Source organism: Streptomyces sp. NPDC001714, from assembly GCF_042892755.1.
In the GTDB taxonomy this organism is placed as follows: Bacteria; Actinomycetota; Actinomycetes; order Streptomycetales; family Streptomycetaceae; genus Streptomyces.
Window position 1 is genome coordinate 296011 of sequence record NZ_JBIAUL010000008.1, and the last position, 112794, is coordinate 408804.

The window sequence follows — 112794 nt, forward strand, 5'->3', positions numbered from 1 at the left end:
CCTGCTGTCGGACGTCGTCCTGCCCGCCGCCACCCGGTACGAGAAGCACGACCTGTCGTCGACCGACATGGATCCGTACGTGCACTCCTTCATCCCGGCCGTGGACCCGCCCTGGCAGGCGCGCACCGACTTCGACACCTTCAAGGCGCTCGCGGAGCGGCTGAGCGAGCTGGCCGTGCGCCATCTCGGGGTGCGCAGGGACCTGGTGGCCGCGCCGCTGCAGCACGACACGCCCGGCGAGACGGCCCAGCCCGGCGGGGTGGTGCGGGACTGGAAGCACGGGGAGTGCGAGCCCGTGCCCGGCGAGACCATGCCGAACCTGAGCGTGGTGGAGCGGGACTACACCGCGATCGGCGGCAAGTTCGCGGCGCTCGGACCGCTGGTGGAGGAACTGGGACTGCCCGCCAAGGGGATCGTCCTCAGGCCGGATCAAGAGGTCGCGCGACTGCGGGAGTCGCACGGGGTCGGCTTTGAGGGCCGTCCCTCGCTCGACACGGCGGTGAAGGCCGCCGACGCCGTCCTGGCGCTCTCCGGCACCACCAACGGCCGCCTCGCCACCCAGGGTTTCCGCACCCTGGAGCAGCGCACCGGCCAGCAGATGGCCCACCTGGCCGCCGAGCACGAGGGCAGGCGGGTCACGTACGCCGACACGCAGGCCGCGCCGGTCCCGGCGATCACCTCGCCGGAGTGGTCGGGCAGCGAGTCCGGCGGCCGCAGGTACACGGCTTTCACCCTCAACACCGAGCACCTCAAGCCCTGGCACACGCTCACCGGCCGCCAGCACTTCTTCCTCGACCACGACTGGATGCACGAGCTCGGCGAGGCGCTGCCCGTCTACCGGCCGCCGCTGGACCTGAACAGGCTGTCCGGCGAACCGCGGCTCGGCCCGGACGGACAGCGCGAGGTGACGGTCCGCTACCTGACCCCGCACGGCAAGTGGTCGATCCACTCCGAGTACCAGGACGACCTGTTCATGCTCGCGCTCGCCCGGGGCGGCCAGAACATCTGGGTGTCCCCGCAGGACGCGGACGCGATCGGGGTCGGGGACAACGACTGGGTGGAGGCGGTGAACCGCAACGGTGTGGTGGTGGCGCGGGCGGTCGTCTCGCACCGGATGCCGGCCGGCACGGTCTACGTGCACCACGCCCGGGAGCGCACGGTGGCGGTCCCGAAGACGGAGACCACCGGCATGCGCGGCGGCATCCACAACTCGCTCACCCGGCTGATCCTCAAGCCCTCGCACCTGATCGGCGGCTACGCCCAGCTGTCCTGGGCCTTCAACTACCTGGGCCCGACGGGCAACCAGCGCGACGAGGTGGCGGTCCTCAGGCGCCGCGCCCAGGAGGTCGAGTACTGATGCGCCCGATGGCCCAGATCGCGATGGTCATGAACCTCGACAAGTGCATCGGCTGTCACACCTGTTCGGTCACCTGCAAGCAGGCGTGGACCAACCGGCGGGGCATGGAGTACGTCTGGTTCAACAACGTCGAGACCCGGCCGGGACAGGGCTATCCGCGCCGCTACGAGGATCAGGAGAGGTGGCGCGGCGGCTGGGAGCTGAACCGGCGCGGCGCGCTCAGGCTCAAGGCGGGCGGCCGGCTGCACAAGCTCGCCGGGATCTTCGCCGACCCCGGACTCCCGGAGATCAAGGACTACTACGAGCCCTGGACGGACGAGTACCGGAACCCGACCGACGCCCCGCTCGGCGACGACTACCCGGTGGCCCGCCCGGTCTCCCTGCTCGACGCCAAGCCCATGAAGATCGAGTCGTCCTCGAACTGGGACGACGACCTGGCCGGCGCCCCCGCCCACGGCGACCTGGACCCGATGGTCGAGCGAGCCCGTCGGCACGCCTCGGACAAGGTGAGGTTCGAGTTCGAGCAGACCTTCATGTTCTACCTCCCCCGGATCTGCGAGCACTGCCTCAACCCGTCCTGCGTGGCCTCCTGTCCGTCCGGGGCGATGTACAAGCGGACCGAGGACGGCATCGTCCTTGTCGACCAGGACCGGTGCCGGGGCTGGCGGATGTGCGTGACCGGCTGCCCGTACAAGAAGGTCTACTTCAACCACGCCACCGGCAAGGCCGAGAAGTGCACGCTGTGCCACCCGCGGCTCGAGGTCGGCCTGCCGACGGTCTGCTCGGAGACCTGCGTGGGCCGGCTGCGCTACCTCGGGGTGATCCTCTACGACGCCGACAAGGTGACGGCGGCGGCCCGGACGAAGGACGAGAAGGCGCTGTACGAGGCCCAGTTGGGCGTCTTCCTCGACCCGGAGGACCCGGCCGTGCGGCGGGCCTGCGCGGCGGCGGGCATCCCGGACGACTGGACGGAGGCGGCCCGCCGCTCCCCGGTCCACGCGCTGATCAGCAGGTACCGGGTGGCGCTGCCCCTGCACCCGGAGTACCGGACGCTGCCCATGGTCTGGTACATCCCACCGCTGTCCCCCGTCGTGGACGCGCTCTCCGAGACCGGCCACGACGGCGAGGACGCCGACAACCTGTTCGCCGCGATCGACACCCTGCGCATCCCCCTCGCCTACCTGGCCGAGCTGTTCACCGCGGGCGACCCCGCCCCGGTCCGCAGCTGCCTGGAGAAACTCGCGGCGATGCGCTCCCACATGCGTGCGCTCAACCTGGACGAGGAGCCGGACCCGGCGATCGCCTCGGCCGTCGGCATGCGGCCGGACGAGATCGAGGCCATGTACCGGCTGCTGGCGATCGCCAAGTACGAGGACCGGTACGTGATCCCTCCGGCGGCCGTGGGCGACGCCCGCCGCCTGGAGGAGTCCACGCTGCCCGACGGCTGCAGCCTCGACTTCGACGGCGGCCCCGGCATGGGCGGCGACGGCCCCTTCGGCCAGGACTCGGGGCGGAAACTGCTCCCCGTGGTGTCGGTGCAGAACTTCCATGGTCTGCGCAGACGGCAGACCGCCGACACTCCCGACGAGGCGAAGGAGGACTGATGCCCTCGGACGCGGTGTTCTACCAGGCGGCGGCACTCTGTCTCACCTACCCGGACGACGACTTCGTCGCCCGGCTGCCGCTGCTGCGCGAAGCCGCCCCGCAACTGCGGGAGTTCACCGACCACGCGACGGTGACCCCACCGCAGGAGCTGGCCGCGCACTACGTACAGGTCTTCGACTTCAAGAACCGGCACAGCCTCTATCTCAGCTGGTGGCGGGACGGCGACACCCGCCGCCGCGGCATGTCCCTGGTCCGGTTCCAGGACATCTACAAGGCGTACGGCATGGAGTTCACCGGCGAGGAGCTGCCGGACTTCCTGCCCGCCGTCCTGGAGTTCACGGCCCGCACCGGCAACACCGAGCTGCTCACCGAGCATCGCGACTGCCTGGCACAACTCCGGTGCCGGCTCACCGACTTCGGGACCCCGTACGCGTCCGTCCTGGACGCGGTCTGCGCCGCCCTGCCGGCCGCGAGCACAGGGGTGCGCCCATGACCATGCCCCTGTGGGGAGCCCTGCCCTACATCGCCTGCGCCCTCCTGGTCGCCGGCCTGGTCTGGCGCTACCGCTACGACAAGTACGGCTGGACCAGCCGCTCCTCCCGGGTCCACGAGTCGAGGCTCCTGGACATCGCCTCCCCCGTCTTCCACTACGGCATCCTGTTCGTCCTGGCGGGACACCTCGCCGGCCTGTTCGTCCCGGCGTCCTGGACGCGGTCGCTGGGCGTCAGCGACCACACGTACCACCTGTTCTCCCTGTACGGCGGCACACTCGCGGGCGTCCTCACGGTGGCCGGCCTGGCCCTCCTCCACCGGCGCCGCACCCGGGCCCCGGTCCTGCGCGCCACGACGACGAACGACAAGACCATGTACCTGGTCCTGCTCGCCGCGATCGCGCTGGGCATGACCGCGAAGCTGAGCCACACCTCCGGCGACGGCTACGACTACCGCGGCACGATCGCCCCCTGGGCCCGGAGCCTCTTCATCCTCCAGCCGAAGACAGCCCTGATGGCGGACGTCCCGGTCCTCTACCGGATCCACGCGGTCATCGGCATGATCCTCATCGCCCTGGTCCCCTACACCCGCCTGGTCCACATGTTCAGCGCCCCGGTGCAGTACCTGTTCCGCCCGTACCTGGTCTACCGGTCGAGGGATCCGAGGCGGTTGGGTCCCCGCCCGGAACGCCGGGGCCGGGAGACCACAAAGAGCTAGGTCTCCTTCCGCCGCGACGGCGCTCAGCCACGACGGCGGAACCCGGCGGTGCCTCACCCAGCCGCACCCCGATCCCTCTCGTCGTCCACGATCTCGGCGTCCACCACTCCCTCCTCCTCGCCTCCGGGCGCCCGCTGTTCCTCGGCCGAACCGCCGGAGGCACTGGCATACATGGCCTGCCCCATCTGCTGGCTCACGCTCGCCAGTTTCTCCACCCCCTGCCGCAGCTCGCCGGTGTCGGCGTCCCGCTCCAGGAGTGCCTTCAGCTCGGTGATCGCCGCCTCCACGTCGGACTTCGTGGCGCCCGGCACCCGCTCCTCGTTCTCCCGGAGGAACTTCTCGGTCTGGTAGACGAGTTGTTCGGCCTGGTTCCGGGTCTCCGCGGACTCGCGGCGTTTGCGGTCCTCCTCGGCGTACTGCTCGGCCTCCCGCATCATGCGGTCGATGTCGTCCTTGGGGAGGGCGGAGCCGCCGGTCACGGTCATCTTCTGCTCACGGCCGGTCGCCAGGTCCTTCGCCGAGACGTGCATGATCCCGTTCGCGTCGATGTCGAAGGCCACCTCGATCTGGGGCACCCCGCGCGGTGCCGGCGGCAGGCCGGTGAGGTCGAAGACGCCCAGCTTCTTGTTGTAGGCGGCGATCTCACGCTCGCCCTGGTAGACCTGGATGCCCACCGAGGGCTGGTTGTCGGCCGCGGTCGTGAAGATCTCCGAACGCCGGGTCGGGATCGTGGTGTTGCGCTCGATCAGCTTGGTCATGATGCCGCCCTTGGTCTCGATGCCCAGGGACAGCGGGGTGACGTCGAGCAGCAGCACGTCCTTGACGTCACCGCGGAGGACACCCGCCTGGAGGGCGGCGCCGACCGCGACCACCTCGTCCGGGTTGACGCCCTTGTGCGGGTCCTTGCCGGTGAGTTCACGGACCAGATCGGTGACGGCCGGCATCCGGGTCGAGCCGCCGACCAGGATGACGTGGTCGATCGCCGACACCTGCACACCCGCGTCCTTGACGGCCTGATGGAAGGGTTTCTTGCAACGGTCCAGCAAGTCGGCCGTGAGTTCCTGGAACTGAGCGCGTGTCAGCTTCTCCTCCAGATGCAGCGGCCCCTCCGCGGAGGCGGTGACGTACGGCAGGTTGATGGACGTCTCCGTCGACGACGACAGCTCGATCTTCGCCTTCTCGGCGCCCTCGCGCAGCCGCTGCACGGCCATCTTGTCGTTGCTCAGGTCGATGCCGTACTGCCCCTTGAACCGCTTCACGAGATGCTCGACGATCCGCTGGTCCCAGTCGTCGCCGCCCAGATGCGTGTCGCCGTTGGTGGCCTTGACCTCGATCACCCCGTCGCCGATCTCGAGGAGCGACACGTCGAAGGTGCCGCCGCCGAGGTCGAAGACGAGGACGGTCTGCTCCTCACCCCGGTCGAGGCCGTAGGCGAGCGCGGCGGCCGTCGGCTCGTTGATGATCCGCAGCACCTTCAGGCCGGCGATCTCCCCGGCCTCCTTGGTGGCCTGCCGCTGGGCGTCGTCGAAGTACGCGGGTACGGTGATCACCGCGTCGGTGACGTCCTCGCCGAGGTAGGCCTCGGTGTCGCGCTTGAGCTTCTGCAGCACCCGCGCGGAGAGCTCCTGGGCCCGGAACCGGGTGCCGTCGACGCTCCCGCTCTCCGGGAACCGCCAGGCCGCGTCGCCCATGTGCCGCTTGACCGAGCGCGCGGTGCGGTCCACGTTGGTCACCGCCTGACGCTTGGCGACCTCGCCGACCAGCACATCGCCGTTCTTCGCGAAGGCCACGACCGACGGGGTGGTGCGCGCCCCCTCGGCATTGGCGACGACGGTGGGCTCACCGCCCTCCAGCAGGGCCACCACCGAGTTCGTCGTACCGAGGTCGATACCGACCGCACGTGCCATGTCCGTCCCCTTTCCGCCCGGGCGCTTCCCCGACTCCAGCACAAAACTTGAGCGAGCCGTTGTCAATGCCGGGTACCCCGTAAACGACGATGCCGCGCCCCCGGAAGAAGGGGGCGCGGCATCGCGGCGGGTACGGCGGTCAGGCGAGCTTCGCGTCCAGGGTGATCGTGGTGCCGGTCAGGGCCTGGCTGACCGGGCAGTTCTTCTTGGCGTCCTCGGCGGCGGCGACGAAGCCCTCCGCGTCCAGGCCGGGGACGGTGCCCTCGACGGTCAGGTGGATGCCGGTGATGCCGGTGCCCGGCTGGAAGGTGACGTCGGCGTTGGTGACCAGCTTGGTGGGCGGGGTGCCGGCCCCGGTCAGGGCGTGCGAGAGCGCCATGGAGAAGCAGCTGGAGTGGGCGGCCGCGATCAGCTCCTCGGGGCTGGTCTTGCCGTTCGCCTCCTGGGAGCGCGAGGCCCACGTGACGGGCTGCTCGCCGATACCGGAGGAGTCGAAGGTGATGACACCGTTGCCCTCGGTGAGGCTGCCTTCCCAGACGGTGTGTGCGGTGCGCGTGGTAGCCACGGTTGTTCCTTTCGGCGATGAAGGCGAATGAACCGGTTCGCTCGCCCCCATCCGATCACATCGGGGCTCATCGCACCCGGAAGACCGGCCCACGGGGAGTGAACGGCAGGCGACGACCGTCCGGGATCAGGTAGGCGTGCTCGCGGCGGACCCGCAGGACGTCGCACCAGCCGTCGGTGATCACGAGGACCGGCGCGGTGGGCGGGAAGTCGTCGGCGCGCTGGAGCAGGTCGATGCCGGGCTGCAGGACCGTCCCGCCGCGGCCGTGCACCCGGACCCGGCCGGCGATCTCGGTGGTCGGAAGATAGCCGGCGTCGTGCGGCGCCGCGTCGCAGAAGACGACACGCGCGGCCGGCACGTCACGGGCCTCGGCGTAGGAGGCGATCGCACCGAGGGCCTTGCCGAGCAGGGTGCGGTCCATGGAGCCGGAGGTGTCGAGGACCACGCCGAAGGTGCACCGGGCGACCTCCTCGGGCGGGAAGTACCGGCCGGCGCGCGGGATGTCCGGGGTGGACGACTGCCGGCGCGAGGGGCGGGCGTACGACCGTACGGCCTCCGGGCGCGGTACGAACTCGTCGAACCAGCGGGCCAGCCGGGCGTCCCAGGGCAGCGGCGGATGGCTGAGTGCGCGGATCTCCTCCACCAGGCCGCCGGGCAGGTAACCCCGGTCCTGCGCCCGGTGCAGGTCGAGCCCCTGGCTCAGTCCGCGCCGGTAGAACTCGTCGAGGTCGACGTACGCGCCGGGCGGCCCGAGCGGCGCACCCAGCACGTCACCGCGCCCCTTGCCGCGCAGCGTGGCCAGACGCCGCATCCTTCTCAGGTCGACGGCGATCCGGTCGTACACCTCCTCGGCCGAGAGCCCCTTCAACCCGGCGTCGTACAGCAGCCCTTCGGGCATGGTGCCGACGCGCATCTCGACCAGCCAGCCGTTGATGACGTAGTCGCAGGCGATGTTGAAGAGGTAGGGGTCGCGGGCGCCGAGGCGGTCGCCGTGGCGCAGCGCGGCGTGCAGCATCTCGTGAGCGAGGACGAACCGCCACTCCTCGTCTTCCATGGTCCGCAGCGGGTTGACGTAGATCTCGCCGGCCTCGGGGTTGACCGCGGCGACGGCGATGTCGTGGGCGCGGGCCAGTTCGGCGTCGGCGACGAGTGTGATGCCGGCCGCGATGCCGCCGAGCAGCGGGTAGGAGGAGATGAACCAGCTCAGCGCCTTTTCCCAGGGGCGCCGCGGGGTGGGCGGGCCGGACATGGTGGTGCGGCGGCCGCCGGCCAGGTCCATCGCCCGGGACATGGTGCGGGTCAGTGCGTGCGCGAACCCCACCTGCCAGTCGGGCACTTGACCGGCCCACTTGCTCCAGGAGAGGAGGAGCTGGTCGGGCTCGCCGCCGTTCGTCCCTCCGCGCTCGTACGCCGCCGGGATGCCACCGGTCCGGCGCCAGCCGGCGGCGAGCCGCTCCTCGTCACCCTCCGGGTAGGAGGCGGGCAGGTGGTCGGGGGACTCGCCGATCGGGAAGGTCTGCAGAAAGCGGTTGACGACGGCGCAGCGGGCGGCGAGGTCGTAGCGGTCGGGCTGGTCACGCGGCCCGGTGGCGGCCGGCAGGTGCCCGAAGCCGAGATGGATGGTGCAGTGCGCCAACGCCCAGGCCCACTCGGCGGGTTCGGCCCGTCGGGTGGCATGCGCGTGCAGGACTCCGTCGGAGTCGGCGCGCACCAGCCCTTCGCGGGGCGCGAGTTCGCACTTCTCGTGCCGGCAGATCGTGAACTCCACAGCCCGCAGGGCCGGGTTGGCGCGCAGCAGCTCGACGCCGGCCGCGAAGTTCTCCGCGGCGGGGTCCTTCTTCTGCTGCTCCTTGCGGGCGGCGGCTCGGCTCATCGCCTGGCCTCCACGAGCCGGGGCATGTCCCGGGCCGCCTCGATCAGGAACCAGGCGGGCAGCACCGGGTTGCCCTCGGGGTCGGAGGCGATGACGGTCTGGGCGACCTCGACGGAGATCTCGGCCAGCTGCACCAGCAGCGACTTGGCGCGGTACGCCGTCTGTCGGCCGTTCGCCGACATGTGCTCCCTGTCGGCGGGCAGTTCCTTGACCAGCCGCCCCCGGAACGACTCGGCGAGGTAGTAGAGCAGGTCGCGGTCCTCGATCCGGGGCGGCCAGCCCGCGTCCCCCTTCAGGATGGCCTCGATCCCGAACCGGCTACGCACGATCTTGACGTATCCGCAGAAGGCGGTGGCGTGCGCAGGGGTCAGCGTGCCGTGCGCCAGCACCTTCAACGTCTCCTCGTCCAGCTCGCGCCCGAAGGAGTGCAGGGCGTCGGAGAGCATGTGCCAGGAGCGCGGGGTGGAGAACGGCTCCTCGGTCTTCGGCGGCTTGGACCACAGGTGGTCGGGCCGGTCGGTGAGGTGGTCCAGGATCCACGGATGGATGCCGTTGGCCCCTGCCCAGGCGAGCCAGTCGTGCGCGGAGGCCTCCAGATGGACGTGGGCCAGCCGGTTGACGAGCGCGGAGGCGATGGGCCGGGCGAGGGCGTTGTCGGTGGCCCGGTTGCCGGCACCGATGACGATCGAGCCCTTGGGCAGCTCGTAGTTGCCGATGCGCCGGTCGAGGATCAGCGAGTAGAACGCCTTCTGCACATCGGGGGTGGCCGCGTTCAGCTCGTCGAGGAAGAGGCAGTAGGGCTCGTCCCGGGCGATCGACTCGGGCGGGCAGAACACCGACCGCCCGTCCCGGATCTGCGGAACCCCGATCAGGTCCTCGGGCGCGAGCTGCGTGCCCAGCAGGCTCACGCACTCCAGTCCGAGCGATTCGGCGAACTCCCGCACCAGGGAGGACTTCCCGATTCCGGGAGCGCCCCAGATGAACACGGGCCGCACGGTGGCGAGTCCGAGGAGGAGTTCGGGGATACGGGAGGGCGTGACGGTCACGGCTGCCTGCAAGAGGCTGCTCCTTGGGGGTGTTCGAGAGATGTGCGACTCGAACAGTGTGAGCCGGGACCGAAAGGAACGCAGCCGATTTATCCGGCGCCCGGCCGGAGCGCCCCCTTGGGGGCGCTGGGGGCACCCCCGGCCGAAGGCCGGGGGAGGAACTGCGCGAGCACCCCCCACCGGCCCGCGCTGAGAGCACTACGCGGCCCTCTCTCCCTCCACGGACAAGGGAACCTGTGGCCCGTCCGCCTCCCGAAGCCACCGCCGCAGCACCCGGTGCACGGCCTCGGCCCCGACGAGGTCCTGACCGCTCTCCACCGGCGCGGTGAGCTCGACCGGCGACAACAGGAACGGCCGCCCCTGCGCACCCCCCAGCCCCCCGTGCGACCCGATCTGCTCCTCGAACGCGAGAACTTCGCCGCTCTCGGGGTCGAACCACGAGTTGACCATGATGTCGGCGGTGTGCGGGAAGGAGTGGGTCCGCCGTACGGCATCGGCGGCACCCGGCCCGAAGACGCCCAGCGGCCCCGCGTGACCGTCGAGCCGGTCGAGCGGGATCTCCGCGCCGTACGCGCCGAGCACCACCCCGCCGTGCTCCTCGCTGCGCACCAGCAGGAACCCGATGCCGGGATGGTTGGCGAGGGTGGTGAGCAACGCGGGATGACGGGCGTCCAGCTCCTCCTTGGTCATGCGGTGCGGCACGTCCGGGAAGGAGACCAGGCCGAGGTTGCCGGAGGCGAGCACGACCGGCTCCGAGTCCCGCGTCGGCCGGTGCTTCTCGCCGCCCTCCTCGACCGGCCTGCGCAGCGCCGCGCGGACGGCGGCCCGCGCCTCGGTACCGCTGTGGGTGCGCTCGGCCTTGCGCGGCACGGGCAGTCCGCAGCCGGCCCGGACCAGGTCGCCGAGGCTGAGTCCGTAGCGGGTGTGGAAGGTCTCGCCGGGGCTCTGGCCGTGGTCGGAGAGGACGACGATCCGGTACTGCCGGGGGGCGTGTTCGGCGGCCTTCTCGATCAGGGCGAGGGCGCGGTCCAGGCGTTGCAGCACCTTCTCGGCGTCACGGCTGTGCGGGCCGGAGTGGTGGGCGACCTCGTCGTAGGCGACCAGGTCGGCGTAGACGGCGGTGCGGCCGACGAGCAGGTCGCCCATGACCGCGGCGACGACGACGTCCCGTTCGACGACGGTCGCGAAGGCGCGGACGAAGGGGTAGAGGCCGCCGCGTCCGACGCGCGGGCGCTGCTTGCGGAGCCGGGCCGCGGTGGACTGGCCGATCTCCCGGCCGACCTCGGCGAAGAAGGAGAGCGCGGTGCGGACGGCGTTGGCCGGGTCCGCGAAGTACGCGAAGTAACCAGCGCGGGAACGGTTCTCCCGGCCGCGGCGGCGGGTGGCTATCGACAGGACGAGGGCCTGTTCGTCGGCGCCGCCGCTGAAGAGGTTGCCCCGGCTGGCGCCGTCCAGGGTGAGGAGTCCCCCGTCGGCGGTGCGCTCGACGGCGCGGCGCTGGAGTTCGGCGGCGCTGGTCGGCCGATTGCAGACCATCACCTCCCGGTGCTCCTTCTCGTACCAGCGGAAGGCGGGGACGTCGAAGTTCGAACCGTGCAGGATGCCGAGCTGGCTGGCGCCGGTCTGGCTGGACCAGTCGGTGCGCCAGGAGGTGAGCCGGTGGGTGGCGGCGAGCCATCCGGCCACGGTCGGCATCAGGCCCTTGGCGACCGCGGCGGTGAGGACGTCGTGGCCGACCCCGTCGAGCTGGAGGAAGACGGTGCCGGGGGTGGCCGGGCAGGGCGGGTGGGATCTGCGGCGGCGGATGGCGAGGCGGGAGAGCCGGTGGCCGTAGGCGTCGTCGTCGCGGACGGCGAGGGCACCGCCGGTGGCGGAGGCGACGGCGGACATCACGGCGGCCACGATCACGGCGGTCTCCGGCGCGACCTCGCTCTGCCCGGAGGGGTTGATGCGCAGGGCGACGAGGAGCAGGGAGCCGTTGAGGAAGAAGACCAGCAGGCCGAGGACGAGGGCGGGCACGAGCAGCAGCAGCCGTACGAGGAGGGGCCAGACGACGGCCGAGAGCACACCGAAGGCACCGGCCCCGAGGGCGGCGGTCATGGCGATCCGGGTGGCGCTGTCACCGTCGGGGGACTGGAGCTGGAAGTCGGGCAGGAGGCCGGCGAGGACCAGCATGGTGACGGTGGACACCGCCCACACCGTGACGCTCCGCCCGACCTGACTGACGACCCGCCGCCACCGCACGCCCCACCGACCTCACGTCCGCGACCCGCGCCGGATGCGGGTCTGCTCGCGCCAACACTGTCACATGCGGGCGCGCCGGAAGTGGTCGGTCGCGGGGGGTGCGGCACCGCCGGGCACCGCCGCGGAAGCGGTGCGCCGTGGCGGCGGATTCGAGGGAGCCGTGCGCTCGAAGAGCCTGTGCGGGGTCGGTTCCGGCGGTACTCAGCCACGACAGCCGTGTCCGGCGGTGCCGTGCCGCGCCTGCCCGAACGGCGCGGCGCGGCTCCGCCGCTCGACGGCCCCGGCCTACCGCCCGTCGTACCCCGCCGTCGGCATGGACAGCCTGCGGTGGATCATGGCCTTCATCCGGGCGTCGTAGCGGGGTTCCGCCCGGCCCACCGTCTCCACCCGGACCCCGCGTCTCGCGCACTCCGCCATGAAATCCTCGACCGACGACAGCGCGCTCTCCAGGACCCGTCTGCTCGGGGCGACGAAGACGTCCATGCCGGGCCGGACGCCGGACCAGAGCGCGCTGTGGTCCGGGCGCAGACCGCGGACCAGGAGTTCACGGGCGATGACGTAGCCGTGTTCCACGGCCCAGCGCGCGCACATCGCGTGCTGGCTGCGGGAGTCGACCAGGAATGGGTCGATCTCCAGTTCCTCCAGGGGTGTCAGACTCGCGATCGCGGTCACCCGCACCGGCGCGAGCCCGCCGGAGGCACCCCGCACCTGTCCCATGGCGTCCCCCCTCACCTCCGGGTTTCGCCGCCGACCCTACTCCTGCACGTAGGCTTCGGGGAGTCGCGCGAAGGAGGCAAAGAAGTGCCGGTGGAGATCACCTGGTGGGGTCACGCCACCTGCACGATCGAGGATTCGGGCATACGCCTGCTCACCGATCCTCTGTTCGCGCGCCGGCTCGCGCACCTGCGGCGCCGCCGGGGCGCCCCGCCGCCGCCCGAGGCCCGCCACGCCGACCTCGCGCTCGTCTCCCACCTGCACGCGGACCATCTGCACGTGCCCTCGCTCGCCGGGCTCGCCCCGGGCACGCGCCTGCTCGTGCCCCGGGGCGCACCACGGGCGGTCCCCGCGCTCCGCCGCCTCCGTCAGTTGCGGATCACCGAAGTCGAGGCCGGGGACGAGACACCCGTCGGTCCCCTCGTGGTACGGGCCGTTCCCGCGCTGCACGACGGCCGCCGGCTGCCGGTCGGACCGCACCGCTCCCCCGCCCTCGGATACGTCGTCGAGGGTGCGGCGCGGACCTACTTCGCCGGGGACACCGGACTGTTCGACGAGATGGCCGAGGCGGTCGGGCCGGTGGACGTGGCCCTGCTGCCGGTCGGCGGGTGGGGACCGTACCTCGGGGAGGGCCACCTGGACGCCGGGCGGGCGGCGCGGGCGCTGGCCCGGCTGGCGCCGCGCAGCGCGGTGCCGGTGCACTACGGGACGTACTGGCCGATCGGCATGGACGGGGTGCGCCCGCACGAATTCCACGCGCCCGGCGACGAGTTCGTGCGCCTCGCCGCCGAGTACGCGCCGCAGGTGGCGGTGCACAAGCTCGGCCACGGGGAGAGCGTGCGGCTGGAGGTCGCGCGGTGAGGCTGCTGGTGGTCATGGCGGCCGCCGCCGGCTCCACCGCGGCGACCTCGACGACGTCGACCGAGTCCGCGCAGCAGGCGATCGGGTATCCGACGCTGTTCCTGCTGGTGCTGATCGGGGCGTTGGTGCCGGTGATACCGACGGGCGCGCTGGTGAGTTCGGCGGCGGTGGTGGCGTTCCATCAGACGGCGCCGTTCGCACTGGCGCTGGTGTTCGTGACGGCGTCGCTGGCGGCCTTTCTGGGGGATGCGGCGCTGTACTGGCTGGGGCGGCGGGGGCTGCGGTCGAAGAACGGGTCGCGGTGGCTGGAGGCGATACGGGCGCGGGCGCCGGAGGAGCGGCTGGAGCAGGCGCAGGAGAAACTGGCGGAGCACGGGGTCGCCGTGCTGGTGCTGTCACGGCTGGTGCCGGCCGGCCGGATTCCCGTGATGCTGGCGTGTCTGCTGGCGGAGTGGCCGTTGCGGCGGTTCGCGCGGGGGAATGGGCCGGCCTGTCTGGCGTGGGCGGCGACGTATCAGGTGATCGCGATTCTGGGCGGGTCGTTGTTTCCGGAGCCGTGGGAAGGGGTGGTGGCGGCGGTGGGGCTGACGGTCGTCATCAGCGTGGCGCCGAGTGCGTGGCGGCGGGTTCGGGCAGCCGGGTGACGGTGCGTTGCGGGGCGCGGGTGGGTGGGAGCTGGTCGCCCCCACGCGGCGGGAGCCGCATGAGGACCCAGCCCCACGCCCCCGACGGGGCGCTCTAATTGACGGCGCTCCGAAGTGAAGTCCGTTCCAGGATCCTCGATCCCCCCACCGGCAGATCCCAGAGGTCCTCCCGGGCCAACTCCGCCTTCTCCCAGGCCGCCCGTACCCGCGTCAGCGGCTCGAGGACCGGCTCTGCCGAGAGGATGAAGGTGCCCCAGTGCATGGGGGCCATGCGCCTCGCGCCCAGGTCCTCCGTCGCCCGGACCGCCTCCTCCGGGTCGAGGTGGACGTCGCTGAGCCACCAGCGGGGGTCGTAGGCGCCGATGGGCATCAGAGCGAGGTCGATGCCGGGGTAGCGGCGGCCGATGCGGGAGAACCAGTGGCCGTAGCCCGTGTCGCCGGCGAAGTAGACGCGTCCGCCGTCGGGCGCCGTGAGGACCCAGCCGCCCCAGAGGCTGTGGCAGGTGTCGGTGAGGGTGCGCTTGGACCAGTGGTGGGCAGGGACGAAGTCGAAGCGCACCCCGGACAGTTCGGCCGCCTCCCACCAGTCCAGTTCGGTGACGGTGGTGAAACGGCGGCGCCGGAACCAGCGGCCGAGCCCGGCCGGCACGAACACCGGGGTGTCGCGTGGGAGGCGGCGCAGGGTGGGGGCGTCCAGGTGGTCGTAGTGGTTGTGGCTGATGACGACCGCGTCGACGCGCGGCAGGGTCTCCCAGGGGACGCCGACCGGGGTGACGCGGGCGGGGGTGCCGAGGATGCGGCGGGACCAGACCGGGTCGGTGAGGACGGTCAGGCCGCCGATCCGCAGGACCCAACTGGCGTGTCCCGCCCAGGTGACGGCGACGGTGTCGGCGTCCGCGCGGGGCAGCGGGCCGGGTTCACAGGGCAGTCGGTGGACGTCGGCGAGGCCCTCGCGGCCGGGGCGGACGGAGCCCTCGCGGGCGAACCGGGCCATGGCCTTCAGGCCGGGCAGCGGGGCGGTCAGACGGTCGTGGAAGGTCCGCGGCCAGACCCGGAGTTCGCCCAGCGGGCGGGGTTCGGCCAACGGCGGGAACGGAGGCGGGTAGGTAGCGGCATCGGCCTCTCCGGTCGTCGTGGCAGGCGTCGTGGTGGCAGTCGTCGTCGTGGACCCTGGCTCATGCGTCTGCTGCGTCATCGAGGAGGCTCCCATCGCTGAACGTCGTCGCGGAGATCGTCGAGTACCGACCCCAAGGACATCAACGCGCGTTGCACGTGTGGCAGTTCCAACGGTGTGGGTGACGTGAGGCATTCCAGGCGTTCCGCGTCGGTGCCGCCCAGCAGCGGGCCGGTGGCGAGCCGGACGCGCAGCGCGCCGAGGTCGTCGCCGAAGCGGTGGCCGCCGGGTGCCGGCATGCCGAGCCGGGCGGTGAGGAAGTCCTCCAACTCCTGTGCGTCGCCGACCCCGTGGGCGCCGAGCGCGGCGCGCAGCGGCTCCAGGTCGGCGTAGAGGTGACGGCCGGCCTGCGGGGGCCGGGCCAGTGCGCCGGCGGCGACGACCGCGGTGTGCGCGGCGGCGGCCACGCGTGCGTGCAGCCGTACGACGGCGTCCCGGCGTGCGGTGACGGGCTCGGGCTCGTCGAGCGCGTACCCCGCGGCGCCCGCGACCGGTCCGGCGAGGCGGGCGCCCAGTGCCGTCAGGATGTCGAGCACGCGCGCGTGCAGGGCCCTGCCGGTGGCGCCCTCCGGGAACCGGGCGACGGCGGCGGGCCAGCCGGCCGGCAGCAGGGCACCGGCCAGGTCGGTGACGACGGTGACCCGGTCCGGGAGCATCTCGGCGGGGCTGAGCAGCACCGTGGCGTCCGGGGCGTGCAGGGTGTCCCGCCAGGTCTCGTCGCTGACCAGGTGCAGTCCCACGCCGGTCGCGGCCTCCACGGTCTCGTGCAGCAGTTCGGGCGGGGCGACGGTGGCGGTGGGGTCGTCGGCGACGGAGAGCACGAGCAGCCGGGGGTCGCCGCCCTCGTCCCGGACCCGGCGCACGGTCTCCAGCAGCGCGTAGGGGTCCGGGGCGCCTCCGGACTCGGCCGGGGTGGCCACGTGGAAGACGGGCCGGCCGAGGAGCCGGGCGTACGGCGCCCACCAGGCGGCGCAGGGGCGCGGCACCAGGACGTCGCCGCCGAGCGCGGCGGTGAGCGCCAGCAGCAGGGCGGGGGCGCCGGGTCCGGCGGTCACCCGGTCCGGCGGAGCGGGCAGCCCGCGGCGTTCCCAGTAGCCGCGGGCCGCGTCCAGCAGCGCCGGTCCGCCGCCGACGGGCTCCTCCGCGCCCCGGTTCGCGGCGGCGGCCAGGACGGCGGCGAGCTCGGGCAGGACGGGCAGCCCGTCGTCGGGCAGGGGCGGCCCGTAACGGACGGGCCCGTGGCCTTCGGGCGACACGGGCGCGCTCTCCTCCGGGGAGGTGCCGGCCGCCGGTCCGTGGCCCTCGGGATCCGTCCGCCGCATGTCCGCCTCCGCGCAGTCCGTGGTGCCGTGTGCTGTCCGGTCCGGGTCGTGCGTACGGTGCCGGAGTGGTCGCTCCGGGGTACCCGGCGGCGGCCCGGTCACCCGTCCGCGGCGGACCTCCCGCCCCACAGCCGGTACGCCCGCCCGCCCCACAGCCGGTACGCGGCGCCGAAGCAGGCGGCCGCGATCAGCATCCCGCCCGCGACCAGCGCCGGCACGGACGTGTTGTAGGCGCCGCCGTCCCCGGCCGCCACGCCGTGCTGCACGCCCGCCGCGGCGCAGGAGCCGTCACCGCCCCGGGCCCCGCCGCATTCCTGCCCGCCGCCGCACGGCTGCTGCCCTCCGGAACAGGGCCGATCACCGGTCCCGTGGGGGACGTCACCGTCCTCGCCCCGGGGGTCCGCGGCACCGACGTCACCGCGGGAGGCCGCATCACCGTCACCACGATCACCGCGGGAGGCCGCGCCGTCATCACCACGGGAGGCCGTGCCGCCGTCCCCCGGACCGACGGTGCCTCCGTCCCCACGGACGCCGGTGCCCTCGTCACCACGGACGCCAGTGCCCTCGTCACCGCCAGGGACCGTGCCCTCGTCACCACGGACGCCGGCGCCCTCGTCACCGCCAGGGACCGTGCCCTCGTCACCACGGACGCCGGCGCCCTCGTCACCGCCAGAGACCGTGCCCTCGTCGCCGCGGGCGAACATGCCGTCGTCCCCGCCCGACGCAGTTCCGCCGTCCCCGCCGACGACCGTCCCACCGTCCACCTCGGGCACCGCGCCACCCCCGGTCTCCGGCACAGCCCCACCCCCGACGTCCGGCACAGCCCCACCCCCGATCCCCGGCACAGCCCCACCACCGACCTTCGGCAGGGCCCCGCCGCCGCCCTGGAGAACGGGGCCGCCGTCCCCCACGGGGGCCGTACCGCCGTCGCCCCGTGCGAGGGCCAGGTGCGCGCTCCAGGGCCGTCCCTGCTGTCCGCCCGCCGCCGGGCAGGACCCGTCGACGGTCCAGGTGCCGTCCGGCCCGGTGCCCGCCGTGTCCCCGGCCACGTCACCCGCCGCCGCGTCCCCCTCCGTATAGCCCTCCGGCCGTTCGCCGGAGACGACCCGCGCGGTGCCCCGGTAGACGAGGCCGCTCCCCTGCCCGACCCTGACCAGCCGTACCGTGCGCCCGGCGAACGCCGACGACGTGGCGTCGATGGCCGCAGGCGCCTGCCCCCCGGCCTTCGCGCAGGTCACCGAGACGGTGACGACGGCGCCGGGCCTGGCCTTGCCGGGGCTGATCTCGGCGGCGGGGCCGGCGGCCGCGACGGCGGTGCCGGTGGCGCCGAACGCGGCACCCGCCAGGACGGCGACGGACAGGGTGCGAACGGTGCGGCGCATGGGAGGAGCTCCTTGCACGGACGACTCGGAGGCACGGGGCCCGTACCCCCGCAGCCATCACAGCCCGGCCCGCACCCCGCCGCGCGCGGCCGGACCCCATTCGCGGGACCCGCGCCCCCATTCGGGTGACGTCACGGCCCCGTTCCGGCGTGTCGGGAACGGCCGGGTGGATCCCCGTGTCGGCCCCCTGTCCCCGGGTACGCGGTCCGCACCCCCTGAAGTACCTGGAGGGAGAACATGCAGCGAGGCAGTGACCGGCTGAACGTGCACCGGGACGACCAGATGAAGCACGAGCTCCAGGGCCTGCTCAGGTCCGGGCATCCGACGCGCACCGAGGACTGGAACGACCCCGAGCCGCCGGCCGAGGACGATCCGGAGGTGTACCGCGGTGCGATGGTGCCGGGGACCAGTGAGCGGCCGGCGCCGGAGAGCGTACGTCTGGAGTTGTCCCGGTCCCTGACCCGGCACGACTTCCCGGCGGCGCCGCGGGAGCTGGCCGGCGTGTTGCGGCACAAGAACGCCCCCGACGCCCTGGTCGAGCGGGTTTCCCGGCTGCCGCGTTCGGCACGCTACGGCAGCCTGCTGGCGCTGGCCGAGGCGGTGACCGGCGGAGAGTGAGCCGCGGCGGAGAACGAACGAACCCGCGCGCCGGCGGACCGCCCGTCCGCCGGCGCGCCTCTGAAGGGAGTGAGCATCATGCGTGTCGCGTTCCTGACCGCGCCCGAGGGCGTCGAGCAGGTGGAGCTGACCGAGCCGTGGAAGGCGGTCTCCGACGCCGGGCACGAACCGGTGCTGGTGTCGACGAAGCCGGGGAAGATCCAGGCCTTCGATCACCTGGACAAGGCGGAGACGTTTCCGGTGGACGAGGTGGTCGGCGAGAGTCCGGCGGACTCGTTCGGGGCGCTCGTGCTGCCGGGCGGGGTGGCCAACCCGGACTTCCTGCGGATGGACGAGAAGGCCGTCGCGTTCGTGAAGGACTTCTTCGACGGCGGCCGGCCGGTCGCGGCGATCTGCCACGCCCCCTGGACTCTGGTGGAGGCCGACGTCCTGCGCGGCCGGACGCTGACCTCCTGGCCGAGTCTGCGGACCGACGTCCGCAACGCGGGCGGCACCTGGGTCGACGAGCAGGTCAGGGTCTGCGACAGCGGCCCGAACAAGCTGGTCACCAGCCGTAAGCCGGACGACCTCAAGGCGTTCTGCGAGGCCTTCCTCGACGCGTTCGCCGAGTCCGGGGCGGCCGGCTGAGACCGGCATCCCGACCGGAGCCCTCTCGCCGGGCGCCTGCGCGCCGCCGGGCCGGCAACGGCCTCGGCCCGCTCAGGCGCCCGGCGTCGCCGTCTCGGCGCAGTTCCGCTCCCGGGCGCCCTCCCGGGTGCGGCCGGCGGCGACGACACGGCGTGGGTTGCGCCGCAGGTACTCGCCCTCCAGCTGGGCCATGCGCTCGTTGTGGGCCCGCAGCGCGTCGTTCGAGCCGTACAGCAGGGTGTCGTGGCGGGTCCGGTGGATGGTCTCCAGCTCCTTCATGAGCTGCTGGTCGTCCAGCCGGCTGGGGTCGACTCCGGTCATGGTGGTACCCCGCTCGTCGTGTGGGTCCCGGCGGTCCGGATTCCTGCCTCCACTGTACGAACATCCGGGCCCGCGGGCCTCCCTACCGCAGCGCCCTACCGCACCCGCTCCACGCGGCGCTCGTCCCACACCGGCTCCGCGGTCTCGCGGACCCGGCCGTCGCTGCCGAAGACCAGGTAGCGGTCGAAGGAGCGGGCGAACCAGCGGTCGTGGGTGACGGCGAGCACCGTGCCGTCGAAGGCCTCCAGACCCTCCTGGAGGGCCTCGGCGGACTCCAGGTCGAGGTTGTCGGTCGGCTCGTCGAGCAGGAGCGCCGTCACACCCTGGAGTTCCAGCAGGAGGATCTGGAACCGGGCCTGCTGGCCGCCCGACAGCCTTTCGAAGTTCTGTTCGGACTGCTGGGTGAGTTCGTAGCGGCGCAGCCGGGACATCGCCGCGCCGCGGTCCTGGGAGTGCTCCGTCCACAGGATGTCCAGGAGGGTGCGGCCCTCCAGCTCGGGGTGGGCGTGGGTCTGCGCGAAGTGCCCGGGGACCACCCGCGCGCCCAGCTTCCACTGCCCCGCGTGCGCCACGTCCTCGCCCGCCAGCAGCCGCAGGAAGTGCGACTTGCCGGAGCCGTTGGAGCCGAGGACGGCGACCCGTTCGCCGTAGAAGACCTCCAGGTCGAAGGGTTTCATCAGGCCGGTGAGTTCGAGCTGCGCGCAGGTGACGGCCCGCACGCCGGTGCGGCCGCCCTTGATGCGCATCCTGATGTCCTGCTCGCGCGGCGGCTCGGGCGGCGGGCCGGCCTCCTCGAACTTGCGCAGCCGGGTCTGCGCGGCCGCGTACCGGGACGCCATCTCGTGGGAGACCGCAGCCGCCTGACGGAGCGTCAGCACCAGCTTCTTCAGCTGGGCGTGCTTCTCGTCCCAGCGGCGGCGCAACTCCTCGAAACGGGCGAAGCGTTCACGGCGGGCCTCGTGGTAGGTGGCGAAGCCGCCGCCGTGCACCCAGGCGTCGGCGCCGGTCGGCGAGGGCTCCACGGAGACGATCTTCTCGGCGGCGCGGGCGAGGAGTTCGCGGTCGTGGGAGACGAACAGGACCGTCTTGCGGGTCTCCTTCAGCTGCTGTTCCAGCCAGCGCTTGCCTGGCACGTCGAGGTAGTTGTCCGGCTCGTCGAGCAGCAGCACCTCGTCGGTGCCCCGGAACAGCGCCTCCAGCACCAGCCGCTTCTGCTCGCCGCCGGAGAGCGTGCGCACCTGCCGCCACTGGGCCTTCTCGTACGGCACCCCGAGCGCGGCCGTGGTGCACATGTCCCAGAGGGTCTCGTGCTCGTAGCCGCGCACCTCGGCCCAGTCGGCGAGGGCCTGCGCGTACTTCAGCTGGGCCGCCTCGTCGTCGACGGTCATGATGGCGTGCTCGGCCTTGTCGACGGCCTGCGCGGCGGTGCGGATGCCGGGCGGCGCGACGGACACGAGGAGGTCCCGTACGGTCGTCTCGTCCCGTACGGAACCCACGAACTGGCGCATCACCCCGAGACCGCCGCTCATGGCCACTGTGCCGCCGTGCGGCTTCAGCTCGCCGGAGATCAGCCGCAGCAGGGTGGTCTTGCCTGCGCCGTTGGGTCCGACGAGGGCGACGGCGGCGCCCTCTCCCACCCGGAACGACACGTCGCCGAGCAGCGGCCTCCCGTCGGGGAGGTAGTACTCAAGATGCGCGGCTTCCAGATGTCCCATGGTGAGGGATTCTGCGGGGCGTGCCCGCGATGGGGCAAACCGTTATCAGGTGGTTCTACGGGTGCGGCCCGTTGGGGGCTGGTCGCGCAGTTCCTCAACCAGCCTTCGGCCGGGGGTGCCCCCAGCGCCCCTGACGGGGCGCCGCAGCGAGGGGCGCCGCAGCGAGGGGCGCCGCAGACGCGCCCCAAAGGGGCGCGGGGAACTGCGCGAGCAACCACGACGCACCCGCGGCCGAGAACGTCGGCGGTCCTACTGCACCGGCTCCCCCGTCGGCCCGCTCGCCCCCGTCGGCTCCACGACCGCCCCCTCCCAGGACAGCGCCTTCCAGCCGTCGGCCGGGGAGCCCTCGAGGATCACCACGCCCGTGTTGCCGAGGGGGCGGGAGGCGGCGTAGGGGACGTCGACGTTGTCGGCACGGGCCGCCGTCCACAGGCGGATCGCGGCGCCGTGGCTGATCATGGCGGCCGTCCCGGCGCCGCTCGCGGCGGCCTCGGCGATCACCGCGTCGTAGCGGCCGAGCGCCTCGTCCCCGGTCTCCCCGCCGGGCATGCGCCGCGCGGTCTCCCCGGCCGCCCACGCGAACACGGTCCGCATGTACTCCTCGCCCCGCTCGGAGTGGCCGGGCAGCAGCTCGAGGTCGCCGGCGGCGACCTCGCGGATGCCGTCGCGGACGACGGGGTCGAGACCGCGGGCGGCGGCCAGCGGGGCGGCGGTGAGCTGGGTGCGGGTGAGGGTGGAGACGTAGAGCGCCTCGATGTCCTCGTCGGCCAGGGCCCCGGGGAGGGCCGCCGCCTGCTGCTCGCCGAGGGCGGTCAGACCGGGACCCGGTACCGCGGTGTCGAGCAGGAAGTCGACGTTGGTCGGGGTCTGCCCGTGACGTATGAGGAGCAGGCGCATCCAGGGGTTCCTCTCACTCGGCTCACTCGACCGCACCGCGGGCCGGCAGGAAAGTGCCACTTCAGGGTACCCGCACCCGCATGAGCCCAGACGTCGACCTCACTGTCCCGAAGCCCGGCCGGCACGCGCTGCGCGACCGGCTGCTCGCCCTCGACAGCCGGCTGTTCGAGATCGCCGCCGAGCGGAACTGGCCGTTCGCCGAGCCGGTGCTGCCCCGGCTGAGCCGGAGCGCCAACCACGGAGTGCTGTGGTTCGCGGCGGCGGCCGCGGTGGCCGCGACCCGCACGCCCCGGGCCCGCCGGGCCGCCGCCCGCGGCCTGGCCTCGCTCACCCTGGCCTCCCTGACCATCAACACCCTCGGCAAACGCTCGGTACGCCGCCCGCGCCCGCTCCTGGACCCGGTGCCCGCGGTACGACACCTGAAGCGGCAGCCGATCACCACCTCGTTCCCCTCCGGGCACGCCGCGTCGGCGGCCGCCTTCGCGACCGGGGTCGCCCTGGAGTCCCCGTCGTGGGGCGCGGTGGTGGCGCCGGTGGCGTTCTCCGTCGCCATGTCCCGGGTGTACACGGGCGTGCACTTCCCGAGCGACGTGCTCGCGGGTGCGGCGCTGGGGGCAGGCGCCGCGTTCGGCGTACGGGCGCTGGTGCCGACCCGGGCGCAGACCGGCCCGCCGCCCCGGCCGCGCGCCGAGGCCCCGGCGCTGGCCGACGGCGAGGGTCTGGTGGTGGTGGCCAACCGGGCCTCCGGCAGCGCCGACCGGATGCGGGTACTGCACCGCGAGCTGCCGGCGGCGGAGCTGGTGGAGTGCGAACCGGGCGAGGTGTGGGCCGAGTTGGCCAAGGCGGCGACGCGGGCGCGGGCGCTCGGGGTGTGCGGCGGCGACGGCACCGTGAACGCGGCGGCCCACATCGCCCTGCGTCACGGGCTGCCGCTCGCGGTGCTGCCCGGCGGCACCCTCAACCACTTCGCCCACGACCTGAGCGTGGAGGACGGCCGGGGCATCGGCCGGGCGGTGCGCGAGGGCGAGGCGGTCCGGGTGGACGTCGGCCGCTTCGCCTCGGGCGGTGTGGAGGGCGTCTTCCTGAACACGCTGAGTCTGGGCGTCTATCCGGAGCTGGTCCGGGAGCGGGAACGCTGGTCGCACCGCATCGGTGCCTGGCCCGCCGAGGTGCTGGCCGTGCTGCGCGTGCTGCGCACGGACCGGCATCCGCTCCAGGTCGAACTGCGCGGCGAGACCCACCCGTTGTGGCTGCTGTTCGTCGGCAACTGCGTCTACCACCGGCTGGCCCTGACCCCGGGCCGCCGCACCGACCTGGCGGACGGCCAGCTCGACGTGCGCGTGGTGCACGGCGGCCGGCATCCCGCGCTCCGCCTGCTCTCCGCGGCCCTCGCAGGCCCCCTCACCCGCTCTCCCGCCCATGCCGAGACCCGGGTGAGCCGGCTGCGCCTGACCGGCATCGCGGCCGGCACACCGCTCGCGTACGACGGTGAAGTCACCGACGTGGCGGGCGAGGTGACCGTGGAGAAGCTGCCGGAGGCACTGACCGTGTACCGGCCGCTGCCCTGACCCGCACCTAGCCGTTCGTGACGCACCGTCAGTCCACATCGTAAAACGCAGGTCTCATCATTCGACATGCGGGCGTAGCGTTGCGGATACCGCGGGACGGGGCCGTCCGGCCCCGTCCGCCGGTGTGACGCGAAGGGGTCGAGCCATGTCGAAGCCACAGGAGACCGCCGTCTACACGCACGGTCACCATGAGTCGGTACTGCGTTCCCACACCTGGCGCACCGCCGCCAACTCCGCCGCCTATCTGCTCGGTTCGCTGAAGCCCCACATGCAGGTCCTGGACATCGGCTGCGGACCGGGGACCATCACCGCCGACCTGGCGGAACTGGTCCCCGACGGGCATGTCACCGGCGTCGACCACGCACCGGGCATCCTGGAGCAGGCCCGCGCGACCGCCGCCGGGCGCGGGCTGACGAACGTGGACTTCGCGGTCGCCGACGTGCACGCGCTGGACTACCCGGACGACACCTTCTGCGTGGTCCACGCCCACCAGGTGCTCCAGCACGTGGGTGACCCGGTGCAGGCGCTGCGCGAGATGCGCCGGGTCACCAAGCCGGGCGGTTTCATCGCGGCGCGCGACGGGGACTACGCCGCGATGACCTGGTACCCGGCGGTGCCCGGCCTGGACGACTGGCTGGAGCTGTACCGGCGGGTGGCCCGCGCCAACGGGGGCGAGCCGGACGCCGGGCGGCGGCTGAAGGCCTGGGCGCTGGCTGCCGGGCTGACGGACATCACGGCCACCTCCGGCACCTGGACGTACAGCACGGCCGAGGAGCGGGCCTGGTGGGGCGGGCTGTGGGCGGACCGGACGGTCGCCTCGTCCTATGCCGAGCGGGCCACGGAGGGCGGCCACGCGACCACGGACCGGCTGGAGGCGATCGCGGCGTCCTGGCGGGAGTGGGCGGAGCGGGAGGACGGCTGGTTCGCCGTACTGCACGGAGAAATTCTGTGCCGTAAGTGAGCCTGATCCGTGAATTCCGGGAAACTCGCTTCGCAGGAGGTTCACACTATGGTTCCCATCCTGCTGGTACTGCTTCTGGTCCTGATTCTCTTCGGTGCCGGATTCGCGGTGAAACTACTCTGGTGGATCGCGCTCGCCGTGCTGGTGATATGGCTGCTCGGATTCCTGGTCCGCGGCACGAGCGGCACCGGCGGCAGGAGTCGCTGGTACAGGTGGTGACGCCACCCACCGGTGGCGGAGTCGGTGTCAGTCGCGCGGCAGCAGCGGTCCCAGCGGCCCGAGGTCCAGATTCAGGTCCTCGGGCCGCAGTCCGTAGCGGTCCCGGAGTTCGGCCATGCGGTCCTCCAGGAGCATCAGGGTGAGCCCGATGCGCTCCTCCTGCTGTTCGGTGAGGTCCCCGGTGTCGAAGCGGCGCAGCGCCTGCCGCTCCATCAGCTGACGCAGCAACTCCACGACGGTCAGCACGAGTTTCACCAGGTCACGCTCCACCGTGTCCGGTTCGAGGTCCAGCCGGTTGCGGTGCTTGCTCACGTCTGCTCCCCCCACGGTGCGGGAACTTGGGCGTTGACCGAGCTGATCAGCGCGTTGAGGTCGATGCGGACGAGGTCGACGTCCGCGATGCGCAGGGTGACGTCGCCGGTGATGACGACTCCGCCGGCCAGCAGCCGGTCGAGCAGGTCGACCAGGGCGACCTCACGGCGTTCGACGACGGTCACCGCTGCTCCCCCGCTTCCGCCGGCTCCGACGGTCCGGCGGTCGGCTCGGTGGACGGCTCCGCGGACGGCACTGTGGTCGGCTCTGTGGTCGGCTCGGCAGTCGGCTCGGTGAAGGAGTAGGCCGCCCAGGGGCCGGTGAGTTCCACCCGCATTTCCGGTGCCTCGTCCTTCGTGCGGTCGACCAGTTCCACGAATTCCTCGGAATCCGAGCGGGACACCAGATAAGCGGCATTGAGCAGGTTCTGCCCGGGCACTCCGGAAAGCGTCGCATTCTGCGGTGGGTGCAGCCGGGAATCCTCGGCGCGCTCGGACAGCCGCTCGTGCAGAACACGCGCGAATTCCTCGGCCGCCCGCCACTTCTCCTCGTGCGCACGCGTGTGCATCCGCCGCTGCCGCAGGTAGTCCCGCCCGCTGGCGGGCCTGCCGGCGGGCTGGGTCGCCTGCTCGGGCGGGTCGGCGTAGAGCTTCACGCCCCACTCGACCCGCCCTTCCAGCCGGTCGAGGACATGCAGGAAGTCGGCCTCACGGGCCTCCATCATGGTCCGTACGCCGCTGTCGTCCCGGAAGACCGTGGCCAGCCGGAGCGGCAGGGGCGTGGTGACCGTGGTGAGCGCGTCGATCACGCCCTGGTGGGCACGGGCGGTCGCGGCCAGCCAGTCCAGGTCCTCCAGATGCTCCCGCAACGGCCCCTCGGCGAAGTCGCTCTCCGGAACCGTACTGACGACGGCGACCAGGCCGTGGTGTCTGAGCAGCCCAGGCGGGGCCCCGGCCACGCCGGTGAGCTGGGCCTGAAGGGCCGCCGCGAACGGACGGCAGACGGCGTACACGTACCGGAGTCCGCCCTGTGCGGTCATCTGTCCTCCTCCTGGCGCTGTCCACGACCGGCCTCCAGGGCCTCCAGGGCGGCCAGCCGCTCCCGCAGCTCGTGGTTCTCCCGGGTGAGCTGGTCGCGCCGGGCACGGGTGGACAGCTCCGGGTCGTGCTCCCACCAGTCGATGCCCATCTCCTTCGCCCGGTCCACGGAGGCGACGACCAGCCGGAGTTTGATGGTGAGCAGTTCGATGTCGAGCAGGTTGATCCTGATGTCCCCAGCGATGACGATGCCCTTGTCCAGGACGCGCTCCAGGATGTCGGCGAGGTTGGCGCCCCCGCCGTCACGTCCGTAGGGCTCGGGCAGCCGGCCGGCCATCGTCATCGACGGCTCCGGGAACCGGCGTACGCTTCCTCGTCCTCCGGCTCTTCCTCGTCCTCCGGCTCTTCCTCGTCCTCCGGCTCTTCCTCGTCCTCGGTCTCCTCGGCGTCGGTGTCCTCGTACTCGCCTTCGGGCTCCTCCTCGCCCTCGGCCTCGTACTCCTCATCCTCCCCCTGCTCGGCGTCCTCCGCCTCGTCGTAGGGCTCCTCGGCCTCGTCCTCGTACGACTCCTCGTCCGCCGCCTCGTCCTCGGGCGCGTTCTCGTCCTCGTTCTGCTCCTCGGCCTCGTTCTCCTCCTCGGCCACCGCGTCCTCGTGGCTCTGGACGACCTCGCCGTCGCGGATCTCGCCGCGCCAGCCGTCGTCGACCTCTCCCTTGATGGAGATGTGGCGGGCGTAGTGCTTGAGGTCGAGACGGGCCCGGCGGCCAGAGGCGCGCCAGACGTTGGCGGTCTTCTCGAAGAAACCGCTCGGGTAGTACTCGATCACCAGGAGCACCCGGGTGAGGTTGTCGTCGAGCCGGTGGAAGGTGACGACGCCCTTGTGGCTGCCCTTGGCTCCCTGCGCCGACCACTGGATGCGGTAGTCCGGGATCTGTTCGACCGTCTTGCCCTTCCAGCTCCGGCTGGACCACCAGATCTTGCCCTGCCAGTCCGACGAGGTGTCGTCGGCACGGCTGGCGCTCTTCACGCCCTTGGCGAAGGTGCTGAAGTCCTGGTAGCGGGTCCACTGGTCGTAGGCGGTGCGCACCGGCACGCCGACGTCGACCGACTCGATGATGACGGTCGGCTTCTGCCCGCTTCCCTTGCCCTTGCCCTTGCCGCCCCCCAGGTTCTTCACCTTGTCCATGACGGTGTCCTTGGCGTGGGTCAGGCCGAGCTCCAGTGCGGAGCGCACCGGACCCTTGCCTTCCGCGACCTTGCGGCCTGCGTCGAGTGCGAGCTTGCCGAAGCCGGGGCTGTTGCCCTCGGCGATGTCGTTGAGTTTCCCCGTGGCGTCGCCGAGCTTGCGTCCGGCGCCCGTCAGCAGGCGTTCGGTCTGGGCAGCGAGGTACTCCTGCACCTCCGCCTTCAGGCGTTCCGCGGCCTCGGAGTGAGCCGCGTCCGTGAGCGGTCCGCTGTTCATCGGTCACCGCCTCCCTTCGGCCGGGCCCGGCCGGCCGTCTTCTTGACGGGCGCCCGGCCCTGCGCCGCCTTCTTCGCCGGCGCCTTCCTGGCAGGCGACTTGGCGGACGCCTTCTTCGCCGGTGGCTTCTCGGGGGCCTTCTTCGCGGGGGCCTTGCGGGCCGGCGTCTTCCGGTCGGACCGCTCCTCGCGGTCGTCCTCGGCCGTGTCGCTTCCTGCCTTGTCGCTTCCTGCCTTGTCGCTCCCGGCCCTCTCCTCCGGCTCCTCGTCCTCCTCCGGCTCCTCGTCGTCCCGGCCGCCGCCGGGACCGAGGTCGCCGGTGTCGGGCACGACGCCCGCCAGCTGGTCACGCACCTCGGCGGTACGGCCGTGCAGCCGGTCGGCGAGCGAGCCGAGCTGCCGTTCGACCATGGCGCCGGAGGCGGCCTTGCCGACCCCGCGCAGATCCTGGCGCAGCTGGTCGCCGATCTCCTTGAACTGCGGATTGTCGCGAAGTTGCTGATTGGCCAGGTCGAGGACCGCCTTCGGCGTCAGGTTCAGCTTCTTACCGGCCACCAACGACCCGACGGCGAGAGCCAGTTTCAGCTTCTTGGTGCGGCCCAGCAGGTATCCGGCCCCGATCGCGAGGCCCAGTCCCATGCGGTTCATGTATGCATCCCATTGCCGTGCCCCGCGTCTTTGCGCAGGGCGATCTCCAGCCGGTCGAGAAGCTCGTCCTCGGCCCGGTCGAACTCGTCCTCGTCGATCTCGCCGACTTCCAGTCGCTCTTCCAGCCGGGCCAGTTCGGCCCGGACGGTGGCGGGGTCGTAGTAGATCCGCTCCGCCTCCTGCACCACCTGCTCGACGACCCAGGCGCTGCCGCGCACGGGCGCGAAGGGCAGTAGCAGCAGCTCCTTGATCAGTCCCATGGCTGCCTGCTCCTTCTGCTTCCTACTTCTCGGCCGCGCCGGCCGCGCTTTTCGCCGGCTCGGCGGGCCCCGGTTCGACGAAGCTGTACGGCGGGAGCGGCCCGTTGACGCTCAGGTCGAGATGCGGATGGCTCTTGCGGAGTCGCTCGACGCCGGCCAGGAACGTCTCGGCGGAGTGCCGGTCCAGGAGGAAGGACAGGTTGACGAGCCAGCCGGTGGATTCCGGCCCCACGCTGAGGGCGGCCGCCTCGGGTTCCAGGGCCTGCCGCACCTCGGCCGCGTCCTCGGCCTCCCGGGCCTTGACGGCGCCCACCACCATCTCGCCGAGCTGGAGCCGGCTCTCGTAGGATCCGCCGCCCGCCTTCCGGTTGGCCTCGGCCAGGGCGCGCAACTCGGGGTTCTCGGACATCACGCGGTGCAGCACGGCCTCTTCGACGTGGCTGGCCTTGACGTTGTACTCGACCTTGCCGTCGAGGGTGCGCAGCCGCTCCAGGTAGTGGTCGGCGCGTTCGGCGAGGACGCCGGTGACGGTGTCGTCGTCCGGAGCGACGCTGCCGAACCGCATGGGCAGCACGCAACCGCCGCCCCCGGCCTCCGCCAGCACGTTCTGGTGGGCGAGCAGGTCGCGGCGCTTGGGCCGGAGCCCTTCGGGCGCCTCACTGACGATGGCGGCCAGCTCACCCTCCGTAAGTACGCGCACGCGGCGCGGCGGGTCCCCGACTCCGTCCATGCCGTCGGGCAGATCGGGGTGCGCGGCGGCCGTGATGCCGTAGACGTACGTACTCACTCCTGTTCCTCCCTCTCCCTGCGACGCGCCGGGGCGGTCTTACGGGTGCGCGGCCGGGACTCGGTCCCGCCCGACTCCGAGTGCTCCTCGCGGGCCTGCTTGAAGGCGTCCGAGATCGTCTCGGCGGCCCCGGAGAGCGCGCCTTTCGACTTGCCGCGGGCGCCGGACTCGGTGACCTCGCCGACGATGTCGGGCAGGCCGGGGTCCTTGTGGGGGCCCGATTCCAGGTCGAGCCGGTTGCAGGCCTCCGCGAAGCGCAGATAGGTGTCGACGCTGGCGACGACGACCCGTATGTCGATCTTCAGGATCTCGATGCCGACCAGGGAGACCCGCACGAACGCGTCGATGACCAGCCCCCTGTCAAGCACGAGTTCGAGCACGTCGTAGAGGCCACTGCTGCCGCCTCCGCCGGTCTGCTGTGCCGGTACAACGGTCATGCCAGTCCAACCTCTTCCATGTCGTGGGACCTGTCCGCGGGAACGGGCGGCCGGCCTAGCGGCCGCCGGGCCTGCGCGCGTCGGAGCGTCCGCGTTCGTAGCGGCTCACGCGCCGGTAGCCGGTGAGCTGTCCTTGGGGGTCGAGTTCGACCTGGTAGCTCGCCATCAGGCTCATGGTGTCGGGCACCCTGGGCAGTTCCAGGACTTCGACCGCCAACTCCCAGCCGTCCTCGGTCTGTTCGAAGGACGACACGGACTCGGCGGCCATACCGGTGAGCTCCGCGAGCTGGGCGCGGGCCTGGCGAAGCACCTCCATGGGGCTCGGCCGGTCCGGTGCCGTGTCGGGTCCGTCGTCGCGCTTGCGTTCTTTGCGTGAATCCTGCGTCTGAGACGTGTCGTTTGTGTTCGTCATGGCCACCTCTTGGTCCGAGTGGCCGGAGGTTCCAGGGTCAAACCTTCACAACCGGTCGTTGACGCGGTGCGGTCAGCCGGATGCGTCGCGCAACGCGTCGAGCCGCCGCCGGGCCGGCCCGAGCGCCCGGCCCCGGGCGGGGATGTCCGCCCAGGGTGCGGTCCGTGCCTGGTCGACGGCGTCGGCGAGGGTCCAGCGCCGGGCGTCCAGGGCGGGGTCGGCGAGCTGGTCCCAGGTGATCGGAACGGCGACGGGGGCGCCGGGCCTGGCCCGCACGGTGTAGGGGGCCACGGCGGTCTGGGCGTAGGCGTTGCGCCCCATGTCGAGAAAGAGCCGGTCGCCGCGGTCGTCCTTGCGGACGGCGGTGGTGAGCCGGTCGGGGTGCTCGGCGGCGAGCAGGTCGGCCAGGTCCCGGGCGAAGCCGCGGACCTCGTCGAAGTCGTGCCGGCCGTTCAGCGGTACGACGAGGTGCAGGCCCCGGGACCCGGTGGTCATGGGCGCCGACGGCAGCCCGAGCCGGTCGAGCAGGTCACCGGCCCAGCCGGCGGCCTCCCGCACCGGGGCGAAGTCCGTACCGGGAGGGTCCAGGTCGAGGACCAGCCGGTCGGGACGGTCGGGCGCGGCGGTGCGGGAGAGCCAGCGGTGCAGGGTCAGGCAGGCCTGGTCGGCGAGGTACACGAGGGTGGCGGTGTCGCCGCAGACCACATGGGTCACGGTCCCGCCCTCCTTGGCGACCTCGGCCCGCCCGATCCAGTCCGGGTAGTGGGCCGGGGTGTTCTTCTGCATGAACCGGGGGCCGTCCAGGCCGTCGGGGTACCGCTCCAGCATCAGCGGACGCCCGCGCAGGTGCGGCAGCAGGTACGGCGCGACGGACTTGTAGTAGTCGACGAGGTCGGCCTTGGTGTACTCCTTCGCGGCGCCGTCACCGCCCCCGTCGCCGGGGAAGAGCACCTTGTCGGGCCGGTGCGTCCGCACCGTCCGGCGGCCCGCCCGTACCGGCCGCACCTCGTCCGGGGTCATCGCACGACCGCCTCCTCGACCAGCAGCCGGCCGGCCGCCGCGATGGCGTCGGCGTCGATCCCCGCGGCGTGCAGCTGCTGGTCCGGGGCGGCCGAACCCGGCATGGTGCGGACGGCCAGCCGCACCAGCCGCGGCACGGGCCGCCCGTCGGCGAACGCCTCCGCGACCGCGTCGCCGAGCCCGCCCTCCTCGTGGTGGTCCTCGACGGTGAGCAGGCAGCCGGTCTCCTCGGCGGCGATCCGCAGCGTCTGCCGGTCGACGGGCTTGACGGAGTACAGGTCGACGACCCGGATCCGGATGCCGTCCTCGGCGAGCGCGTCGGCGGCCTTCAGCGCCTCGTGCAGGGTGACCCCGGCGGCGACCACGGTCAGCCGGTCCTCCTCGGAGGAGCGCAGCACCTTGCTGCCGCCGACCGGGAACTCCTCGTCCGGGCCGTAGATCACCGGGCTCGCCCCGCGCGAGGTGCGCAGGTAGCGGATGCCGTCGAGCCCGGCCATGGTGGCGACGAGCTTGGCGGTCTGGTTGGCGTCGCACGGGTAGAGCACGGTCGAGCCGTACACCGAGCGGAACATCGCCAGGTCCTCCAGGCCCATCTGGGAGGGCCCGTCCTGACCGATGGCCACGCCCGCGTGCGAGCCGACCAGGTTGATCCCGCTGCCGCTGACGGAGGCCATGCGCACGAAGTCGTGGGCGCGGCTGAGGAAGGCGGCGAAGGTGGAGGCGTACGGCACCCAGCCGCGCGCGGCCATGCCGACGGCGCCGGCGACGAGTTGCTGTTCGGCGATGTAGAACTCGAAGTAGCGGTCGGGGTGTTCCTTGCCGAAGAGTTCGGTGCGGGTGGAGTCGCCGACCTCGCCGTCCAGCGCGACGACATCGGCGCGGGCGTGGCCCAGCGCGACGAGCGCCTTGCCGAAGGCGTCCCGGGTGGGGACCTCCTCCCCCTTGTCGTAGCGGGGGAGTTCGAGTGCGCCCGTGGGCACGGAGTGCAGCGCGCGGGCCGCCTGTGGCTCCTGCACATGGACCCGGATATCGCGGATCCCGCCCAGTTCGGCGACGGCCTCCTCGGGGTCCGGCAACGGTTTGCCGTGCATGCCCTCGCGGTCCTCCACGGCGGCGACGCCCCGGCCCTTGCGGGTGCGGGCGAGGATCACGGTGGGCTGTCCGGCGGTGGAGGCGGCCTCACCGCAGGCGCGGTCGACGGCGTCCACGTCGTGCCCGTCGATCTCCACGGTGTGCCAGCCGAAGGCCTGGAAGCGGCGGGCGTAGGCGTCGAGGTCGTGGCCGTGCCGGGTGGGACCGCGCTGGCCGAGCCGGTTGACGTCCACGATCGCGGTGAGGTTGTCGAGGTGCTCGTACCCGGCGTGCTCGGCGGCCTCCCACACGGAGCCCTCCGCCAGCTCGCTGTCCCCGCACAGCACCCAGACCCGGTAGCGGCCGTGCTCAAGCCGTTTCCCGGACAGCGCGATGCCGACCCCGACCGGGAGGCCCTGGCCGAGCGATCCGGTGGCGGTCTCCACCCACGGCAGCCGGCGCGGGGTGGGGTGCCCCTCCAGGTGGCTGCCGAGTTTGCGGAAGGTGAGCAGTTCGGCGTCGTCGATGGCGCCGGCCGCCTTGTAGGCGGCGTACAGCAGCGGCGAGGCGTGGCCCTTGGAGAGGACGAAGCGGTCGTTGCCCGGATGGTCGGGCCGGTCGAAGTCGTAGCGCAGATGGTGGGCGAGCAGGACCGCCATCACATCGGCGGCGGACATCGACGAGGTCGGATGCCCGGACTCGGCCGCGGCGGCCGCCCGCACGCTGTCCACGCGCAGCTGCTGGGCGAGTTCTACGAGTTCGGCGGTGTTCATGAGGCTCCTTCCGGAGGGTGGTCCGTGACGGATTCGGGGGCCTTCGGCAGCTCGGGCGAGGCCGTGTCCAGGGGCACCGACCAGGACCGTACGAGGCCCAACTGGACGCCCTGGCGCGGCAGTACGGCGTCGAGCAGCCAGTCGGCGGCGACCCGGGCCCGGCCCCCGGGCATCGCCGCGAGGTGGTAGCCGCGGGTCACCAGCCCGGCGGGCGGCCCGGACAGGGGCACCCCGAGCGGGTCGGCGGCGGCCTGCACGCCTCCCAGGTCGACGACGAACCCCAGGTCGCGATGGCGGTACGAGCGCCGGTGCCGTCCGAGGCCGAGCGAGGCGGCGACGTTCTCGGCGGCCACCCGGCCCTGCCGCCAGGCGTGCTGCGCGGTCATCGGCGTGAACGCGCCGGGATTCACGAGGTCGGGTACCGCGGCCGCGTCCCCGCAGGCGAACACGTCGGCGCAGCCCGGTACTTGAAGGTACGGATCGACGATGAGCCGCCCCTTCTCCAGGGGCTGCCCGATGCCTTCCACGAGCGGGTCGGGCCGTACGCCCACGCACCACACCAGGGTCCGCGACGCGACGAACTCCCCGTCGGAGAGCAGCACCCCGTCCCGGGTGGCCTCCTTCACGGAGGTCCCCGTCCGCACCTCGACCCCCCGTCGGCGCAGCACCCGGTCGGCCGTGCGGGACAGCTTCTCGTCCATCCCGGGCAGTACCCGGGGCGCCACGTCCAGCAGCAGCCAGCGCGGCCGCACCCCGTGCGGCAGACGGTTGCGGCGGGCCAGGTCGACGGTGAGCATCCGCATGTGGGCGGCGACCTCGGTCCCGGTGTACCCGGCGCCGACCACGACGAAGGTGCACCGCGCGGCGGCGAGGTCGGCGTCGGGGGCGACGGCGGCCAGCTCGATCTGCCGGATCACATGGTCACGGAGATAGAGCGCCTCCGGCAGCCCCCGAAAGCCGTGCGCGTGCTCGGCGACCCCGGGGATGGGCAACAGCTTGTTGACGCTGCCGACGGTCAGCAGCAGCCGCTCGTAGCCGAGGCTGCCGCCGACGCCCTCGGGGTCGGTGTAGTGCACGCGCTGCCCGTCCAGTTCGACACGTGCCGCCTCTCCGAGCACCGTCCGCACCCCACGAAGGGCACCGGACAGCGGGAGAGCGATCCGCCGGGGATCGAGGATCCCCGCGGCGACCTGCGGCAGCAGGGGCAGATACAGAAAGTAGTCCGTCGGGTTGAGCAGGGTGATCTCGGCACGGTCCCGGGCCGACCGCGCGAGCGTACGGGCCGCGCGGTACCCGGCGAACCCGGCGCCGACGATCACGATCCGGGGTCGACGACTCACGGTGCGCCTCCGGGGTTACGACGAGGTCCAAGGCCACCCACGTAACCGTAGGCTCGACCTCGAAACACCGCGCGTCGAAACATCGCCCGCTGAAGCGCGCCCCAACGGGCGCGGGGCTGTGGCCCATATACGGCTGCCGTCGCGTGGGCGCGACCAGCCCCCATCGCCCCGCAGCGGACCACGACCGCAACGCAGACGGCGGCGCTCCCCGTCAGCCCCGGTGATGAGGCGACTCCGGATCCGTACCCGTCCTGCCCGGCACCCCCGGCGGCTCCGCCGGGATCGGCGGATACGGCAGCCCCATCCCGCCGGGCGGTGCCCCGGGCGCCGTCCCTCCGATCACCCGGTGCGGCGCATGCGGCCTCTTCGGCCGCCCCGCCTCCCGCAGCGCATAGGCGACCGCGCCCAGGATCACCGCGGTGACCAGCGCCGCGGCCCATGCCGGCAGCAGGATCGCCCACGCCAGCCCCATGGCCAGCGCCACGGCGGCCCCGGCGTAGAGGGCGACCGCGCCGGACGCGCCGTACAGCAGGGCGGCCCGCCGCCGCTTGCGGCCCTGCTCGCGCAGTTCGTCCCGCACGGTCTCGCGGGCGACCTGTGCCAGCTCGTCGACGAGGTCCTTGTCCAGATGTTCGAGATGGTCCAGGTGTTCCATACCGTGCGGGTACCCGGACCGGAATCGCCGTAACAGGAGATCACCGGAGGTGACGCCATCCCGGCCCGCGGCAACTAGGCTCGGGCGCATGGAGATTCTGGGCGCCTCCCTGCGCATCTGCGTCGACGACCTCGATACCGCGATCCCCTTCTACGAACGCCTCTCCGGCGGCAGAGCCCAGCGCTTCGAACGCGGCGGTGTCCAGGTCGCCGCGGTCGGCTCCTTCCTCCTGATGAGCGGACCGGAGGCGGAGCTGGAGGTGCTGCGCAAGGTGGCCGCGACGATCGCGGTGAAGGACGTCGACGCGGCCCACCGGCTGCTGGACGACCTCGGCGCCCGCATCCTCGCGGGGCCGGTGGCCACGCCCGCCGGCCGTAACCTGCTCGCGATGCACCCGGACGGTTCGCTCTTCGAGTACGTCGACCAGCACCGGGACTGATCACAGGTCCTGCGGCCGCATCCGGAAGTCGTACCGGGCGGGCAGCGGCTCGTCACCGAGCCGCGCCCACAGCCGGCCGAGCGCGTCCGACCCCTCCCGCAGGTCGGCGACCTCGAACCCGGCCTCGAACACGGCTCGGGCCGCCGCCCGCCGCCCCTCCGCGAGCAGCAGCTCGGCCTCCAGCAGCCGGAACCGGCCGCGCTCCCGGGTCACGGGCGGCAGCGCCGCCCACACGGCGCGGGCGTCGGCGGTCCGCCTTACCCGCAGCAGCGCCTCGACGGCCTCGCGGCCGAGCGCCGCGCAGGCCGCCGTCCAGGTCTCGCCGTCGTCACGGACCTCCCGGCACAGGTCGTCGAAGGCGTCGGCGTACCGCTCGGCGGCCCGCTCGTGCTGCCCGTACTCCTGGTCGGCGACGGCGAGACAGCGCAGCAGCGGCCAGAGCGACGGGGCGAGCGGCAGGGCCCGCTCCCAGCTGCGGACGGCCTGGGCGCGATCGCCGGCGTGCCACTGGGCGACGCCGAGGTGGTACTCGGTGTGCGGGGTGGCGGGGGCCGTCTCCAGCATGTCCCGCCAGTGCGGGGCGACCAGGGTCGGTCCGGGCGGCCGCACCCGGCGGGGTTCGGGCAGGGTGCCGGTGCGCAGCAGCTCGCGCCAGGGAGCCTGTTCCTCGGTCAGCGTCCGCTCGGCGAACGGCGTGCCGGGCAGCTTCCAGTCCGCGCGCAGCACTTCGAGGGCGCCCCAGCCGGAGCCGGTGGCGAGGAGTTCGCCGGGTTCGGTGTCGGCATACGGCTTCCACGCGGCGTGGGCGGCTTCGAACCCGGCGCGCGGCAGGGCGAGTTCCAGCCGCTCCGCGACGCTCTCGGGCGACGCCGCCGACAGCGGGCCGTACGCCTCCAGCCAGGACACCTCGCTCTCCGCCTCAAGACGGACGTGCTCCAGCTGGGTGCGGGCCAGTCCGGCCTGGATCTCGCGGTAGCCGCCGGTGCCGGGTCCGCCGAGCCACTCCTGCCAGCGGCGGCCACCGGGCCCCGAGCCCCACACGAACTGTTTCCGGCCGCGCAGTTCGTCGGTGGAGGTCTGCACCAGGCCCTGGCCGTCGGCGTCCAGCGCGGCGATCCAGCGGCGCCGCCCGTCCGGGATGTCGTAGAACCAGTCGCAGGAGTACGGGGGTTGGGCGTCGTACGCCGGAGCAGGCACCCGGTGCGGTCGGCGCTCGGGCCCGAACTCCCAGGCCTCCTCGGCCGGGACGACGATCCGGCGGTCCTCCGGTACCGCGGTGTTGGACCACCAGTAGACGGGCACCGGGTGTTCGTGCGGGTTGCGGACACGCACACCGGCGTACAGGAAGTCGGAGCCGTCCGGCAGCCACAGGTCGACCTGGAAGGGCAGGTCGCGCAGCCGTTCCCACTCCCACAGGCGGAGCATCTCCCCGCCGTCGGGGGCGGGGACGCGGGCCGCGTGGAGCGGAGCGCAGGAGAGGGTGGTGTGGCCGGTGGCGCCGATGTTCCACTCGATGCCGCCGGCGTACCAGGCGCCGTTGAGGGCGAGGTTGGCGGGCTGGAACACCGGGTTGCGGTGGAGGAGTTCGCGGCCGGTGGGCAGGTGCACGAGGGAGGCGACGCGGCCGCCGAGGCCGGGCAGGACGGTGGCGCGCAGCCGGTCGTTCTCGATGACCAGGGCGTCGAACCCGCGAGGCGTACGTGTTCTGCCGTAGCCGTCGCGGATCCGTACCGGGAGGAGGCTGCGCAGCGGTTCGTGGCCGAGCCGGCGGGCCACGTCCCGGGGCAGGTCCTCCCGGTCACGCTCGTCGACGCGGTGATCCCCCACTGCCTGAAGGGCGTGGGCGGTGCCCCCGTCGTCGAGGAGGCGGAGCGGCGGCAGCGGGTTGTCCGGGCCCAACTCCGCCGCGGGCAGGGTCAGTACCTCACGTCGGATCCTCGTCACGATCACCATGGAACCCGGCACCGGGCGAGCCGGCCAGGGGAGCTGCCGGTCAGGATTGCGCAAAGGTCAGCCGGTCGGCCGCATCTCCGCCGTGATCGCCCAGCGTTCGTGGTCCCGCCAGGCCCCGTCGATGTAGATCATGTTCGGCGAGAAGCCCTCCAGCCGGAACCCGGCACCGCGCGCGAGCGCGATCGACGCGGCGTTGCCGGGCTGGGCGTTGATCTCCAGCCGGTGCAGCCGCATCGGCCCGAAGGCGTAGTCCACGACCAGGCCCATCGCCTCCCGCATCAGCCCGCGCCCGGCCGCATGCGCGAACACGCCGTACCCGAGCGCACCGCACTGGAAGCCGCCCTCGACGATGTTGTTGATGTTGATGAACCCGGCGATGGCGCCGTCGGCGTCCTTCTCACAGACCAGGAACCCGGCCTTGCTGCGGTCCTCGATCAACCGTCCCGCGTAGCCGGCGTAGGCCGCGTCCGTGGTGGGCGGGAACAGCCAGGGCTGGTGGAGGTCCTTGCTCTCCCGGGTACGGGCGATGAACTCGGCCCCGTCCTCGTAGGTGAAGTGGCGGATGCCCACGCGGGGGCCCTCGGCGAGATAGCGGGAAGCGGTGTGCGGCATCCCGACACCCTACGACGAGCCGGCGCGGACGTTGTCCCGAATACGCCCCGCGGGCCCGGAGGGCCAAGCCCGGCGGCGCGGCCCTCCGGGTGGGTCCTCAGCGCAGGGCCGGCTCCAGCAGCGTCAGCGTGCCCGCGTCCGCGTCCAGCTCGGCGGCCACCCCGAGCGGGACGGTCAGGGCCGCGTCGCAGTGCCCGAACCCGAACTCCTCCAGCACCGGCACACCGAGGCCGCCGAGCCGGTCGAGGAGCATCGGCCGTACCCGCTCGTAGGGCCCGCACCGGTCCCAGGAGCCGAGCAGGATCCCGGCGACGCCGTCGAGCCAGCCGGACCGCAGCAGCTGGGTGATGCTGCGGTCGAGGCTGTACGGCGCCTCTCCGACGTCCTCCAGGAGAAGCAGACCTCCCCGGGCACCGGAATGGGTGTGCGGGGTGCCGACGCCCGTGGCGAGCAGCCGCAGGCAGCCGCCGACGGTGACGCCCCTGGCCCGGCCGCCCACCAGCGCGGCGCCCCGGGAAGGGACCGTGCGGACCGTCTCCGGGGCGAAGAGGGTGGCCCGCAGATGCTCCTGCGCCTCGGTGCTCTTGACGAAGTCGGCGCCGGCGGCCACCGGCCCGTACAGGGTGGCGAGCCCGAGCCGGGTCGCGAACGCCTCGTGCAGCACGGTCGCGTCGCTGAAGCCGACGAACACCTTCGGCCCGGCCGCCCGCATCGCCTCCCAGTCGAGCAGGTCGACGAGGCGCTGCGCGCCGAAGCCGCCGCGCGCGCAGAGCACGGCGGAGACGGACGGGTCGCACCAGGCCTGCTGGAGGTCGGCCGCGCGCTCCGCGTCGGAGCCCGCGAGGTACCCCAGATCGCCGTCCGTGGCGAGCACATGGGGTGCGACGACCGGGTCGAGGTCCCAGCCGCGCAGGATGTCGAGGCCGGCCTGGAGCCGCTCCTCCACCACCGGTCCGCTCGTCGCCACGACGGCGATCCGCGCGCCGGCGGAGAGCCTCGACGGCCGTGTCAGTTCCGCCACTTCGGTCAGTTCCGCCACTTCGGTCACTTCACCAGTTCCAGCTCGGGGATTCCGGGCACGTCCAGCCCGAACACCTGAGCGTAGAGGGCGAGCTCGGCCTCCAGCGCGCGGACCAGGGTCTCCGCGCGGCGGAAGCCGTGGCCCTCGCCCGCGAAGGTGAGGTACGCGTGCGGCACCGGGCGGCCGTCGAGCCGCGCGAGGAAGCGTTCGCACTGGGCGGGCGGGCAGATCACGTCGTCCAGCCCCTGAAGCAGCAGGAAGGGCGCGGTGAGCCGGTCGGCGTGCTCGCTGGGCGACCGCTCGGCGTACCGCTCGGGCACCTCGGCCAGCGGGCCGATCAGGGATTCCAGGTACTGGGACTCGAAGTCGTGGGTCTCCCCCGCGCCCCAGCTGGTGAGGTCGAGGACGGGGTAGGAGATGGTGCCGCAGGCGTAGACGTCGGTGCCGGTCAGGGAGGCGGCGGCGGTCCAGCCGCCGGCGCTGCCGCCGCGGATCGCGAGCCGGGCGCGGTCGGCGGTGCCCTCCTCGGCGAGGGCCAGCGCGACGGCCGCGCAGTCCTCGACGTCGACGACACCCCACTGCTCGCGCAGCCGCTCCCGGTACGCCCGCCCGTATCCGGTGGAGCCGCCGTAGTTGACCTCGGCTACGCCGATGCCCCGGGAGGTGAAATAGGCGATCGCGAGGTCGAGGACGAGCGGTGCCCTGCTGGTGGGGCCGCCGTGCGCCCAGACGACGTACGGCGGCAGCTCGCCCTCGGGGGCGGTGTGGCCGGGGTGGTGGGGCGGATGAACGTGGGCGTGCACCTCGCGGCCACCGGGGCCGGTGAAGGTGCGGACCCGCGGCTCGGGGTAGTGGGCGGGGTCGACCGGGTCCTGGTGCGGGGTGCCGACGACCCGGGCCCGGCCGGAGGCGGTGTCGAGTTCGACGACCTCGTGCGCGGTGCGCGGGCCGGCGCCGACCGCGACCACCCGGTTGCCGTGCACGGCGAGGGTGGCGGAGAACTCGGTCCACTGTCCGGCGGCGTCGGCGATCTCGCCGGTCTCCGGATCGAGGATCCCGAGTGCCATCGGCCCGCGGCCGTGGAGGACGGCGATCAGCCCGTCGTCGAGCGGCGCGAACCAGTTCTGGCCGAGCCGCCAGAGCGGTCCCGCGAACTCCTCCTCGCGCGGGCACAGGGGTACGTCGTCGCGGTACAGGTTCCACCAGCCGCTGCGGTCGCTGGTGTACAGCAGCCGGTCGTCCGCGGACCACTCCACCTGTGCGACGGCCTCCGTGGGACCGCCGGCCACGGTGCGGACCGTGTGCAGGACTCCGTCGGCGCCGACCTCGCCGACCAGCAGTTCCGTGCCGTCCCACGGCATCCGCGGATGGTCCCAGGCGAGCCAGGCGGCCCGGCGCCCGTCGTGCGACAGGCGCGGCCCGGTGACGAACCGGTGCCGTTCGCCGGTGAGTTCGCGTACGGCGGCCCGGTCGTCGGCGGCCGAGCCGTCCAGCGGTACCGCGGCGAGCACCCGGCGGACGTCGGTGGGGCCGTCGCCCGTGAACTCCTCCAGGACACACCAGACTTCGTCCCGGCCGAGCAGCAACTGCGGGTCCGCCCACCGGGGTCCGGGCGGGGTCAGCGGCCGCGGCTCCCCGCCGGGCTCGTACCGGTACAGCCGCTGGTCGTCGAAGTGGACGAACACCAGCAGCGGTTGATCGCCGCCGTCGGGTACGGCACCGGCCCAGGGCCGTCCGCCGTACTCGATGACCCGGCTGCGGACGTTCCACGGCGCGGGCAGCACGGACTCGCCGGTGGAGCCGCGTACCAGGGTCCTGCGGCCGCCCTCCGCGGGCCGGGGCTCGGTCCACCAGGGCTCGTCGCCGGCGAAGCCCACCCACTCGGCGAAGCCGTCGTGCGCGGCGGCCAGGGCCGCGTCGATGGGTGAGGGCCAGGAGCCGTACGCCTTCGTCTCCACGTTCTCTCCTACTCGCCGATGCCGTGCCACTCGGTGCTGTGCGGTGCTATGCCGTGCGCAGGAAACGGTCCAGGACCTGGACGCCGAAGTGCAGGGCCGCGACGGGGACGCGTTCGTCGACGCCGTGGAACAGCGCCTGGTAGTCCAGGTCCTCGGGCAACTCGAGCGGGGTGAAGCCGTAGCCGGTGATGCCGAGCCGGGAGAACTGCTTGGCGTCGGTGCCGCCCGACATGCAGTACGGCACCACGTGCCCGTCGGGGGCGAACTCCTCGACGGCGGCGCGCATCCGGGCGTAGGTCGGTGAGTCCAGCGGTGCCTGGAGGGCGACCTCGCGGTGGTGGAACTCCCAGTCGACGTCGGGGCCGGTGAGGTGGTCGAGGGTGGCGCGGAACTCGTCCTCGGTGCCGTACAGGTAGCGCCCGTCGACGAAGGCGACGGCCTCGCCGGGAACCACGTTGATCTTGTAACCGGCGTTCAGCATGGTCGGGTTGGCGCTGTTGCGGACGGTGGCCTCGACAAGGGCGGCGGCCGGGCCGAGCTTGTCGAGGAGCACGTCGACGTCGGAGAGGTCGGGTTCGATGCCGTAGAGGGCGGCGAGTTCGGTGAGGGCGGCGGTGACCGTCGGGGTGAGCCGCAGCGGCCACCGGTGCTCGCCGATGCGGGTGACGGCGGCGGCGAGACGGGTGACCGCGTTCTCCTTGTTGACCTTGGAGCCGTGTCCGGCCCGGCCGCGCGCGGTGAGCTTGAGCCAGGCGGTACCGCGCTCCCCGGCGGCCACCGGGTAGAGGCGCCGGCCGCTGCCGTCGTGGAAGGTGAAGGCGCCGGACTCGCCGACGCCCTCGGTGCAGCCCTCGAACAGTTCGGGGTGGTGGTCGGCGAGGAAGCCGGAGCCGTCCTCGGCGCTGGCCTCCTCGTCGGCGGTGAACGCGACGACGATGTCCCGGCGCGGCCGTACCCCTTCCCTGGCCCAGGCCCGGACCACGGCCAGGATCATCGCGTCCATGTTCTTCATGTCGATGGCGCCCCGCCCCCACACGACCCCGTCGCGGATCTCCCCGGAGAAGGGGTCGACGCTCCAGTCGGCGGCCTGTGCGGGGACGACGTCGAGGTGGCCGTGGACGAGGAGCGCGTCCGCGGTCGCGTCCGTCCCCTCGATCCGGGCGACGACGTTGGTGCGCCCCGCGGTCCGCTCGAGCAGGATCGGCTCCAGACCCGCCCCGGCGAGCCGCTCGGCCGCGTACTCGGCGGCGGGCCGCTCCCGGCAGTCGCCGCCGCCGAAGTTGCTGGTGTCGATCCGGATCAGCTCGGAGGTGAACCGGACGACCTCCTCCAGTGCCTGCTCGTCAGCCATACTGCTCCTCCACCGCGGCCGAGACGATCGTGGTGACCGCCTTGAAGGTACGGATGCCGTCGTACATGGTGCCCTCGGTGTACGCGACCTTCCGCTCGCCGACCTGGTCCACGCCGGGGACGACGGTGGCGGCCAGGGCGAGGTGCTCCGCGTCGAACTCGAGGGCGATCGTGAAGGGCCCGCCGGTCACGGGCTCGTGCCGTACGGCGAGCCGGGCCGCGTCCTTGGCGGCGGCACGGATGTCGGCGGCGGTCCGGGCGGGCGTCCGGCACACCGCCGCGTACCGCGACACGTGGTCCTTGACGGCTACCTTGAGGGCCTCGGGCGCGTAGCCGAGGGCGTCCTCGCAGGCCAGGTCGTCGCCCGTGACGAGGACGACCGGGACGCCGTACTCGGCGACGACGTGCGCGTTGAGCAGGCCCTCGCTGGCGCGGACGTCGTTCAGCCAGACGCCGGTGACGGAGTTCGGGAGGTAGGTGTGGGCGAGGACGCCCTCCATGCCGGCGCCGGTGTGGTACCCGACGAAGGCGATGCCGTCGACGTCACCGTGCTGGACGCCCTCGACCATGGAGAGGGTCTTGTGGCGGCCGGTGATCATCTGGGCGCGCTCGTCGAGCTGCTCCAGGAGCAGGTTGCGCATGCTCCAGTGGGCCTCGTTGATGAGGACCTCGTCGGCGCCGCCGTCGTAGAACCCGAGGACGGCGGCGTTGACGTCGGAGGTGAACATCGGCCGGCACCGCTCCCACTGCGGCGCGCCGGGCAGCACGTCGCCGGGCCAGGTCACCCCGGTGGCGCCCTCCATGTCGGCGCTGATGAGGATCTTCATGGACCGTCACGTTACGCGCCGCAGGGGGCCGGGGCCACGGTGCGGACGGCGGGTCGGCCGCCGTCCGGCCCCCTCCCTCAGCTGTCGCGTCCCGCCAGCACCCACCTGGACGGCAGGACGATCACTTCGCCGTCCGGCGTGACCTCGGTCGTGGTCAGAGGCAGTTCGCCGCTCGCGAGGACGGCGAGGCCGGCGTTGCGCAGGTACTCCGGGACCGCGGCGTCGGCGACCTCGCCGGGGGCGATGCCGTGCCGGAAGACCGGGGCGAGCTTGGGCGGCGGTCCCGACGGGCTCTGGGCGAGGCCGCCGAGAACGGGCCGGGCGGCCTCGGCGAGCTCGACGAGGAAGGCCCGGCCGCGGCTGCCGACGAGCGTGGCGATCGTGTCGATCACGGGCTGCCGGTCGTCGGGTTCGCACTGGTGCAGAACGCCCCGCATGTAGACGTTGGCGTCGCCGAGCTCCGCGTGCAGGGCCTCGCCCTCGCTCTTCTCGGCCGCGTCGAGCAGTCGGTAGCCGGCCTGTCCGGCGGGGTCGGCGTGCCGGGCGTGGTCCAGGGCGGCCTCGGAGATGTCGGTGCCGAGGACGCGTGGGAAGCGGCCGGCGAGGAATCGGGTCTGGGTGCCGTTGCCGCAGCCGAGGTCGACCAGGGGCAGGCCGGGGTCGGTGAGGTGGGGTTCGAAGAGGGCGGCATGGACGGCGGCGGTCACGGCCGGTTCGGCGTCCCAGAACACCGCCCCCGGCTCGTCGGGCGCCTCGCGCCAGAAGCCCTCCCAGGCACTGCGGTACCGACTCGTCACGCTCATGGCCCAACTCCCCAGGATGCAGCCGCGTATGACCCGCCGTAAGTGACGGGCCAGTACGGTTTACCCTGCGCGGGTTTCGGCCACAAGCGCCTGGCGCTTTCCTTCACCACGCGTTCGACGGACGTGCGCCCCCTGGTCTGCGGTGCGCGGGTCAGCGGCGCGGTGCGGTGAGCTCGAACCAGACGGTCTTCCCGGCCGCCGTACGGCTGGTGCCCCACTCCCGGGCCAGCGTGGCGACCACCCGCAGTCCGCGTCCGGCCTCGGCGCCGGGGTCCGTGCCGAGCAGGGTCGGCAGGGTGTGGTCGTCGTCATCGACCTCGCACAGCAGGGTCTCGCCGCGGATCAGCCGGAGCTGCACCGGGCGGCTGTGGGAGTGCCGTACGGCGTTGGTGACGAGTTCGCTGACCATCAGTTCGGCGGGGTCGGCGAGCCGGGCGAGGCCCCAGTCGTGGAGCTGCTCGCGCACGACGGCGCGGGCCCGGCGGACCTCGGCCGGGTCGAGGGCGAGCCGCCATTCGGCGACGTCCTCGGGCTCGATGCCGTTGAGGCGGGCCATCAGCAGGGCGACGTCGTCCTTGCGGCCGCCACGGGTGTTGAGGGCGCGGATGATGGTGTCGCAGGCGTCGTCCATGGAGGCGGCCGGGTGGGCGGCGGACTCGCAGAGGGTGGCGAGACCGACACCGATGTCCTCGCCGCGCATCTCGACCAGTCCGTCGGTGCACATGACCAGCCGGTCGCCGGGTTCGACGCGCACCCGCAGCGACTCGAAGGCCACCCCGCCGACGCCGATGGGCGCCCCGGTGGGCAGGTCCAGGAGCTCACTGCGCCCGTCGACCGCGCGCACCAGCACGGGAGGAATGTGGCCCGCGTTGGCGAGGTGCAGTTCGCTCTCGATCGGGTCGTAGACGGCGTAGAGGCAGGTGGCGAGGTAGCCGTCGCCGAGGCGTTGCGCCAGGTCGTCGAGGTTGCGCAGGAGTTGGGCGGGCGGCAGGTCCAGCGCCGCCATGGTCTGCACGGCGGTCCGCAACTGGCCCATCATCGCGGCCGAGTTGAGGCCGTGGCCCATCACGTCGCCGACGACCAGGGCGGTGCGGGCGCCGGGGAGTTTCACGGAGTCGAACCAGTCGCCGCCGACCCGGCCGAGCAGGGTGCCCGGCAGATAGCGGGTGGCGATGTCGCAGCCCGCCATGCGCGGCGGGATGTGCGGCAGCATGCTGTCCTGGAGGGTCTCGGCGACGCTCTCCTGGTAGGTGTACATGCGCGCGTTGTCCAACACGAGCCCGGCGCGGGCGGCGAGTTCGGCACCGGTGACCCGGTCCATGTCGTTGAACATCTCGCGCGCCGGGTGGCGCAGCAGGATCATGAAGCCGAGCACGACATTGCGTGCCTTCAGCGGCACGACCAGCATCGAGCGACCGGTGATCAGCGGGCGGATGTCCCGCTTCTCGAACTGGGAGGCGATGGCGTGGCCCATCTCCTCGCTGATCCGCGGCACCAGGACCGGCTCGCCGGTGGTCATGCACTGGAAGAACGGGGTGTGTGCCGGGAAGGGCATGGCCTCGCCGACGGGGACGACGTCGTCCCAGCGGCCGGGTTCGTCGGTGTGCTCCAGGGCGACCCGGTGCCACATGGTGGTGGTGTCGGGCACGCCGTCCGGGAAACCCTCGCCGGCGACGACCTGTTCGCGCAGGTAGGTGCCGGCGACATCGGTGAAGCGGGGGACGACGGCTCTGCTGACCTCGACGATGGTGCGGGACAGGTCGAGCGAGGTGCCGATCTTCCCGCTGACCTCGGTGAGGAATTCCAGGCGTTCGCGGACGGCCGCGTACTCCAGGTCCTCGCCCTCGTCGTCGGCGAGGTCGGCGGGCACCGGCAGGCCCTGGGCGGCGACACGCGCCGCGCGCTCGCGGCGGGCCATCCGCTCGGTACGCCGCGCGACGCCCCAGTCGGGGGTCACGGGCACCCGGTCGTTCTGGCTGAACTCCAGGATGGGGTAGCCGAGTTCGAGGACCTGGGCGACGATCCGGGCGCTTTCGTCGACGCTCATGCTGGGCAGGATCTCGGGCAGCCGGCGCGCGAGTTCCTCCGCGCCCGGAAAGTCGGTGTGCAGGGCGAAGCCGGGCGCGATGCGCTCGAAGGCGATGCCCTCGTCCTGCTCGGCCCGGCGCAGCCGCTCGGCGTCGGCGGCGAGCACCAGCAGCCGTTCGTTCCCCGGCCCGACCAGCGGGTAGGCCCACCAGAGCACATCGGCCCGGTCGCGGTCGGGCACGGTGAGCCGGGCACGGCCCGCGGCCGGGTAGTTCAGCCGTCCGTCGAGGGAGGACTCCAGGTCGGGGCCGAGTCCGTCGTACGCCGCGTACGCGCCGTACGGGGTGATCTCGTCGTCCTCGGGGAGCGCGCCGGAGACGGGCAGCAGGTCGAGGACGGAGCGGCCGATCGCCTCCTCCTTGGCGGCGCCGAAGAGCCGCCGGGCGCCGGTGCTCCAGTGCGAGACCTGGCCCTCGCGGTCGACGACGACCACGGCCAGGGGGATGCGGCCCGCCACGCCGTCCCCAGCACCGAGGCTGGGATGTGTGTCCCGCTCGCTGCCATGGTCCATGGCCCAGGCCCTCTCTCCCCACGGCTCCGCAAAAGATCTGTGCCGCCCGCCACTACCGTACGGTGGCCGCCGGTCGCGATGTGTGGCAATCCTGGAATTGGTTTCACCGGGTCGCACCGGCGCGCAGGTCCGCGCCCCTTACGGTGCGCGAACCGCGTCCACCGTGCCCCGGCCGCTCCTCGCTCTCAGTCCTCGTGGCCCAGCTGGAGATCGCGTTCGGTGCGGCCGCCGCCCGCAACCTGGAGGACGGTGGCGACCGGCGGGTAACCGGCGGCGATGACCGTGTACTCGCCGGAGGACAGGTCCACGAACCGGAACGTTCCGTCGGCACCGGTGGTGAGGGTGTCCACGACGTTCCCGGCGGCGTCGAGCAGAGTCACCCGCGCGTCCTCCACCGGCCGGCCGCCGCCGGCCCGGACCGTGCCCTTGAGCACGGCTCCGCCGGCGAGTTCGACGTCCTGCCGGGTCTCCCGGGAGGCCTGGACGGTGACCGGGAGGGCGGCCGGGCGGAAGGCGGGGGCGCTGGCGGCGAGGGTGTACTCGCCGGCCACCAGCTCGGTGATCACGTAGCCGCCCTCACGGCCGCTGCGGACGCTGGCGACGACCTCGCCGTGCACGTTGGTGAGGGTGACGGTGGCGTCCCGTACCGGGGTGCCGTCGGCGGTGAGCACGCTGCCCGCGAGCCGCCCGGCGCCGCCGAGGACGACGTCCAGTTCGACGGGCCGCTCGCCGACCGTCACGGAGACGGCCTGCGGCTGGTGGCCGCCGGCGGCGGCGATCAGGACGTACGCCCCGGAGCCGGGCGTGGCCAGGGCATACCGGCCGTCGTCGCCGCTGGCGCCCCGGCCGATCTGCCGGCCGACGGCGTCGATGAGGGTGAGCGCGGCGCGCGGCACCGCGGTCCCGTCGGGGTGCTGCACCGTGCCGCAGACGGGGATCCCGGCGCCGGTGCGCGGTGACCGGGCCTGCGGGATCGGGGCGTTGGCGGATGTCGGTGCCGTTTCGGCGGTGGGGTGGGACACCAGCGGTTTCTCCTTGAGGAAGCAGGCGACGAGCAGGCCGAGGACGAGCACCGGGACCAGGTAGAGGAAGATCCTGGGCATCGCGTCGGCGTAGGCGCGGATGTAGGCGTCGCGCAGCGCAGGGGGCAGCGCGTGGACGAGCTGCGGGGTGAGGGACTCGGGGTCGGGCAGGCGGGTGCCGGCGTGGGCGGGGAGACGTCTGTGCAGGGCGTCGGTGAGCCGGTCGGCGAAGAGGGTGCCGAAGACGGCGGCGCCGACGCTGCCGCCGATCTGCCGGAAGTAGTTGTTGGCACTGGTGGCGGTGCCGAGGTCGGCGGGCCGTACGGAGTTCTGCACGGCGAGGACGAGCACCGGCATCACCATGCCGATCCCGGCGCCGAGGACAGCCATCCAGATGCTGTACTGCCAGCGCGGTGTGCCGACTTCGAGGCGGGACAGCAGCCACATCCCGACGGCGGACACACCGCCGCCGAGCAGCGGGTAGATCCGGTAGTGCCCGGTGAGGCTGATGAGCTGTCCCGCGACGATCGAGGCGCCGACGATCCCGCCCATCATGGGCAGCATCAGCAGCCCGGAGCCGGTCGCCGAGGCGCCGTCGACCATCTGCAGGAAGGTCGGCAGATAACTGGCGGCACCGAACAGGGCGACCCCGACGACCAGTCCGACGAGTCCGGTGACGTTGAAGACGGAGTCCCTGAACAGCCGCAGCGGGATGAGGGGTTCGGCCGCGTGGTGCTCGGCGACGGCGAACAGCACCCCGGTGGCCAGCGCGCCCGCGCCCAGCCCGAGGATGACGCGCGAGCCCCACGCGTACTCGGTCCCGCCCCAACTGGTCAGCAGCACAAGGCAGGTCGAGGCGGCCGCCAGCAGCAGGGTGCCCAGCACGTCGAAACGGGCCCGGACCTGAGGCTTCGGCAGTTTGAGCACGAGGGTGATGACGGCCAGCGTGACCAGCCCGAAGGGCACGTTGACGTAAAAACACCAGCGCCAGGAGAGGTGGTCCGTGAAGTACCCGCCCAGCAGCGGCCCGGCGACGGAGGCGAGGCCGAAGGCGGCGCCGATCAGTCCCATGAAGCGGCCGCGCTGCCGGGGCGGCACGATGTCGGCGATGATCGCCTGCACGCCGATCATCAACCCGCCCGCGCCGACGCCCTGGACGGCACGGAAGGCGATCAACTGGTCCATGCTCTGCGCCCGTCCGGCCAGCGCGGAGCCGACGGCGAAGACGAGGATCGCGAACTGGAAGACGCCCTTGCGGCCGATGAGGTCGCCGAGCTTGCCGTAGACGGGGAGGCCGACGGTGGAGGTGAGCAGGTAGGCGGTGATCGCCCAGGACATCCTGTCGAGGCCGTGCAGCTCGCCGACGATCTTCGGCAGTGCGGTGGCCACGATCATCTGGTCCAGCGCGGCGAGGAGCAGGGCGAGCATCAGCCCGCAGAAGACCAGCCGGGTGCGGCGCGGCCCGAGTCCGGAGGCCGGAGCGGGTTCCGGCACGGGGGCGTCCGCGGGCGCCGCGGCCGGTTCCTCGTACTGCACCAGCGTCGTTCCGCCCACGTACCGCTCCCCTCGTCGCACCTGCGCACAATTGCCGCTTTATTTCCCGTAGGGCGACAACTGCGAGCAAGCGCGACGAGTTACGGCACGAGACCGGCCGAATCGGAGATCCACTCGAACCGGTGAGGGAGCCAACACCCCCTGTTCATCCGGAGGTTACTCACCTCCGGATGAACCGGTACTACTTCTCGACCTCGGTGGCGAGCTTGTCGAGCACCTGGTCGTAGATCCGGCCGAGGCCCTTGGGCGCGAAGGTCTTCTCGAAGAAGCCGCCGATGCCGCCGGCGCCCTGCCAGGTGGTGTGCACGACGACCTTGGCCCTGCCCTCCCCGGCCGGGGTGACGCGCCAGGTGGTGACCATGGACGAGTTGCGGTCCTTCTCGACCAGCTCGCCGTCGGTGGGCTCACTGACCTCCAGGAGGCAGTCCCGGACCCGCTTGCTGGTGGCCTGCAGCTTCCAGTGGACGAGGGTGCCCTCGCCGTCGCCGCCCTCGCGCACCTCGTACTCGCTGAAGTGCTCGGGGAGCAGCTTCGCGCGCGTGCCGCTGTAGTCGGCGATCGCGTCGAACACCGTCTCCGCGTCCGCGCCGACGATCCGCTCCGTAGTGGCCTCGACCTGCGCCATCGCTTTCCTCCAGCACCTGAGTTCTCGGGGTTGCGCCAAGCCAACCACCCCGGCACCCGGCCGCCCAAATCGGGGTGCCGCAAGCGATCGGAAACGCGACCGGAAACGGCGTCCGCGCGGTCTCCACAGATCGTTCGCACGATCATGGGAACAGATGTTCTATTCTCTGTACAGTGCTACCGAGGAGGCGTCATGCGCTGGGAGAACCTCACCGAGGAGGCCGATCACGGCCGGGCCGGGGCCGCGTTGTTCGGCGCGGACGCGGTCACGACCCGGACCTTCGACACACCTGAGTTCCGAGGAATCACGTTCCACGAGGTGCGGGCCCGTTCGATCATCAACCGGGTGCCGGGCGCCTCGCGGATGCCGTTCGAGTGGACGGTGAACCCGTACCGGGGTTGCTCCCACGCGTGCGTGTACTGCTTCGCCCGCAAGACCCACAGCTATCTGGACCTGGACACCGGGATCGGCTTCGACACCCAGATCGTGGTCAAGGTCAACGCGCCGGAGCTGCTCCGCCGGCAGCTCGGCTCGCGCCGCTGGCTCGGCGACCACATCGCGATGGGCACCAACGTCGACTGCTACCAGCGCGCCGAGGGCCGCTACCGGCTGATGCCGGGGATCATCTCCGCCCTCACCGAGCACGCGAACCCGTTCTCGATCCTCACCAAGGGCACCCTGATCCTGCGCGACCTGGACCTGCTGCGCCGGGCCGCGGACGTCACGGACGTCGGCATCTCGGTCTCGGTCGGCTTCGTCGACCCCGAGCTGTGGCGCACGGTGGAGCCGGGCACCCCGGCCCCCGAGCGCCGCCTGGACGTCGTCCGCGCCCTCGCCGGGGCCGGCATCGGCTGCGGGGTCCTGATGGCGCCGGTGATCCCCTTCCTCGGCGACCACCCGGCCCAGCTCCGGGCCACCGTGCGGGCGATCGCGGCGGCCGGGGCCACCTCGGTGACGCCCCTGGTGCTGCATCTGCGGCCGGGCGCCCGCGAGTGGTTCATGAGCTGGCTCGCGGCCCACCACCCGCACCTGGTGCGGCGCTACGAGCGGCTGTACGCGGAGGGCGCCTACGCGCCCAAGTGGTACCAGCGCCGGATCACCCGTCAGGTGCACGAGCTGGCCGAGGAGTACGGCATCGGGCCGAACCGCGCGGGCACCGCCCGCCGGATCCCGGTACCGGCGGCGGAGGAGGAGCCCGCGCTGCCGGAGCCGACCCAGCTCACCCTGCTCTGACCGACCTGCGGGCCCGGGGGCGTTCGGGCGCAAGCCTCGGACCAATTGGGTCATTCATCGTCAGAATGCGTTCTTCCGGGTCCCGTTTCCGGGACGATGCGGCGAGGACCGTGGCACGCGCGGTCCGCGACCCTCCGTCCTGGGAGGACCCATGCGAACACGCGCAGCCGTGCTGTGCGCCGCCGCCGCTGTCGTGGCCGGTTCGTTCACCGCCCTGCCCGCGAACGCCGTCACCCGAGCCCCCGTCCAGGTGTCCCCGGTGGCCTGGAGGAAGTGCGGCACCACCGACTACCCGACGCTCCAGTGCGGCTCCGTCAAGGTGCCCCTCGACCACCGGAACCCGCGCGGAAGGCAGATCACGCTCGCCCTCTCCCGCGTCCCGCACACCGCGTCCGTCTCTCAGGGACCGCTGCTGGTCAACCCGGGCGGCCCCGGCGGCAGCGGGCTGGCCCTCGCGGGCTTCGTGGCGTCCACGCTGCCCAAGAAGGTGGCCGCCCAGTACGACGTCATCGGCTTCGACCCGCGCGGTGTCGGGAAGAGCAGCCCGGCGATCGACTGCGCGCCCGGCTACTTCAGGCCGGTGCGTCCCGACTCGGTCCCGGCCACCCCCGCCCTCGAACAGGCGAACCTCAAGCGGGTGCGGTCGTTCGCGGCGGCCTGCGGCAGGAAGTACGCGAAGCTGCTGCCGTACCTCGACACGGTCGACGCCGCACAGGACCTGGACTCGGTCCGCCGGGCCCTCGGCGCCCGGCAGATCAGCTACTTCGGCTACTCGTACGGCACCTACCTGGGCGCGGTCTACGCGAAGCTGCACCCGGACCGGATCCGCCGCCTGGTCCTGGACTCGATCGTCGACCCCACCGGCGTCTGGTACGACGACAACCTGAGCCAGGACCACGCGTTCAACGACCGCCAGCGCGCCCTGATGGCGTGGATCGCGAAGTACGACTCGACGTACAGGCTCGGCACCGACCCGGAGAAGGTCGAGGCCAAGTGGTACGCCATGCGGGCCGCGCTGGCGAAGAAGCCGGCCGGCGGCAAGGTGGGCGCCGCCGAACTGGAGGACACCTTCATCCCCGGCGGCTACTACAACGGCTACTGGCCCTACCTGGCCGAGGCGTTCTCCGCCTACGTCAACGGCAAGAAGACGGCCGCCCTGGTCGAGGCCTACCAGAACTTCGCCGCCGTCGACGCGTCCGGCGACAACGGCTACAGCGTCTACGCGGCCGTCCAGTGCCGGGACTCCTCCTGGCCCCGGGACTGGAACCAGTGGCGCAAGGACAACTGGGCGGCGTACGAGAAGGCGCCGTTCATGGTCTGGAACAACGCCTGGTACAACGCGTCCTGCGCGTACTGGCCGACGAAGACCCTGAGGCCGCCGAGCATCGCCAACGGCAAGCTCCCCCCGGTCCTCCTCTTCCAGGCGACGGACGACGCGGCCACCCCCTACCAGGGCGGCGTCACGGTCCACCGCCTGCTGGCCCGCTCCGGCCTGGTCGTGGAGCAGGGCGGCGGCAACCACGGCATCACGCTCAGCGGCAACACCTGCCTGGACACCCACCTCGCCGCCTACCTGACCGACGGCACGGTCCCGCACGGCACCGGCACCGCCGACGCGGTCTGCAGGAAGACCCCCGACCCGAAGCCCCTCACCACCAAGGCGGCCTCGACGTCGTCCCGCGGCTCGACCCTGCACGGGCTGCTGGGTTTCCGCGGCTGAGCGGCGCACCTGCGGCCCCGGTGACCCGGAAACGCCGGGCCGCCGGGGCCGTTCGCCGCCTAGGGTGCCCCCATGAACGACGGCCCCCTCCGCATCCGCCCGATGACCCTCGACGACTGCGACCGTGTCTCGGAGATCCGCATCCGGGGCTGGCAGTACGCCTACCGGGGCCTCATGCCGCAGCCGTTCCTGGACGGGCTCAGTGTCGAGCGGGACGCCGAGCGGCGGCGGGCCCGGTTCCGGGACGGCGGGAGCGGGGTGTCGGAGCTGGTCGCCGAGCGAGGCGGCACGATCGTGGGGTGGGCGGCGCACGGGCCGTACCGGGACGGTGAAGTGCGCACCGGTGACGCCGAGCTGTACGCCATCTACGTGGATGCGGCACACCTCGGCACCGGCGCCGGGCGGGCGCTGCTCGCGACGGTGCTCGAGCAGTGCGCCGGGCACCCGCGTCTGTATCTGTGGGTGCTGAAGGAGAACGCGCGCGCCCGGCGGTTCTACGAAGTCGCGGGCTTCGCGGCCGACGGCGCCGAGGAGCCGTACGAGGTCGACGGGGTGCCGGTGCCCGAGGTGCGGTATGTCAGGGAGCTCGGCGTCACCTCTGCCTAGGGATGCGGGCGAGTGCCTGGACGGCCGCCTCGGCGAGGGTCGGGTGCGCCAGGGCCTCGGTCAGGACGCGGCGGGCGCGGGTGTCGCCGAGGGTGCCGAGGCCGTCCACGCAGGCGAGGGCGACCTTGCGGTAGGGATCGTGCGGGCGCAGGCGGCGTTCCAGGGTGGTGATCAGGGCGGGGACGGACTCCGGTGCGCGGAGTTCGACCAGGAGGCGGACCGGGTGCAGGGCGTAGGCGACACGGAGTTCGTTGGTGGCGAGGGCGGCGGCCGCGCGGGCGGTACGCGGGTCGTGCAGCCGGGCCAGGGCGTAGGCGGCGGAGGCGCAGCGGGGTGGGTCGCGGTGGTTGAGGAGGAGGACCAGGGTCTCGAAGGCCCGCCGGTCACCGGCCGTCCCCAGCCGGAACGCCGCCAGCTCCCTGGCCCACAGGGGCTGTCCTGCCGCGGTGAGCACCTCCGCCAGTTCGTCGTGGTCCTCGGTGGCCAGAAGCCGGTCGTAGGCGGCCGTTCCGTGCGACTCCTGCCGCAAACGCTCCGTGAGTGATCGCAACTCTTCGTCCACGAAGCCCAGCGTAGAGGGGTTGCGGCGACCGAGGGACGTACATCACAAAGTCGGAGGGCTGGCGCGCTCGTTACCCGCCGGTTAAGCTCAATCGAGCGAGTGTCACCCACTCGCACCACCGCTCACGCCGGTTTGGTGACGCAGCCGCCGTGAGTGTCAGGTCGGTTCGGTACCTCGGTACCGCAGTACGACCCGGCTCCGGGACAGGGCCGGTCGGAATCCGCCGCTGCCGGGCGTGTGCGCGCCCGTGGCAGCAGCACCGGGCGTGTGCGCTCGCAGCCCGGCACCACCACCCGCATGCACGCAGCTCTCTCCGCACCCGGTGCGCCCCTCGGCGCACCCGGGCGCGTTTCCAGTCGTCACCCTCATTCCTGGAGTCCCGCGATGGCCACTCCCCAGTCCGACCCTTCCCTGTCCCCGCTCCGGACGATCGCCGTCGTCGGCCTCGGCACCATGGGCACCGGTATCACCGAGGTCCTCGCCAAGGCCGGCCGCGAGGTGATCGGCATCGACGTCGGCGAGGCCCAGGCCGCCCGGTCCGTCGCCGCGCTGGAGTCCTCCACCGCCCGTGCCGTGGCGCGCGGCAAGCTGACCGAGCAGGAGCGCGCCGACATCCTCGGCCGGGTCCGCACCGGCACCGACCTGTCGGCCGCGGCCGACGCCGACCTCGTCATCGAGGTGGTCCCGGAGTCGTACGACATCAAGCACCAGGTCCTGCGGGAGCTGGACGGCATCGTCCGCCCGGAGACCATCCTCGCGACCGGCACCAACGCGCTCTCCGTGACCCGGCTGGCCGCCGACTCGGCCCGCCCCGAGCGCGTCCTCGGCCTGCACTTCTTCAACCCGGCCCCGGCGATGAAGCTGGTCGAGGTCGTCTCCTCGGTGCTCACCGCGCCGGGCGCCGTCGCCGCCGTCACCGACCTGGCGATCGAGCTGGGCAAGGAGCCGGTCGCGGTCGGCGACCGTCCCGGCTTCGTCGCGGACGGACTGCTGTTCGGCTACCTCAACCAGGCCGCCGCGATGTACGAGGCCAAGTACGCCTCCCGCGAGGACATCGACGCGGCCATGCGGCTCGGCTGCGGCCTGCCGATGGGCCCTCTCGCCCTGCTCGACCTGATCGGCGTCGACACGGCGCGTACGGTCCTGGAGGCCATGTACGCCGAGTCCCGCGACCGCCTGCACGCCCCGGCCCCGATCCTCAAGCAGCTCAGCGAGGCGGGCCTGACCGGCCGCAAGTCGGGCCGCGGCTTCTACACCTACGAGGCCCCGGGCAGCGCCGGCGTCGTCCGGGACGCGCTCACCCCGCTGGACGGCGCCGCGCTCACCCCGGGCCGTACGGTCCGCTCGGTCGGCGTCGCCGGCTCCGGCACCATGGCCTCCGGCATCGCCGAGGTCTTCGCCAAGGCCGGGTACGAGGTCGTCCTCGCCGCCCGCAGCGAGGAGAAGGCGCAGGCGGCGAAGGCCAGGATCGGCAAGTCCCTGGACCGCTCCGTCGGCAAGGGCCGGATGACCGCGGAGGCGGCCGCGCAGACCCTGGACCTGATCACCCCGGCGGGTTCGTACGACGCTTTCGCGGACGTCGACCTGGCCGTCGAGGCGGTCGCCGAGGACCTGGAGGTCAAGCGGCAGCTGTTCCAGGCCCTGGACAAGGTCTGCAAGCCGGGCGCGGTCCTCGCCACCACCACCTCCTCGCTGCCGGTCGTCGCCTGCGCCCGGGCCACCTCGCGTCCGCAGGACGTGATCGGCATGCACTTCTTCAACCCGGCGCCGGCCATGAAGCTGGTCGAGGTCGTCCGCACCGTGCTGACCGCCGAGGACGTCCACGCCACGGTCCGCGAGGTCTGCGGCCGCATCAGGAAGCACGCCGTCGACTGCGGCGACCGGGCCGGATTCATCGTCAACGCGCTGCTGTTCCCGTATCTCAACAACGCGATCAAGATGGTCGAGGAGCACTACGCGTCCCTCGACGACATCGACGCGGCGATGAAGCTCGGCGGCGGCTACCCGATGGGCCCGTTCGAGCTCCTCGACGTGGTCGGCCTGGACGTCTCGCTCGCCATCGAGAAGGTGCTGCACCGGGAGTTCCGCGACCCGGGCCTGGCGCCCGCGCCGCTCCTGGAGCACCTGGTGGCCGCGGGCTGCCTCGGCCGCAAGACCGGCCGTGGCTTCCGCGAATATGCCCGCCGCTGACGGGGTCGGCGACTGGTTCCGGGACGAGAAGGACTGGGGCGGACTGCTCGACCCGGCCGACGGTCCCCCGCCCTTCGCGGGCGGGGGAAACCCCGGACCTGCGCATCAAGCTGCGCACATGCAGTACGTTCGGGTCATGTCCCAGCCCGCCAAGTCCTCACGTACCCCCGCCACGCCGGACGCGCCGGAGAGTGCCGCGGGCAGCCGCGCGGCGGCCCAGCGGCTCAAGATGCGCCGGGAGCTGGCGGCCGCCGCGATGGAGCTCTTCGCGACGAAGGGGTACGAGGCGACCACCGTCGACGAGATCGCGGCCGCCGCCGGGGTCGCCCGCCGCACCTTCTTCCGTCACTTCCGCTCCAAGGAAGAGGCGATCTTCCCGGACCACGACGACACCCTGATCCGCGCCGAGGCCGTGCTGAACGCGGCCCCGGCCCATGAGCACCCGCTCGACACGGTGTGCCGCGGCATCAAGGAAGTCATGAAGATGTACGCGGCCCGGCCGGACATCTCGGTCGCCCGCTACAAACTCACCCGCGAGGTACCCACCCTCCGCGAGGCGGAGATCGCGTCGGTGGCCCGTTACGAGCGTCTCTTCACCCGCTATCTCCTCGGCCACTTCGACGAGCACGCCCACGCGGACGACGCGAACGACGACCCGTTGCTGGCCGAGGTCGCGGCGTCGGCGGTGGTCACCGCCCACAACCACGTGCTGCGGCGCTGGCTGCGGGCGGGCGGGCAGGGGGACGTCGAGCTGCAGCTGGACCATGCCTTCGCGATCGTGCGGAAGACGTTCGGGAACGGGATCGGGGCGGGCAGAGAGGCTGCGCCTCGCCCGCCCGCGTCGGCTTCCGTCGCGTCGCAGGGTGAGGTGCTGGTGACGGTCGCCCGCACGGACGCGCCCCTGGACGAGGTGATGCGCACGATCGAGCAGGCGCTGAAGGAGCGGTCGTAAAGAGCCGGTAGGGGTGGGTCGCGGTCACAGAACCGCGGCTCCGCCGCTCGTCCTCAAACGCCGGACGGGCTGAATCTTCGTCGGCCGCGCCCTGACGCATGCGTCACGCAGCCTCTGTGAGCCACACCTCGCGGCCCGTCCCCGACATCCGGACGTCTCCCGCAAGACGGGCCATTTTCCCCTACCCGCCAGTAGGTTTGATCGATCATCGCTCATTTGTTACGTAAAGATTTCATCTGAGAGCGATTCCTGGCACTCAGTGCCTTGCCACCTGACACGCGGTGTCATACCTTCGAGGTGTTCGGCCTGTCCCGGTGAGCCCATCGGCCCACCCCGCCGGACGCCTGCGTCACAGGCAACCTCCCGCGCCACAAAGCGCTGCCGAAGCACCACCCCGCCGAACCGACGGCACCTTTCCCAAAACCCTCAGCAGCACCGACGTAACCCTCAGCGCCCCTCCCCCTCAGGGGGGCGCACACCGCCGGAGGCAACACCGTGACCACTCAGGCCATTCTGGACGCGATCCAGTCGCCGGAATCGACGCCGGCCGACTTCGCCGCCCTGCCGCTTCCCGAGTCGTACCGCGCGATCACCGTGCACAAGGACGAGACGGACATGTTCGCGGGCCTGGAGACCCGCGACAAGGACCCGCGCAAGTCGATCCACCTCGACGAGGTCCCCCTGCCCGAGCTGGGCCCGGGCGAGGCCCTGGTCGCCGTCATGGCATCGAGTGTCAACTACAACTCGGTGTGGACCTCGATCTTCGAGCCGCTGTCGACCTTCGGCTTCCTGGAGCGCTACGGCAGGCTCAGCGAGCTGACCAAGCGGCACGACCTGCCCTACCACATCATCGGCTCCGACCTCGCGGGCGTCGTCCTGCGCACCGGCCCGGGCGTCAACGCCTGGAAGCCTGGTGACGAGGTCGTCGCGCACTGCCTGAGCGTGGAGCTGGAGTCCAGCGACGGCCACAACGACACGATGCTCGACCCCGAGCAGCGGATCTGGGGCTTCGAGACCAACTTCGGCGGCCTCGCCGAGATCGCGCTGGTCAAGTCCAACCAGCTGATGCCGAAGCCGGACCACCTCAGCTGGGAGGAGGCCGCGGCCCCGGGCCTGGTCAACTCCACCGCCTACCGGCAACTGGTCTCCCGCAACGGCGCCGGCATGAAGCAGGGCGACAACGTGCTGATCTGGGGCGCGAGCGGTGGACTCGGCTCGTACGCCACGCAGTTCGCGCTGGCCGGCGGCGCCAACCCCATCTGTGTCGTGTCCTCGCCGCAGAAGGCGGAGATCTGCCGGGCCATGGGCGCCGAGGCGATCATCGACCGCAACGCCGAGGGCTACAAGTTCTGGAAGAACGAGCAGGAGCAGGACCCGCGCGAGTGGAAGCGCTTCGGCAAGCGCATCCGTGAGCTCACCGGCGGCGAGGACGTCGACATCGTCTTCGAGCACCCCGGCCGCGAGACCTTCGGTGCCTCGGTCTACGTCACCCGCAAGGGCGGCACGATCGTCACCTGCGCCTCCACCTCCGGCTACAACCACGAGTACGACAACCGCTACCTGTGGATGTCCCTGAAGCGGATCATCGGCTCGCACTTCGCCAACTACCGCGAGGCCTGGGAGGCCAACCGGCTGATCGCGAAGGGCAAGATCCACCCCACCCTGTCGAAGGTCTACTCCCTGGAGGAGACCGGCCAGGCCGCCTACGACGTGCACCGCAACCTGCACCAGGGCAAGGTCGGCGTGCTCTGCCTCGCCCCCGAGGAGGGCCTCGGCGTGCGCGACGGGGAGATGCGCGCCAAGCACCTCGACGCCATCAACCGCTTCCGCAACATCTGAGACACCCGAGGTCATAGATGACTGAGCGTCAGATCGCCGACGGGGCACGTGTGAAGGACCGGCCGTGGCTCATGCGCACGTACGCCGGGCACTCCACGGCCGAGGCGTCCAACGAGCTGTACCGGCGCAACCTCGCCAAGGGCCAGACGGGTCTGTCGGTGGCGTTCGACCTGCCGACGCAGACCGGCTACGACCCCGACCACATCCTCGCCCGCGGCGAGGTCGGCCGGGTGGGCGTGCCCGTCTCGCACCTCGGTGACATGCGCCGGCTCTTCCAGGACATCCCCCTGGAACAGATGAACACCTCGATGACGATCAACGCCACCGCCATGTGGCTGCTGGCGCTCTACCAGGTGGTCGCCGAGGAGCAGGGCGCGGACATCACCAAGCTCCAGGGCACGACCCAGAACGACATCGTCAAGGAGTACCTGTCCCGGGGGACGCACGTCTTCCCGCCGGGGCCCTCGCTCCGCCTGACGACGGACATGATCGCGTACACGGTCTCCCACATCCCGAAGTGGAACCCGATCAACATCTGCAGCTACCACCTGCAGGAGGCGGGCGCCACGCCGGTCCAGGAGATCGCGTACGCGATGTCCACCGCCGTCGCCGTCCTCGACGCGGTGCGCGACAGCGGCCAGGTGCCGCAGGAGCGCATGGGCGATGTCGTCGCCCGCATCTCCTTCTTCGTGAACGCCGGCGTCCGGTTCGTCGAGGAGATGTGCAAGATGCGGGCGTTCGGCCGCATCTGGGACAAGGTCACCCGTGAGCGGTACGGCATCGAGGACGCCAAGCAGCGCCGCTTCCGGTACGGCGTCCAGGTGAACTCGCTCGGGCTGACCGAGGCGCAGCCGGAGAACAACGTCCAGCGGATCGTCCTGGAGATGCTGGCGGTGACGCTGTCGAAGGACGCACGCGCGCGTGCCGTGCAGCTTCCGGCGTGGAACGAGGCCCTGGGCCTGCCCCGGCCCTGGGACCAGCAGTGGTCGCTGCGCATCCAGCAGGTGCTCGCCCATGAGAGCGACCTGCTGGAGTACGAGGACATCTTCGAGGGCTCGCACGTCATCGAGGCGAAGGTCGCCCAGCTGGTCGAGGACTCGCTCGCGGAGATGGACCGGATCCAGGAGATGGGCGGCGCGATGGCGGCCGTCGAGTCGGGCTATCTGAAGTCGCAGCTGGTGGCGTCGCACGCCGAGCGGCGGGGCCGGATCGAGTCCGGCCAGGAGAAGATCGTCGGCGTCAACATCTTCGAGACCACCGAGCCGAACCCGCTCACCGCCGACCTGGACACCGCGATCCAGACGGTCGACCCGGCGGTCGAGGCCCGGGTCGTCGAGGCGATCGGGCGCTGGCGCGACACGCGCTACCAGCCGCCGTTCAACCACCCGCGCCCCTGCAAGGCCCTGGAGCGGCTGAAGGAGGCCGCCAAGGGCACGGACAACCTCATGGAGGCCACCCTGGAGTGCGCTCGCGCGGGCGTGACGACCGGTGAGTGGGCCGGGGCCCTGCGGGAGGTGTTCGGCGAGTTCCGGGCGCCGACCGGCGTCTCCTCCGCTCCCGTCGCGGTCCCGGTGGAGGCCGGCTCGGCGCTGGCCGAGGTGCGGGCCAAGGTGGACGCCACCGCCCGCGACCTGGGCAGCGGCAAGCTCCGCTTCCTGGTCGGCAAGCCGGGTCTCGACGGTCACTCCAACGGCGCCGAGCAGATCGCGGTGCGCGCGCGGGACGCCGGCTTCGAGGTGGTGTACCAGGGCATCCGGCTGACGCCCGAGCAGATCGTGGACGCGGCCCTGGCCGAGGACGTGCACGCGGTGGGCCTGTCGATCCTCTCCGGATCGCACGCCCAGCTGGTCCCGGACGTCCTGGAACGACTCCGTGTGGCCGGTGCCACAGATATACCGGTGATCGCCGGTGGCATCATCCCGAACGGTGATGCCGAGCAGCTCAGGGAAGCCGGAGTGGCCGCGGTCTTCACCCCGAAGGACTTCGACATCACCGGAATCATCGGCCGCATCGTCGACGAGATCCGGAAAGCGAACAAGCTCGACCCCCTGGAGGTCCCCGCATGACCGTCAACCGTCTCCGTCCGCGGCGCTCGTGCCTGGCCGTACCCGGTTCGAACCCGCGCTTCCTGGAGAAGGCGCAGGGTCTCCCGGCGGACCAGGTCTTCCTCGACCTGGAGGACGCGTGCGCGCCGCTCGCCAAGCCCGAGGCGCGGCACACCATCGTCAAGTTCCTCAACGAGGGCGACTGGACCGGCAAGACGCGCGTGGTGCGGGTCAACGACTGGACGACCGAGTGGACGTACCGTGACGTCGTGACCGTGGTCGAGGGCGCCGGGCAGAACCTCGACTGCATCATGCTGCCGAAGGTCCAGACGGCCCAGCAGGTCGTCGCCCTGGACCTGCTCCTGACCCAGATCGAGAAGACCATGGGCTTCGAGGTCGGCAAGATCGGCATCGAGGCGCAGATCGAGAACGCGCAGGGCCTCAACAACGTCAACGAGATCGCCACCGCGTCCCAGCGCGTCGAGACGATCATCTTCGGCCCGGCCGACTTCATGGCGTCCATCAACATGAAGTCGCTGGTCGTGGGCGAGCAGCCGCCCGGCTACCCGGCGGACGCCTACCACTACATCCTGATGAAGATCCTGATGGCGGCACGCGCCAACAACCTCCAGGCGATCGACGGCCCCTACCTGCAGATCCGCAACATCGACGGCTACCGCGAGGTCGCCCAGCGGGCCGCCGCGCTCGGCTTCGACGGCAAGTGGGTGCTGCACCCGGGCCAGGTCGAGGCGTCCAACGAGATCTTCTCGCCGTCGCAGGAGGACTACGACCACGCCGAGCTGATCCTGGACGCGTACGACTACTACACGTCCGAGGCGGGCGGCAAGAAGGGCTCCGCGATGCTCGGCGACGAGATGATCGACGAGGCCAGCCGCAAGATGGCCCTGGTCATCTCCGGCAAGGGCCGGGCCGCCGGCATGCAGCGCACCTCGAAGTTCGAGATCCCGGAGGCCTGAGCGCGATGCAGTTCGGACGCACGTACGAGGAGTTCGAGGTCGGGGCGACGTACAAGCACTGGCCGGGAAAGACGGTCACGGAGTACGACGACCACCTGTTCTGTCTCCTCACCATGAACCACCACCCGCTCCACATGGACACCAACTACGCCGAGAAGACGACGGACTTCGGCAAGAACGTGGTGGTCGGGAACTACATCTACTCGCTGCTGCTCGGCATGTCCGTCCCGGACATCTCCGGCAAGGCGATCGCCAACCTGGAGATCGAGTCGCTCAAGCACGTGGCGCCGACCTTCCACGGCGACACGATCTACGGCCAGACGACCGTGCTCGACAAGTGGCCCTCCAAGTCGAAGGACGACCGCGGGATCGTCTACGTCGAGACCAAGGGCTACAAGCAGGACGGCACGCTGGTGTGCATCTTCCGCCGCAAGGTGATGGTGCCGACCGAGACGTACATCAAGGAGCGCGGCGGCGAGCAGCCGGGCCGCCCCGAGCTGAAGGAACAGGGGAAGTAAGCGATGGCCCGTCTCGCCCAGACCGCCGGTCTGACCGACGTCCAGCAGGAGATCCTCTCCACCGTCCGCGACTTCGTGGACAAGGAGATCATCCCGGTCGCCACCGAGCTGGAGCACCGCGACGAGTACCCGCAGCAGATCGTCGACGGCCTCAAGGAGCTCGGCCTGTTCGGCCTGATGATCCCCGAGGAGTACGGCGGCCTGGGCGAGTCCCTCCTGACGTACGCGCTGTGCGTCGAGGAGATCGCCCGTGGGTGGATGTCCGTCTCCGGGATCATCAACACGCACTTCATCGTGGCGTACATGCTCAAGCAGCACGGCACCCAGGAGCAGAAGGAGCACTTCCTGCCGCGGATGGCGGCCGGCGACATCCGGGGCGCGTTCTCGATGTCGGAGCCGGGGCTCGGCTCGGACGTGTCGGCGATCACCTCGAAGGCGGTGAAGGACGGCGACGAGTACGTCCTGAACGGCCAGAAGATGTGGCTGACGAACGGCGGCACCTCGTCCCTCGTGGCCGTCCTCGTGCGGAGTGACGAAGGCCACCCCGAGGGCACGGCCCCGCACAAGTCGATGACGACCTTCCTGGTGGAGAAGGAGCCCGGCTTCGGCGAGGTCCGCCCCGGCCTCACCATCCCGGGCAAGATCGACAAGATGGGCTACAAGGGCGTCGACACCACCGAGCTGATCATGGACGGGCTGCGGATCCCGGCCGATCGGGTGCTCGGCGGGGTCACCGGCCGAGGTTTTTACCAAATGATGGACGGGGTCGAGGTCGGTCGCGTCAACGTGGCGGCGCGTGGCTGCGGTGTCGCGCAGCGTGCGTTCGAACTGGGCGTCCGGTACGCCCAGCAGCGTCACACTTTCGGCAAGGCGATCGCCCAGCACCAGGCCATCCAGTTCAAGCTGGCGGAGATGGCCACCAAGGTCGAGGCCGCGCATGCCATGATGGTCAACGCGGCACGCAAAAAGGACTCCGGGGAACGAAACGACCTTGAGGCCGGGATGGCGAAGTACCTCGCCTCCGAGTACTGCAAGGAGGTCGTGGAGGACGCCTTCCGGATCCACGGCGGCTACGGCTTCTCCAAGGAGTACGAGATCGAACGTCTCTACCGTGAGGCGCCGATGTTGCTGATCGGCGAAGGCACCGCCGAGATCCAGAAAATGATCATCGGGCGAAGGTTGCTCGAAGAGTATCGATTCCAGGGCTGATTGTCCCGCTACGGGGTGTTTTCTTCGAGAAGAAGATCACACCCCGTCAACGGTCTTCGGCCGCCGACTCGGCTTCCTCGCTTGCCCAGTTGCGGCCCCCGACCGGTACGATCCCGGAAAGCCGCCGTCCCCATATCCTGCGCGGCATCATCCGCTACGAAGGTCATCCATGCCCCACAGCCAAACCTCTGCACATCGAGACAGCCTGGCCGGCGTACGCCTCGCGCGCGGAGCATCGCCGTGGCTTCTCCCGACCGTCGCCACCGCAGCCGTCAGCCTCCTCCGCGCCCGTCGCTCCGGCGCTGCCAAGGCCGTCGCCGTGCCCGCCACCGCGCTCGCCGCGGGCATGCTGTGGTTCTTCCGCGACCCCGAGCGTGAGATCGCCCAGGGCCGTGTCATCTCCCCTGCCGACGGTGTGGTGCAGAGCATCATGCCGTGGAAGGACGGACGCACCCGGGTCGCGATCTTCATGAGCCCGCTCAACGTCCACGTCAACCGCGCGCCCCTCGCGGGCGAGGTGACGTCGGTGGAGCACATCCCCGGTGGCTTCGTTCCCGCCTTCAACAAGGAGAGCGAGAACAACGAGCGCGTAGTCTGGCATTTCGACACCGAACTCGGCGACATCGAGATGATCCAGATCGCCGGCGCGGTGGCCCGCCGTATCGTCCCCTACGTCCCGCAGGGCACGAAGGTCGAGCAGGGCGACCGCATCGGTCTGATCCGCTTCGGCTCGCGTGTCGACATCTACCTGCCGGAGGGCGTGGACGTCGCGGTCGAGGTCGGCCAGAAGACCGTGGCTGGGGTGACTCGCATTGACCGTGATTGATCCTGAGACCCAGGCGGGCTGGGTGCCCGAGGCCGACGAGATCGGCGAGGACGAGGAGGAGATGCCGCTCTCTCTCCGCCTCTCGATAGCGGACACCCTCACGCTCGGCAACGCCACGTGCGGCTTCATGGCGGTGTACTTCACCACCACCGGCATCCTGATCCCGCACCTCACCGGGGACGACCAGTCGGCCGGCATGGCGCGCCACAGCGCCGCGACGGCGGTCATCCTCATGCTCTGCGCGGCGGTCTTCGACCTGTTCGACGGCCTGGTGGCACGCAAGCTGCGCTCCTCCCCCATGGGCGCGGAACTGGACAACCTCTCCGACCTGATCAGCTTCGGCCTCGCGCCGGCGTACTTCGTGCTCGTCTACGGCATGGTGGCCGACGACGCGTACCAGAAGGTGGCCGCGCTCGGAGCGGTGGTCGTGCTCCTCGCCGTGGTGCTGAGACTCGCCCGGTTCTCGTGCGTGACACCGCCGAACGGCATGTTCCAGGGCATGCCCTCGCCGTTCGGTGCGCTGACGGTGGTCTCGATCGTCCTGCTGGAGCTCCCCTTCGTGGCGACGCTTCTCGCCATCCTGGGCACGGCCTGGCTGATGGTGAGCCGGGTGGAGTACCCGAAGCCGCGCGGCCGCCTCGCGGTCGCGATGCTCGGCTGGATCGTCCTCTCGATGGGCCTCCTGGTCTCCTGGGCCTTCGACGCGCCCAGCGGCCAGCTCCTCCTCCAGACCGGCTGCGCGCTGCAGCTGGTGATGGGCGCGGTGATCCCGCTGTTCGCCACGGCCCGCCGGGTGAACAACTTCCGCGACAACAGGCGCGAGGCGCGGGCGGCGCAGCTGCCCTGACGCTCCGCACACCGCCGACGGGCGTGGCCCGAGCCTTCGAGGCTCGGGCCACGCCCGTTTCGGCTTCAAGGGCACACGGGGTTGGCCTTTGACCGGTCAACCACCCCTGACCGGGGCCGAGTTGCAGGGGACGGGACAGAAGAGGACGGTGGAATTGGGTTGAACTTTACGGGGTTTTGTCCCCATTCGGGGATGGGGATGACCCGCGTCTTACGGATCGGAGGACAGCCATGCCCGCACCCACCCTCACGGACTACTCGGTCTCGCACGTCTCGAAGCTTCCGGCGAACGAGGGCGACACCGTGAAACTCTTCGTCCGGGAGTACGACGGCACCCAGGGCAACCAGCCACACGAGGTGGTGCTGATGCTCCACGGCCGGAGCGTGCCGGTTCTCGCCGGGTACGACCTGACGGTCCCCTGGTCCGACATCGACTACAACTGGGCACAGGACCTGGCCAAGCACCACTACGACGTCTTCATGATGGACCTGCAGGGCAACGGGCGGTCGCCACGCCCGAAGATGGACGAGCCCCGCAACGCCAACCCGGCGCAGCGCGGCGTCCTGTCGCCCAATCCGCTGTCGCCCCCGTACACCGGGCCGCCTCTGTACCCGCACCAGCTGAGCAACACCGACAGCGAATGCGCGGAGCTGGCCACCGTGGTCGACTTCATCAGGTCGCTGCCCGGCAGGAACAAGCCGATGGACTTCATCGGCTGGTCCGCCGCGGCGCCGTCCATGGGGCCGTACACCCTCCAGCACCCCGAGATGGTCAAGAGCCTGTTCCTGCTCGCCCCCGTCTTCCCGCCTGACGGCCGGTGGTCGGGCGACCCCGCGGCCCCCTTCGCGATCCCGCGGAACACCCCGCTGCCGGTCTCCGACCCGCCCACGCTGTACGGCTTCCCCATGTTCGTCAGCGACAAGAAGAGCTTCGTGGAGGCGTGGAACCGCGAGCAGGGCAGCCCACCCCAACGGGAGCCCGGCATGGAGGACACGGCGTGGGCCGCCATGATGGCGAACGACCCCGTCGGCAGCAAATGGGGCCAGAAGCTGCCATCAGGCGCGTACGAGGGCATCCATCGGTTCCGCAACCCCTACTTCTGGGGCTGGACCAAGGAGACGGTGCCCTGCCAGGACGCGTTGGGCAACTACATCCTCGGCGACCGGGTTCCCGTCGCCATCGTCTACGGAGAACTGGACAAGACGGCCAACACCGCGCCGAACGTCCCCGTTCCCGCGCCGCTGCGCTTCTCCGTGCCGGCCCTCTACAAGGCCATCGGCGGGCCCGAGAAGCTGATGTTCGAGCTGGAGGGTGCGGGACACTCCGTGGTCTGGGAGCGCCCCGCCGAGATCGTGCACGACATCGCGTTCCAGTGGCTCCACAACAAGCACAAGGTGTGGGGCCTCACGAGCGGCAGCTACTACCGGGACTCGACGGGTGTCCTGACGCCGGTCTAGGCCGCCCTCAGCAGAGAAAGTCCCGCGCGATCTGCTCCGCCACCCGCTCCAGGATCGGCCCGGCGTCCGCGATGCACTTCACCACGTCCGGTTCGATCTCGGTGAGCGGGTAGGCACGGCGGATCCCGGCCCGGCCGAGCGCCTCCGGCGGCAGGGCGAGGCGGCCGCACACCGCGACGACCTCCTTGTCGGCGGCGCGGGCCGCGGCCGCGACCCCGGCCGGCGCCTTCCCGTGCAGGGTCTGCTCGTCCAGCGAGCCCTCGCCCGTGATCACCAGCGACGTCCGCTCCAGCGCGGGCGCGAAGCCCAGGACGTCGAGCATGACCTCGATACCGGGCCGGAAACGGGCGCCGAGCAGCAGGGCGCCGTACCCGATGCCCCCGGCGGCGCCTGCCCCGGGCGCCACCGCGTACTCGGCGGCGCGCGGACCGGCCTCGGCCTCCAGGACCTTCGCGAGGTTGGCCAGCGCGGCGTCCAGGAGCTCCACGTCGTCCGGCGAGGCCCCCTTCTGCGGGCCGTAGACGGCCGGCGCGCCCTTCGGGCCGGTGAGCGGGTTGTCGACGTCGCTGGCGAGGACCAGGTCGACGGCGGACAGTCGCGGGTCAAGGCCCGACAGGTCCGCGCGGGCCAGATCGGCGAGGCCGCCACCGCCCGGCGGTACCCGCTCGCCGTCCTCGTCGAGGAACCGCGCGCCGAGCGCGGACAGCATCCCGGCGCCGCCGTCGGTCGTGGCACTCCCCCCGACACCGAAGACGATCGTGCGCGCACCCGCGTCCAGCGCGGCCCGCAGCAGCTCTCCGGAGCCGTACGTGGAGGCCGTCAGGGGTGCGAAGACACCCCGGGGCAGCCGCTGCAGCCCGCTCGCCTCGGCCATCTCCACGACCGCGGTGCCGCCGCGCAGCGCGAACGCGGCGGTGACCTCCTGCCCCAGCGGCCCGGCGACCTCCCGCTCGTGGCGTTCGAATCCGGCCGCGACCGCCGCGGCCACCGTGCCGTCCCCGCCGTCCGCGACGGGCAGCGCCTCGACGTCGACGCCGGGCACGACCCGCCTGAGCCCCGCCGTGACCCGCTCGGCGACCTCCACGGCCGTCAGCGAGCCCTTGAACTTGTCCGCGGCGATGAGCACGCGCTGTGTCACCTGTATCCCCTTGCTCTCCGGGCCTCGCGCACGTCAAGGCCAGTCGCGCCGCTGTGACCTTAACCGGAGGACACCCTCGCCGTCATGCCCCGCCCGATGCCTGGGAAGCGGCTGGGAGCCCCCTGCGAAAACGGGTAGACCTCAGCCATGACCAGTCTGGGGCCCGACTTCGCCGACCGTGTGCTCGGCGGCTGGCTCGGCCGGATCGCGGGCAACATGCTCGGCAAACCGGTCGAGCGGGGCGACCTGTGGACCCGGGAGCGCATCGACGGCTATCTGCGGCGGGCCGCCGCCCTGCCGCTCACCGACTACCTCCCCGAGCCCGCCGACGAGAGCGACGCGCTCGCCCTGCGCCCGGAGTGGCGGCAGTGCGTGCGCGGCCGGATCCACGGCAGCTGCCGCGACGACGACGTCGACTACGCGATCCTCGGCCTGCACCTCCTGGAGACCCACGGCTTCGGCTTCAGCACCGAGCAGGTCGGCGAGCTGTGGCTGCAACGGCTGCCGTACCTGCAGACCTTCACGGCGGAACGGGCCGCCTACCGCAACCTCGTCAACGGGCTGAAGCCGCCGCTCACCGCCACCTACGACAACCCCTGCCAGGAGTGGATCGGCGCCCTGATCCGCGCCGACGTCTTCGGCTGGACCTGCCCGGACGACCCGCACCGGGCCGCCGCCCTGGCCCGCCGGGACGCGGTGCTCTCGCACTCCGGGAACGGGGTGTACGGCGCGATGTGGGCGGCCGCGCTGATCTCGGCCGCGTTCACCGCGCCGACGGTGCGGCACGCGGTCGACACCGCGCTCACCGTCGTACCGGCGAGCTGCCGCCTGGCCCGGACCGTGCGTCGGGTCGTCTCCCTGTACGAGACCCGGCTGGGCTGGGAGGACACCCTCACCACCGTCGCCGCCGAGACCGCCGGCCTCGGCTGGATCCACACCGTCCCGAACGCGGCCGTGCTCACCGCCGGGCTGCTCTACGGCGAAGGCGACTTCACCCGGACCCTCGCCCTCACCGTGCGCGGCGGCCTGGACACCGACTCCAACGGGGCGACGGCCGGATCGGTGGCCGGGGTGCTGACCGGCGCGGCGGACGTCCCGGCCCAGTGGCGGGATCCCCTGGAGGACACGGTCCGCAGCGCCGTCTTCGGTTTCGACGGGGCCCGCATCGGCGACCTGGCGGCACGCACCGTACGCCTCGCCCGGACCGGCGCGGAGTCCGCACTGGTTACGCTTCCCGAGTGACCACGACTGACGCCTACGCCGCGTACATCGCAAGCCTCCCCCGGATCCTCGCCGGAGCCGCCGCGCTCTTCCGGGACACCGAGGGACGGGTGCTGCTCGTCGAGCCCAACTACCGGGAGGGCTGGGCTCTGCCGGGCGGGACCGTCGAGTCCGACGACGGGGAGACCCCGCGCCAGGGCGCCCGCCGGGAGACCCTGGAGGAGATCGGCCTGGACCGCGAGATGGGCCGGCTGCTGACGGTGGACTGGGTGCACGGCGCGGGCCGCCCGCCGATCGTCGCCTACCTGTACGACGGCGGGGTCGTCTCCGACGCCGATCTGAAGGCGATCCGGCTCCAGGAGGAGGAACTGCTGTCCTGGCGGCTGGTCCCCCCGGCGGAACTCCCCGCACACCTCCCCGGCGCCCTGGGCCGCCGGGTCCTGGCCGCCCTGGACGTCCTCGCGCAGGATGCGGGCACGGCGGAACTGGAGAACGGGCACCGGGTCGACTGACCCGGCCGCCCCTGCCCACACCCGGGTCGCCGTCCTGCCCTCCAACGTCCCCCGGCGTCGGCGGTCCGATAACCGTTGGCCCCCGCTGCCCGCCCGTCCTACCCTCGGCCCCATGAACAGGCCCCTCGTCGCCATCCTCAGTGGCGCCGGTATCTCGACCGACTCCGGGATCCCCGACTACCGCGGCCCGAACGGGCTGTGGCGGAAGGATCCCGAGGCCGAGAAGCTCGTGACGTACGAGTACTACATGGGCGACCCGGAGATCCGCCGCCGGTCCTGGCAGATGCGGCGCCAGAACCGGACGCTGAAGGCCGAGCCGAACGCCGCGCACCGGGCCGTCGCCGAGCTGGAACGCTCCGGCGTGCCGGTGCGGGTCATCACGCAGAACGTGGACGGGCTGCACCAGCTCGCCGGGATGCCCGCCCGCAAGGTGCTCGAACTGCACGGCAGCGCCCGCAGCGTGGTGTGCACCAAGTGCCACGCCCGGGGATCCATGGCGGACGCGATCGCCCGCGTCGAGGCCGGCGAGGAGGACCCGCTCTGCCTGGAGTGCGGCGGTGTCCTCAAGTCCGCCACGGTCATGTTCGGCGAACGCCTCGACCCGGTCGTGATCGGCGAGGCCCTCGCCATCAGCAAGGCGTGCACGGTGTTCATCGCCGTCGGCAGCAGCCTCCAGGTCCAGCCCGCCGCGGGCCTCGCGGGCGTCGCCGCCGACCACGGCGCCCGGCTCGTCATCGTCAACGCCGAGCCGACGCCGTACGACGAACTCGCCGCCGAGGTGATCCGCGAGCCCATCGGGACGGCGCTGCCCAAGCTGCTGGGCACGCTGGGGACCGAGAGCGATTCGCCTCGGTGAGCCTGTCCGGCGAGGCCACGGATCGGGTGCCGGCCCGACGGGGACGGCCGCACCGCCGTCGTCGCCCGGACGCCGAGCGAGGGCCTAACGGTACGCGGTGCGGAACTCCGGGATGACCTCGCGTCCGAAGCGGCGGATGCACTCGAGCTCTTCCTGGTGACCGGGCCCGGCCGCCACCCGGAACGACATGATCAGGTAGGCGGGGTCGATCGCCTCCTGGAACGCGCGGATCGACGCGATGCAGTCGTCCGGGCTGCCGACGATCAGGCGGTCACGCCGGTGGCGGTCGAACGTGAAGTCCTCCTCCTGCGTCACGCCTTTGAGGAACGGCTCGCGGTCGGCCACCCATCGCGGGACCTGTTTGAAGTAGAACCAGTGATCGGCGCGGATGTGCGGCCACCACGTGCGCTCGACCTCCTCCAGCGAGTCGCCGACCCAGCCGTCGCGCAGCAGGTTGACCGCGAGCCTGTCCGAGGTGCCGTACTCGTCGCCGGCGGCGCGATAGTGCTCCGCCCAGTAACGCATGACCTCCCTGTTGTGCAGGGGATCGGTCGGCCACGGGCAGCCGAAGCGCGCTGCGCGACGCACGCCCGGTTCCGACATCGCGCCTATCCACAGCTCGGGGCTCACCGGTGGCGGCGTGATGCGGCCCTTGACGTCGAAATGCTTGCCGTGGAAGTCGAGTTCCTCGCCCGCCCACGCGCGTTGCACGATCTCGATGCCCTCCTCGAACCGCGACACCTGGTGCTTCGCGTCGAGCCCGAAAAGCTCAAACTCCGACGGGAAGTTGCCCAGGCCGACGCCGAGGCGGAGGCGGCCGTTGGACAGAATGTCGACCATCGCGCCGTGCTCGGCGACATGGACCGGGTGCTCGAAGGGGAGCAGGTGGACCGTGGTGCCGATGTCGACCCGTTCGGTGATCGCCGCCAGTGCGCCGAGCGCCGCCCACGGGGAGGGCAGATAGCCGTCGGGCATCATGTGATGCTCGGGGACGAAGAGCCCGTCGAACCCGGATTCCTCAGCCACGCGCGCGGCCGCGAGGATCTCCTGCCAGCGCTGCACGATGCCCTCGGCACTGGGCGGGTCCTGGGGACGGAACAGGATGCCGAACTTCATGGCCGCGTCTCCTCCCGGGGGTGACCTCGTTGCCGGGCAACGCTATCGGCCACGCACTCGCTCGGCGCTCCACCGACCGCGCACCTCGCGCAACGCAACGGACCCGCGCGAAGTACGTTCGGTGTCGCTGCGCGGAGAAGGGCGGCTCTTAGAGCCCGGCGGGGCTCACCCGAATTACGCGGACGCCAGCTTCCCGCAACGCCGTCCAGGCCGCAGCGCCGGACGAGGCATCGGTCACCACGACGTCCAGGTCCTCCGGGTCGCAGATCTTCACCATGCCGGTGCCGGGGAACTTGGTGTCGTCCGCGAGAAGCGCCACCTTGTCGCTGGCGGCGATCATGGCACGTCTGGCCGGCACTTCGGCAACCGTGGTGTCCATGACCTGGCCACCCGCGCGGACACCGCAGGCCCCCATGAACAGCCAGTCGGCGTGCACCTGGCGAAGGTTGTCCTCCGCCATGAAGCCGTCCAGCATGCGCGATTCCCGTACGACCATGCCGCCGAGCAGCATGAGTTCGATGTTCTCGTCCTGGACGAGTTCCTCGTACACCGCAAGGTTGTTGGTGATCACCGTGAGGCGGCGCCCGTGCAACCGGCGAGCCAGCCGATGGACGGTCGAGCCGGAATCAAGGATGATCGACTGGCCGTCCTCGATCATCGTGACGGCCTCGGCGGCAATGGCATCCTTCGCATCCACCTGGGCTTCGGCAGCCTCGCTGAACGGCGCAGGAGCCTCCTCGACGACCGCTCCTCCGTGAACCCGGGTGAGCAGACCGTCCTCTTCCAGCTTGAGGAGATCGCGGCGGACCGTCGCGGCACTGGCGTCCAGCCGGCCGGCAAGATCGGTCACGGTGACGGTGCCGCCGGATCTCAAGGCCTGCAGGATGAGTTGGTGTCGTTGTTCAGCCAGCACGCGACGAAACAGTACACGGCCCCGTGGTACCCGACGCGCCTGCTGACAGCGCGCTTCCACAGGGGCGAGGCCCGCAGCGTGGTGTGCGCGAAGTGCCGGGCGCGGGGCCGGTGGCGGGTGCGATCGCCCGGGGCGAGGCCGGCTAGAAGAGGCCCGCTCCCCGCTCGAAGTCCAGCAGGCGCTGCTTGCGGGGCAGGCCGCCGCCGTAGCCGGTGAGGCTGCCGTTGGCGCCGATCACGCGGTGGCAGGGGACGATGATGCCGACCGGGTTCTTACCGTTGGCGAGGCCGACCGCGCGGGAGGCCTGGGGGTTGCCGAGGGCGTCGGCGAGTTCGCCGTACGAGCGGGTCTCGCCGTAGGGGATCCGGCGCAGCTGTTCCCAGACGCTGCGCTGGAACGGGGTGCCGGTCAGGCGCAGTTCGAGGGTGAACTCCTTCAACTCGCCCGCGAAGTAGGCGGAGAGCTGGTCCTCGGCCTCGGTGAAGAGGTCGTCGTCGCGGGTGCCGAAGGTCTCCTCGGGCGGGCGGTGGCGCTGATCCTCCATGTAGAGGCCGCAGAGGGTGCCGTCCTCGGCCACCAGGGTGAGGGGGCCGTAGGGGCTGTCGGTCACGGTGTGGTTCTTCACGGCAATGTCCTTGAACGTCCAACGTGCCTATACGGGCAGGAAGTTGATCGGGTGGCTGTCGGTCGCCCACAGGTACTGGACGGCGTAGGCCCGCCAGGGGCGCCAGGCCGCCGCGCGGGCGGAGAGGGCGGCCGGGGTGCCGGGCAGGCCCAGCTCCTGGGCGGCGCGCCGGATTCCGAGGTCGGTGGGGAGGAAGGCGTCGGGGTCGCCGAGGGCGCGCATGGCGATGACGTCGACGGTCCAGGGGCCGAAGCCGGGAAGGGCGAGGAGCCGGGCGCGCGCCTCGGACCAGTCGCTCTCGACACCCAGGTGGAGGGTGCCGTCGGCGAGTTGGCCGACGAGGGTGGTGAAGGTGGTGCGGCGGGTGCGGGGCATCGCCAGGGAGTCCGGGGGTACGTCCGCGAGCGCCTCGGGGGACGGGAAGAGATGGGTGAGGCCGCCCTCGGGGTCGTCGACCGGGGTGCCGTGGGCGGTGACCAGGCGGGCCGCGTGGGTGCGGGCGGCGGCCGTGGAGACCTGCTGGCCCAGCACGGCCCGGACGGCGAACTCCGCCTCGTCGACCGTGCGCGGCACCCGGCGCCCCGGCGCCTTGTCCACCAGCGGCGCCAGGAGGGGATCCGTGCGCAGCTGGTCGTCGACGGCGACCGGGTCGGCGTCCAGGTCGAGCAGCCGCCGGCAGCGGCTGATGGCGACGGGCAGGTCCCGCAGGTCGCTGAGGGTGAGCCGGCAGGCGATGTGGTCGGGCTTCGGGGTGAGGGCGGCGATGCCGTGGCCGTACGGCAGCCGCAGGGTCCTCCGGTAGGCGCCGTCCCGCCACTCCTCGACGCCGGGTACGGCGGTGGCCGCGAGGTGGCCGAAGAGGTTGTCGGGGTTGAGGGGGGCGCGGAAGGGCAGCCGGAGGGAGAGCGCTCCGGGGGTGTTCGAGGTGCTCTTCCTCGGGGCCCTGGCACGCAGGTCGCTCGGGGACAGCGCGAAGACCTCGCGGACGGTGTCGTTGAAGGTGCGGATCGAGGAGAAGCCGGCCGCGAAGGCGATCTCCGCCATCGGCAGCGGGGTCGTCTCGATCAACAGGCGTGCGGTCTGGGCGCGTTGGGCCCGGGCGAGAGCCAGCGGGCCGGCGCCGAGTTCGGCGAGCAGCTGGCGTTCGACCTGCCGGGGGCTGTAGCCGAGGCGGGCGGCGAGGCCGGGTACGCCCTCGCGGTCCACGACCCCGTCGGCGATCAGCCGCATGGCGCGGGCGACCAGGTCGGCGCGCTGGTTCCACTCCGGGGAACCGGGGCTGGTGTCGGGGCGGCACCGCTTGCAGGCGCGGAACCCGGCCTGCTGACAGGCGGCCGCGCTCGGGTAGAACGTCATGTTCCCGGGTTTGGGCGGTACCACCGGGCAACTGGGCCGGCAGTAGATGCGGGTGGTCAGGACGGCCGTGAAGAACCAGCCGTCGAACCGCGCGTCCTTCGACTGCACGGCCCGTACGCAGTGCTCTCGGTCGAGGTGCATCCCGTTCTGCATGGGTCCAGCATCGACCACCGGATGTGGCCGATGCTGGCGGAAATCCGACACGAAGGTGCCCTGACCTCCGAGACCCCGAGGACCTGGGGTGCTACGGCCGTCAGCCGAAGTAGTGGTCCTGGTCGAGGTCGGCGAGCAGGCCCGGCTGTGCGGGCCGCCAGGCGTACCGCTCGCGGGTGGCGGCGCCGGACGTGGGGTTGTCGTTGCCGACGAAGGCCGTCATCCAGCCGAAGTGATCGGACGCCTCCTCCCGTGCGAGGGAGACGACCGGCACGTCGAGGCGGCGGCCGATGACCTCGGTGATGTCGCGGAGCGGAACGCCCTCGTCGGCGACCGCGTGCAGCACGGCCCCGGCCGGGGCCGTCTCCAGGGCCTTGCGGTAGAGGGTGGCGGCATCGAGACGGTGCACGGACGACCAGCGGTTGGTGCCGTCCCCCAGGTAGGCGGCGACGCCCTTGTCGCGGGCGACGCCGATCAGGAACGGGACGAAGGCGTGGTCGCCCGCGCCGTGCACCTGGGGGAGCCGGATCGCCGACACCCGCACCCCGCGGCCGGCCAGGGCCAGGGCGGAGCGTTCCGCCTCGGCCCGGTGGGCGCCGGGGCCCGCGGGGTCGGGCGTGTCCTCCTCGGTGCCGAGACGTCCAGGGGCGAGGAGGCCGGTCACAGAGGTGACGACCAGGGGCCGGCCGGACCCGGCGAGCGCCTCACCGAGGGCCGTCAGCACATCGAGTTCGGTACGGAGAGCACCGGGCATGTCGGAGAAGTCGTGGTTGTATCCCGTATGGACAACCCCGTCCGCCGCTCCCGCAGCCGCCCGCAGCCCTTCGACGTCGTTCAGGTCGCCGCGGTACGCCTCCGCTCCCACCTCCTTCAGGGCCGCCTCGGCCGCGTCCGAGCGGGCGAGGCCGAGCACCTGGTGGCCGGCGCCGAGCAGTTCGCGGACCACCGCGCTGCCGACGAACCCGGTGGCGCCGGTGACGAACACACGCATGACACATCACCTCAGGGAGAGTGCGACTTCTTGGATGGCCCCAGCGTGCGCCCGGCTCCGAGGCCGGGTCCAAGACCTGTTCCGTACCCGGTGATGCCCGTGCGGTCATGACCGCAGCTCACGGCGGCGGGAGCAGGGGGGCCGGGAGTAGAGTCGAGGCGTGCCCGATTCCTTCGTACCGCCGGTGGACCTGGAGCTGCGCCTGGTGCGCTACTTCACCGTGGTCGCCGAGGAGCTGCACTTCGGCCGCGCGGCCGACGCACTGCATCTCGCGCAGCCGTCGCTGAGCCGTCAGATCCGGCGACTGGAGCGCGAGTTGGGCGTCCGGCTGCTCGACCGCACCCCGCGTGGCACCCGGCTCACCGACGCCGGCGAGACCTTTCTGCCGCAGGCCAGGGAGCTGCTGCGGACCGCCGCCCGGGCCGCCGCCAGCGCCCGCTCGGCCGCCGCGCACGGCCTGTTCACCGTCGGCTACACCACCCACCAGATCATCACCCCGGCCGTCCGCGAGCTGCGCCACCGCCACCCGGAGGCCGACGTCCGCTCCCTGCACGTGGACTGGAACGAACCGCGCGGCGCGCTCCTCGACCACCGGGTCGACGTGGTGGTGACCCGGTTCCTGTTCGCCGCCGACGGCCTGGACATCACGGTCCTCTACGACGAGCCGCGCGTCCTCCTGGTGCCGATCGGCCACCGGCTGGCCGGCAAGGAGTCGGTCACCCTCGCCGACTTCGCCGACGAGCCGCTCCCCCGTTTCACCGGTGCCGACCGGATCGGCGCGAATCCCCCCGGCCACACCAACCTGGGCGCCCTGGTGGAGACCTTGGAGGACAAACTGGAGCTGGTCGCGAGCGGCGAGGTGGTGTCCCTGGCGCCGGCCGGGTTCCGCGGCAACCTGCGGCCGGACATCGTCGTCGTCCCGGTCGAGGACGCGGATCCCCTCCAGGTGGTCCTCGCCACCCGGGCCGGGGACCGGCATCCCCTGTTCCCGGCGTTCCGACGCGCGGCAGAGGCCCACCTGGTGCCGTCCGGCGCGGCCCGGTCCGGTCGACCGGACACGAGGGCCGGGGCGGCTCGATGAGCGGATCCGGGCGAGTCACGCTGAACGACGTGGCCGCCGCCGGCGGCGTCTCGCGCGCCACGGTCGGCTTCGTGCCGACCGACGACCCGCGCGCACCGCGCTGGGGCTGGTACCGGCGCCGGCGCGGATCATCGTGCGGGACCCGGTGTGAGCGAGCGCCGCGCGGGCTCGCGCGGCGCTCTGTGCGGTCCTGCACGCCGGATGCGGCACGGCCCGTCAGCCCACGCGCGTGTCCGCGGTGTCCGCGGTGTCGTCGCCGCGCGCCACGCACAGCGCCCAGATGATGAATCCGGACACCGCGATCATCACGACGGACCAGACCGGGTAGTACGGCAGGGACAGGAAGTTGGCGATGATCACCAGCGCGGCGATGGCCACCCCGGCGCCGCGTGCCCACGCGGCCGGCTGGAAGAGGCCGATGCTGACGACCACCGCGATCACGCCCAGGACCAGGTGGATCCAGCCCCAGCTGGTGAGGTCGAACTTGAACACGTAGTTGGGGGTCGTGACGAAGACGTCGTCCTGGGCGATCGCCATGATGCCCCGGAACACCGCGAGCAGTCCGGCGATCAGGAGCATGACGGCGGCGAAGGCGGTCAGTCCTCCGGCCCACGCCATCTTGGCGGTGTGCTGGCGCGGGTGGTGCGCGGGATGTGTGGCGGTCATACGGCTGCCTCGATTCGTTCTCGGAGGGGGTGCTCAGCGCCCGTGGGCGGTGGGCACCGAGCCGGAGCCGGAGCGCTCGGCCGGCCCGTAGTCGCTCAGGACCAGTGCCTTGGCCTTGCGGAACTCCTCGTCCGAGATGTCCCCGCGGGACTTCATCTCGGAGAGCTTGGCCAGTTCGTCGACGCTGCTGGTCTGGCCGGCACCGCCCTTGGCGGTCTGCCGGATGTACGACTCGAAGGCCTTCTGCTGGTCGCGGGCCTGGGCGATCTCCCGCTGCCCCATGCCCTTGCCGCGGGCGATCACGTAGACGAGGACGCCCAGGAAGGGGACCACGATGCAGAGGGCCAGCCAGCCGGCCTTGGCCCAGCCGCCCATCGAGTCGTCGCGGAAGATGTCCACGATGACCCGGAACAGCAGGACGAGCCACATGATCCACAGGAAGAGCCACAACATCGTCCAGAAGGCGCTCAGCAGCGGATAGTCGTATGCGAGGTAGGTCTGCGCACTCATGTACGTCCTCCGTCCACGGCGCCGGCCGGTCGGCCGCGCCCTGCCGTCCCAGCGTGCGCACGCCGGGCGCCGGGGTTCCTCACCCGGCGCGGGTGATCGTGCGCCGCTCCTTCGAACCGCGGCCCTGTCACTCCGGCAGGCGCCGCATCTCCACGACCCGCAGCCCCAGTGACAGGCAACGGTTCAGCAGGCCGTAGAGGTGCGCCTCGTCGACGACGGGGCCGAACAGGACCGTCTGGTCGGACATCGTCACGTGTTCCATCTCCGGGAAGGCCCGGGTCAGCGTCTCCGACATGGTCCCTTCGACACGGATCTCGTAGCGCATGAGCCGTCTCCCGCCGCGGGTCTGCTGCGGTCTGTCCCGTGATCCTGCCGCCGCGGCCGCCCGCCGGCCTCACCCGGCGCAGGTGAACCGGGCTGCGGCGGGCAGCGGCCGGGGCCACGCGGGCAGCGGTCAGAGCAGTCCGCGCTCGCGTGCCCGGCGTACCGCGTCGCCGCGCCGGCCCACGCCGAGTTTCCGGTAGATGCTCTTCAGGTGCGTCTTCACCGTGTTCACGGAGACGTACAGATCCGCGGCGATCTCCTGGGTGGACATCATCTGCGCCAGCCGGCCGAGCACCTCGCGCTCACGTCCGCTCAGCTCCTCGACGAGCAGCGGCGGTGGATCGGCGCCGGGGCCGTCGCCGTAGAGCCAGCCGGCGGCCAGGCCGTGCAGCGGCGGGGTGTCCAGGAGGCGGCGGATCCCCGGCCCGGCGTCGAGGAACGGGCGGCGCAGCCGGTCCCGGCGTGCCTCCAGGAGTGCTCTGGCGAGCAGCTTGCGGGCGGTGCCGATGTCACCGGCCTCGGCCGCGGCGCGGGCCCGCACCAGGGTGGCCCGGACCGTCACGCCGGGGCCGGCCCGGCCGTCCGCGCACAACCGGTCGGCCGTCTCCACGGCCTCCTCGCGGTGGCCTGCGGCGAGCCGCGCCCACGCCACCTCCGCGGCACACACGGGGCCGTGCGGGCCGTCGATCCCGTCCAGCACCTTGGCGGCGGTGCCGGTCCGGCCCTCGGCGAGCAGGGCGGCCGCGGCGGCCAGGGCCGCGTTCGCCCGTGCCCACGGCGAGGTCACCTGCGTCCGCAAGGCCGGGTCGGCCGCGTGCGCCGCGGCGGCCGGGTCGCCGAGCGCGAGCCGCAGCCGGCCCGTCGCCAGGGCGCGGCACGCCTCGGTCACCGGGTCGGGCGCGCCGGGACCGGGGCCGGACTCGGCGGCCTCGTCCAGCAGGGCCCGGGCCCGCTCCAGCTCGTCGCGGTCGACGGCCACGGCGGCCAGCACCAGCTGCCCGAGCCCGGCGCCGGGGAACGGGCGTCCGCCGCAGTGCCGGGTCGCGTCCGTCGCGGCCAGGGCCTGGCGCTCGGCGCGGTCGAGCCGGCCGTCGAAGAAGTCGATCAGCGCCAGGTGCCCGAGACAGTCCTCCCGGGGCAGTTCGGTCAGGGCGGCGCCGGGCAGCTCGGCCACCTCGGTCAGGGCGGCACGCGCCTCGTCGAAGTGCCCGGCCCACACCCGGGCCGAGCCCAGATGCGTGAGGAGGAGGGCGGTGAGTTCGGGATGCCTGGCCAGGAGGGGGGCGGGCACCTCGCGGCGCAGGCGGACGGCCGCGGCCATCGCCTGTTCGGCCCGGCCCGGGGAACCGGTCAGCCTGGCCGCCAGCGACTCCAGGAGCACGCAGCTCAGCCGGGCAGTGGCGGCGCTCGCACCGGTGACCGGGCTCTCCTCGGCGCGGCCGAGGTGGGCCAGACCGTGGTCGAGGTCCTGCTCGGCCAGCTCGCGGGCCGCGCGCACCAGGTCCACGGCGGCACCGGTGGCCTCCGGGCCCATGGCGGAGAACAGCTCGGTGAGGTCGTCGGCACGCAGGCCGGTGAGGAGCCTGCCGATCGCCAGGTCGTCGACGAGCGCGCCCGCGGTGCACTCCCAGTCGGCCGCCGCCGCTCCGTGGGCGAGGGCCTCGGGTACGGCGCCGTGAGCCCGCAGCCACCACGCGGCGCGCCGGTGCAGTTCGGGTTCGAGTCCCGGGGAGCGCGCCCGCAGATGGACCCGGAGGATCTCCCCGAACAGCGGATGCAGCCGGTACCAGGAGTGTCCGAGGTCCTCGACGAAGGCGTTCTGCCGGCACAGCCCGGCCAGCAGCGGACCGGCGTCGGGGCGGCCGGTCAGCGCCTCCGCCAGCTCGGGGCCGAACCGGTCCAGGACGCTGACGCGCAGCAGCAGGTCCTGCGTCTCGGGCGGCTGCCGCCCGACCACCTCGGCGAGGAGGAAGTCGGCGATGGTGCTGTGGCCGGCCTCGAAATCCTTCAGGTACGTCTCCGGATCCGCGCTCTGCTGGGCGGCCAGGGCGCTGAGCCGCAGTCCGGCCGCCCAGCCCCGGGTGCGCTCCACCAGGGCGCGGGCGGCGTCGGCGGGCAGCCGCAGGCCGTGCCGGGCCAGCAGGTCGGCCGCCTCTTCCGGGGTGAAGGCCAGCTCCTGGTTCCTGATCTCGGTCATGGCCGCCGCCGCCCGGTAGCGGTGCAGGGGCAGCAGGGGTTCGGTGCGGGTGACGAGGATCAGCCGCAGTCCCCGTCCGGCGTGGTGGAGGACGAACTCCAGTTGCTCGGCGGTCTCCGGGGCGGCCAGCCGGTCGAACTCGTCGAGGACGAGGATCGCGGGCCGGTCGCGTCCGTTCAGCTCGTCGGCGAGGCGGGCCAGCAGCCGGTGGTCCACCATGCGGAGGTCCCCGGGAGAGCCGCCGATCCCGGCGGGCAGCGGTGTTCCGGCGGTGTGCAGAGCGTGCAGCACATGGGCCCAGAACACGCCGGGTCCCTGGTCGCCCGCCTCGTTGGTGAGCCAGGCGACCGGTTGTCCGAGCCGGGCCGCCCAGTCGGCGACGAGGAGTGTCTTGCCGGCGCCGGCCGAGCCGTTCACCATGGTCAGCGGCGTCTCGAGGGCCTGGTCGAGGTGAGCGGTCAGCCTGGGTCTGCGGACGAACGTGGCAGGTCTGGCCGGCACGGCGAACCGGGTGCGCAGGAACGGCTCCCCCAGCGGGTCGGCGTACCCGAGGGCCGGTCCCCGTGTGCTGTCGTCCCTCGCGGCCACAGAGATCACCTCCCGTGTCCGGTCGGCCGTGGTCGGCACTCCACCTGATCAGGATCCCAGGGTTGCCGCTGCCGCGCAGGGCGTCAGGGCCTCCGGGCGTCCAGGTCACGGCGGGGCGGCGGGCTGCCGAGGCGGGCGGCGAGGAACGGCTCCTGGGCGATGACCGCGCCGGTGCTGACGCTGACGGTGGCGACCAGGCAGACCACGATCAGCCAGGACAGGAGCACGAACACCGAGCCCACGGGGCCGTACTCGGCCACGGTGCGGTCGAGCGTCAGCGGCATGTACAGCTGGGCGGTCGCGGTCAGGGCGGTGAGGGCGGCCGCCGTGAGCAGGGCGCCGGGCAGCAGGGGCCGCCAGGCGATCCGGCCGCCGAGGAGCAGGTGCTGCGTCCACCACCACAGGCCGGTCTGGCAGACGAGGGTGACCGGGACGCCCAGCCAGACACCCAGGCCGAAGCCGTTGTGCAGGGTGCCTTCCAGGAGCAGGACACCGATCCACAGGCCGAGCCAGGCCACCCAGCGCCAGGGGGCGATCCGGGTGCCGGCCCTGGGGATCTCCCAGGCGCGTTTGCACAGCCGTTGCACGGCCCGGCTGACGGCGGTGGCCGAGATCAGCACCATGAGGCCGCCGACCACGCCGGTGGTCTGCCGCAGGTCCTCGTTCGGGGGCTGCATCAACTCCTGGATTCCGGTGTCGACCGGGCCGGACAGTCCGAACACCGAGCGCAGGGAGTGGAGCAGCTGGTCGCGGACGACCGGTGGGGCGTAGGCGGCGAAGACGAAAAGCAGCGGAACGGCGGTCAGGAAGCACTGGGCGGCCAGGCGGGTGGCGGTGTCGAAGATGTTCACGGACACCATGCGGTCGGCCAGGTGGATGACGACGGGGAAGCGGGTCTCCGCCCTCCGGTGCGCGGTCTTCGCGGCCGCGGTCAGGTGTGCGGACCGCTCACGCCACCGGGACGCACCGGACCGGGACTCACCGGACCGGGACTCACCGGACCGGGATGTACCCGACCGGGACGCACCGGACCGGGACCCGCTGTGCGGCCTCCGCCCGCTGGTCGGCATCGCCTGCTCCTTTCCCTGCCGTCCAGGGTGCGGGGCGGGCGGTGCGACGGCACCCCGTGCCGTGCCGTCAGGGCAGCTGCCGGGCGAACGCGTCGTAGGCACGCTCGTCGAAGAGCACGAACCGCACCTCCTCGACGGCCGTGTCCGCCTCCCGGACCGTCGCTACGGCGATCCGGGCGCCGTCGTCCATCGGCCAGCCGTAGATCCCGGTGGAGACGGCGGGGAAGGCGACCGTGCGGGCGCCGAGTTCGTCGGCGCGCTTGAGGGACTCGCGGTAGCAGGAGGCGAGCAGGCCGGAACGGTCTTCGCTCTTGGAGTGCACGGGACCGACGGTGTGGATGACCCACCGGGCGTCGAGGTCGCCGGCCGTGGTGGCGACGGCCTGGCCGGTGGGCAGGCCTTTCCCGTAGTGCCCGGCGCGCAGCTTGCGGCACTCCTCGAGGATGGCGGGGCCGCCGCGGCGGTGGATGGCGCCGTCGACGCCTCCGCCGCCGAGCAGGGAGGAGTTGGCCGCGTTGACGATCGCGTCGACGCTCTGCCGGGTGATGTCGCCCTGGACGAGGGTGATACGGGTCATGACTGTCGCAACCTCCTCCACACGGCCTTCGCCGCGTTGTGCCCCGACATGCCGTGCACGCCCGGTCCCGGCGGGGTGGCCGAGGAGCAGATGAAGACGGCGGGGTGCGGGGTGCCGTACGGGAACAGGGAGAGCTTGGGGCGCAGCATGATCTGCAGGCCGGAGACCGCGCCGGTGCCGATGTCGCCGCCGACGTAGTTGGCGTTGCGGGCGGCGAGTTCGGCGGGTCCGGCGGTGGCGCGGGCCAGCACCCGGTCGCGGAACCCCGGGGCGAAGCGGTCCAGTTGACGCTCCATCACCTCGGTGAGGTCGCCGGTCCAGCCGCTCGGCACGTGGGCGTACGCCCAGAAGACGTGCTTGCCCTCGGGGGCGCGGCTCGGGTCCACCACGCTGGGCTGGACGGTGATCATGAACGGCCGGTCGGGGGCGCGGCCCTCGCGGGCGGCGGCGCGCAGGGCGGTGCCGATCTCCGCGCTGTCCGCGCCGATCTGCACGGTCCCGGCGCGGCGGGCCTCCGGTGCCGTCCAGGGGACCGGCCCGTCCAGCGCGTAGTCGATCTTGAAGACGCCCGGGCCGTACCGGTAGTCCTGGTAGTAGTTGCCGAGGCCGGCGATGCGGGCGAGGGCGGTGGGCGAGGTGTCGAAGACGTACGACCGTGCGGGCGGCAGGTCGTCGAGGCGCTTGACCTCGTAGTCGGTGTGGATCGCGCCGCCGAGGTCCTTCAGGTACGCGGCGAGGGCGTCGGAGATGGCCTGGGAGCCGCCTGCCGCCACCGGCCAGCCGCGGGCGTGCGCGGCGAGCGCGAAGACCAGGCCGACGGCGCCGGTGGCGAAGCCGCTGAGCGGGGCCATGACGTGGGCGACGAGTCCCGCGAAGAGGGTGCGGGCCCGCTCGTCGCGGAAGCGGCGCAACAGCAGGGTGGCGGGCGGCAGCCCGGCCAGGCCGAACCGGGCGAGGGTGACCGGGTCGCGCGGCAGCGCGGTCAGCGGCAGGGACATGAAGTCCCGGGCCAGGGTGTCCCACTTGGGCAGGAACGGCTCGACCAGCCTGCGGTAGGTGCCCGCGTCACGGGGTCCGAAGGAGGCCGCCGTCTCGGCGACGGAGCGGGCGAGGACCGCCGCGCGGCCGTCGGGGAAGGGGTGTGCCATCGGCAGGTCCGCGTGCAGCCACTTGAGGCCGTAGCGCTCCAGGGGCAGGGCGCGGAACGCCGGCGAGTTGATGCCGAGCGGGTGGGCCGCGGAGCACGGGTCGTGCCGGAAGCCGGGGAGGGTGAGCTCCTCGGTGCGGGCGCCGCCCCCCACGGTGTCCCGCGCCTCGAAGAGAGCCACGGAGAAGCCGCGCCGGGCCAGCTCCACGGCGGCCGTCAGGCCGTTCGGCCCCGCCCCCACCACGACCGCATCGAGCATCGACGGCACCTTCGGACCCCTTCGTCAGCCGATGGCCACTCGGCTTCAGGATATGCCGGGGGACTGACACTCCCCTCGCTCGGGTCACCAGTGCGGGTTCAGCAGCAGGTCCACGATCCGGTGGGCGGTGGCGGCGTCGCGGGCCGCGGTGAAGGGCAGGGCGTTGTCGCCCGTGATCCGGAAGGGCTCGCCGGCGATCGTGAGGTGCGCGCCGCCCGCCTCCTCGACCAGCAGCAGCCCGGCCGCGTGGTCCCAGGCGGCCTCCCAGGAGAACGCGGTGGCGTCCAACTCGCCCCGGGCGACGGCGAGATACTCCAGGCCCGCGGAGCCGCAGGCGCGCGGGGCGACACCCTCGGTCCACAGCGGGAACAGCGCGCGCTTCTGCGCGTCGGTCGTGTAGTCCGGGTGGGAGGTGGCCACGCGGAGGTCCCGGCCCGCCTCGGGCGCACCGGCGAGCAGCCGTTCGCCGTCGAGGAAGGCGCCCTTCCCCCGTACCGCCGTGGCGAGTTGCTCGCGGGCCGGGGCGTAGGTCCAGGAGGCGAGCAGGACGCCCCGGTGGGCGAGCGCGACCAGCGTGCAGAAGCCGTCCTCGCCGCGCACGAACTGGCGGGTGCCGTCGACCGGGTCGACGATCCACACCGGCGCGTCGCCCTGGAGCGCGTAGTAGGTCTCCGGGTCGGCGTGCACCGCCTCCTCGCCGACCACGACGGAGCCGGGCAGGAGGGCGCCGAGCTCCGCCGTGAGATACCGCTCGGCGAGCCGGTCGGCGTCCGTCACCAGGTCGTGCGGGCCGCTCTTCTGGTCGACCTCGTGGTCGGCGAGCCGGCGCCAGCGGGGCAGGATCTCGGTCCGGGCGGCCTTGCGGACGGCGTCCTCGACGTCACCGGCGTGCTGAAGGAGAAACTCGTCGATGGTCTCCGTTGCTTCGATCATGCCTCCATGAGAGCACGCGCCACTGACAACAATCCCCACGGGTCGGATGTACGGCGCGTGGAATGCGGACGAACAGGCGGTGCCGTCCGTCGCCGGGCCGACGCCGGACGTACCAGGTCAGCGCGTCGGCGTCAGCGTCCCACCGCGTAGCCCTGCATCCCGCGCGGGTTGGCCGCCGCCGACAGCACTCCGGTCTCCGGGTCCCGCGCCACCGCGCACAGCCGTCCCTCCGACCAGGCCGGCCCGACCGTCACGTCGTGGCCGCGCCGCCGCAGCTGCGCCACGACCTCCGGGTCCGTGCGGGACTCGACGGTCACGCTCCCTGGGCGGCGGCCGCGGGGGTAGAAGGAGCTGGGGAAGCTGTCGTTGTGCCAGTTCGGGGCGTCGATCGCGCCCTGGAGGTCGAGGCCGCCGCGGACCTCGCCGCGCAGCGCGAGGGCGAGGAAGAAGTGCAGCTGCCACTGGTCCTGCTGGTCGCCGCCGGGCGTACCGAAGGCCAGCACCGGGACGCCGTCGCGCAGGGCGATGGACGGGGTGAGGGTGGTGCGGGGGCGCCGGCCCGGGGTGAGGGAGTTGGGCAGACCCTCCTCCAGCCAGGCCATCTGGAGCCGGGTGCCGAGCGGGAAGCCCAGCTCGGGCACGACGGGGTTGGACTGGAGCCAGCCGCCGCTCGGCGTGGCCGCGACCATGTTGCCCCAGCGGTCGACGACGTCCAGGTGGCAGGTGTCGCCCCGGGTGGTGCCGTCGGCGGCGACCTGCGCGACCGTCGGCTCGCCGGCGCCCAGCGGGTCGAAGGCGGCGCTCTTCGTGGCCTCCACGCGCGCGTACCCGGGCAGCCGGGGCAGGAGCCCGCCGGGGCTGCCCGGCCGCAGCTCGTCCGAGGCCTTGGCGCCGATCAGGTCCCGCCGCCCGGCGTTGTACGCGTCCGAGAGCAGCTCGGCGAGCGGTACCTCGGCCGCGTCCCCGTACCAGGCCTCGCGGTCGGCCATGGCGAGCTTGCAGCCCTCGACGAGGAGGTGGACGTAGTCGGCCGAGCCGTACGCCGGCAGTTCGGGCGGCAGCAGGGCGAGCTGCTGGAGCAGTGCCGGGCCCTGGCTCCAGGGGCCCGCCTTGCAGACGGTCCAGCCGTTCCAGTCGTACGACACCGGGCTCTCGTAGCTCGCGGACCAGCCGGCGAGGTCGGCGGCGGTCAGGGTGCCGGTGTGCCGGGTGCCGCTGGTGTCCATGGTGGGGCGGGCGGCCTGCCGTACCAGCGCCTCGGCGATGAAGCCGGTGCGCCACACCTCGCGGGCCGCGTCGATCCGGGCCGCCCGGTCCCCGGCGCCCGCGGTCTCGGCGAGCAGCCGCTTCCAGGTGGCGGCGAGGGCGGGGTTGCGGAACAGCTCGCCGGGGCGGGGTGCCCGGCCGCCGGGCAGGTAGAGCTCCGCCGACGACGTCCACTCGGTCTCGAACAGCTTCCGGACGCTCTCCACCGTGGCGCCGACGTTCTCCACGGGCGGGTGCCCGTGCTCGGCGTACCCGATGGCGTACTTGAGGACCTCGTCCAGCGGCCGGGTGCCGTGGTCGCGCAGCAGGAGCAGCCAGGCGTCGAAGGCGCCGGGGACGGCCGCGGCCAGCGGACCTGTGCCGGGGACGAGGTCCAGGCCGAGCCCCCGGTAGTGGGCGACGCCCGCGCCGGCCGGGGCCACGCCCTGCCCGCACAGCACCCGTACCTCGCCGCCGGCCGGGGCGAGCAGGATCGGCACCTCGCCGGCCGGTCCGTTGAGGTGCGGCTCGACCACGTGCAGGACGAAGGCGCCGGCGACGGCCGCGTCGTACGCGTTGCCGCCGTTCTCCAGGACCGCCATCGCCGACTGGGAGGCCAGCCAGTGCGTGGACGACACCATGCCGAAGGTGCCCTGGAGGGTGGGACGGGTGGTGAACTGCATCTGTCACCTCGCTGTGCGCACGGCCGGGCCAGGTGTCTGGCGGTTACATGCTTTCACGGCCGTGGCGAGGCGAACCCCCGTCCGGGGGCTCGCCTCTCCCCGTCACTTGTCCGAGTCGGGCTTGTTCGTCGCCGCCGCGTACGCCTGGGACGGTGTCATGGCGATCCCGTTGAGGCTGACCGTCTTGTACTGGCTGACCTTGGCGCAGGTCTTGGAGTCGTCGGCGGTCGAGGCGTTGGCGTTGGAGACGGCCGCCTTGGTGTCCCCGGAGCTGGCCGGGTAGGAGGTGCCGCTGCTCCAGTCGCTGCCGATCACCAGGGTGACGCCGGTGCCGCTGCCCGACTTGATGTGCGAGCCGGGGATGTCCAGGGCCTTGGCGACGGTCTGCGCCTGGGCCTTGTCGCCGCTGCCGTAGGTCAGGGTGGTCGTGGTCGCGGAGTTCGGGGCGTTGGCCGTGCTGGTGCCGGTGCTGAAGCCCTGGGAGATCAGGGAGTTCGCGACGGCGGAGGCGCGGCCCGTGATGTCGGTGCCGTTCTCGACGGTCACGGCGATCTGGGCGGCGGGCACGGTCGCGGTGGCCGTCGGCTTCGCGCTCGCGGTCGCCGAGGCCGCCGACGACTTCTTGCCCGAACTGGTGGTCAGCGACTGGTCGTTGGCCATGGTGGCGAACAGGTCCTTGGCGCCGGCGCCGACCACCACGCGGTTGCTGTTGTTCGGGTCGGGCGCGGTCTGCATGGTGGTGAACGTCATCCGCTTGGTGGGGACCTTGTTCACGTCGGCCGCCAGCGAGATCAGCCTCTTGACGCTGTCGAGGTCGTCGTCCACCGTCAGCGCCTTGGTGGCCGCGTCGGCGAGCTTGTAGACCGCGGCCGGGTCGGTGAGGGTGCCCGCGCTCTTGAACTTGCGGATCATCGCGCTGAGGAAGATGTGCTGGGAGACGGTACGGCCGAGGTCGCTGCCGTCACCGAAGCCGTGCCGGGAGCGGACGAACTCCAGCGCGGCCTGCCCCTTGAGGGTGTGGCTGCCCTTGGACAGCTTCAGGTGCGAGTAGGTGTCGTACACGTTGTGGTTGACGCACACGGAGACACCGCCGACCGCGTCGGACATCTTGACCACGCCGGAGAAGTCGAGCTTGACGAAGTGGTCGATGGGGACGCCGGTGAGCTGGTGGATGGTGGCGACCTGGCAGGCGGCGCCGTACTGGAGGGCGCTGTTGACCTGGCCGTAGTAGCCGGAGGTGGACTGGCCGCTCGAACTGTCCTTGCAGGCCGGGACGTCGACCATGGTGTCGCGCGGGATGCTCATGACCGTCGCGTTGGAACGGTCGGCGGATATGTGGACGACCATCTCCACGTCCGCGTTGCCGTTGCCGGTCTGCACCCCGGTCTGGGAGCAGCCGCCGCCGAGCTTGCAGTCGGTCTTGCTGGTCCGCGCGTCCGAGCCGATCACCAGGATGTTGATCGGCGTGCGGCCGAACGCGTCCGCCTTCTCGGTGCCGCCCTTGCCGTCGAGGGAGACGCTGTTGATGTTGCCGTTGAGGTGCTGGTAGAACCACCAGCCGGCGCCGGCCGTGACCAGGACCAGGACGGCCGTGCACAGGCCCAGGATCTTCAGGACCCGTTTGCCGCGGCCCGCCGTCTTCGCCCGCCGGGAGCCCCTGCCGCCGCGGGCTCTGGCCGCCTGCCGGGCGGCGGCCCGGCCGCCGGTCGGCCGCGTCCCGTCGGGCAGGGGCCCACGCTGTCCGGGCACCCGGTCGGTGCGGCTGCGTGTGGCCTGGCCCCCCGGGCCGTCCCACGGGTCGGTCATCTTCCACTCCCATGAACGGTCGGGTCCGTCTGCGGGTACGGTCGGGCAGGTCGGGCTTACGCGGCGGGGTACGGGCAGCCGCGAGGTGAGCCCATTTGGGTTGCGTGATTGCGCAATCTAACAAACCCACAGCCCCGACAGCACAAGCCCCACCCGAATTCACAGGTGAGGCATCTCATGAAACCTCCAGGACACACCCGCCGTCCGCTCCCGCGCCCCGGCCCCTGTCCGCCCGGTCAGACACCGGCCTCGTACAACCGCCGCACCGGCACCGGAGCCTGGTGCGAGCGCGCGGTCAGCTGTCCGACGGTCACCCGCACGACGGTCACGATGTCCGGATCGTCCACGTAGTAGACCTGCCGCCGGCCCTCCCGCCGGGACCGCACCAGACCGGCCAGCCGGAGCTTGGCCAGGTGCTGGCTGACCGCAGGCAGGGCCCCGCCGACCCGGTCGGCGAGGCGCGTCACGTCGCTCTCGCCCTGGGACAGCGCCCACATGATGTGCAGCCGGGCCGGCGAGGCGAGCAGCCCGAACACCGAGGCCGCCTCCGCCAGCACCCCGTCGGAGGGGTCGGTGAAGCCATCGGTGTTCTCCGCCACAGCCCACTCCCTCCCCGTCACAGCCTCCGCACAGCCGCCCACTCAGTGTAGGCGCACGGTCACCGCTTCCCGGACGGCCTCCCCGCAATGTCCTCCACCTGTTCCCCGCATTGTCATGAGCGGGTGACAGATCATCGACGGCTCGACGTCAGGCGTATCGGGCGGCCGCTCCCGTTCCTAAGCTTGCGCAACAACGCAACTCAACGGGGCGGCACCCCGAGGAGCGGCGGCATTCACGGAGCAGCACGCGCACTGGAGGACAACGAACGTGGGCATCATCGGCTGGATCGTCCTGGGTCTCCTCGCCGGAGCCATCGCCAAGGTCCTGCTGCCCGGCCGCGACCCGGGTGGCCTGATCGGCACCACCCTCATCGGCATCGCAGGCGCCTTCGTGGGCGGCTGGCTCTCCTCCCGCTTCCTCGACCGCCCGGTGGAGAAGCACTTCTTCGACCTCTACACCTGGGGCGCCGCGATCGCCGGCTCCCTGGTCCTCCTCGTCGGCTACCGGCTGCTGTTCGGCAACTCGCGCGACTGAGTACCGGACGGGCCCGACGGTGACTCCGGTCACCCTCGGGGCCGGATGCAGTCACGACATTCCGGATGTACAGGGACCGGGGACGCACGACATTCCGGATGTAGGCGGACGCCCCCGGCCGCCGTCAACGGGGCGCCGGGGCCGCCCCACAGGCAAGGCACCGATTCCACTTCCGCCCCACAGGGACTCGTGTGAAACTGGCGTCCCGTCCGCAGTGTGGACTCCTCCGCACACCGTCCCCCAGCGAGAAGTGCGACTTGCGTTCTCTTCCACTGCCGCTCGCCCTCACCGCGCGCCTGACGCCGGTCGCCGTGCTCGCCTGTGCGGGCTGGGTGATGGCGTCGGGCCCGGACACGACGACGTCCGCCGGCGCCTCCGGCGACACCTCGGCCCAGCAGTCGGCCGGCCAGTCGGCGGGCGGCGACCCGTCGACGTCCTCCGCGTCCACGGCCGCCACCAAGGCGTACTCCGCCGCCCCCGCCCCCTGCGGGAGCATCCCGGTGGCCACCATCAAGTCGCTGGTGCCCGGCGCGAAGACGGCCGGCAAGGAGATCCCCTCCACGGACACCAAGCTGCGCCGCACCTGCTCCTGGAACGCGCTCAAGGGGTACGACTACCGCTGGCTCGACGTCTCCTTCGAGATCATGGACACGAACGCGGCGGCCGCGAAGGAGTACAAGGACCGGGTCACCGAGAAGAGCGGCGGCGGGGCCGTGCCGGGGCTCGGCGACAACGGCTACTCGGTCGTGAACCTCACCACCGAGGACAAGCAGCAGACCCGCGAGGGCGTGGTGATGGCCCAGGTCTCCAACGCGCTGGTGGTCGTCACCTACAACGGCAGCGACTTCGAGAACAAGAAGGCGCCCAGCACGGACGTGATCAACAAGGGCGCCATCCAGGCCGCGAAGGCCGCGGTGACCGCGCTGAAGGGCAGCCAGTAGCCGGACTGGCCGCCCTCCGTGCGCACGCCTCCTTCTGTCAGGCCTCCTTGGGCCGCACCAGCAGGGTCAGCCCCAGGTACAGCACCAGGGACGTGCCGAGGCCGACCGCCCAGCCGTAGTCGGCGAGCGAGGACAGGGCCGGGACGGGCCGCCCGTCGATCAGCGGTTTGAAGCTGGCGCCGCCGATCGCGAGGATGCCGCCGACGAGGAAGGCGACGACCGCCCGCCAGTTCCAGCCGCCGTCGTACCAGTAACGGCCGCCCGTGCGGTACAGGTCGGTCAGGTCGAGGCGGGTGCGGCGCAGGATCCAGTAGTCGGCGATGAGGATGCCGGCGACCGTGCCGAGCAGACCGCCGACCAGGCCGAGCCAGGTGAAGATGTAGCCCTGCGGGTCGGAGTACAGCTTCCACGGGAAGATCAGCACGCCGAGGAAGCAGGTGACCAGGGCGCCGGTGCGGAAACTGATCTTCCGGGGCGCGATGTTGGAGAAGTCGAAGGCGGGCGAGACCAGGTTGGCCGCGATGTTCACGGAGAGCGTCGCGACGAGGACGGTGACCAGGGCGTAGAGAAGTCCGACCACGTTGTCCGTCTTGGCGGCCAGCTGGACCGGGTCCCAGATCGGCTGCCCGTACACGGCCTGCGAGCCGGAGGTCACCAGCACGGAGAGGAAGGCGAAGAGGGTCATGGTGGTGGGCAGGCCGAGGGCCTGGCCCCAGGTCTGCGCCTTCTGGCTCTTGCCGTACCGGGTGAAGTCGGGGATGTTCAGCGACAGCGTCGACCAGAAGCCGATCATGCCCATCAGGGACGGCCAGAAGATCTTCCAGAAGCCGCCGCCCCAGCCGAGCTTGGAGGGCTGGTCGAAGAGCGGGCCGAGACCGCCGGCCTTGTTGCTCATCCAGACCAGCATCACGACCGCGCCGACCAGGACGAAGGGCGCGGCCCAGTTCTCGAAGCGGCGGATCGTCTCCATGCCCCGGTAGATGATCGCCACCTGGAGGACCCAGAAGAGCGCGAACGACAGCCACATGGTCCAGGCGTAGCCGCCGATGTGCGAGGCGTTCGCCCAGCTGTCGCCGATCAGCTTCCCGGCCAGGAAGTAGATGGCCTCACCGCCGATCCAGGTCTGGATGCCGAACCAGCCGCAGGCCACCAACGCCCGTACGACGGCGGGGAGGTTGGCGCCCCGCACGCCGAAGGAGGCACGGGCGAAGACCGGGAAGGGGATGCCGTACTTGGGTCCGGCGTGCCCGGTGAGCAGCATCGGGACGAGGACGATCAGGTTGGCGAGGGCGATGGTGAACACGGCCTGTTTCCAGTCCATGCCGACCGCGATGAGCCCGGAGGCCAGGGTCCAGGACGCCGTGTTGTGGGCCATGCCGACCCAGAGCGCGGAGAAGTTGTACGTGGTCCAGATGCGCTTGGCGACGGGGACCGGCAGCAGGTCCTCGTTGGCGTACGGACCACTCGGCGGCGGGGAGCCCGGGGTGAGCTCCACACGCCCGTCGGGGAGGGCGACTTGACCGGACAGGGGTATGGCGGAGGGAGCGGTGTCGGTCATGGGCAGGCCAATCGGGGTGAGGTGGGACGGGAAAGGCCAGTGCGGGCGGGGCCGGGGGGGGTACGCGTGTGGGGTGCGCCCTGACCCCCTTCCCGGGACGGCGGGAAGGGGGAGACCAACTGCCAGGAGGGGCTAGCCGTTGACGGCCGGGATGACCTTCGTCCCGTACGCGTCGATGGTGGCCTCCTGCGCGTCGTGCATGTCGTAGACGGCGAACTGGTCGACGCCCAGCTCGCGCAGGGCGTTCAGCTTCTCGATGTGCTTCTCGGCCGGGCCGATGACACAGAAGCGGTCGACGATCTCGTCGGGCACGAACTCGGTGTCGGGGTTGCCGCTGCGTCCGTGGTGCGAGTAGTCGTAGCCCTGGCGGGCCTTGATGTAGTCGGTGAGTTCGTCGGGTACGGCGGCGGAGTGCTCGCCGTACTTGGCGACCAGGTCGGCGACGTGGTTGCCGACCATGCCGCCGAACCATCGGCACTGGTCGCGGGCGTGGGCGAGGGCCTCGGGCGAGTCGTCCTCGGTGACGTAGGCGGGGGCGGCGACGCAGATCCTCACCTCGGACGGGTCGCGTCCGGCGGCCACGGCCGCGTCCTTCACCGCCTTGACCATGTACTCGGTGAGGTAGAGGTCGGAGAGCTGGAGGATGAACCCGTCGGCCTCCTCCCCGGTCATCTTCAGGGCCTTCGGGCCGTACGCGGCCATCCAGACCGGTAGTTCGGCGCCCGGCTTGATCCACGGGAACCTGACGACGGTCCCGCCGAGGTCGGCCTCCTCGCCCCGGCCGAGGGCGCGGATGACCTTCATGGCCTCGCTGATCCGGGCGAGGGTGTTGGGCTTGCGGCCGGCCACCCGCATCGCGGAGTCGCCGCGGCCGATGCCGCAGACCGTGCGGTTGCCGAACATGTCGTTGAGGGTGGCGAATGTGGAGGCGGTGACCTCCCAGGTGCGGGTGCCCGGGTTGGTGACCATCGGCCCGACCGTCAGCTTGCTGGTGTTGGCGAGGATCTGGCTGTAGATCACGAACGGCTCCTGCCAGAGCACGGCGGAGTCGAAGGTCCAGCCGTAGCGGAAGCCGTTGCGTTCGGCCCGTTTCATCAGGCTGATGACCCGGGAGGCCGGCGGGTCGGTCTGCAGGACGAGTCCGAAGTCCATGGGCGCCTCTCCTAGTTGAGGTACTGACAGGTGGAGCGCGGGGTGTAGACGCCGTGCCCGGCGTGTCCGGTGTACTCCCGCTCGGTGATGACGGGTTCGCCGCGCGAGAGGACCGTCTCGACCCGGCCGGTGAGGCGCTTGCCCTCGTACGCCGAGTAGTCGACGTTCATGTGGTGGGTCTCGGCGGAGACGATCTGCTCCGCATGGGGGTCGTAGATGACGACGTCGGCGTCGGCACCCGGGGTGATGGTGCCCTTCTTCGGGTACATGCCGAACATCCGGGCCGGGGTGGCGCAGGCGATCTCGATCCAGCGGCGGCGCGTGATGTGCCCGTCGACGACGGCCTGGTGGAGCAGGTCCATGCGGTTCTCGACGCCGGGCAGGCCGTTGGGAATCTTCGAGAAGTCGCCCCGGCCGAGTTCCTTCTGGCCGACGAAGCAGAAGGGGCAGTGGTCGGTGGAGACGACCTGGAGGTCGTTGGTCCTGAGGCCCTGCCAGAGCTTGGCCTGGTGCTCCTTGGGGCGCAGCGGGGTGCTGCACACGTACTTCGAGCCCTCGAAGTCGGGCTCGGCGAGGTTGTCGGTGGACAGGAAGAGGTACTGCGGGCAGGTCTCACCGAAGACCGGGAGCCCCTCGTCGCGGGCCCGGGCCAGTTCGGCGACCGCTTCCATGGCCGAGACGTGCACGACGTACAGGGGCGCGCCTGCGACCTGGGCGAGTTTGATGGCGCGGTGCGTGGCCTCGGCTTCGAGCAGGGCCTTGCGGACCTCGCCGTGGTAACGGGGGTCGGTCTCACCGCGGGCCAGCGCCTGTTCCACGAGCACGTCGATGGCGATGCCGTTCTCGGCGTGCATCATGATCAGGCCGCCGTTCTCGGCGGAGCGCTGCATGGCGCGCAGGATCTGGCCGTCGTCGGAGTAGAAGACGCCCGGGTAGGCCATGAACTGCTTGAAGGAGGTCACCCCCTCCTCCACCAGCAGGTCCATCTCCTTGAGCGTCTCCTGGTTCACGTCGGAGACGATCATGTGGAAGCCGTAGTCGATGGCGCAGTTGCCCTCGGCCTTGGCGTGCCAGGCGTCGAGGCCCTCGCGCAGGCTGTGCCCGACGCTCTGCACGGCGAAGTCGACGATGGTGGTCGTACCGCCCCAGGCGGCGGCCCGGGTGCCGGTCTCGAAGGTGTCGGAGGCGAAGGTGCCGCCGAAGGGCAGCTCCATGTGGGTGTGGGCGTCGACACCGCCCGGGATGACGTACTTGCCGGTGGCGTCGATGGTGTGCTCGGCGGTGAAGGCCTCGGCGGCGGGGGTGCCGGTCGCCGCGAGGGCGGCGATGCGGCCGTCTTCGATCAGGACGTCGGCGTGGATCTCGTCGGACGCGGTGATGACGAGTCCGCCACGGATTACTGTCCGGCCGGTCATGGGGTCCTCTCCTTCGTGGTCATGTGCGGGTCCGACGGTGGCTGGTCGCGCAGTTCCTCCCCCAGCCTGCGGCCGGGGGTACCCCAGCGCCCCTAAGGGGCGCGCTTACGGCGCCGTCAGCGGGCCGTACGCGTCCGGGCGGCGGTCGCGGAAGAACTGCCAGCGGTCGCGGACCTCGCGGAGCTTGGCCAGGTCCAGGTCGCGGACGACGAGTTCGGTCTCCTTGTCGGAGGCGACCTCGCCGACGAACTGGGCCTCCGGGTCCACGAAGTAGGAGGTCCCGTAGAAGTCGTTGTCGCCGAGGTCCTCCACGCCGACCCGGTTGATCGCTCCGACGAAGTACTCGTTGGCCACGGCCGCCGCCGGCTGCTCCAACTGCCAGAGGTAGCGGGAGAGTCCGCGCGAGGTGGCGGAGGGGTTGAAGACGATCTCGGCACCGCCGAGGCCCAACGCCCGCCATCCCTCCGGGAAGTGGCGGTCGTAGCAGATGTAGACGCCGATCTTCCCGACGGCCGTCTCGAAGATCGGCCAGCCCGCGTTCCCCGGGCGGAAGTAGAACTTCTCCCAGAAGCCGGGGACCTGGGGGATGTGGTGCTTGCGGTACTTGCCGAGGTACGAGCCGTCGGCGTCGATCACGGCGGCGGTGTTGTAGAGGACGCCGGGCTGCTCCTCCTCGTACACCGGCAGGATCAGGACCAGGCCCAGTTCGCGGGCGAGGGCCTGGAAGCGCTGGACGATCGGGCCGTTCGGGACCTGCTCGGCGTACTCGTAGAAGGCCTTGTCCTGGACCTGGCAGAAGTAGGGCCCGTAGAACAGCTCCTGGAAGCACAGGACCTGGGCGCCCTGCGCGGCCGCGTCGCGGGCCGCCTGCTCGTGGACCTGGATCATCGACTCCTTGTCGCCGGTCCAGGCGGTCTGGAAGAGGGCGGCACGAATCACTCGGCTCATCGGGACCTCCGGTCGCTCGGTGTGCCAGAAGGCTAGAAAGCCCGGAAGTCCTGTTTGAGTTGCACCGTGTCACGTCTGCGGGCGCCCGGCGTGCCACCGTGTCACGCTGCCGTCGGCCCATGTTTCACCGCCGTTTTCCCAGGTCGTCGCATGTTTCACTGCTGTTGCGCGTCGTGCGCGAGAAGTGCGATGTGCACGGAGGCCGCCTGCTCGAAGTCGTCGAGGTCGACGCCGAGCCGGATCTGTATCGCCTCCAGTCGGCGGTACAGCGCCGGGCGGGAGACGTGGTGGAGCTGGGCGGTGCGGGACTTGTTGCGGCCGGTGGCGAGGTAGGTCCGCAGGACGCCGAGCAGGTCCTGGTCGGCTGCGTTTCCGCACAGCAGTCCGTCCAGCTCCCGCTCGGCGAAGGACTGGACGTGCGGGTCGTCCCGCAGCAGCCGGATCAGGCCGCGCAGGTGGACGTCCTTGAGGCGTACGACGGCCGGCAGGTCGAGGACGGCGGCGGTGTCGGCGACCGCGTCGGCGACGTGCTGGGCCTCGCGCAGGCCGACCGGCACGTCGTCCCAGACGGTACGGGCGCCCGCCGCGGCGACCACCGCCCGGGGTCCCGCCGACTCGCCGTGCAGCCGGACGGCGAAGTGCGCCGCGAGGGCGTCGGCGTCCTGGTCGCGGGCGAGGCTGAGGAGGACGGCGGTGGTGCGCTCGGTGAGTTCGGCGACGAGTCCGGGCAGACCCAGCAGGCGCAGGATCCGCTCCAGTTGGGCGGGTTCCGCGTCCCGTACGACGAGGGGGACGAAGGTCCGTCGGTTGACGGGGAGACCGGCCGCCCGGGCCCTGGGCAGCAGCTGGCGGGCCGGTACGACCCCGGAGACCAGGTCGGTCAGCAGGCTCTGCGCGGACTGCTCCTCCCAGGTGTGGGCGGAGCCGCCGCCGAGCATGCGGTGCAGGACGAGGGCCTCGGCGCCACGGTCGGCCAGGAGCCGGCCGGTGACGGTGTCACCGCGGTAGCCGCAGAGCACGATCTGGCCCCAGCGCTCGCCCCGGCCGGCCAGTTCGGCGCGGATCCAGCCGTCGCCGGCGCTGCCGCCGGCCTGGCGTGCGATGCGCTCCCAGTCGCGCAGCACGTCGTCGACCGCCGACCGCTCCCCCGCGGTGGCGAGGACCCGGTGCGCGAGGTTGGTGACGACGACCGGGCAGGCGCTGTGCACGGCGACTTCGTCGAGGAGCCGCTGGAGGGGGGCGCCGGCCGTGATGAGGCCGGTGAGGGCGGTACGGACCGACTCGGAGAGGCTGACGGCGGCGAACTTCCGCCGGACCAGTCTGGATTGGACCTCCTCCGTCAGCTCGGCGAAGGGGAAGGGGCGGTGCAGGACCACCAGGGGGAGGCCGCAGCGGTCCGCTGCGCGGCGCATGGCGTCGGGTGGGGCGGGGAAGGCGCGGCCGAGGCCGAGGACGACCGCGGCGGCCTCGGCCCGGTGCAGGGACTGGATGTACTCGGCCTGTTTGTGCTCGTCGCCGGCGAGCAGGACGCCGGTGGTGAGGACCATCTCGCCGCCGGTGAGCATGACGCCGACGTCGGGAGCCTCGGCGACGTGCACCCAGCGGACGGGGCGGTCGAGGTGGGCGGCGGCGGCCACCACCTCGGGGTCGCCGGCCAGGACCCTTTCCAGCGCGAGGATCTGGCGGACCGACAGTATGGGGTCTGTGGTGTTCGGGGGATCCCAAGTGGCGGTCATCTTGCGTGGTCCCTTGGTCGGGTGTGGTGCGTTCGGAGGCTGCGGGCCGGTGGGGGCTTGTCACGCAGTTCCCCGCGCCCCTGAAAAGCAGAGGGCTGCACCAGCGCCCCTTTAGGGGCGCTGGGGGTACCCCCGGCCGAAGGCTGGGGGAGGAACTGCGCGACCAACCACGACGGCGCCGCGGTCGACGCGCGGCGGGGCGCCTAGTAGGCACTCCGCAGCGCCTGTTCGAGGATCGCCGCGCCCTCCTCCGCCTCCGCCACCGTCAGTGACAGCGGCGGGGCGATGCGCAGGGCGCTCGTGTTGTGGCCGCCGCCCTTGCCGATCAGGAGGCCGCCTTCGCGGGCCGCTTCCAGGACGGCCGAGGCGGACTTGGGGTCGGCCTCGTCGGTGCCGGGCTTGACCAGTTCGACGCCGATCATCAGGCCGCGGCCCCGGACCTCGCGTACGCCGGGCAGCTGGGCGGCGACCGCGCGGAGGCGTTCGATGAGGAGGCCGCCGACGCGGCGGGCGTTGCCCTGAAGGTCGTGCTCCAGGAGGTACGACAGGTTGGCGAGGCCCGCGGCCATGGTGATCTGGGTGCCGCCGAACGTCGAGATGCTGTTGGAGTCCAGGCAGTTCATGATCTCGGAGCGGGCCACCACGCCGCCGATGGAGCTGCCGTTGCCGATGCCCTTGGCGAAGGTGAGGATGTCCGGCGGGCCGCTCTGGCCGTGGGCCTGCCAGCCCCAGAAGTGGTCGCCGGTGCGGCCCCAGCCGGTCTGCACCTCGTCGGCGATCCAGAGGATGCCCTGCTCCTGGAGGACCTTGCGGAAGGCCGCGTACAGCCCGTCGGGCGGGGAGGTGAAGCCGCCGACACCCTGGATGGGCTCGGCGATCAGCGCGGCCGGCGGGCGGGTGTGGCCGAGGAGGTCGCGCAGGTCGTCGACGCAGGCCGCGATGAAGTCACGGTCGTTCAGCTCGGCGAACGGGCCGCGGGTGCGGACGCCACCGTGGACGTACAGCGTTTGCAGCGGGGAGAGGGAGGTCGGGGACCAGCCCTTGTTTCCGGTGATGCCGACGGCGCTGAAGGAGCGGCCGTGGTAGCTGTTGCGCATCGCCAGGATCGTGTTCGTGCGGCGGTAGGTCGTGGCGAGCAGCAGGGCCGTGTCGTTGGCCTCCGTGCCGGAGGTGGTGAAGAAGACGCGGGCGTCCGGGATGCCGCTCAACTGGGCGATGCGCTCGGCGAGTTCGACCATCGGGCGGTTGAGGTAGAGCGTGGAGGAGTGGATGATCCGGCCGGCCTGCTCGCTCACCGCCTTCGTCACCTCGGGGAGCGCGTGCGCGGTCATCGTGGTGAGGATGCCGCCGAAGAAGTCGAGGTAGCGGTTGCCCTCCGCGTCCCAGACGTGCCGGCCCTCGCCGTGGGTGATCTCGAGGGGCTCGTCGTAGTAGAGGGCCAGCCAGTCGGGCAGGACCTGGCGGTGGCGGGCGAAGAGGTCGTTCACGGCTGTACCAGCCCTTCGTAGGCGTCGGGACGGCGGTCGCGGTAGAAGGCCCACTGCTGCCGTACTTCTTCGATCAGGTCGAAGTCGAGGTCCCGGACGACGAGCTCCTCGCCCTTGTCGCTCGCGACCTCCCCCACGAACTGCCCACGCGGATCGACGAAATAGCTCGTCCCGTAGAAGTCGTTGTCCCCGTACTCCTCCTGGCCCACCCGGTTGATGGCGGCGACGAAGTACTCGTTGGCGACGGCGGCGGCCGGCTGTTCCAGCTGCCAGAGGTAGGCCGAGAGACCGCGCGAGGTGGCCGACGGGTTGTAGACCAACTGGGCGCCGTTGAGGCCGAGTTGCCGCCAGCCTTCAGGGAAGTGGCGGTCGTAGCAGATATATACGCCGACCTTGCCGACGGCGGTGTCGAAGACCGGCCAGCCGGCGTTCCCGGGCTTGAAGTAGTACTTCTCCCAGAAGCCCTTGACCTGCGGGATGTGGTGCTTGCGGTACTTGCCGAGGACGGTGCCGTCGGCGTCGATCACGGCGGCGGTGTTGTAGTAGAAGCCGGACTGCTCGACCTCGAAGACGGGGACGACGATCACCATGCCCGTCTCGCGCGCGAGTTCCTGCATACGACGCGTGGTGGGGCCGTCCGGGACCGGCTCGGCCCAGCGGTAGTGCTCGGGTTCCTGGACCTGGCAGAAGTAGGGGGCGTTGAAGACTTCCTGAAATCCGATGATCTTCGCGCCTTGACGGGCCGCCTCGCGGGCGTACACCTCGTGTTTCGCCACCATGGACTCGGTGTCGCCGGTCCAGGTGGCCTGGACCAGAGCGGCGCGTACGACGTTGGCCATGAGCTGCTCCTTCTACGCCCGTAGAGGGTCGAAAGTAAGCCTCCTCGGATTCCTTGCCAAGACCATCGTCGTTAAGCCGCCGAGTCGATCGCGTTTCCTACCTGGCTGGCGGATGCGCGGGCCGGTTCGGAGGCGCCGTTTCAGCTTGGCGCCATTCCCGACTGCGGGTGCGTGGGGGCCGGTCGCGCGGTTCCTCCCCCGGCCTTCGGCCGGGGGTACCCCCGGCGCCCCTGTGGGGCGGGCCTCGGTCACGTCCCTCAGGAGGCGAGGCCCGCCACCCGCAAGGCGTGCAGCAGGTCCCAGTGGCGCTGGTCCGAGATCTGCTGGGCCGAGCGGAGCAGCAGGGGCACCAGGCGCTGGGGATCCGGTTCCGCGCTGTGGGCCGCCTCCTCCGGGGGGCGGACCTGGACGTACGTGTCCAGCAGGGCGCGGGCCTCGCGGTGGCGGCCCTCCGCGTCCAGGGCGAGGACTGCCTCGCCGATCTCCGTGGCGGGGCGGGCGACGCCCTGGCGCAGGATCTGCCGGCCGTCCTCGGTCCGGCCCGCGGCGGTCAGGGCGTCGGCGGCCGCGACGAGCCGGGCGGGCGGCAGCGAGGCCGTCTCCCACAGCAGCGTGGCCCAGTCGGCGCCGAGACCGGCCCGCTGGAGGGCGTCCGCGAGCAGCGGGAACCGGACGGCGGACCAGAGCGCCACCTCGGCCAGGAGCGCGTGGGCCTCTCCGGTGCGGCCCTCCGACCGCAGCCGTTCCAGCCGCTCGACGGCCGCCGCCACGGCCCGCCCCGACTCCTCGTCGGACTCCGCGGGCACCGGCTCCGGCCGCGCCGGTGGTACCTCGACGGCCCCGGCGAAGCGGGCTCCGCGCGGGGTCCGGCGGCCGGCGGCGGCCGCGGGCACGGACTCCTGGGGCGTCTGCGGTACGACGGTGGGCGCGGCCTCGTCCTCTGCCATGCCGGCGAACCGGGCACTGCCCCGCCGCCGCTTGCGCTGCTTGGCCGGGGCCTGGGCCGGGAGAGGGGCCGGGGCGGGAACCGGGGCCGGGGCCGGCTGGGGAGCTGCGTCACGGGTCTCGCCCCGCAGGTGCCCGGCGAGCTCGGCCCGGTGCTCCAGCCTTCCCATCCGGGCCCGGAGCTCGGCGCACCGTGCGGACGCCCGTTCGTGGTCGTCTCGGGCCCAGGCGAGGTCGATGTTCAGGGCCTCGGCCTCCTCACGGGAGGGCGCGGAGTCAAGGGCACGGCCGAGTTGGGCCAGCCGTTCCGCGGCGTACCGCTGCTCGCGGAGGGTGACGTCGAGGCGGTCGCTCAGGTCCTCGCGGGCGCCCGGCCGGGTGTCGTACGCGGCGAGCGCGTCCGCGTGCAGCCGGCGGGCCTGCTCGGCCTCACGGACGGCGGTCTCGGTGCCGTAGACGGTCGCCAGATCCTGGAGCAGCGCCGCCACGACGTCCCAGGGCGGCACGTCGCGCCCGCCGAGGCAGGCCTGCATCCCCTCGGGGTCGCGCTGCCAGAAGACGGCGCACCAGCCGCCGCCCTGGTCCAGGCGCGCCAGCAGGCCGTTCAGGTAGTTCGCGAACTCCCGCACCCGGCCCGGGAGTTGATCCACAGTCATCGCTCGACTCCCGCCAGACCGGAACACTCCGGCTCCGTAGGCAACACCAGTTGTGTTACGGGGTTGCTACGGGGAGTTTTCAGCGGGTGCGCGGAGTCCTCATTGCCCGATCTTGACCGACGCGCGTCACGCGACGACCAGGGCGCAGCGCTCCACCATGTCGTCCATCGACAGACCGAGCGCGCGCGCCAGCGCGGCGACGGTGAAGAAGGCGGGGGTCGGCGCCCGCCCGGTCTCGATCTTGCGGAGGGTCTCCGCCGAGATGCCAGCCGCGGCCGCCACCTCCGTCATGCTCCGGCCGCCGCGCGCCTCGCGCAGCAGCCGCCCGAGCCGCTCGCCGCGTTCACGCTCTTCCGGAGTAAGAGGGGTGCGTACCATGCCGCCATTCTAACCCGGTCGAGAAAACCGGTATATTAATTGGCATGGTGGAACTGAAGACAGACACATCGATCGACGCCATGTACGCGTCGGGCCAGGTCGTCGGGCGGGCCCTGACGGCCGTACGGGAGGCCGCCGCCATCGGCGTCTCCCTGCTCGAACTGGACGAAGTGGCGCGGGAGGTGCTGCGCGAGGCCGGGGCCACCTCCCCCTTCCTCGGCTACCGGCCCTCGTTCGCGCCCACCCCCTTCCCCGCCGTCATCTGCGCGTCCGTGAACGACGCGATCGTGCACGGCATCCCGACCGGCTACCGGTTGCGCGACGGCGACCTGGTCTCCATCGACTGCGGTGCGGTGCTGGACGGCTGGGCGGGCGACTCGGCGATCAGCTTCACGGTCGGCAGGCCGCGCCCGGCGGACGTACGACTCGTCGAGACCGCCGAGCGGGCGCTCGCGGCGGGCATCGCGGCGGCGGTCGTCGGCAACCGCATCGGCGACATCGCACACGCGGTCGGCCGGGTGTGCCGGGACGCCGGCTACGGCATCCCGCAGGACTTCGGCGGACACGGCATCGGCCGCCGTATGCACGAGGACCCCGGTGTACCGAACGAGGGCCGCCCCGGCCGCGGCCTCCCGCTCCGGCACGGCATGGTCCTCGCGATCGAGCCCATGCTGATCGGCGGCGGCCGGGACGGCTACCACGCGGCCGAGGACGGCTGGACCCTGCGGACGAACGACGGCTCCCGGGCGGCGCACGCGGAGCACACGGTGGCGATCACGGAGGCGGGGCCGCGGATCCTCACGGCCAGGAATCCAAAGAACTGACACCGGTTTTCCTTCGCCTTTCTTATCGGAATATGCGGGTCGGCGCCGCGCAAACGAATTCCCCAGAACGCTGAACAACGACGGCGGTCCCCCGTGTACCTGTCCGTGACGAGCGGACAGACAGCCGCCCAATCAGCGAAGCCTCCACCCCAGGGCCGAAGGCGACCCCGGCCGAATACCAACGGCCGCTGATCAGGTGACACAACGCTCGCCGGGAGCACCGGCCGGATTCCGGGTCCGGCCGGTGCGACAACGCGACACGGGAAAGGCACTGATCATCGCGGTATGGCGTACGGCGCCGCTGCGTCGCCGAATTCCGCCGCTGATTTCCGGTCGGCGCGGCCCGGCGCCCGGACGGCTGGACGTGCCCCCCTCCGGCGGGCGTGCGAAGGTGGTGTGACCGGGCCCTGCAGGGGCACCCGCGTGGACCGGCACGTCGACCAGCGAGCGCGTCCCGTCAGGCGCCGGGACGCCGGAACGGAACGAACGCTCATGACCAGCGGTTACCCCGGACCGGACAACTTCGGACAGGATCCTTTCGGAGAGTTCCTCGCACGCTTCTTCGGCGGCGGCGGAGCCCGCCAGGGCCCCCGCCAGATCGACATCGGCAGGCTGCTGAGCCAGCCGGCCAGGGAACTGGTCAAGGGCGCCGCCCAGTACGCCGCCGAGCACGGCAGCCGGGACCTGGACACCGAGCACCTGCTGCGCGCGGCGCTGTCGGCGGAGCCCACCCGTTCCCTGCTGAGCAGGTCCGGCGCCGATCCCGACTCGCTGGCGACGGAGATCGACGGCCGCGCGGGCCCGGTCCAGCACCCGCCGGGCGAGGCGCCCCCGCCGACCTCGCTCTCCCTCACCCCGGCCGTGAAGCGGGCCCTGCTGGACGCACACGACCTGGCCCGGGCAGGAGGAGCCGGGTACATCGGCCCCGAGCACGTGCTGGGCGCGCTGGCCGCCAACCCGGACTCGGCCGCCGGGCACATCCTGAACGCCGCCCGGTTCGCCGCCTCCGGCCTGCCCCCGGACGCCACGGAGACCGACCGCTCGCTCGCCGGCCCCGACACCCGGCGCCGTACGAGCAGCACGCCGAACCTCGACAAGTACGGCCGGGATCTGACCGAGCTGGCCGGTCAGGGCCGGATCGACCCGGTCATCGGCCGCGACGACGAGATCGAGCAGACCATCGAGGTGCTCTCCCGGCGCGGCAAGAACAACCCCGTGCTGATCGGTGACGCCGGTGTCGGCAAGACGGCGATCGTCGAGGGCCTGGCCCAGCGGATCGCCGACGGGGACGTGCCGGACGTACTGTCGTGCCGCCGGGTGATGGCCCTCGACCTGTCCGGCGTGGTCGCCGGCACCCGGTTCCGGGGCGACTTCGAGGAGCGGCTCAACAACATCGTGGGCGAGATCCGCGCGCACTCCGACCAGCTGGTCGTCTTCATCGACGAGCTGCACACCGTGGTCGGTGCCGGGGGCGGCGGCGAGGGCGGGGCGATGGACGCGGCCAACATCCTCAAGCCCGCGCTGGCCCGGGGCGAACTGCACGTCGTGGGCGCGACCACCCTGGAGGAGTTCCGCAAGATCGAGAAGGACGCGGCGCTGGCCCGCCGCTTCCAGCCGATCCTGGTGCCCGAGCCGACGGTCCCGGACACCATCGAGATCCTGCGCGGACTGCGCGACCGCTACGAGGCCCACCACCAGGTCCGCTACACCGACGAGGCCCTGGTCGCCGCCGTCGAGCTCTCCGACCGCTACCTCACCGACCGCAGGCTGCCGGACAAGGCGATCGACCTGATCGACCAGGCCGGCGCCCGGGTCCGCCTCGGCGCCCGCACCAAGGGCACGGACGTACGCGCCATGGAGCGCGAGATCGAGCAGCTCACCCGGGACAAGGACCAGGCGGTCGCCGACGAGCAGTACGAACGCGCCACCCAGCTCCGCGACCGCATCGGCGCGTTGAAGACCCGCATCACCGAACTCTCCGGCGAGGACGAGGCGGACGAGGGGCTGAACCTGGAGGTGACGGCCGAGGCGATCGCCGAGGTGGTCTCCCGCCAGACCGGCATCCCGGTCAGCAGCCTCACCCAGGAGGAGAAGGAACGGCTGCTCGGCCTGGAGGCCCATCTGCACCAGCGGGTCGTCGGCCAGGACGAGGCGGTCGCCGTCGTCTCCGAGGCGGTCATGCGCTCCCGCGCCGGACTGGCGAGCCCGAACCGCCCGATCGGCAGCTTCCTCTTCCTCGGCCCGACCGGCGTCGGCAAGACCGAACTGGCCCGCGCCCTCGCCGAGGTGCTGTTCGGCAGCGAGGACCGGATGGTCCGCCTGGACATGAGCGAGTACCAGGAGCGCCACACCGTCTCCCGCCTGGTGGGCGCCCCGCCCGGCTACGTCGGCCACGAGGAGGCGGGCCAGCTCACCGAGGTCGTCCGCCGCCACCCGTACTCCCTGCTCCTGCTGGACGAGGTGGAGAAGGCGCACCCGGACGTCTTCAACATCCTGCTCCAGGTCCTGGACGACGGCCGCCTGACCGACTCCCAGGGCCGCACGGTGGACTTCACCAACACGGTCATCGTGATGACGAGCAACCTGGGCTCGGACGTGATCACGCGGCGGGGCGCCGGCATCGGCTTCGGCCCCGGCGGCGAGGAGGCGACCGAGGAGGCCCGCCGCGAGCGGGTGCTGCGCCCGCTCCGGGACCACTTCCGCCCGGAGTTCCTCAACCGGATCGACGAGATCGTCGTCTTCCGCCAGCTCACCGGCGACCAGCTGCACCAGATCACCGAACTCCTGCTGGAACACACCCGCCGCATGCTGCACGCCCAGGGCATCACGGCCCGCTTCACGGACGCGGCGGTCGACTGGCTGGCAGAACACGGCTACCAGCCGGAGTACGGCGCCCGCCCGCTGCGCCGCACGATCCAACGGGAAGTCGACAACCACCTGTCACGCCTGCTGCTGGACGGCACGATCGCGGAGGGCAGTCAGGTGACGGTGGATGTCGAGGGCGGGAGTCTGGTGTTTCAGAAGCGGGATCTTTCAGGCGCCCCCGGCTGAGGCGCCCCTTCAGGGGCGCTGGGGGTACCCCCGGCCGAAGGCTGGGGGAGGAACTGCGCGACCAGCCCCCCAAGCACCCGCACCCGGCGTCTAGGACGAAGGATCCACCACCTGGGCCGATCCCCCACCCCGCCGCACGGTCTCAGCCGCCGCCAGCCACTTCCCACCCGGCAACCGCTGCACACCGGTAGCCGCCCCGATCTCCGGATTCAGGCTGAACGCGTGGCCGATCGCCTCCAACTTCCCCCGCACCTCGGGGTCGTTGTACAGCGCCGGCTCCAAATCGGTCTTCGCCGCGTTCCGCTGCGACGCCCGGGGCGCGGCGATCGCGTCCACCAGCGGCAGATGCCGGTCGAGGAACTCGGTCAGCACCTGAAGCACCGTCGTGATGATGGTCGCCCCACCGGGCGACCCCACCGCGACCACCGGCCGGTTCGCCTTGTCGAGCACGATCGTCGGAGAGATGGAGGACCGCGGCCGCTTCCCGGGCCCCGGCAGGTTCGGGTCGTGCACCGCGGGATTCGCCGGCGTGAACGAGAAGTCGGTCAGCTCGTTGTTGAGCAGGAACCCGCGCCCCGGAACGGTGATCGCGCTGCCACCGGTCTGCTCGATGGTCAGCGTGTAGGAGACGACGTTCCCCCACTTGTCGGCGACCGTGAGGTGCGTCGTGTTCTCCCCCTCGTACGTGGTCGGCGCCGCCGTACCCGTCGACCCGGGGTTGTTCGGGTCGCCCGGCGCGACCGGGCTGGTCAGCACCGCGTCGTCGCTGATCAGCTTCGCCCGCTCGTCGGCGTACCGCTGTGACAGCAGCCCCTTCGTCGGCACGTCCTCGAACGCGGGGTCGCCGACCCAGCGCCCCCGGTCGGCGAAGGAGATCCGGCTCGACTCGATGAAGTGGTGCAGGTACTGGACCTCACCGGCCTTGGAGAGGTCGGTGTTCTCCAGGATGTTGAGGGCCTCCCCGACCGTCGTCCCACCGGACGACGACGGCGCGATCGAGTACACCTTCAGCCCGCGGTACGACGTCTCGGTCGGCGCCTGCAGCTTGGCCCGGTAGGCGGCCAGGTCCTTGGCGGACAGCTTGCCCGCTCTCGCCTTCCACCCCGAACTCGCGTCCACCGGCGGGTTGTCGACCGTCGCCACGATGTCCTTGCCGAGGTCGCCGTTGTAGACGGCCCCGACCCCCTTCTTTCCCAGCTCCTCGTAGGTCCGGGCCAGTTCGGGGTTCTTGAAGGTGGAGCCCACCACCGGCAGCTGCCCGCCCGGCAGGAACAGCTTCGCAGTGTCGGGGAAGTACCGGAACCGGGTCTCGTTCGAAGCGGTCTGCGACCGGAAGGTGTCGTCGACGGCGAACCCGTCGCGGGCGATCCGCTCGGCCGGTTTCAGCACCGAGCCGAGCCGCTCCGTACCCCACTGGCTGAGCGCCGTCTGCCAGGTGGCCGGCGTCCCCGGGGTGCCGACGCTCAGTCCGCTGCTGACGGCGTCCGCGAAGGCGAGTGGCTTGCCGTTCTCCACGAACAGGTTGGAGTCGGCGGTCAGCGGTGCGGTCTCGCGACCGTCGATCGTGTGCACCGTGCGGGACTTGGCGTCGTAGTAGACGAAGTAGCCGCCGCCTCCGATGCCGGAGGAGTAGGGCTCGGTGACGCCGAGCGCGGCGGCGGTCGCGACGGCCGCGTCGACCGCGTTGCCGCCCTTGCGGAGCACCTCGATACCGGCGGCGGTGGCGTCCGCGTCGACGCTGGCCACCGCGCCGCCGTAACCGACGGCCACCGGGGTTTTCGCGGCGGTGGCACCGCCGGAGGCGGGAGGCGCTGCCGCCCCCACCGACACCACCGCGGCCGAGACCGCCAGGACCGTCAGTTTCCGCGCGACAGGGCGACGCATCCGCACCTCCAGTTCCGGAACGTCCGCGCAGCGTATCGGCGGGGCCACGACCCCGACAGCCACATTCAGGGCACTGTCATATGACCGCCACACTTCGAACACGGGTACGTTCCGGCCATCTGTGACCGCTAGCATGCGCGCCCATGAATGACGACCTGCGCAACATTATCCTCGGCGTCGTGGCGGCCGGCATCAGCGCGGCGCTCGGCTGGCTGGCCCGTACCTCGCTGTGGCGCCGGAGCCTGCGCCGCAAGCAGGCCTTTTTCGGGCTGCCGGAGAACTCGGAGTCGCTGCTGGTCGTCAACCGCGATCCGGCCACCTCCGAACCGGCGGTCCACCGCTTCGACGTGTTCGCGCTCCTCGAGCTGGCCGCGCTCATCAAGGACTGCGGCGCGAACCTCCAGATGGTGACCCAGGACAACGTCCAGCAGGGCTTCGGTGAGCGGACCGAATTCTGCGTGGGAGGTCCCGGGTCGAATCGCCGCATGCTCGCTCACATGTCCGCGATGCTGCCCGGCGTACGCGTCAACATCGACCCGGAACCGGGCCCGGACCGCGGCGCCTTCCAGATCGGCACCGAGCGCTACCGGCTGGATTCGGGCATCACGGAGTACGTACTGCTGGCCCGCCTCACCGCCGGCCAACGCCCGGACGCCCGCCCGGTGTTCCTCTTCTGCGGGCAGCGCGCGATCACCAACCAGGCGGCCACCCGCTACCTCGCCCGCAACCACCAGCGGCTCGCCCGCAAGCACGGCAACAACTCCTTCGTCCTGCTCCTCAAGGTCGTCAACTCGCAGGCCTACGGCCCTGACGTGGTCGAACTCGTCGAGGACGTCACCCGTGCCGCACAGGCCCCGCTGCCGCCCGACGCGACCGAGACGCCCCACGCCGCGCACCGCGCCTCCTGACCGCCCGCACGATTCAACAATCTTTACTCGCACGTAACTTACCGACGGGTTACTTGCAGTAAGGGGTCGCGGTTACCGTCGGGTCACTTTGCATTGACACATACGGGGAGTGACCTGTGGGAACCCATCGCAAGGCCCTGCGCACGACCGCCGTGGGCGCCGTCTCCGCGACCCTGATCGCCGGAGGTGTCCTCGGATTCACCCCCGCCGCCCAGGCCGCCGCGAACAGCGTCCGGTTCGTCGACATCACCGGCGACGGAGGTACGACGCTCAAGGCGAACGTCGTCACGCCCGCGGGCGCCGACGGCCCGCACCGCTACCCGCTGCTCGTCATGCCCACGAGCTGGGGCTTCCCGCAGGTCCAGTACCTGGCCCAGGCCCAGAAACTCGCCGACTCCGGCTATGTCGTGGTGGCCTACAACGTCCGGGGCTTCTGGCAGTCCGGCGGCGGGATCGAAGTGGCGGGTCCGCCCGATGTGGCCGACGCGTCCAAGGTGATCGACTGGGCGCTCGCCAACACCCCGTCCGACGCCGGGCACATCGGCATGGCGGGCGTGTCCTACGGCGCCGGCATCAGCCTGCTCGCGGCCGCGCACGACAAGCGGATCAAGGCCGTTGCCTCGCTCAGCGGCTGGGCCGACCTGATCGACTCGATCTATTCCGGCCGCACCGAGCACTCTGAAGCGACCGCCCTCCTCGACGGCGTCGGCCTCGTCACCGGCCGTCCGAGCGCGGAGACCAGTGAGGTCTTCAAGGACTTCTTCGCCTCCGACCTGTCCAAGGAACAGGAACTGATCGACTGGGGAAAGAAACGTTCCGCCGCGACCTATGTCGACCAGATCAACAAGAACGGCGCGGCGATCATGCTCGCCAACGCCTGGGGTGACACGATCTTCCCGCCCAACCAGATCGCCGACTTCTACCACACGCTGACCGGCCCCAAGCGGCTCGAACTGCGCCCCGGCGACCACGCCACCGCCGAGCTGACCGGACTGTTCGGACTGCCCAACGACGTGTGGACGGACACCGAGCGCTGGTTCGACCACTATCTCAGGGGCGAGGACAACGGGATCGACCGCGAGCAGCCGGTCGAGCTCAAGTCCCGGTCCACGGGCGGCTACGAAGGCTACCCGGACTGGAAGTCGGTCGGCGTCACCCGGCGGAAGATCGCCCTGGCGGGCACGGCCACCGTCCACGCGAACGTCGACTCGGGCGCGGACGGCGGGATCGTCTTCCTGTCCAGCATCCTCGACCAGGTCGCCCAGTTGCCCCCGGTCGCCTCGATCCCGCTGCTCCCCCGCCGGTGGGCCGCCGTCTGGCAGTCCGAGCGGTACGCCGACGCACAACAGGTGCGTGGTACGGCCACGTTGCACACCACCCTCACCCCGACCGCGGAGAGCGGCACCCTCGTCGCCTACCTCTACGACGTGGGGCCGCTCGGCCTCGGCAAGCTGGTCACCAACGCGCCGTACACCTGGCACGGCCGGACGCCCGGCAAGGCGTTCGACGTGGACCTGGACCTGTTCTCCACGGCCTACGACGTGCCCGCCGGGCACCGGCTCGCGCTGGTGATCGACACGGTGGACCCGCTCTACGTCGAGCACAACCCGTCCGGCGCGCAGCTGACCTTCTCCTCGCCGGTGGACGACCCGTCGTACGTGTCCGTTCCGCTGCGCGAGCAGTGATCTCCGGCTGCCGCCGGCCGGGCCTGGCCCTTTGGCTGCTGCCCCCTACGGCAGCAGCGTCCCCGGTTCGGCCGGGGCCACCTCGGCGGCCCCGGTCCTGGGACTGTGCCGCTCCCGCCTGGCCACCCAGCCGGCGAACCACGAGAGCAGCATGCACATCCCGATGCAGATCGGCGAGATCACCATCACCACAGGGATGAAGGGCAAATCGTAGTCGAGGTTGGATGCGATCAGTTTCCCGGCATGGAGGAACTCCTCGTAGGTGATGAGATAGCCGAGCGAGGTGTCCTTCAGGGCCACCACGAGCCGGCTGATGACGGCGGGCAGCATGGCCCGGACGGCCTGGGGCGCCAGGACGTACGACATGACCTGGGTCTTGCGCATGCCGAGCGCGAACGCGGCCTCGCGGCGGCCGCGTTCGACGCCGTTCACCCCGGAGGGGAACACCTCGGCGAGCACCGAGCCGTTGTAGAGGGTGAGTCCGGCGACCAGGGCGGGCAGCGGCTGGACCTTCAGCGCCACGAAGACGAAGAAGATCATCACCAGGACGGGCACGGCACGGAAGAACTCCACGACGACGGTGGCGAGCAGGCGTGCCGGCCGGTGCTCGGAGAGCCGTCCGGTGGCCAGCAGTCCGCCCAGCGCGAGGGAGAGGAAGGCCGCCGTCGCGAAGGCCTTGAGCGTGTTGCCGAGGCCTCGCAGGAGGAGCTTCTGAATCCCCTCGTAGGCGAAGGGCATCCACTTCGTGAACCGGCCTGCTCCTTCTTGCGCCTGCGGACCTTGATCTGGGCGACGGAGACGTTCTGCAGGACCGTCTTGCGGGCGAACAGGTTGCAGGGCTGGAAGACCATGCCGGCCTCGGCGTGGAGCTTCGCGAGGGCCTTGCCCTCCTGGGGCAGCGGCCGGCCGTCGAGCGTGATCGTCCCGGACTCGACGGTCTCCAGGCGGTTGATCGTCCGGCACAGCGTCGACTTCCCCGCCCCCGAAGGGCCGATGACGACGACCACCTCTCCCCCGCCGACGGTGAGATCGATGCCCTGGAGGACATGGAGCTCGCCGTAGTACTTGTTGACGTCCCGCAGTTCGATCAGAGGATCGACGGCCATCCGCAGCCCTACCCACTCTCAGCTGTGTCGTGGTTGCCGCAAACTATCCAGCCGCGAGTGGACTTAAGGCACGACACGCACTTTTCGGGCATTAGCCGTATTTATGCCGTCTTTACTGGAGGCCCTGTTCGCCGTCCTGATCGCCGTGCGGGCGGCCGTCGTTCAGGCCTCGGCGACCTCCGCGTAGAGCTGGGAGAGCTCGGGGACCCCGCTCGCGGCCCAGTCGTGGCCGGACTCGACGACCTCGAACTCCCGCCCGGACGCGAGCCGTACGACCGGCTCGCCGTCCGCCCGGATCTCCCACTCGGCGCCGGGCACGGTCCGGGTCAGGACGGTGCCCAGGTACAGGCCGGCATCGGTGCCGAGCCAGGTCAGGGTCTCCTCGTCGTCCCGCCAGCGCGGGAGCAACTGGTCGAGGGCCTCCAGCGAGGCCGGGGTGTCGTCGAGCGAGACACCCTCCTCGGCCGCCTGGGCGCGCAGGAGCTCGCACTCGGCGAGCAGATCGGGATCGGCGTGGTGGGGGACGTCACCGGTCTTGCCGTGCCTGTTACCCAGAAAGGGGAAGTTCATGGTCCCAGGTTGACACTCACACCTCCAGGTCCACCACCACCGGGGCATGATCGGAAGCGCCCTTTCCCTTGCGCTCCTCACGGTCGACGTAGGCGTCCTTCACGGCTTTGCCGAATGCTTCGTTCCCGTACACCAGGTCGATGCGCATGCCGCGGTTCTTGGGGAAGGCGAGCTGGCGGTAGTCCCAGTAGGTGTAGGGGTGGTCGTACTTCAGCGGGCGCGGGACGACGTCGGTCAGGCCGGTCTCGCGCAGGGCGGTGAGCGCGGCGCGCTCGGCCGGGGTGACGTGGGTGAGGCCCTCGAAGGCGGCCACGTCGAAGACGTCGTCGTCCGTCGGCGCCACGTTGTAGTCACCGAGGACCGCGAAGGGGCGGCTGCCGCCCGCGTCCCCGGCGACTGCGGCCTTCAGCGCCTCGAACCACTGGAGCTTGTAGGCGTAGTGCGGGTGGTCCACCTCGCGGCCGTTGGGCACGTACACCGACCAGACCCGGACCGGCCCGCAGGTCGCCGAGATCGCGCGGGGCTCGGGCGCGCCGTCGTAGCCCGGGTCGCCGGGCAGGCCCTTGACGACGTCCTCCAGGCCGACCTTCGACAGCACCGCCACGCCGTTCCACCGGCCCGTCGCGTGGACCGCCGCCTCGTAGCCCAGCTCGCGCAGTTGCTCGAACGGGAACTGCGCCTCGGCGACCTTGGCCTCCTGGAGGCAGAGCACGTCGGTGCCGCTGCTCTCCAGCCAGGCGAGGAGCCTCGGCAGGCGGGCGGTGATCGAGTTCACGTTCCAGGTCGCGATGCGCATGCCCACAACCTACCGGGCCCCTCTGA

Annotated in this window: 102 protein-coding genes and 1 pseudogene (1 of these 103 only partly in view); 35 read left to right on the forward strand and 68 right to left on the reverse strand. The window is 72.0% G+C overall.

Going from position 1 to position 112794, the window contains the following annotated elements; genetic code table 11:
• The 4 genes in view from ACFY0P_RS23140 to narI are tightly spaced (each overlapping or abutting the next) and all read left to right on the forward strand, a layout consistent with a single transcriptional unit that may run on beyond the window.
• Positions 1-1357, forward strand: partial view of a nitrate reductase subunit alpha gene (locus tag ACFY0P_RS23140; RefSeq protein ID WP_388916098.1) — the final stretch only. It extends 2234 nt beyond the left edge of the window; only the last 1357 of its 3591 coding nucleotides appear in the window; the start codon falls outside the window, past its left edge; the stop codon is at positions 1355-1357.
• Positions 1357-2961: a nitrate reductase subunit beta gene (gene narH / locus ACFY0P_RS23145; protein ID WP_388916101.1), complete on the forward strand. Its 1605-nt coding sequence runs from the start codon at positions 1357-1359 to the stop codon at positions 2959-2961. Before ACFY0P_RS23140 ends, narH begins: the two co-directional genes overlap by 1 nt.
• Positions 2961-3455, forward strand: coding sequence for a nitrate reductase molybdenum cofactor assembly chaperone (gene narJ / locus ACFY0P_RS23150; protein WP_388916104.1), 495 nt, complete (start codon positions 2961-2963; stop codon positions 3453-3455). Before narH ends, narJ begins: the two co-directional genes overlap by 1 nt.
• Positions 3452-4171, forward strand: a complete 720-nt coding sequence (gene narI / locus ACFY0P_RS23155) for a respiratory nitrate reductase subunit gamma (protein ID WP_388916106.1) — start codon at positions 3452-3454, stop codon at positions 4169-4171. Before narJ ends, narI begins: the two co-directional genes overlap by 4 nt.
• A 53-nt stretch (positions 4172-4224) precedes the next feature.
• On the opposite strand, the gene dnaK is transcribed toward narI, so the two are convergent.
• From dnaK to ACFY0P_RS23185, 6 genes are all read right to left on the reverse strand, one after another.
• The gene (gene dnaK, locus ACFY0P_RS23160) at positions 4225-6078 is read right to left on the reverse strand and encodes a molecular chaperone DnaK (RefSeq protein WP_388916109.1); all 1854 of its coding nucleotides are present in this window, start codon (positions 6076-6078) and stop codon (positions 4225-4227) included.
• Positions 6079-6217: 139 nt separating this feature from the next.
• Positions 6218-6643, reverse strand: a complete 426-nt coding sequence (locus tag ACFY0P_RS23165) for an OsmC family protein (protein WP_388916112.1) — start codon at positions 6641-6643, stop codon at positions 6218-6220.
• Between the two features lie 67 nt (positions 6644-6710).
• Complete coding sequence (locus ACFY0P_RS23170) at positions 6711-8516, reverse strand: hypothetical protein (RefSeq protein WP_388916115.1); 1806 nt, start codon at positions 8514-8516, stop codon at positions 6711-6713.
• Positions 8513-9574 carry an ATP-binding protein gene (locus ACFY0P_RS23175; RefSeq protein ID WP_388916118.1) on the reverse strand — a complete coding sequence of 354 codons (1062 nt, stop codon included), beginning with the start codon at positions 9572-9574 and terminating at the stop codon, positions 8513-8515. The genes ACFY0P_RS23170 and ACFY0P_RS23175 overlap by 4 nt, the downstream gene beginning before the upstream one ends.
• Positions 9575-9760: 186 nt before the next feature.
• Positions 9761-11761, reverse strand: coding sequence for an alkaline phosphatase family protein (locus ACFY0P_RS23180; RefSeq protein WP_388916395.1), 2001 nt, complete (start codon positions 11759-11761; stop codon positions 9761-9763).
• Positions 11762-12091: 330 nt separating this feature from the next.
• Positions 12092-12523, reverse strand: coding sequence for a hypothetical protein (locus tag ACFY0P_RS23185; RefSeq protein ID WP_388916121.1), 432 nt, complete (start codon positions 12521-12523; stop codon positions 12092-12094).
• A gap of 84 nt (positions 12524-12607) precedes the next feature.
• On the opposite strand from ACFY0P_RS23185, the gene ACFY0P_RS23190 reads away from it, so the two are divergent.
• Together ACFY0P_RS23190 and ACFY0P_RS23195 are read left to right on the forward strand one after the other, a co-directional pair.
• On the forward strand, positions 12608-13381 hold the full coding sequence (locus tag ACFY0P_RS23190) for an MBL fold metallo-hydrolase (protein ID WP_388916123.1): 774 nt from the start codon (positions 12608-12610) through the stop codon (positions 13379-13381).
• Positions 13382-13395: 14 nt separating this feature from the next.
• Entirely contained in the window at positions 13396-14025 is a 630-nt protein-coding gene (locus ACFY0P_RS23195) for a DedA family protein (RefSeq protein WP_388916398.1), read from the forward strand.
• A gap of 94 nt (positions 14026-14119) precedes the next feature.
• On the opposite strand, the gene ACFY0P_RS23200 is transcribed toward ACFY0P_RS23195, so the two are convergent.
• The 3 genes from ACFY0P_RS23200 to ACFY0P_RS23210 form a co-directional block, all read right to left on the reverse strand.
• Entirely contained in the window at positions 14120-15220 is a 1101-nt protein-coding gene (locus ACFY0P_RS23200; protein ID WP_388916126.1) for an MBL fold metallo-hydrolase, read from the reverse strand.
• Positions 15217-16521, reverse strand: coding sequence for an aminotransferase class I/II-fold pyridoxal phosphate-dependent enzyme (locus ACFY0P_RS23205; RefSeq protein WP_388916129.1), 1305 nt, complete (start codon positions 16519-16521; stop codon positions 15217-15219). Before ACFY0P_RS23205 ends, ACFY0P_RS23200 begins: the two co-directional genes overlap by 4 nt.
• Before the next feature lie 98 nt (positions 16522-16619).
• Positions 16620-17903, reverse strand: coding sequence for a hypothetical protein (locus ACFY0P_RS23210; RefSeq protein ID WP_388916132.1), 1284 nt, complete (start codon positions 17901-17903; stop codon positions 16620-16622).
• 237 nt (positions 17904-18140) lie between these two features.
• Here ACFY0P_RS23210 and ACFY0P_RS23215 point away from each other — a divergent pair, with 237 nt between their 5' ends.
• On the forward strand, positions 18141-18521 hold the full coding sequence (locus ACFY0P_RS23215) for a DUF2795 domain-containing protein (RefSeq protein WP_388916135.1): 381 nt from the start codon (positions 18141-18143) through the stop codon (positions 18519-18521).
• A 78-nt stretch (positions 18522-18599) separates the two neighbouring features.
• Positions 18600-19148: a type 1 glutamine amidotransferase domain-containing protein gene (locus tag ACFY0P_RS23220; protein WP_388916138.1), complete on the forward strand. Its 549-nt coding sequence runs from the start codon at positions 18600-18602 to the stop codon at positions 19146-19148.
• 72 nt (positions 19149-19220) lie between these two features.
• Here the strand turns inward: ACFY0P_RS23220 and ACFY0P_RS23225 are convergent, their stop codons facing one another.
• The 3 genes from ACFY0P_RS23225 to ACFY0P_RS23235 form a co-directional block, all read right to left on the reverse strand.
• Positions 19221-19469, reverse strand: coding sequence for a DUF6158 family protein (locus ACFY0P_RS23225; RefSeq protein WP_388916141.1), 249 nt, complete (start codon positions 19467-19469; stop codon positions 19221-19223).
• 95 nt (positions 19470-19564) lie between these two features.
• Positions 19565-21184, reverse strand: a complete 1620-nt coding sequence (locus ACFY0P_RS23230) for an ABC-F family ATP-binding cassette domain-containing protein (RefSeq protein WP_388916144.1) — start codon at positions 21182-21184, stop codon at positions 19565-19567.
• A 249-nt stretch (positions 21185-21433) separates the two neighbouring features.
• Positions 21434-22081, reverse strand: a complete 648-nt coding sequence (locus ACFY0P_RS23235) for a histidine phosphatase family protein (RefSeq protein ID WP_388916146.1) — start codon at positions 22079-22081, stop codon at positions 21434-21436.
• 80 nt (positions 22082-22161) lie between these two features.
• On the opposite strand from ACFY0P_RS23235, the gene ACFY0P_RS23240 reads away from it, so the two are divergent.
• The 3 genes from ACFY0P_RS23240 to ACFY0P_RS23250 all read left to right on the forward strand — a co-directional run bounded on the left by ACFY0P_RS23240 (position 22162) and on the right by ACFY0P_RS23250 (position 24829).
• On the forward strand, positions 22162-23649 hold the full coding sequence (locus tag ACFY0P_RS23240) for a bifunctional phosphatase PAP2/diacylglycerol kinase family protein (RefSeq protein WP_388916149.1): 1488 nt from the start codon (positions 22162-22164) through the stop codon (positions 23647-23649).
• Positions 23650-23794: 145 nt separating this feature from the next.
• Entirely contained in the window at positions 23795-24610 is an 816-nt protein-coding gene (locus tag ACFY0P_RS23245; RefSeq protein ID WP_388916152.1) for a class I SAM-dependent methyltransferase, read from the forward strand.
• 48 nt (positions 24611-24658) lie between these two features.
• Positions 24659-24829 carry a hydrophobic protein gene (locus ACFY0P_RS23250; RefSeq protein WP_388916155.1) on the forward strand — a complete coding sequence of 57 codons (171 nt, stop codon included), beginning with the start codon at positions 24659-24661 and terminating at the stop codon, positions 24827-24829.
• Positions 24830-24856: 27 nt separating this feature from the next.
• On the opposite strand, the gene ACFY0P_RS23255 is transcribed toward ACFY0P_RS23250, so the two are convergent.
• From ACFY0P_RS23255 to ACFY0P_RS23320, 14 genes are all read right to left on the reverse strand, one after another.
• Positions 24857-25141, reverse strand: a complete 285-nt coding sequence (locus ACFY0P_RS23255; RefSeq protein ID WP_388916158.1) for a gas vesicle protein K — start codon at positions 25139-25141, stop codon at positions 24857-24859.
• Entirely contained in the window at positions 25138-25326 is a 189-nt protein-coding gene (locus ACFY0P_RS23260) for a gas vesicle protein (RefSeq protein ID WP_351959902.1), read from the reverse strand. Before ACFY0P_RS23260 ends, ACFY0P_RS23255 begins: the two co-directional genes overlap by 4 nt.
• Positions 25323-26180, reverse strand: coding sequence for a GvpL/GvpF family gas vesicle protein (locus tag ACFY0P_RS23265; protein ID WP_388916161.1), 858 nt, complete (start codon positions 26178-26180; stop codon positions 25323-25325). Before ACFY0P_RS23265 ends, ACFY0P_RS23260 begins: the two co-directional genes overlap by 4 nt.
• Positions 26177-26521 (reverse strand): gas vesicle protein, encoded by a 345-nt coding sequence (locus tag ACFY0P_RS23270; RefSeq protein WP_352362582.1) that lies wholly within the window; start codon positions 26519-26521, stop codon positions 26177-26179. Before ACFY0P_RS23270 ends, ACFY0P_RS23265 begins: the two co-directional genes overlap by 4 nt.
• Positions 26518-27642 (reverse strand): SRPBCC family protein, encoded by a 1125-nt coding sequence (locus ACFY0P_RS23275; protein WP_388916163.1) that lies wholly within the window; start codon positions 27640-27642, stop codon positions 26518-26520. Before ACFY0P_RS23275 ends, ACFY0P_RS23270 begins: the two co-directional genes overlap by 4 nt.
• Positions 27639-28289, reverse strand: a complete 651-nt coding sequence (locus ACFY0P_RS23280; protein ID WP_388916166.1) for a DNA primase — start codon at positions 28287-28289, stop codon at positions 27639-27641. Before ACFY0P_RS23280 ends, ACFY0P_RS23275 begins: the two co-directional genes overlap by 4 nt.
• Positions 28286-28549 (reverse strand): gas vesicle protein GvpG, encoded by a 264-nt coding sequence (locus tag ACFY0P_RS23285; RefSeq protein WP_388916169.1) that lies wholly within the window; start codon positions 28547-28549, stop codon positions 28286-28288. Before ACFY0P_RS23285 ends, ACFY0P_RS23280 begins: the two co-directional genes overlap by 4 nt.
• Before the next feature lie 22 nt (positions 28550-28571).
• A complete protein-coding gene (locus ACFY0P_RS23290; RefSeq protein WP_388916172.1) occupies positions 28572-29336 on the reverse strand; it encodes a GvpL/GvpF family gas vesicle protein in 765 nt (254 codons plus the stop codon).
• Entirely contained in the window at positions 29333-29773 is a 441-nt protein-coding gene (locus ACFY0P_RS23295) for a gas vesicle structural protein GvpA (RefSeq protein WP_388916175.1), read from the reverse strand. Before ACFY0P_RS23295 ends, ACFY0P_RS23290 begins: the two co-directional genes overlap by 4 nt.
• A gap of 55 nt (positions 29774-29828) precedes the next feature.
• Positions 29829-30185 carry a gas vesicle protein gene (locus ACFY0P_RS23300; protein ID WP_351493548.1) on the reverse strand — a complete coding sequence of 119 codons (357 nt, stop codon included), beginning with the start codon at positions 30183-30185 and terminating at the stop codon, positions 29829-29831.
• Positions 30186-30257: 72 nt separating this feature from the next.
• On the reverse strand, positions 30258-31205 hold the full coding sequence (gene ligD / locus ACFY0P_RS23305; protein ID WP_388916178.1) for a non-homologous end-joining DNA ligase: 948 nt from the start codon (positions 31203-31205) through the stop codon (positions 30258-30260).
• Positions 31202-33049 (reverse strand): transketolase, encoded by a 1848-nt coding sequence (locus ACFY0P_RS23310; RefSeq protein WP_388916180.1) that lies wholly within the window; start codon positions 33047-33049, stop codon positions 31202-31204. Before ACFY0P_RS23310 ends, ligD begins: the two co-directional genes overlap by 4 nt.
• On the reverse strand, positions 33046-34389 hold the full coding sequence (locus tag ACFY0P_RS23315) for an NAD(P)/FAD-dependent oxidoreductase (protein WP_388916183.1): 1344 nt from the start codon (positions 34387-34389) through the stop codon (positions 33046-33048). The genes ACFY0P_RS23310 and ACFY0P_RS23315 overlap by 4 nt, the downstream gene beginning before the upstream one ends.
• 211 nt (positions 34390-34600) lie before the next feature.
• Entirely contained in the window at positions 34601-35044 is a 444-nt protein-coding gene (locus ACFY0P_RS23320; protein ID WP_388916186.1) for a phage holin family protein, read from the reverse strand.
• Between the two features lie 88 nt (positions 35045-35132).
• Between ACFY0P_RS23320 and ACFY0P_RS23325 the strand changes: the two genes are divergently transcribed.
• Positions 35133-35483, forward strand: coding sequence for a VOC family protein (locus ACFY0P_RS23325; protein WP_388916189.1), 351 nt, complete (start codon positions 35133-35135; stop codon positions 35481-35483).
• On the opposite strand, the gene ACFY0P_RS23330 is transcribed toward ACFY0P_RS23325, so the two are convergent.
• The 10 genes from ACFY0P_RS23330 to ACFY0P_RS23375 all read right to left on the reverse strand — a co-directional run bounded on the left by ACFY0P_RS23330 (position 35484) and on the right by ACFY0P_RS23375 (position 49807).
• Entirely contained in the window at positions 35484-37436 is a 1953-nt protein-coding gene (locus tag ACFY0P_RS23330) for a DUF5107 domain-containing protein (protein WP_388916192.1), read from the reverse strand.
• Positions 37437-37493: 57 nt separating this feature from the next.
• The gene (locus tag ACFY0P_RS23335; RefSeq protein WP_388916195.1) at positions 37494-38048 is read right to left on the reverse strand and encodes a GNAT family N-acetyltransferase; all 555 of its coding nucleotides are present in this window, start codon (positions 38046-38048) and stop codon (positions 37494-37496) included.
• A 97-nt stretch (positions 38049-38145) separates the two neighbouring features.
• Positions 38146-39069 (reverse strand): LD-carboxypeptidase, encoded by a 924-nt coding sequence (locus tag ACFY0P_RS23340; protein ID WP_388916401.1) that lies wholly within the window; start codon positions 39067-39069, stop codon positions 38146-38148.
• A gap of 23 nt (positions 39070-39092) precedes the next feature.
• Positions 39093-41027, reverse strand: coding sequence for a prolyl oligopeptidase family serine peptidase (locus ACFY0P_RS23345; RefSeq protein WP_388916198.1), 1935 nt, complete (start codon positions 41025-41027; stop codon positions 39093-39095).
• Positions 41028-41073: 46 nt separating this feature from the next.
• Positions 41074-42378 (reverse strand): M20/M25/M40 family metallo-hydrolase, encoded by a 1305-nt coding sequence (locus ACFY0P_RS23350; RefSeq protein WP_388916201.1) that lies wholly within the window; start codon positions 42376-42378, stop codon positions 41074-41076.
• A complete protein-coding gene (locus ACFY0P_RS23355) occupies positions 42371-43204 on the reverse strand; it encodes a M55 family metallopeptidase (protein ID WP_388916204.1) in 834 nt (277 codons plus the stop codon). Before ACFY0P_RS23355 ends, ACFY0P_RS23350 begins: the two co-directional genes overlap by 8 nt.
• Positions 43205-43281: 77 nt before the next feature.
• Positions 43282-44007: a class I SAM-dependent methyltransferase gene (locus ACFY0P_RS23360; RefSeq protein WP_388916207.1), complete on the reverse strand. Its 726-nt coding sequence runs from the start codon at positions 44005-44007 to the stop codon at positions 43282-43284.
• A 151-nt stretch (positions 44008-44158) separates the two neighbouring features.
• Positions 44159-46606: a SpoIIE family protein phosphatase gene (locus ACFY0P_RS23365; protein ID WP_388916210.1), complete on the reverse strand. Its 2448-nt coding sequence runs from the start codon at positions 46604-46606 to the stop codon at positions 44159-44161.
• A 185-nt stretch (positions 46607-46791) separates the two neighbouring features.
• Positions 46792-49182: an MFS transporter gene (locus ACFY0P_RS23370; RefSeq protein ID WP_388916213.1), complete on the reverse strand. Its 2391-nt coding sequence runs from the start codon at positions 49180-49182 to the stop codon at positions 46792-46794.
• A gap of 181 nt (positions 49183-49363) precedes the next feature.
• Positions 49364-49807: an SRPBCC family protein gene (locus tag ACFY0P_RS23375; protein WP_388916216.1), complete on the reverse strand. Its 444-nt coding sequence runs from the start codon at positions 49805-49807 to the stop codon at positions 49364-49366.
• A gap of 192 nt (positions 49808-49999) precedes the next feature.
• Between ACFY0P_RS23375 and ACFY0P_RS23380 the strand changes: the two genes are divergently transcribed.
• The 3 genes from ACFY0P_RS23380 (at position 50000) to ACFY0P_RS23390 (ending at position 53366) form a co-directional block, all read left to right on the forward strand.
• Entirely contained in the window at positions 50000-51040 is a 1041-nt protein-coding gene (locus ACFY0P_RS23380) for an Rv2578c family radical SAM protein (RefSeq protein WP_388916219.1), read from the forward strand.
• 151 nt (positions 51041-51191) lie between these two features.
• Positions 51192-52760 (forward strand): alpha/beta hydrolase, encoded by a 1569-nt coding sequence (locus ACFY0P_RS23385; protein ID WP_388916222.1) that lies wholly within the window; start codon positions 51192-51194, stop codon positions 52758-52760.
• A gap of 72 nt (positions 52761-52832) precedes the next feature.
• Positions 52833-53366: a GNAT family N-acetyltransferase gene (locus tag ACFY0P_RS23390; protein WP_388916225.1), complete on the forward strand. Its 534-nt coding sequence runs from the start codon at positions 52833-52835 to the stop codon at positions 53364-53366.
• Here ACFY0P_RS23390 and ACFY0P_RS23395 read toward each other — a convergent pair.
• Positions 53353-53928 (reverse strand): adenylosuccinate lyase, encoded by a 576-nt coding sequence (locus ACFY0P_RS23395; RefSeq protein ID WP_388916228.1) that lies wholly within the window; start codon positions 53926-53928, stop codon positions 53353-53355. The two genes, ACFY0P_RS23390 and ACFY0P_RS23395, sit on opposite strands and share 14 nt — an antisense overlap.
• Before the next feature lie 384 nt (positions 53929-54312).
• Here ACFY0P_RS23395 and ACFY0P_RS23400 point away from each other — a divergent pair, with 384 nt between their 5' ends.
• The 10 genes from ACFY0P_RS23400 (at position 54313) to ACFY0P_RS23445 (ending at position 66788) form a co-directional block, all read left to right on the forward strand.
• Positions 54313-56118 (forward strand): 3-hydroxyacyl-CoA dehydrogenase family protein, encoded by a 1806-nt coding sequence (locus ACFY0P_RS23400; protein WP_388916231.1) that lies wholly within the window; start codon positions 54313-54315, stop codon positions 56116-56118.
• A gap of 136 nt (positions 56119-56254) precedes the next feature.
• Positions 56255-57070 carry a TetR family transcriptional regulator gene (locus ACFY0P_RS23405; protein ID WP_388916404.1) on the forward strand — a complete coding sequence of 272 codons (816 nt, stop codon included), beginning with the start codon at positions 56255-56257 and terminating at the stop codon, positions 57068-57070.
• 495 nt (positions 57071-57565) lie between these two features.
• Positions 57566-58909, forward strand: a complete 1344-nt coding sequence (ccrA, locus tag ACFY0P_RS23410) for a crotonyl-CoA carboxylase/reductase (protein ID WP_388916234.1) — start codon at positions 57566-57568, stop codon at positions 58907-58909.
• A 17-nt stretch (positions 58910-58926) separates the two neighbouring features.
• Positions 58927-60975 carry a protein meaA gene (locus tag ACFY0P_RS23415; protein ID WP_388916237.1) on the forward strand — a complete coding sequence of 683 codons (2049 nt, stop codon included), beginning with the start codon at positions 58927-58929 and terminating at the stop codon, positions 60973-60975.
• Positions 60972-61931, forward strand: a complete 960-nt coding sequence (locus ACFY0P_RS23420) for a CoA ester lyase (RefSeq protein WP_062716550.1) — start codon at positions 60972-60974, stop codon at positions 61929-61931. The genes ACFY0P_RS23415 and ACFY0P_RS23420 overlap by 4 nt, the downstream gene beginning before the upstream one ends.
• Before the next feature lie 5 nt (positions 61932-61936).
• Positions 61937-62449 carry a MaoC family dehydratase gene (locus tag ACFY0P_RS23425; RefSeq protein WP_351959935.1) on the forward strand — a complete coding sequence of 171 codons (513 nt, stop codon included), beginning with the start codon at positions 61937-61939 and terminating at the stop codon, positions 62447-62449.
• A gap of 3 nt (positions 62450-62452) precedes the next feature.
• The gene (locus ACFY0P_RS23430; protein ID WP_388916240.1) at positions 62453-63658 is read left to right on the forward strand and encodes an acyl-CoA dehydrogenase family protein; all 1206 of its coding nucleotides are present in this window, start codon (positions 62453-62455) and stop codon (positions 63656-63658) included.
• A 169-nt stretch (positions 63659-63827) separates the two neighbouring features.
• The gene (locus ACFY0P_RS23435) at positions 63828-64484 is read left to right on the forward strand and encodes a phosphatidylserine decarboxylase (RefSeq protein ID WP_352362639.1); all 657 of its coding nucleotides are present in this window, start codon (positions 63828-63830) and stop codon (positions 64482-64484) included.
• 22 nt (positions 64485-64506) lie between these two features.
• Positions 64507-65331, forward strand: coding sequence for a CDP-diacylglycerol--serine O-phosphatidyltransferase (gene pssA / locus ACFY0P_RS23440; RefSeq protein WP_388916407.1), 825 nt, complete (start codon positions 64507-64509; stop codon positions 65329-65331).
• Between the two features lie 230 nt (positions 65332-65561).
• On the forward strand, positions 65562-66788 hold the full coding sequence (locus ACFY0P_RS23445) for an alpha/beta fold hydrolase (protein WP_388916243.1): 1227 nt from the start codon (positions 65562-65564) through the stop codon (positions 66786-66788).
• A 7-nt stretch (positions 66789-66795) separates the two neighbouring features.
• On the opposite strand, the gene ACFY0P_RS23450 is transcribed toward ACFY0P_RS23445, so the two are convergent.
• Entirely contained in the window at positions 66796-67932 is a 1137-nt protein-coding gene (locus ACFY0P_RS23450) for a glycerate kinase (RefSeq protein WP_388916410.1), read from the reverse strand.
• Positions 67933-68073: 141 nt separating this feature from the next.
• Here ACFY0P_RS23450 and ACFY0P_RS23455 point away from each other — a divergent pair, with 141 nt between their 5' ends.
• The 3 genes from ACFY0P_RS23455 to ACFY0P_RS23465 all read left to right on the forward strand — a co-directional run bounded on the left by ACFY0P_RS23455 (position 68074) and on the right by ACFY0P_RS23465 (position 70515).
• Positions 68074-69168 carry an ADP-ribosylglycohydrolase family protein gene (locus tag ACFY0P_RS23455; protein WP_388916246.1) on the forward strand — a complete coding sequence of 365 codons (1095 nt, stop codon included), beginning with the start codon at positions 68074-68076 and terminating at the stop codon, positions 69166-69168.
• A complete protein-coding gene (locus tag ACFY0P_RS23460) occupies positions 69165-69659 on the forward strand; it encodes an NUDIX domain-containing protein (RefSeq protein WP_388916249.1) in 495 nt (164 codons plus the stop codon). Before ACFY0P_RS23455 ends, ACFY0P_RS23460 begins: the two co-directional genes overlap by 4 nt.
• Before the next feature lie 112 nt (positions 69660-69771).
• Positions 69772-70515 (forward strand): NAD-dependent deacetylase, encoded by a 744-nt coding sequence (locus ACFY0P_RS23465; protein ID WP_388916252.1) that lies wholly within the window; start codon positions 69772-69774, stop codon positions 70513-70515.
• A gap of 84 nt (positions 70516-70599) precedes the next feature.
• Here the strand turns inward: ACFY0P_RS23465 and ACFY0P_RS23470 are convergent, their stop codons facing one another.
• From ACFY0P_RS23470 to ACFY0P_RS23490, 5 genes are all read right to left on the reverse strand, one after another.
• On the reverse strand, positions 70600-71631 hold the full coding sequence (locus ACFY0P_RS23470) for an LLM class flavin-dependent oxidoreductase (RefSeq protein WP_388916255.1): 1032 nt from the start codon (positions 71629-71631) through the stop codon (positions 70600-70602).
• Between the two features lie 148 nt (positions 71632-71779).
• Complete coding sequence (locus ACFY0P_RS23475; protein ID WP_388916258.1) at positions 71780-72544, reverse strand: DeoR/GlpR family DNA-binding transcription regulator; 765 nt, start codon at positions 72542-72544, stop codon at positions 71780-71782.
• Positions 72545-72686: 142 nt separating this feature from the next.
• A complete protein-coding gene (locus ACFY0P_RS23480) occupies positions 72687-73169 on the reverse strand; it encodes a methylated-DNA--[protein]-cysteine S-methyltransferase (RefSeq protein ID WP_388916261.1) in 483 nt (160 codons plus the stop codon).
• A 27-nt stretch (positions 73170-73196) separates the two neighbouring features.
• A complete protein-coding gene (locus ACFY0P_RS23485) occupies positions 73197-74666 on the reverse strand; it encodes an AlkA N-terminal domain-containing protein (protein WP_388916413.1) in 1470 nt (489 codons plus the stop codon).
• Positions 74667-74778: 112 nt separating this feature from the next.
• Positions 74779-75669 (reverse strand): SDR family oxidoreductase, encoded by an 891-nt coding sequence (locus ACFY0P_RS23490; protein ID WP_388916264.1) that lies wholly within the window; start codon positions 75667-75669, stop codon positions 74779-74781.
• A 160-nt stretch (positions 75670-75829) separates the two neighbouring features.
• On the opposite strand from ACFY0P_RS23490, the gene ACFY0P_RS23495 reads away from it, so the two are divergent.
• Positions 75830-76750, forward strand: a complete 921-nt coding sequence (locus ACFY0P_RS23495) for a LysR family transcriptional regulator (RefSeq protein WP_388916267.1) — start codon at positions 75830-75832, stop codon at positions 76748-76750.
• Positions 76751-76966: 216 nt separating this feature from the next.
• Here the strand turns inward: ACFY0P_RS23495 and ACFY0P_RS23500 are convergent, their stop codons facing one another.
• The 11 genes from ACFY0P_RS23500 to ACFY0P_RS23550 form a co-directional block, all read right to left on the reverse strand.
• Entirely contained in the window at positions 76967-77416 is a 450-nt protein-coding gene (locus ACFY0P_RS23500; RefSeq protein WP_388916270.1) for a hypothetical protein, read from the reverse strand.
• 33 nt (positions 77417-77449) lie between these two features.
• On the reverse strand, positions 77450-77926 hold the full coding sequence (locus ACFY0P_RS23505) for an SHOCT domain-containing protein (protein WP_388916273.1): 477 nt from the start codon (positions 77924-77926) through the stop codon (positions 77450-77452).
• A 127-nt stretch (positions 77927-78053) separates the two neighbouring features.
• Positions 78054-78251 (reverse strand): hypothetical protein, encoded by a 198-nt coding sequence (locus tag ACFY0P_RS23510; protein WP_388916276.1) that lies wholly within the window; start codon positions 78249-78251, stop codon positions 78054-78056.
• 129 nt (positions 78252-78380) lie between these two features.
• Positions 78381-81044: a LuxR C-terminal-related transcriptional regulator gene (locus ACFY0P_RS23515; protein ID WP_388916279.1), complete on the reverse strand. Its 2664-nt coding sequence runs from the start codon at positions 81042-81044 to the stop codon at positions 78381-78383.
• Positions 81045-81118: 74 nt separating this feature from the next.
• Positions 81119-82105 carry a YhjD/YihY/BrkB family envelope integrity protein gene (locus ACFY0P_RS23520; protein ID WP_388916282.1) on the reverse strand — a complete coding sequence of 329 codons (987 nt, stop codon included), beginning with the start codon at positions 82103-82105 and terminating at the stop codon, positions 81119-81121.
• 67 nt (positions 82106-82172) lie between these two features.
• Positions 82173-82682: an O-acetyl-ADP-ribose deacetylase gene (locus ACFY0P_RS23525; protein ID WP_388916285.1), complete on the reverse strand. Its 510-nt coding sequence runs from the start codon at positions 82680-82682 to the stop codon at positions 82173-82175.
• Positions 82679-84088, reverse strand: coding sequence for a phytoene desaturase family protein (locus ACFY0P_RS23530; RefSeq protein WP_388916288.1), 1410 nt, complete (start codon positions 84086-84088; stop codon positions 82679-82681). The genes ACFY0P_RS23525 and ACFY0P_RS23530 overlap by 4 nt, the downstream gene beginning before the upstream one ends.
• Positions 84089-84172: 84 nt before the next feature.
• Positions 84173-85021, reverse strand: coding sequence for an inositol monophosphatase family protein (locus ACFY0P_RS23535; protein WP_388916291.1), 849 nt, complete (start codon positions 85019-85021; stop codon positions 84173-84175).
• 131 nt (positions 85022-85152) lie between these two features.
• The gene (locus ACFY0P_RS23540) at positions 85153-86949 is read right to left on the reverse strand and encodes a gamma-glutamyltransferase family protein (protein ID WP_388916293.1); all 1797 of its coding nucleotides are present in this window, start codon (positions 86947-86949) and stop codon (positions 85153-85155) included.
• A 102-nt stretch (positions 86950-87051) separates the two neighbouring features.
• The gene (locus ACFY0P_RS23545; protein WP_388916296.1) at positions 87052-88755 is read right to left on the reverse strand and encodes an LCP family protein; all 1704 of its coding nucleotides are present in this window, start codon (positions 88753-88755) and stop codon (positions 87052-87054) included.
• 236 nt (positions 88756-88991) lie between these two features.
• Entirely contained in the window at positions 88992-89354 is a 363-nt protein-coding gene (locus tag ACFY0P_RS23550) for an ArsR/SmtB family transcription factor (RefSeq protein ID WP_388916299.1), read from the reverse strand.
• Between the two features lie 268 nt (positions 89355-89622).
• On the opposite strand from ACFY0P_RS23550, the gene ACFY0P_RS23555 reads away from it, so the two are divergent.
• Together ACFY0P_RS23555 and ACFY0P_RS23560 are read left to right on the forward strand one after the other, a co-directional pair.
• Positions 89623-89889, forward strand: a complete 267-nt coding sequence (locus ACFY0P_RS23555) for a GlsB/YeaQ/YmgE family stress response membrane protein (protein WP_181809448.1) — start codon at positions 89623-89625, stop codon at positions 89887-89889.
• 257 nt (positions 89890-90146) lie between these two features.
• Positions 90147-90830, forward strand: a complete 684-nt coding sequence (locus ACFY0P_RS23560; protein WP_388916302.1) for a hypothetical protein — start codon at positions 90147-90149, stop codon at positions 90828-90830.
• Between the two features lie 37 nt (positions 90831-90867).
• Here the strand turns inward: ACFY0P_RS23560 and ACFY0P_RS23565 are convergent, their stop codons facing one another.
• The 9 genes from ACFY0P_RS23565 to ACFY0P_RS23605 all read right to left on the reverse strand — a co-directional run bounded on the left by ACFY0P_RS23565 (position 90868) and on the right by ACFY0P_RS23605 (position 101944).
• On the reverse strand, positions 90868-92388 hold the full coding sequence (locus tag ACFY0P_RS23565; RefSeq protein WP_388916305.1) for an NCS1 family nucleobase:cation symporter-1: 1521 nt from the start codon (positions 92386-92388) through the stop codon (positions 90868-90870).
• Positions 92389-92520: 132 nt separating this feature from the next.
• Positions 92521-93540, reverse strand: coding sequence for a TIGR03842 family LLM class F420-dependent oxidoreductase (locus ACFY0P_RS23570; RefSeq protein WP_388916308.1), 1020 nt, complete (start codon positions 93538-93540; stop codon positions 92521-92523).
• 11 nt (positions 93541-93551) lie between these two features.
• Positions 93552-94955, reverse strand: a complete 1404-nt coding sequence (gene hydA, locus ACFY0P_RS23575; protein WP_388916311.1) for a dihydropyrimidinase — start codon at positions 94953-94955, stop codon at positions 93552-93554.
• 105 nt (positions 94956-95060) lie between these two features.
• Entirely contained in the window at positions 95061-95903 is an 843-nt protein-coding gene (locus ACFY0P_RS23580) for a nitrilase-related carbon-nitrogen hydrolase (RefSeq protein ID WP_388916314.1), read from the reverse strand.
• Positions 95904-96058: 155 nt separating this feature from the next.
• Positions 96059-97639: a PucR family transcriptional regulator gene (locus ACFY0P_RS23585; protein WP_388916317.1), complete on the reverse strand. Its 1581-nt coding sequence runs from the start codon at positions 97637-97639 to the stop codon at positions 96059-96061.
• Between the two features lie 203 nt (positions 97640-97842).
• Positions 97843-99126: an aspartate aminotransferase family protein gene (locus ACFY0P_RS23590; protein WP_388916320.1), complete on the reverse strand. Its 1284-nt coding sequence runs from the start codon at positions 99124-99126 to the stop codon at positions 97843-97845.
• Positions 99123-99965, reverse strand: a complete 843-nt coding sequence (locus tag ACFY0P_RS23595) for a nitrilase-related carbon-nitrogen hydrolase (protein ID WP_388916323.1) — start codon at positions 99963-99965, stop codon at positions 99123-99125. The genes ACFY0P_RS23590 and ACFY0P_RS23595 overlap by 4 nt, the downstream gene beginning before the upstream one ends.
• A 257-nt stretch (positions 99966-100222) precedes the next feature.
• A complete protein-coding gene (locus ACFY0P_RS23600; protein WP_388916326.1) occupies positions 100223-101566 on the reverse strand; it encodes a hypothetical protein in 1344 nt (447 codons plus the stop codon).
• Between the two features lie 126 nt (positions 101567-101692).
• Positions 101693-101944, reverse strand: coding sequence for a helix-turn-helix domain-containing protein (locus ACFY0P_RS23605; RefSeq protein WP_388916329.1), 252 nt, complete (start codon positions 101942-101944; stop codon positions 101693-101695).
• A gap of 44 nt (positions 101945-101988) precedes the next feature.
• Between ACFY0P_RS23605 and map the strand changes: the two genes are divergently transcribed.
• Positions 101989-102768, forward strand: a complete 780-nt coding sequence (gene map, locus ACFY0P_RS23610; protein ID WP_388916332.1) for a type I methionyl aminopeptidase — start codon at positions 101989-101991, stop codon at positions 102766-102768.
• A 492-nt stretch (positions 102769-103260) separates the two neighbouring features.
• Positions 103261-105819: an ATP-dependent Clp protease ATP-binding subunit gene (locus ACFY0P_RS23615; RefSeq protein ID WP_388916335.1), complete on the forward strand. Its 2559-nt coding sequence runs from the start codon at positions 103261-103263 to the stop codon at positions 105817-105819.
• 90 nt (positions 105820-105909) lie between these two features.
• Here ACFY0P_RS23615 and ggt read toward each other — a convergent pair whose 3' ends face one another.
• A complete protein-coding gene (gene ggt / locus ACFY0P_RS23620) occupies positions 105910-107703 on the reverse strand; it encodes a gamma-glutamyltransferase (protein WP_388916338.1) in 1794 nt (597 codons plus the stop codon).
• Between the two features lie 143 nt (positions 107704-107846).
• Here ggt and ACFY0P_RS23625 point away from each other — a divergent pair, with 143 nt between their 5' ends.
• Both ACFY0P_RS23625 and ACFY0P_RS23630 read left to right on the forward strand, forming a co-directional pair.
• A complete protein-coding gene (locus tag ACFY0P_RS23625; protein ID WP_388916341.1) occupies positions 107847-108611 on the forward strand; it encodes a hypothetical protein in 765 nt (254 codons plus the stop codon).
• Positions 108612-108727: 116 nt separating this feature from the next.
• On the forward strand, positions 108728-110296 hold the full coding sequence (locus tag ACFY0P_RS23630) for a CocE/NonD family hydrolase (protein ID WP_388916344.1): 1569 nt from the start codon (positions 108728-108730) through the stop codon (positions 110294-110296).
• A 45-nt stretch (positions 110297-110341) separates the two neighbouring features.
• On the opposite strand, the gene ACFY0P_RS23635 is transcribed toward ACFY0P_RS23630, so the two are convergent.
• From ACFY0P_RS23635 to ACFY0P_RS23650, 4 genes and pseudogenes are all read right to left on the reverse strand, one after another.
• A complete protein-coding gene (locus ACFY0P_RS23635) occupies positions 110342-111133 on the reverse strand; it encodes an amino acid ABC transporter permease (protein ID WP_388916416.1) in 792 nt (263 codons plus the stop codon).
• Positions 111037-111402, reverse strand: a pseudogene (locus ACFY0P_RS23640) (ATP-binding cassette domain-containing protein); the annotation flags it as partial. The gene ACFY0P_RS23635 and the pseudogene ACFY0P_RS23640, both read right to left, overlap by 97 nt.
• Before the next feature lie 162 nt (positions 111403-111564).
• Positions 111565-111972 (reverse strand): DUF6278 family protein, encoded by a 408-nt coding sequence (locus ACFY0P_RS23645; protein ID WP_388916347.1) that lies wholly within the window; start codon positions 111970-111972, stop codon positions 111565-111567.
• Positions 111973-111988: 16 nt separating this feature from the next.
• Positions 111989-112768, reverse strand: coding sequence for an exodeoxyribonuclease III (locus ACFY0P_RS23650; protein ID WP_388916350.1), 780 nt, complete (start codon positions 112766-112768; stop codon positions 111989-111991).
• Between the last annotated feature and the right edge of the window lie 26 nt (positions 112769-112794).

What these genes read in the sequence shown, in the direction of transcription:
- ACFY0P_RS23320 (WP_388916186.1), bottom strand. Translation starts at nt 35,044, where the DNA reads ATGGAACACCTGGACCATCTCGAACATCTGGACAAGGACCTCGTCGAC.
- ACFY0P_RS23280 (WP_388916166.1), bottom strand. Translation starts at nt 28,289, where the DNA reads ATGAACCGCATGGGACTGGGCCTCGCGATCGGGGCCGGATACCTGCTG.
- ACFY0P_RS23565 (WP_388916305.1), bottom strand. Translation starts at nt 92,388, where the DNA reads ATGACCGACACCGCTCCCTCCGCCATACCCCTGTCCGGTCAAGTCGCC.
- ACFY0P_RS23470 (WP_388916255.1), bottom strand. Translation starts at nt 71,631, where the DNA reads ATGAAGTTCGGCATCCTGTTCCGTCCCCAGGACCCGCCCAGTGCCGAG.
- ACFY0P_RS23310 (WP_388916180.1), bottom strand. Translation starts at nt 33,049, where the DNA reads ATGAACACCGCCGAACTCGTAGAACTCGCCCAGCAGCTGCGCGTGGAC.
- ACFY0P_RS23295 (WP_388916175.1), bottom strand. Translation starts at nt 29,773, where the DNA reads ATGACCGTTGTACCGGCACAGCAGACCGGCGGAGGCGGCAGCAGTGGC.
- ACFY0P_RS23530 (WP_388916288.1), bottom strand. Translation starts at nt 84,088, where the DNA reads ATGCTCGATGCGGTCGTGGTGGGGGCGGGGCCGAACGGCCTGACGGCC.
- ACFY0P_RS23485 (WP_388916413.1), bottom strand. Translation starts at nt 74,666, where the DNA reads ATGCACCTCGACCGAGAGCACTGCGTACGGGCCGTGCAGTCGAAGGAC.
- ACFY0P_RS23540 (WP_388916293.1), bottom strand. Translation starts at nt 86,949, where the DNA reads ATGCAGTTCACCACCCGTCCCACCCTCCAGGGCACCTTCGGCATGGTG.
- ACFY0P_RS23380 (WP_388916219.1), top strand. Translation starts at nt 50,000, where the DNA reads ATGCGCTGGGAGAACCTCACCGAGGAGGCCGATCACGGCCGGGCCGGG.
- ACFY0P_RS23465 (WP_388916252.1), top strand. Translation starts at nt 69,772, where the DNA reads ATGAACAGGCCCCTCGTCGCCATCCTCAGTGGCGCCGGTATCTCGACC.
- ACFY0P_RS23585 (WP_388916317.1), bottom strand. Translation starts at nt 97,639, where the DNA reads ATGACCGCCACTTGGGATCCCCCGAACACCACAGACCCCATACTGTCG.
- ACFY0P_RS23520 (WP_388916282.1), bottom strand. Translation starts at nt 82,105, where the DNA reads ATGCCGACCAGCGGGCGGAGGCCGCACAGCGGGTCCCGGTCCGGTGCG.
- ACFY0P_RS23430 (WP_388916240.1), top strand. Translation starts at nt 62,453, where the DNA reads ATGGCCCGTCTCGCCCAGACCGCCGGTCTGACCGACGTCCAGCAGGAG.
- narI (WP_388916106.1), top strand. Translation starts at nt 3,452, where the DNA reads ATGACCATGCCCCTGTGGGGAGCCCTGCCCTACATCGCCTGCGCCCTC.
- ACFY0P_RS23245 (WP_388916152.1), top strand. Translation starts at nt 23,795, where the DNA reads ATGTCGAAGCCACAGGAGACCGCCGTCTACACGCACGGTCACCATGAG.
- ligD (WP_388916178.1), bottom strand. Translation starts at nt 31,205, where the DNA reads ATGACCCCGGACGAGGTGCGGCCGGTACGGGCGGGCCGCCGGACGGTG.
- ACFY0P_RS23300 (WP_351493548.1), bottom strand. Translation starts at nt 30,185, where the DNA reads ATGACGAACACAAACGACACGTCTCAGACGCAGGATTCACGCAAAGAA.
- ACFY0P_RS23230 (WP_388916144.1), bottom strand. Translation starts at nt 21,184, where the DNA reads ATGGGACATCTGGAAGCCGCGCATCTTGAGTACTACCTCCCCGACGGG.
- ACFY0P_RS23285 (WP_388916169.1), bottom strand. Translation starts at nt 28,549, where the DNA reads ATGGGACTGATCAAGGAGCTGCTGCTACTGCCCTTCGCGCCCGTGCGC.
- ACFY0P_RS23545 (WP_388916296.1), bottom strand. Translation starts at nt 88,755, where the DNA reads ATGACCGACCCGTGGGACGGCCCGGGGGGCCAGGCCACACGCAGCCGC.
- ACFY0P_RS23185 (WP_388916121.1), bottom strand. Translation starts at nt 12,523, where the DNA reads ATGGGACAGGTGCGGGGTGCCTCCGGCGGGCTCGCGCCGGTGCGGGTG.
- ACFY0P_RS23350 (WP_388916201.1), bottom strand. Translation starts at nt 42,378, where the DNA reads ATGGCTGACGAGCAGGCACTGGAGGAGGTCGTCCGGTTCACCTCCGAG.
- ACFY0P_RS23235 (WP_388916146.1), bottom strand. Translation starts at nt 22,081, where the DNA reads ATGCGCCTGCTCCTCATACGTCACGGGCAGACCCCGACCAACGTCGAC.
- hydA (WP_388916311.1), bottom strand. Translation starts at nt 94,955, where the DNA reads ATGACCGGCCGGACAGTAATCCGTGGCGGACTCGTCATCACCGCGTCC.
- ACFY0P_RS23205 (WP_388916129.1), bottom strand. Translation starts at nt 16,521, where the DNA reads ATGCGGCGGACGGATCCCGAGGGCCACGGACCGGCGGCCGGCACCTCC.
- ACFY0P_RS23605 (WP_388916329.1), bottom strand. Translation starts at nt 101,944, where the DNA reads ATGGTACGCACCCCTCTTACTCCGGAAGAGCGTGAACGCGGCGAGCGG.
- ACFY0P_RS23400 (WP_388916231.1), top strand. Translation starts at nt 54,313, where the DNA reads ATGGCCACTCCCCAGTCCGACCCTTCCCTGTCCCCGCTCCGGACGATC.
- dnaK (WP_388916109.1), bottom strand. Translation starts at nt 6,078, where the DNA reads ATGGCACGTGCGGTCGGTATCGACCTCGGTACGACGAACTCGGTGGTG.
- ACFY0P_RS23455 (WP_388916246.1), top strand. Translation starts at nt 68,074, where the DNA reads ATGACCAGTCTGGGGCCCGACTTCGCCGACCGTGTGCTCGGCGGCTGG.
- ACFY0P_RS23375 (WP_388916216.1), bottom strand. Translation starts at nt 49,807, where the DNA reads ATGGCGCAGGTCGAGGCCACTACGGAGCGGATCGTCGGCGCGGACGCG.
- narJ (WP_388916104.1), top strand. Translation starts at nt 2,961, where the DNA reads ATGCCCTCGGACGCGGTGTTCTACCAGGCGGCGGCACTCTGTCTCACC.
- ACFY0P_RS23390 (WP_388916225.1), top strand. Translation starts at nt 52,833, where the DNA reads ATGAACGACGGCCCCCTCCGCATCCGCCCGATGACCCTCGACGACTGC.
- ACFY0P_RS23330 (WP_388916192.1), bottom strand. Translation starts at nt 37,436, where the DNA reads ATGGTGATCGTGACGAGGATCCGACGTGAGGTACTGACCCTGCCCGCG.
- ACFY0P_RS23625 (WP_388916341.1), top strand. Translation starts at nt 107,847, where the DNA reads ATGAATGACGACCTGCGCAACATTATCCTCGGCGTCGTGGCGGCCGGC.
- ggt (WP_388916338.1), bottom strand. Translation starts at nt 107,703, where the DNA reads ATGCGTCGCCCTGTCGCGCGGAAACTGACGGTCCTGGCGGTCTCGGCC.
- ACFY0P_RS23570 (WP_388916308.1), bottom strand. Translation starts at nt 93,540, where the DNA reads ATGGACTTCGGACTCGTCCTGCAGACCGACCCGCCGGCCTCCCGGGTC.
- ACFY0P_RS23445 (WP_388916243.1), top strand. Translation starts at nt 65,562, where the DNA reads ATGCCCGCACCCACCCTCACGGACTACTCGGTCTCGCACGTCTCGAAG.
- ACFY0P_RS23250 (WP_388916155.1), top strand. Translation starts at nt 24,659, where the DNA reads ATGGTTCCCATCCTGCTGGTACTGCTTCTGGTCCTGATTCTCTTCGGT.
- ACFY0P_RS23360 (WP_388916207.1), bottom strand. Translation starts at nt 44,007, where the DNA reads ATGAGCGTGACGAGTCGGTACCGCAGTGCCTGGGAGGGCTTCTGGCGC.
- ACFY0P_RS23200 (WP_388916126.1), bottom strand. Translation starts at nt 15,220, where the DNA reads ATGACGCAGCAGACGCATGAGCCAGGGTCCACGACGACGACTGCCACC.
- ACFY0P_RS23415 (WP_388916237.1), top strand. Translation starts at nt 58,927, where the DNA reads ATGACTGAGCGTCAGATCGCCGACGGGGCACGTGTGAAGGACCGGCCG.
- ACFY0P_RS23385 (WP_388916222.1), top strand. Translation starts at nt 51,192, where the DNA reads ATGCGAACACGCGCAGCCGTGCTGTGCGCCGCCGCCGCTGTCGTGGCC.
- ACFY0P_RS23500 (WP_388916270.1), bottom strand. Translation starts at nt 77,416, where the DNA reads ATGACCGCCACACATCCCGCGCACCACCCGCGCCAGCACACCGCCAAG.
- map (WP_388916332.1), top strand. Translation starts at nt 101,989, where the DNA reads ATGGTGGAACTGAAGACAGACACATCGATCGACGCCATGTACGCGTCG.
- ACFY0P_RS23595 (WP_388916323.1), bottom strand. Translation starts at nt 99,965, where the DNA reads ATGGCCAACGTCGTACGCGCCGCTCTGGTCCAGGCCACCTGGACCGGC.
- ACFY0P_RS23240 (WP_388916149.1), top strand. Translation starts at nt 22,162, where the DNA reads ATGAGCCCAGACGTCGACCTCACTGTCCCGAAGCCCGGCCGGCACGCG.
- ACFY0P_RS23650 (WP_388916350.1), bottom strand. Translation starts at nt 112,768, where the DNA reads ATGCGCATCGCGACCTGGAACGTGAACTCGATCACCGCCCGCCTGCCG.
- ACFY0P_RS23600 (WP_388916326.1), bottom strand. Translation starts at nt 101,566, where the DNA reads ATGACTGTGGATCAACTCCCGGGCCGGGTGCGGGAGTTCGCGAACTAC.
- ACFY0P_RS23435 (WP_352362639.1), top strand. Translation starts at nt 63,828, where the DNA reads ATGCCCCACAGCCAAACCTCTGCACATCGAGACAGCCTGGCCGGCGTA.
- ACFY0P_RS23425 (WP_351959935.1), top strand. Translation starts at nt 61,937, where the DNA reads ATGCAGTTCGGACGCACGTACGAGGAGTTCGAGGTCGGGGCGACGTAC.
- ACFY0P_RS23505 (WP_388916273.1), bottom strand. Translation starts at nt 77,926, where the DNA reads ATGAGTGCGCAGACCTACCTCGCATACGACTATCCGCTGCTGAGCGCC.
- ACFY0P_RS23420 (WP_062716550.1), top strand. Translation starts at nt 60,972, where the DNA reads ATGACCGTCAACCGTCTCCGTCCGCGGCGCTCGTGCCTGGCCGTACCC.
- ACFY0P_RS23170 (WP_388916115.1), bottom strand. Translation starts at nt 8,516, where the DNA reads ATGAGCCGAGCCGCCGCCCGCAAGGAGCAGCAGAAGAAGGACCCCGCC.
- ACFY0P_RS23490 (WP_388916264.1), bottom strand. Translation starts at nt 75,669, where the DNA reads ATGCGTGTGTTCGTCACCGGCGCCACCGGGTTCGTCGGCAGCGCGGTG.
- ACFY0P_RS23215 (WP_388916135.1), top strand. Translation starts at nt 18,141, where the DNA reads ATGCAGCGAGGCAGTGACCGGCTGAACGTGCACCGGGACGACCAGATG.
- ACFY0P_RS23195 (WP_388916398.1), top strand. Translation starts at nt 13,396, where the DNA reads ATGGCGGCCGCCGCCGGCTCCACCGCGGCGACCTCGACGACGTCGACC.
- ACFY0P_RS23325 (WP_388916189.1), top strand. Translation starts at nt 35,133, where the DNA reads ATGGAGATTCTGGGCGCCTCCCTGCGCATCTGCGTCGACGACCTCGAT.
- ACFY0P_RS23335 (WP_388916195.1), bottom strand. Translation starts at nt 38,048, where the DNA reads ATGCCGCACACCGCTTCCCGCTATCTCGCCGAGGGCCCCCGCGTGGGC.
- ACFY0P_RS23275 (WP_388916163.1), bottom strand. Translation starts at nt 27,642, where the DNA reads ATGAACAGCGGACCGCTCACGGACGCGGCTCACTCCGAGGCCGCGGAA.
- ACFY0P_RS23535 (WP_388916291.1), bottom strand. Translation starts at nt 85,021, where the DNA reads ATGATCGAAGCAACGGAGACCATCGACGAGTTTCTCCTTCAGCACGCC.
- ACFY0P_RS23510 (WP_388916276.1), bottom strand. Translation starts at nt 78,251, where the DNA reads ATGCGCTACGAGATCCGTGTCGAAGGGACCATGTCGGAGACGCTGACC.
- ACFY0P_RS23270 (WP_352362582.1), bottom strand. Translation starts at nt 26,521, where the DNA reads ATGACGATGGCCGGCCGGCTGCCCGAGCCCTACGGACGTGACGGCGGG.
- ACFY0P_RS23365 (WP_388916210.1), bottom strand. Translation starts at nt 46,606, where the DNA reads ATGGACCATGGCAGCGAGCGGGACACACATCCCAGCCTCGGTGCTGGG.
- ACFY0P_RS23225 (WP_388916141.1), bottom strand. Translation starts at nt 19,469, where the DNA reads ATGACCGGAGTCGACCCCAGCCGGCTGGACGACCAGCAGCTCATGAAG.
- ACFY0P_RS23580 (WP_388916314.1), bottom strand. Translation starts at nt 95,903, where the DNA reads ATGAGCCGAGTGATTCGTGCCGCCCTCTTCCAGACCGCCTGGACCGGC.
- ACFY0P_RS23525 (WP_388916285.1), bottom strand. Translation starts at nt 82,682, where the DNA reads ATGACCCGTATCACCCTCGTCCAGGGCGACATCACCCGGCAGAGCGTC.
- narH (WP_388916101.1), top strand. Translation starts at nt 1,357, where the DNA reads ATGCGCCCGATGGCCCAGATCGCGATGGTCATGAACCTCGACAAGTGC.
- ACFY0P_RS23220 (WP_388916138.1), top strand. Translation starts at nt 18,600, where the DNA reads ATGCGTGTCGCGTTCCTGACCGCGCCCGAGGGCGTCGAGCAGGTGGAG.
- ACFY0P_RS23405 (WP_388916404.1), top strand. Translation starts at nt 56,255, where the DNA reads ATGTCCCAGCCCGCCAAGTCCTCACGTACCCCCGCCACGCCGGACGCG.
- ACFY0P_RS23615 (WP_388916335.1), top strand. Translation starts at nt 103,261, where the DNA reads ATGACCAGCGGTTACCCCGGACCGGACAACTTCGGACAGGATCCTTTC.
- ACFY0P_RS23355 (WP_388916204.1), bottom strand. Translation starts at nt 43,204, where the DNA reads ATGAAGATCCTCATCAGCGCCGACATGGAGGGCGCCACCGGGGTGACC.
- ACFY0P_RS23265 (WP_388916161.1), bottom strand. Translation starts at nt 26,180, where the DNA reads ATGACCGCACAGGGCGGACTCCGGTACGTGTACGCCGTCTGCCGTCCG.
- ACFY0P_RS23645 (WP_388916347.1), bottom strand. Translation starts at nt 111,972, where the DNA reads ATGAACTTCCCCTTTCTGGGTAACAGGCACGGCAAGACCGGTGACGTC.
- ACFY0P_RS23210 (WP_388916132.1), bottom strand. Translation starts at nt 17,903, where the DNA reads ATGCGCCGCACCGTTCGCACCCTGTCCGTCGCCGTCCTGGCGGGTGCC.